Source organism: Longimicrobium sp. (genome assembly GCF_035474595.1).
Lineage (GTDB): Bacteria > Gemmatimonadota > Gemmatimonadetes > Longimicrobiales > Longimicrobiaceae > Longimicrobium.
This window is the reverse complement of the sequence record NZ_DATIND010000152.1, coordinates 1-85417: the sequence shown is the minus strand read 5'-3', so window position 1 is coordinate 85417 and position 85417 is coordinate 1. Positions and strand designations below refer to the sequence as shown.

The window sequence follows — 85417 nt, the reverse complement described above, 5'->3', positions numbered from 1 at the left end:
AGCCTTGTCGATGTTGTCGAACGAGATGAAGTCGGCCAGCCCCTTGGCGGCCTGGATCCGCGTGATCGCCGCGGTCAGCGTGGTCTTGCCGTGGTCCACGTGGCCGATGGTGCCCACGTTCACGTGCGGCTTGTTGCGCTCAAACTTGGCCTTGGCCATTGGTTTGAATCCTTCCGGTGGTGGTGAATGATGGCTGGTTCGACTCGTCCCGGGGGCTATTAAGACACCCCCGGTCGTTCGAGCCTCCTCAGCCGCGAACCTTGGCCACGATCTCGTCGGCCTTGGACTTCGGCACTTCCTCGTAGTGCGCGAACTGCATGGAGTACACGGCGCGCCCCTGGCTCATGGAGCGGAGCGAGGTCGAGTACCCGAACATCTCCGACAGCGGCACCAGGGCGTTGATCACCTGCGCGTCGTTGCGCTGGTCCATCCCCTGGATCTTGCCGCGGCGGCTGGAAAGGTCGCCGATGACGTCGCCCATGTAGTCGGCGGGGGTGATGACCTCCACGCTCATCATGGGCTCGAGCAGCACGGGGCCCGCGCGGCGCGCGGCCTCCTTGAAGGCCATGCTCCCGGCGATCTTGAACGCGATCTCGCTCGAGTCCACGTCGTGGTAGCTGCCGAACACCAGCTGCACCTTCACGTCGACCATGGGGTAGCCGGCCAGCACGCCGGTGTCCATGGCCTCGCGCATCCCCTGCTCGGCGGGCTTGATGAACTCGCGCGGGATCACGCCGCCCACCACCTTGTCCTCGAACACGAAGCCCTGGCCGGGCTCGGCGGGCGCCATGTTGATGACCACGTGGCCGTACTGGCCGCTGCCGCCGGTCTGGCGGACGAACTTGCCCTCCACCTTCTCGACCGACTTGCGGATGGTCTCGCGGTAGGCCACCTGCGGGCGGCCCACGTTGGCGTCGACCTTGAACTCGCGCAGCATGCGGTCCACCAGGATCTCCAGGTGCAGCTCGCCCATCCCGGAGATGATGGTCTGCCCGGTCTCCTGGTCGGTGTGCACCCGGAAGGTGGGGTCCTCGTCGGCCAGGCGGCGCAGCGCCTCGCCCATCTTGTCCTGGTCGGCCTTGGTCTTGGGCTCGATGGCCACGTCGATCACCGGCTCCGGGAACGTCATGCTCTCGAGCACCACGGGGTGGGCCTGGTCGCAGAGCGTGTTGCCGGTGGTGGTGTCCTTCAGGCCGATGGCCGCAGCGATGTCGCCGGCGCGCACCTCGGGGATCTCCTCGCGCTTGTTGGCGTGCATCTGCAGGATGCGGCCGAAGCGCTCGCGCTTGCCCTTGGTGCTGTTCAGCACGTGCGCGCCGCTGGCGATGACGCCCGAGTACACGCGGAAGAAGGTCAGCTTACCCACGAACGGGTCGGTGGCGATCTTGAACGCCAGCGCGCTGAAGGGCTCGTCGTCGGTGGCGTGGCGCTCGACCGGCGCGTCGTCGTGCTCCGGGTCGGTTCCCTTGATGGCGGGGATGTCGACCGGGGCCGGCAGGTAGTCGATGACCGAGTCCAGCAGCTGCTGCACGCCCTTGTTCTTGAAGGCGCTGCCGGTGAGCACCGGCGTCATGGCGCCCGCGATGGTGGCGTTGCGGATGGCGTGGCGCAGCTCGGCCTCGCTGATCTCCTCGCCCTCCAGGTAGCGCTCCATGAGGTGCTCGTCGTGCTCCACCGCGCCCTCGACCAGCGCGAAGCGGGCGGCCTTCAGCGCGTCCTGCAGCTCGGCGCGCACCGGCTGCTCGGTCCAGTTCTTCCCCAGCGTGGTGTCGTCGTAGACCAGCTCCACCTGGCGGATCACGTCCACGATCCCCACGAAGTGCTCGCCGTCGCCGATGGGCAGGTGGATGGGGAGCGGGTTGGCGCCCAGGCGGTCGCGGATCATGTCCACGCAGCGCTCGAAGTTGGCGCCGGTGCGGTCCATCTTGTTCACGAAGCAGATGCGCGGCACGCCGTACTTGTCGGCCTGGCGCCACACCGTCTCGGACTGGGGCTCCACGCCGGCCACCGCGTCGAACACGCACACCGCGCCGTCGAGCACGCGCAGGCTGCGCTCCACCTCGACAGTGAAGTCCACGTGCCCCGGGGTGTCGATGATGTTGATGCGGTACGTGTCGCCCAGGCGCTCCCACTGGCAGGTGGTGGCCGCCGAGGTGATGGTGATGCCGCGCTCCTGCTCCTGCTCCATCCAGTCCATGGTCGCCGCACCCTCGTGCACCTCGCCGATCTTGTGCGTGCGGCCCGTGTAGTACAGGATGCGCTCGGTCGTCGTGGTCTTGCCGGCATCGATGTGCGCCATGATGCCGATGTTGCGGTACTTCTCGAGCGGTGTCGTGCGAGCCATGGTTTGCTCTATCCAGTTACGCGGAAAGCGCGGGGCGCGGGAGCGGGGTACCGCTCGCCGCGCCGCCGCGGCTCCAGACTAGTTCAGTGCTTCTACCGGCCGGCGATGAATCGTCGGGTCGCGACGTCTTACCAGCGGTAGTGGGCGAACGCCTTGTTGGCCTCGGCCATGCGGTGCGTGTCGTCCTTCTTCTTGATCGTGGCGCCCTCGTTGCGCGAGGCGGCCATCAGCTCGGCCGCCAGGCGGTCGGCCATGGTCTTCTCGCCGCGGGCGCGGGCATAGCCCACCAGCCAGCGCATTCCCAGGGCGGTGCGGCGCTCGGGCCGCACCTCGACGGGCACCTGGTAGGTGGCGCCGCCCACGCGGCGGCTCTTCACCTCGAGCACGGGCTTGGCGTTGTTCAGCGCCTGCTTGAACACGGCCTCGCCGGGCTGCCCGGTCTTCTCCTCGATCACCTTCATGGCGGTGTAGAAGATCCCCTCGGCGAGGCTCTTCTTCCCGTCCAGCATGAGGGTGTTCACGAACTTGGTCACCATCTCCGAGCCGTAGACCGGGTCGGGGGTGATGGGGCGCTTGACGGCGCGTGTGCGACGGCTCATGGCTTACTTCTTCCCCTTTCCGCCCTTGCCGGCCGGGGCGCCCTTGCCGGCACCGCCCGCCTTGGGACGCTTGGCGCCGTACTTGGAACGGCTCTGGCGGCGGTCGTTGACGCCGCTGGCGTCGAGCGTGCCGCGGATGATGTGGTAGCGCACGCCGGGCAGGTCCTTCACGCGGCCCCCGCGGATGAGCACGATGCTGTGCTCCTGCAGGTTGTGCCCCTCGCCCGGGATGTAGGCCGTGACCTCGAAGCCGTTGGTCAGCCGCACGCGGGCCACCTTGCGGAGCGCCGAGTTGGGCTTCTTGGGGGTCGTGGTGTAAACGCGCGTGCAGACGCCGCGCTTCTGCGGGTTGTTCCGCATCGCGGGCGACTTGCTCTTCTTCTCGAGCGTCTCGCGACCCTTGCGGACCAGCTGGTTGATCGTCGGCATACCGGGCAGCAAACTTGGGAGACGGAAAAACACAGCGAAGGCCGGAAGGCCTCCGCCGCCGCGAACCAAAAAGTTGCGCGACAGACTGAGAAACGTAAGGCAGACCGCCGTTCGTGTCAACCCTCAGGCCCGGCAATCTCCCTGACGCCGCCTCGCTCGTAAACACCCGTCGCAGGCACCCGAGCCGAATCGCCACCCGTCGGTGTGATTCGGAAGATTCCGGAGATTCCCCCACTCTCCACCTCCGCGCCTGATCCCCATACACACCCGCGGGTGCGTGCTTGCGCCCTCGCGCGCGGGCGCGTACGTCTTGAGGTCCCAACATCGGACGGGATGAACCGCGGGAAAACGGGAGAGGGACGATGGAGATGCGGAAGCTGGGAGCGCAGGGGCTGGAGGTGAGCGCGGAGGGGCTGGGGTGCATGGGGATGAGCGAGTTCTACGGCCCGGGCGACGAGGCCGAGAGCACGGCCACCATCCACCGCGCGCTGGACCTGGGGGTGAACTTCCTCGACACCGCGGACATGTACGGGCCGCACACCAACGAGGAGCTGGTCGGGCGGGCGATCCGGGGGCGTCGCGGCGAGGTGGTGCTGGCCACCAAGTTCGGCGTCGTGCGCGACCCGGCGAATCGGGGAATCCGCGGGATCAGCGGGCGGCCGGAGTACGTGCGGCAGGCGTGCGACGGCTCGCTGCAGCGGCTGGGGACGGACCACATCGACCTCTACTACCAGCACCGCGTGGACGCCGAGGTGCCGATCGAGGAGACCGTGGGGGCGATGTCGCGCCTCGTGGAGGAAGGAAAGGTGCGCTTCCTGGGCCTGAGCGAGGCCGGCGCGGGAACGATCCGCCGCGCGCACGCGGTGCACCCGATCACGGCGCTGCAGAGCGAGTACTCGCTGTGGAGCCGCGACATCGAGGACGACATCATCCCTACCCTGCGCGAGCTGGGGATCGGGCTGGTGGCGTACAGCCCGCTGGGGCGCGGGTTCCTGACCGGGCGCTTCACCTCTCCCGACGACTTCGCGCCGGACGACTTCCGCCGCGGCTCGCCGCGCTTCCAGGGCGAGAACTTCCAGAAGAACCTGGACCTGGTGAAGCACATCGAGGAGATGGCCGTGGCGAAGGGGTGCACCGCGTCGCAGCTGGCGCTGGCCTGGGTGATGGCGCGGGGGGAGGATGTGGTCCCCATCCCCGGTACCAAGCGCAGGAAGTACCTGGAGGAGAACGTGGGGGCGCTGAAGGTGTGCCTCACCGCGGACGACCTGGCGCGCATCGAGGAGATCGCCCCGATGGGTGTGGCCGCGGGGACGCGCTACCCCGAGGCGGCCATGGCGGCGATCGGGAGATGATGGACGCCGCGCCCGCTTGACAGGGGTACGGCGATCGAATAGCTTGCAATCGAAAGAACGACCGGTTCCGTGTTTCCCCGCCAGGAAGCGGACGGGAGACGGACCGGCGAAAGACGAGAAAAGGCCTTGCCCGGCAGAATGCCCGGGCAGGGCCTTTCTGCGTCTCCAGGCGGCGGACGCGCTTCCGGAGATGCGGGCGGCGAAGGGATGAGATCCGGGCGAACGCGAGCGCCCCGGGCTGGCACAACGACCGGCCGGGGCCTTCGCCGCGTCCGGGGCGGGGAGGGCCCACCCAGCCAGGCACGCCGCAACCCCGCGGCGCGCGGCCCCCGTCTACGGAGCTCATCATGTCCAACTGCAACACCCAGACGCCTCCCGACCCCAACCGCCGGGAAAACGCCCGCAACAAGCGCATCCAGGCGGCCGACATCGCCTACAACCGGGCGCATCCCTGCCACCAGAACAACTGCGAGGAGATCGACTACCCGTACGTGGGCAACTTCTCCAAGGGGCTGCAGCACGATTCGGTGGGCGACGTGCTTCCCGCCTCGTACCAGTCGATGCTGTACGCGCTGCAGACCCGCAACCCCGCGGACTTCGAGAACATCCAGCTGGGGCCCGGCGGGAAGAAGCTGACCAACCCGCAGGCCGGGCTGGCGTTCGACCTGCAGGGCGCCGACCCGCAGTCGGTGACCATGCCGCCCGCGCCGCGCATCGACAGCGCCGAGGTGTCGAGCGAGATGGGCGAGCTGTACTGGATGGCGCTCTCGCGCGACGTGCACTTCAACGACTACAGCTGGAACGCGACGGTGCAGCAGGCCATCCAGTCGCTGAACACCGAGTTCAGCTACTACCAGCCGCGCACCGTGTACGGCTCCATCTCCGGGCAGACGGTGTTCCGTGGCGTGTATCCCGGCGAGGCGGTGGGGCCCTACCTCTCGCAGTTCCTGCTCAAGGGGAACAGCGACCCCGGCAGCCAGCCCGGGCAGGGGCGCTACGACTCCGACGGCTACATCCGCTACGGCGCGCTGAAGATCGACCAGCGCCGGCAGACGGTGCAGCCCGGTATCGACTACCTGACCGACTTCTACTGGTGGCTGCAGGTGCAGGACGGGATGGACAAGCGGGGGATGGACGTGTTCGATCCCACGCGCCGCTTCATCCGCAACCTGCGCGACCTGGGCAACTTCGTGCACTTCGACAACGTGGCCGACGCGTTCTACAACGCCGCCTGGTACCTGCTGCAGGAGCCCACGGGCGACCAGCAGACCAGCTCGGCGCGGCCCGACATCGACCGCGAGTTCCCCTTCGACCAGATGAACCCGTACAACGGCTACGTGAAGCAGGCGCCGCTGGTGACCTACGGCGACATCCACGGGCTGCGGCTGGTGTGGGAGACGGTGACGCGGGCGCTGCAGGCGGTGTGGTTCCAGAAGTGGTTCGTGCACCGGCGCCTGCGCCCCGAGGAGCTGGGCGGGCGCATCGACAACCACCTCACCGGGCGACGCAGCTATCCGCAGATCAACGGCGAGATCCTGGGCTCGCTCACCGGCGGGCTGCTGCACGGCTACTTCCCCGGCCGCTGGGGGAGCTACCTGCTGCCGCAGGCGTTCCCCGAAGGGGCACCCACGCACCCGGCGTACGGTGCGGGGCATGCCACCGCCGCCGGCGCGCTGGCCACGATCCTCAAGGCGTTCTTCAACGAGGACACGCCCATCGAGAACCCGATGGTGGCCAGCCCCGACGGGCTGTCGCTGATGCCCTACACCGGTGCCGACGCGGGGTCCATGACGGTGGGCGGCGAGCTGAACAAGCTGGCCGGGAACATCGCCATCGGCCGCAACTCGGCGGGCGTGCACTGGAACAGCGACTACCGCCTGTCGCTGCTGCTGGGCGAGGAGATCGCCATCCGCATCCTGCAGGAGCAGAGCATCCTCTACAACGAGGGCGGCGGCTTCATGCTCACCCGCTTCGACGGCACCTGCATCAAGATCTGGGACGGGCACGTGGACTACTGCTGGGGCGGGTCGATCGAGCCCAGCACCACCGCGCAGACCGGCGAAGAGTGCCCCACCACCAGCCCGGTCGGCGAGGAGAGCACGTACGACTACGCCGGCGAGGAAAGCACCTACGACTACGCCGGCGAGGAGACCACGTACGACCTGATCGGCGAGGAGAGCACCGCCGACTACTACGGGGAGGAGAACACCTACCCGTACGAGTACCCGACGGCCTCGGCCGACAGCAGCCCGGACCAGCAGGCGCAGATGCGTCCGCCCCCGGAGTACTGACGGAACCCGACGGTGAAGCTCGGGAGAGCCCCGCCGCCCCGGCGGCGGGGCTCTCCCGCGACCCTCCTCCACGCGCGGGGCGGCCCTTCGCTCCGCGCTCAACCGCGAGAGACCCGGATGGAAATGATGGAACAGGGCCCCCCGCCGCCGCCGCGGCCCGCGGGCCAGCTGCTGATCGCCGGCGGCGAGGTCGACTACAGCCTGCACTCGCTTTGCCGCCAGGCCCTGACGCGCGGCTTCGAGCACCTCGTCCTCTTTTCCGGCGCGCGCGCGCAGCCCACGCTGGAGTGGGACCTGGACAGCGACCGGCTGACGCTGGACGGCCGCGAGATCCGCCCCAGCGCCTGCTTCGTGCGACACGACGTGTTCAGCTACCAGGCCGACCCCACGCCCGAAACGTCGCGGCGGGCGGCGGCGTGGTACACCACCCTCGCCGGGTGGCTGCACGTGCACCCCGAGGTGCGGGTGCTGAACGGGCGGTTCATCGGCAACAACAACAAGGCCTTCCAGCTGCACCTGGCCCGCCGCGCCGGGCTGGAGGTGCCCGCCACCGTCATCACCAACGACCTGGAGGCGGTGGAGCGGCGGGCAGCCGAACAGGCGCTCATCGCCAAGCCGGTGCAGGGCGGCTCGCACTGCCGCGAGGCGGGGGCGATGGTGGAGTTCGCGCGGGAGACGGGCGGCGCGGGGCCGTTCCTGCTCCAGAACCGCCTGGTGGCGCCGGAGATCCGCCTGTACTGCATCGGCGGGCGGTTCATTCCGTTCGAGATGCGGTCCAAGGAGCTGGACTACCGCACCGCCACCGACACGCAGGTGATCCCCATGCCGCTGGACGCCGTTCCGCGCGAGCTGTGCGAGGGGCTGGCACGGGTGATGGAGATGCTGTCGATGGACTTCGGCGCGGCGGACTTCAAGACGGACCCGGAGACGGGGCGGCTGGTGTTCCTGGAGGTGAACTCGTCGCCGATGTTCTTCGGCTTCGACCTGGCCTCGCGCGGCGCGGTGAGCAACGCCATCCTCGACGCGCTGATGGGGCAGCCCCCGGCGAAGACCGGATGCGCCAGCTGCGAGGAGAAGGCCCGCGCCGCCCGTGCCGCTCTGGAGGCGCGGCCATCACCCGTCGGCAGCTGAGCGGCGTCCCCGGCACACCGGCGGCCCTCTTCCGGATCACCACGGGAGAGGGCCGCTCCAGCGTCACGGGGACGATCACCCGTCACGCGGCGAATACGGTTCACCCCCGCGTGCGAATGCTTCGCACTGGCGCGGCGGCGGTTCGTCACGCATCCATGGTCGGGCGCCGCGCGCCAGGGCCATGCTGGGCGGATCGCTCGACGCCTGAACTCCCCCGGCCGCTGTTCACGGCGGCCGCCGGCGGACGCACGGAGCGGGGAGCCGCCGTCCGCCTTCCCCCCACCCTCCCCGCGACGGGAGATCGTCATGCGCAAGCTGAGCCTGAACCCGGACGAGCTGGTCGTGCAATCCTTCCCCACCGAGGCCGCGGCCGGCCGGATGGGAACCGTGCGCGGGATGGACAGCGCCAGCGTGGACCAGGACACCTGCAACACCTGCGACCGCTGCAGCGACATGGACACCTGCGTCAGCTGCAACGCGAGCTGCCCCATCACCTGCGCCAGCTGCCCGCTGAGCTGCAACCCGGCCAACTGCCCCAGCGCCGACGGCCGCTGCTGAACGGCGTCTTGCTCCAGCAACGCGGTCCTCGCCGTATTCGGTGAGGACCGCGTCCTTTTCGCCCAACAGTTGCTCGCCGAGCCCGAGGCAGTAAATTAGATCTGAACTTCAGATCGAAATACATGGAGATGACGCTCGCGCAGTTCGCCCTGGCGGTGAACGCGGACACGAAGTGGGTCCAGAACGCCTCCGCGGGACTGGGGGTGTACCTGGCGTATTCGGAAGGAGATGCGCGCCGGCTCGGACTGGCGAAGGTGATCCATGAAACCGCGGGCACTCCGCTCCGTGCTGCCTGGGAGATGGCCGGCCCGGCGCTGGCGGCGGATCCCTCGGCTCCCATCGTCTCCGCCGAGTCGGGCGACGGGAGCGTTCGCGTAGCGGTGGACGTGGACCGATACCTCTGCACCTTCACCGCCTGGCTGAGCCGGGCTTACCTGCACGAGCCGCGGCGCCGCGGCCGGCCCGCCGTGCGCGAGCGCGCTCCCGCACTGTCCGCGGAGTCGTTCGGCCTCGACGTGTCCCTGATCGCCGCCAACATGCGACGCCCGCTCGCGGAACGGCTTCGTGAAGCGGACGACGCGGCAGAGCTGATGAACCGTTTCAGATTGAGGAGATCGGGATGAGTCTCACGGAAATGGTCGCGGATCTCGACAGGGCAGGCGTCCGGTTCGTGCTCATCGGCGGCCTGGCCGGGATCGTCCACGGCTCGCCGCGCATGACCAACGACGTGGACATCTGCTACGATCGCGCGCCGGAGAACCTGGCCCGGCTCGCCGGCCTGCTCGCCTCGTGGAACGCGTTTCCGCGCGACTTCCCGCGCGACGACCTTCCGTGGTGCATGGACGCGCAGACGCTCCGGATGGCGACGATCCTGACGTTGAAGACGAACCGGGGCTTCATCGACATCTTCGCCGAGGTGCCCGGCGTGGGCGACTACGCCGCGTGCGACGCGATGGCGGAAACGGCGGATTTCGGAGGACGGGAGATCCGGGTGCTCGGCCTGCGCGGGTTGATCGCCGCCAAGCGCGTCGCCGACCGAACGCTGGACCGGGCGGACATTCTCACCTACCAGAAGATCCTGGAGCTTCGCGGAGAGCAGCCATAGAAGCGGAGCCGCCGGCCCTCGAACGAGGACCGGCGGCTCTGCTTCCACGTCGCGAGATCCGGCCTACCGCACCAGCCCGCCGTCCATGACGTCGATCATGGCGGTGGAGGGGGCGCGCTCGCGCTGGAGGCGGGCGGCCACGGACTCGGCCTGGCGCATGACGCGCAGGAGGTTGCCGCCCAGGATCTTGCGCACGTCGGCGTCGCTGTAGCCGCGGCGCAGGAGCTCGGCGGTGAGATACGGGAAGCGCGACACGTCCTCCAGCCCCACGGGGAGCGAGGTCACGCCGTCAAAGTCCGAGCCGTATCCCACGTGGTCGATCCCCGCCACCTTCACGATGTGGTCGATGTGGTCGGCCACGGTGCGGACGGTGCCGCGCGGCATGGGGTTCTGGCGCCGCCAGTCGGCCACGTAGCGGTCGCGCGCCGCGGCGTCGTTGGGGAACTGCGCGGCGGCGCGCGCCTGCACGCGGTAGCTCTCGCGGGTGAGCTCCACCGCGGCGGGGTCCACGAACCCGGAGTAGAAGTTCACCATCACGATCCCCCCGTTCTGCTTCAGGCGGACCAGGATGGAGTCCGGCACGTTGCGCGGCACGTCGGCGATGGCCCGCGCGGACGAGTGCGAGAAGATCACCGGCGCCTCGGAAACGCGGATGGCGTCGCTCATCGTCCCCGGCGACACGTGCGAGAGATCGACCAGCATCCCCATGCGGTTCATCTCCCGCACCACCTCCTCGCCGAACTTCGTGAGCCCGCCGTGCTTCGCGGAGTCGGTCGCCGCGTCGGCCCAGTCGATGGTGCTGGTGTGGGTGAGCGTCATGTAGCGCACGCCCAGCCCGTAGTACTGCCGCAGCGCGCCCAGCGAGTTCTCGATCGCGTGCCCGCCCTCGATCCCGATCAGCGCGGCGATCCTGTGCTGGCCGTGGATGCGCTCGATGTCGCCCGCGGTCAGCGCCAGCTCCATCGCCGGCGAGCGCTCGACCATGCGGTGGATGAGGTCGATCTGCTCCAGCACCACCCGCGCCGGCCCGGGCACGCGCCCCATCGTCTCCACCGGCACGTACGCCGCCCAGAACACGCCGCCCACGCCCCCGGCGCGGAGCCGCGCCACGTCGGTGTTGTTGTCGGGGAGGGAGGAATCGGGGTTCATCCGCCCGAAGTCGCTGAACCCCTTCGTGCGGATCTCCCACGGCAGGTCGTTGTGCCCGTCCACCATGGGCACCTGCTCGTGCAGGCGCCGGGCGCGGGCCAGCAGCGCGGCGGAGTCGGCCTGCGCGTCCAGCGCGGCCGCGGAGGCAAGGGTCAGCACGACGGCCATCAGGATGGAGATTCGCATCGGCAAAGGGTCAGGGGCGCGAGGGAGACGGATGCCGTGGAGGCGGATGCCGGAGGAGGCGAACGGTGTGCAAGGGACCGCGAAAATGCGACTGAAGTCGCGGCTACACCGGCACGCAGTCCGCCTTCGCGGACTTCATCGGTGCGAGGGACGGATTCGGGCGCAGTTTCGCAAAATAAGGTGCGGGAGCGCGCCGATCAAACGCACTCCCGCACTCACGCACTCCCGCACTTCGGTTCCGTACTCCCGTACTTCGTACTCTCGTACTTTATCGGCTCAGTCCGCGAAAGATGCCGACCGTCTGCAGCGCCAGCGCGCGCGACTTGCCGATCCACTCCACGTTGGCAATCAGGCGGCGGCGGCGGACGTAGCCGTCCAGCGTCACCGGCTGCGACGAGAACTGGGGGGCGAGATCGTGGGGGACGAGAAGGAGGAAGTCCTCGCGGCGGGGGTCGTCCTGCGCGCCCCACTTGCAGCTCGCCGCCGAGACGCGGTGCGCCACCGAGTCGGCGATCGCCGCGATCGGCGCCTCGATGCTGTCGCTGTTCTCGAGCGCCGCCTGGTCGACCTCGTCACAGTAGAGCTGCGCCTTCACGATCCGCCCCTTCGCGCGGTCGCCCTCCAGCGTCAGCCGCTCGTAGTCGCCGGTCGACATGGCCATCTCCACCTGCCGCCCCGTCTGCCGCGGCGTGTGCGACGTGTCGAGCGGCGCGGGCGCCGGGGCGATGGGCCCCGAAGGCCCGGCCTGGCGGTCGCCGCCTCCGCCGCAGCCGCGGAGCCCGATCACCAGCAGGAGCACCACGCCGGCGCCGTACCCCGCGAACGCCCAGGGCGTGCGCCACGGGGGCGGGGGGGCGCGCCGTTCCACCCGCCTCCGGTCGCCGCCGCGCCTGTCCCCGCCCCGCTTGTCGCCCGGAACCTCCCCGCCAATCTCCGGCATTCCGCCCCTGTTGGTCTGGTTCCCGTTAATCAGGTCACGCGCCCGCGCGCGGCGGCACGGCCGGCAGCGTGAGCCGGAAGGTGCTGCCCACGCCCACGGTGGAGCTCACGTCGATGCGGCCGCCCAGCAGCCGCGCCAGCTGCTGCGCGATGGGCAGCCCCAGCCCGGTGCCGTCGATCCCCGTGGAGTCGCCGTTCTCGTCGCGCGCCAGCTGCACGAACTCGTCGAAGATGCGCCCCAGGTCCTCGGGGGCGATCCCCGGCCCGCCGTCGGTGACCTCGACCTCCACCCCGCCCTCGCTGGAGGGGCGCACCCGCACCCATACCGGCGAGCCCGCGCCGAACTTGAGGGCGTTGGAGATGAGGTTCAGCAGCACCTGCCGCAGGCGCCGCCCGTCGGTGGTCACCACGCCGGCGCCCTCCACCCGCAGCTGCAGCGGGCTCTGCATGGCGTCGGCGACGGGGCGCAGCGCGACGAAGAGCTCCTCCACCACCTCGCGCAGCTCCAGGCGCTCGGCCTGCACGTCCATCCGCCCGGACTCGATGCGCGAGATGTCGAGCACGTCGTTCACCAGCTCGCGCAGGTGCTGCGCGGCGCGCTGCGAGCGCTCGATGGCCAGTTCCTGCTGCTCGTTCAGCGGCCCGTAGACGGAGGCCAGAAGCAGGTCGTTGTACCCCATCACCGCGTTGATGGGGGTGCGCAGCTCGTGGCTCATGGCCGCGTAGAAGCGGTTGCGGGCGCTGAGCGCCAGCTGCAGCTCGCGGGTGCGGCGCTCGAGCTGGTGGTTGACCGTCATCAGCTGCTCCTGCCCCGCGTGCAGCTCCTCGGTCATGGCCAGCAGCTCTTCGTTCTGCGCCTCCATCTCCTCGTTCTGCGCCTGCAGCGTGCGGCTCAGGCGCGAGTTCTCGCCCAGCTCCCGCTCCAGCTCGTCCAGCGCGCGCCCCAGCCGGGCCTTTTCCTTGGCCAGCTGGCGCTGCGTGCCCACCTGCTCGCTGTTCACCGCCGCCAGCTCGTCGTGCACGGCGGTGAAGCGCGGGTCGGCCGGGCACTCCACCAGCCACATCCGCTCGTCCGCGCCCTCGCCCTCCCACACGGGGAAGAAGGCGTGGGGGTGCAGCGAGTCGCGCCCCTCCAGGATCAGCTCCCAGAGCGTGGGCTGCTCGCCGGGCCCGGGGCGGCGGCGCAGCATTTCCTCGAGCTTGGCGCGCGAGGCGGCGTCCAGCACGCCGGCCAGCGGGCGGTCGGCCAGGGTGCGCTCCAGCTCGCGCTCCAGCCAGCCGTTGCTGGCCATCACCACGCCGTCGGGCGCAAGCTCCACCACCGCGCCGGGAAATGCCCGGAGCGCCGGATGAAGCCCGGATCCGACGACCTTGTTCATGCCGCAAACCGCCGTTTGAGCCGTTCCGCCGCCTCGGCGGCATCGCCCGCCGTGAGGTCGGCCCCCAGCCGTGCCGCCAGCCCCGGGTCCTCGCTGAACGCCCGTCCGCCCACCGCGATCAGCGGCGCCCGCCCGGGCACCGCGCGGATGGCGCGGATCGCCTCTCCCACGCGCGGGACGTTGGGGGCGATGGAGGCGGAGAGCGCAACCACCTCGGGCCGCCGCTCGCGCACCATCTCCACCAGGTCCTCGAGCGGGACGGTGGCGCCCAGGAACACGGTGTCCCACCCCTCCATCTCCAGGAGGTCGCACACCATCCTGAGCCCCACCTCGTGCCGCTCGCTGTCGGCGCAGGCGGCCACCAGCAGCGGCCCCTGGGCCAGCGCGGCGGCGAACAGGCGCTCGTACAGCCGCGACATGGCCGCCTGGGTGATGGCGGTGGCCAGGTGCTCGTCGGCCACGGTGATCACGTTCCGCTGCCAGAGCCGCCCGACTTCGCGGAGCGCGGGCTGGAAGACCTCCAGGTAGAGCGAGCGGACGTCCATCCCCGCGGCCAGCGCGGCATCCACTACGTCGAAGGCGCGCCTGCGGTTTCCCGCCACCACCGCGTCCAGGTACGCCGCGGGGGCGTCCCCGCGCGCGACCGGCGCGGGCGCGGACTCCGCCCCGGCCGCCGCGCGCGCCGCCGCTGCCATCGCGGAGGGGCTCATGCGCGCCATTCCGGCACCGCGCGCGAGTCCATCAGCACCTCGAAGGCCTCGTGCCGGACGGTCGTCCGATCCATTATAGCCTTCGGCTCGCGCGAATGGGAGATTCCGTGCTCCTCGCTGCCCATGTAGGCGCGGAACGCCTCGCGGCTCTCCCACGCGGTGAGGAAGGTGTGCGTGGCGTCGCCGGCCTGGGGGCGCAGGAGCTGGAGGTACAGGAAGCCCGGAAATCCGTCCACCAGCCGCGACCGCTCGCGGAAGTGCTTTTCCAGCGAGCCGTGGTCCTCGGGCGGTACGCTCAGGTGAGAGATGAAGACGAACATCCGCGGGTTCCTTCCTTTATCCGGTCAGGCGCGGGACGGTAGCACGCGCTCCGCGCCGGTGCAAGTCGTTGCAGCAAGTTTGCGTAAGGCGTGCCACGAGAACTGAGGTGCGAAAGTACGGAAGTGCGAAAGTGGAACGGTGAGGGGGATGGAGATCGTCTCCGCTCACCCGCTCTCCTTCAGCCCGCCTTCCTTCCAGTCCCACAGCGCCAGCGCGGCGATGGTGGAGCCCGCGTCCACCTCGCCGTCGACGACCTTCCGCCGCAGCTCTCCGATCTCCAGCAGCCGCACGCGGATGTCCTCGCTCTCGTCCTCGTCCGTCTCCGCGGACTTCCCCGCGTTCCGCACCACCGCGACGTGCACCATCGTCACCTGCCACGAGGGGTTCAGGTCGATGCATCCCAGCAGCCGCGGCGGGTCGCCCTCGTAGCCGGTTTCCTCGCGCAGCTCGCGCGCGGCGGCGTCTTCCGGCTTCTCCCCGTCGTCCACCACGCCGGCGGGAAGCTCGAGCCCCAGCTTACGCGAGGCGTGGCGGAACTGTTCCACCATCACCACGCGCCCGTCCTCCGCCACCGCGATCACCACCACGCCGCCGGGCGACTCGGCGACGTGGAAGGTCTTCTCCGACCCGTCCTTCGGCGAGCGCGAGCGGTCCTCGCGGACCTTGAACATCTCGTACTCGGTCACCTGCTCCGTCGACAGCCGCTCCCACGCCGGCGGCCGCTCTCCGCCCTCGCCCATTCCGCCTCCCCACGGTCCCCATCCCCCTTCCCATGAAAAAACCGCGCAAATGCAAGTCATGGGCCAAGATACGGAGCACGCGGCCGCGATTCGGGCATGCGTCTTGCCCCATCTTCCGGCGAACGGGGCGGACCGGGTAAACCCTTGCAGGAGATGAACATGGCTGACGACGTGCAGGGCAAGCTGACCCACCTGGGCGGCAAGATCAAGGAAGGCGTCGGCGAGCTGCTGGGCGACCGCTCGGTGGAACGCGAGGGGCGCCTGGACCAGATGGAGGGCCGCGCCGAGCAGGACGCCGCGCGCGCCGAGGACGCCATGCTGGACGCCAACGCCCGCCGGGTGGAGGCCCAGCGCGCCAAGGACCTGAACCGCGACCTGGACGACCGCGGGCTCTGACGGTCCGGCGCCGGCCGGAGGTGATTGCCGCCCCGGGGCTTCGGCTCCGGGGCGGCTTTCTTGGGTGCGAAAGTGCGAGAGTGCGAAAGTGGTGGAACACCACCGCGACCTCCCCTCGCTGCGTGCCGTTCCACTTTCGCACTTTCGCACTCTCGCACTTCCTCTCACCCGGCGCGTGTTATGCATTGCGGGCCGCCGACTGCGGGAAACCCCACCTGGAGGAACGGATGCACAAGGTGCGCGTGGTGCGCTCGTACTATGACCAATCCGAGCCGTACGTGGGCCGGGTCGGCGAGGTGATCGGGCACTGGGGGCCGGACAACAACGAGGAAGGCCGCGACGGCTTCATGGTGCAGTTCGAGGACGGCTCCATCATCGGCTTCACCGAGAACGAGGTCGAGCCGGTTTCGGACGATGCGCAGGCGGCGGCGTCTCCGGATCCGGTGCCGAGCCCGAGCTAGTGCCGAGTGCCGAGTGCCGAGTGCTGAGTGCTGAGTGCTGAGTGCGGGGAGCCCCGGTCGATGGTTCGGCCGGGGCTCCTCGGCTTCAGCCGCGCGTGGTGCGCTTCACCAGGCCGGGGTTGCGGCGCAGGAGCTCGGCGAGCGCGGCGCGGTCCAGTCCCCCGCCCTCTCCGCAGATCGACAGGCCCTTGGCGGACTTGAGGAACAGCTCCTCGTGCTCGTAGGCGGGCTTCTCGTACCGGTTCTTCTTCGCCCCGCCCTCGCCCATCAGCAACGCCGCGCCCAGGTACTTCACCGGGAAGATGCGAAGCGGGCCGAGACCGATGCCTCCCAACGTTTCCTGGTACTGCAGCACGTGAAACGACTCGTGGACGAGGGTGCCGAGCCACGCCATCGAGCGCGGATCCCACTTCTCCTTCGCCACGAAGATGCGGATGTGGCGCAGCGTCAGCGGGTCCGGCAGCGTGATGGCGATGTCGGTGAAGCGCAGCAGCCACGGCGGCAGCGCCGCGTGGAACGAGACCCTGTCCCAGCGCACGGTGGGATACAGCGCGGCCAGCAGATCGCGCGCGCAGGCCGGGAGCGCGGCCTCGGTGGGGAAGACAGGATCGAGCAGCGGCATCGGATCGGCGGCAGGAGGTCACACGGAGGCGGTGGAGTCGATGGAAGGGGATGAAGCACGGGGCGGGCCGCGCGATGCGGCCCGCCCCGTTCGTCTGCCCTCCGCCGACCATCTTTACCGCTCGTCGGACGGCGCGGCGCGGCGGGGGATGCGCAGCTTCTGGCCCGGCTGCAGCACCGAGTCCGCGCGCATGTCGTTGGCGTCGCGGATGGCGGCCACCGTGGTGTCGTACGACCGCGCGATGCTCCACAGCGTCTCGCCGTTCTTCACCACGTGCTCCCGCGAGGACGAGGAAGACGGGGAGCGGCGGGGGGATGACGACTCACCCGTGCGCGCCTCGCCGCCGTCGCGCTCGCGGCTGGCCACGCGCGACGAGGCGCGCGGGATGCGCAGGCGCTGGCCCGGCTGGAGCGTGGCGCGCGCACCCAGGTCGTTCGCCTCGCGCAGCGCGTCCACCGTCACGTCGTACTTGCGGGCGATGGCGTACAGAGTCTCGCCCTCGTCGACTGTGTGCCTCGCCGCCAGCCGCTCGGTGGATTCGGTGGCCCGGCTTCCGCGGCTCGCCCCCTCGTTGCCCGACGACCGGCTGCGGCGGGTTTCGGACGATGACGAGCGCGTGCGCGACGAGCTCTCATCGTCCGAGACGCGGCGGGTCGAGGCGGTGCGGCGCGGCGTCGTATCTCCGTCGCCATCCGGGCGGCGAGCGGTGCGCGAAGTCTCACCCTCATCGTTCGAGCGGCTGGCGGTGCGGCGCGAGCTTTCGCCGTCATCGCCCGATCGAGTCGCGGTGCGGCGCGCGGGCGCATCGTCGTCGCCATCGGAGCGGCGGGCGGTGCGGCGGCGCTTGGAGGAAGGTTCGGAGCGGGAGGCGCGGGCATCTCCATCTCCCGAATCCCCATCCGCTTCCCGCGCGGCGAGGCGCTCGGCGGGGCGGGCGTCGAGCGCACGGACGGCGTCGGCGTAGAGGCGCACGCGGTCGCCGCGGCCCAGCGCGTCCACGTTGGTGGAAAGGTTCAGCGAGCGGACGTCGTCGACGGCCAGGTTGCTGGCGAGCGCCACCTTCGCCACGTCCTCGCCGCGGCGCAGGGTGTACCACGCGTAGCCGCCGCGCCGCTTGAACTCGCTGGTGGCGTACGCCTGCTGGAGCGCGGGGCCCGTCCCTTTGGGGACCCAGAGCCAGTAGAACGCGGGCGCGGTGCCGCGGACCAGGTGCGGGTTCAGCTCGGCCAGCTGCGCCAGGGAGATGCTTCCCGCCCGCGCGAGCACCGGCAGCGGCGTGGGAAGGTCGACCTGCATGCTGTCGAACTCGAAGCTCCGCACCACGCCCGCCGGACGCGCGAAGCCGAAGCGCGCCGGGTCCTTGGCGATGATGGTGACGGCGTAGAGACGGGGGACGTAGCGGCGCGTCTCCTCGGCCAGGTTCCCGCGCTCGGCCAGGTCCCAGAACCCGTTCGCCGAGTAGCTGCGCAGCCCGCGGCTGATCCGCCCGCCGCCGGCGTTGTAGGCGGCCGCGGCCAGCGCCCAGTCGTGCCCGAAGTCCTCCCACAGCTGGCGCAGGTGGCGCGCGGCGGCGCGGGTGGAGCGCACCGGGTCCATCCGCTCGTCCACCTGGTCGTCGATGCGCAGCCCCATCCCCCGCCCCGTGCCGGACATGAACTGCCACATCCCCACCGCGCCGGCGCGGCTGCGCACCGTGGGCTGGTAGCCACTCTCCACCATCGCCAGGTGGTGCAGGTCGCGCGGAATGCCCGCGGCGGCGAAGGTCTCCTGCACGAAGGCGGCGTAGCGGTCGCCCCGTTCCAGCCAGCGGCCGACCACCTCGTGGCGCTGGTTCACCAGGAAGGAGAGCTCCATCGACACCCACTGGTTGGGCTCGACGGGAAGGTCGTAGGTGGCGCTCCCCAGCAGCTCGCGGCCCACGGTGCCGTTCTGCACGCGCCCCAGCGCGAAGTTCTCGTCGGCCTTCTCCGGCGCGGCGGAGTCCGGCGCGGGGGCGGCCTCGGCGGCGGGCGCGGGCTGCGGGGCCGGCGCGGGCCGCGCGACGTGGTACGGCGCGGGGGTGCACGCGGCGGCGGCCGCAAGCATCAGCGCGAGCGGAAGCGCCCGCGCCTGGAAGTGCGTTGGGTGCATGGACCTGCGGAGCTGCTGCGATGGACGGTGCGGCCGCGCACGGAGTTACGGCAGTGCGCGGGTTCCGAGGTGTGGGGGTGCCGCGAAGATAAGCCCGCCGCGCGGAGATGCCAAGGGAACTGCAGGGAAGAGGGGACGGGGAAAGGGGACAGGGACGGCACGAAAGAACGAATGGGGTGGGATCTCACGCGGAGGCGCGGAGGCGCGGAGGCGCGGAGGCGCGGAGGCGCGGAGGCGCGGAGGCGCGGAGGCGCGGAGAACTTATCGCCCCCTCTTCTTTTCGCTGTCCCCTGTCCCCTGTCCCCTGTCCCCTATCTCCGCGCTGCAGAGCGACTCCAGGCGGTGGAGATAGGCGCTCTCACGGCGGGCGTCGGCGTCGGCGCCGAGGGAGAGGCCGCGCTGAACGCGCCAGCGGTGGAACGCCAGCTCGCTGGCGATGCGGTGCAGCTCGCGGCGCTCGCGCCAGCGCAGCAGGCCGCCCGTGCGCCACGCCCCGTACGACGCGCGCAGCCGGCTGCGCACCACGCACAGGCGCTCCAGCTCGTCCGCGCTCAGCAGCCCCGTCTCCACCAGCCCGCCCAGGTGCTCGCGGATGATGCGCCCCTCGCGCACCAGCGAGAGGTAGACGATCACCAGGAGCCCCAGGAAGGCGGGGAACATCACCAGCGCGTAGAGGATCACGAACCAGGTGTCGTCGAACCCGGCGGACCAGTTCCAGAGCGCGTGCAGCCCCACAGCCGCCGCGAACCCCACAGGCGGCGCCCAGAAGCGGCGCGCCGGCTGCCCCTTCTCGCGGGCGTAGCCCAGCCCCACGCCGAACATGGCGGTGAAGAGCGGGTGCGCGAAGGGCGCCATCATCCCCCGGATGGCGAAGGTGAGCGCCGAGTTGTGCCCGCCCTCCTGCACCGCGGCGCCGTAGTACTGCACGTTCTCGATCATCGCGAAGCCCAGCCCCACCATCGACGCGTACACCACGCCGTCCAGCACGTCGTCGTACTCGTCGTGCAGGGTGCGGAAGAGGACCACGAGCGCGATCCCCTTCGACAGCTCCTCGACCAGCGGCGCGCTGACGATGCGCCCGGCCACCTCGGCCGCGCGCTCGCCGAAGAGCCGCGCCATGGTCGATTCGGTGTAGGTGTTCAGCAAAAGCGCCACGAGGATGGCCACCGAGGCGCCCCACGCGAAGGTCTGCGCCAGGGCGACGGGGGGCTCGGGCTCGAAGCGGTCCAGCCAGAGCGCGAGGGCCAGGTAGACGGGAACGGGAACCACGGCCAGCACCACGCCCATGAAGAAGGCGCGCGGCCCCAGGTCGGCGCCGATGATCAGCAGCGCCAGCGTGCCGCAGACCACGGCCGTCCACGTGAGCACGGGGTGCGGCTTCGGCGCGAACGGGTCCACCGCCGTGGCGGGCGGGCGGGCGGCGGCCGGGCGCGGGTCGCTCATCCGCCCGTCCATGCGCCGAGGAGCTCCGCGAGCGTCTGGTTGCGATAGATGAACATGTCGCGGAGCGCGGGGGCGACCAGGAAGCGCCGCGCCATCCCGCCGCCGCGCGGAAGGGCGTACTGCACCAGGTCGTGCATCTCCACCCCGCCCTCGATCTCCCGGAACGCGTGCTGGTGCTGGAAGAAGCGGTACGGCCCGATCCGCTGCTCGTCCACGAAGCGGACGGAGGGCTCCACGTGCGTGATCTGCGTCACCCAGTCCACCGTCATCGCCGGCAGCGGGCGGACGCGGTAGGACACGAGCATCCCCGCGTACATCGCCGGCGGGAGCGGCGACGTGATGCGCAGCCGCATGGCCGGCGGGGTGATGCGCGGCAGGTTGCGGGGATCGGAGAAGAACGCCCAGACCTCTTCCATCGAGGCGGGAAACTTCTGCGTCTGCTCGAGGAGGTGGAGGAGCATCGGGGACCGGTCCGGGGTGGAGCACGCGCGGCAGGCCGAAAGCTACCCACAGGCCCCGTCTTCCGACAACCGTCCGTCATCCCCCGCCACCATCTCCCTTCCAGGGCCCGAACATCTCCTCCAGCACGCGGCGGCGGTGGTCGAAGATCCGGTTCAGCCGCGGGGTGACGACGAAGCGCCGCACCGGGCCGCCGCCGGGCGCCAGCGCGTAATGCACCAGGTCGCGCATCTCCACCCCACCGTCGATCTCGCTGAACCGATGCTCGTGGTGCCAGAAGCGGTACGGCCCGAAGCGCTGCTCGTCGACGAAGCGGCGCGGCTCGTCCACGTGCGTGATCTCCGTCACCCAGCGGAGCGGAACGCCCAGGAGCGGGCGGACGCGGTAGACGACGATCATCCCTGCGTACATCCGCTCCGGCAGCGGCGAGGTGACCTCGAACCCCATCCACGGCGGGGTGATGCGCGCCAGGTTGGGGGCGTCGGAGAAGAAGTCCCACGCCCGGGCGAGGGAGATGGGGAGCTTCTGCGTGCGGTCGAGCAGGTGCAGCTTCATCGGTCGCGTCAGCGGTTCGGGAGGGTGCGAGGCCGGCCCGGATGCATCCCCGCCGGCCGTCGCCGGACCCCGCTCCGCGCCCTCCGCGCCACCGGCGGAGCACGGGTCTCCGGGGAGCGCTTCGCGGCTGTCCACCGGAGGCCGCGCGGGCGCTCCGAAACGGCCGAAACCGATGTCGCCACGATCGATCGCAAGCTGTTGCGCCGCAATCCTTTAGCTGGTTTCGAACACCGCCGTCCGCCGGGACCGCTGTGTTACCACGAAACGTTTGCCCGCTGGCGCAAAAGGTGTTACATTCTGCTCCGCCCGACAGTCTCGGGCGAGCGCCCCCGCCGTCTTCGATGACGGGGGCGCCTCTACTTCACTGCACACCCCCCCGAGCAATGCGACCGACTACGATCCGCGTGGCGCTGACCGCCGCGCTCGGACTCGTCATCGCGGCGTGCGCGGACACCGGCACCGAGCTGGTGGCACCGGCCACTCCGCGTCTCGACGTAGTTTCGAGCACCGGCATCATGATCACCGAAGTGATGCCCGACCCCTCCAAGGTGGGCGACACCGCCGGCGAGTGGTTCGAGGTGTACAACGGCGGCACGGCCGCCGTGGACCTGCAGGGCTACAAGATCGTGTCGGCCGCGGGGCTCACGGCCAGCGAGTCGCACACCATCGCCAGCAGCGTGGTGGTGGACCCGGGCGAGTACGTGGTGTTCGGCAACAACGCGAACACCGCCACCAACGGCGGCGTTCCGGTGGCCTACTCGTACGGCTCGTCGATCACGCTGAACAACGGGAGCAGCAGCAGCGCCAACGAGTGGCTGGCGCTGCGCACGCCGGGGAACGTGACGCTGGACTCGGTGGCCTACGCCACCCGCGTGCTTCCCGCGGCGCCCGGCCCGTACTCGCCGCCCACCGGCGCGTCGCGCGGGGTGATCGACCTGACCGCCGACAACACCATCATCGGCGGCTCCAACTGGTCCACCTCGGTCAGCACCTACGGGCTGGGCGACAAGGGCACGCCGGGGCAGCCCAACCAGGGCGGCTCGCCGGTAAGCGTGAGCGTGCGCATCTCGTGGGTGACGCCGGGCACGACCTTCAAGGTCACGGCCAGCGCGGTGGACTCGGTCGGGAAGCCGGCCGCCACCAACTTCACCTGGAGCAGCGACAACACCTCGATCGCCACGGTCGACGCCAACAGCGGCGTGGCCACCGGCGTTTCGACGGGCGTGGCGCACCTGACGGCCACCGCCTCGAACGGCGTCACCGGCACCGCCCCGCTGTTCGTGGTGAACCCGGGCGACGTGGCCAGCATCTCCATCTCCATCAACGACCCGGCGCAGGTGCCGGCGGGGTACACCAAGCCCGCCTTCCCCACCACGCGCACCACCACCAGCGCCACGGTCACGCCGGCGCTGGTGTGGAGCAGCTCGGACCCGGCGGTGGCCACGGTCGACAGCCTGGGGTACATCACCGGCGTGTCGGCGGGAAGCGCGAACATCCGCGCCACCGCGCCCGACGGCGTGTACGGCGAGGTGCCGTTCACGGTGATCCCGGCCACGGCGCCCACCAGCGCCATCTACCGCAACCACCTGGAGTTCGGCGCCCCCACGGGCGTGCCGGCGGGTGAGATCGTGCTGAGCAAGGCGCAGTACGTGTCGGGCTACAACCCGGCGCGCGGCGAGCCCGACTGGGTGAGCTGGAACCTGAACGCCAGCCAGTTCAGCGGTGTTCCGCGCTGCGACTGCTTCAGCGCCGACCAGACGCTGCCGGCCGACGTGTACCACGTGGTGGACTTCGACTACCGCAACGGCGGCTACGACCGCGGCCACATGGTGCAGTCGGAGAGCCGGACCACCACCGACCAGGAGAACGCCACCACCTTCCTGCTCACGAACATCATCCCGCAGGGCGCCGAGAACAACCAGGGCCCCTGGAGCCAGTTCGAGAACTACCTGAACGACCTGGCGCGGACGAGCGGCAAGGAGATCTACGTGGTGGCGGGCGGCGAGTACGCGGCCACCCCGGGCACGCTGAAGAACGAGGGCAAGGTCGCGATCCCCGACTACACGTGGAAGGTCGCGGTGATCATGGACGGCGGCGAGGGGCTGGCCGACGTGCACTCGGCGGCCGACCTGCAGGTGATCGCGGTGAAGATGCCGAACCTGACCACGCCGGGCGTGCCGCAGTCGTCGGTCGGCATCCGCAATGTGCCCTGGCAGAACTTCCAGGTGACGGTGCACCAGCTGGAGCAGGAGACGGGGTACGACTTCCTGAGCAAGCTGCCGAAGCAGATCCAGATCCTGGTGGAGACCGGCGACCACGCCCCCGTGGCGGCCACCGACGGTCCGTACACCGGGATGGAGGGTTCGGCGGTGACGCTGGACGCCGGCGCCTCGAGCGACGCCGACGGCGACGCGCTGACCTACGCCTGGGACTTCGGCGACGGCACCACGGGCACCGGCGTGAAGCCGAGCCACACCTACGCCGACAACGGCAACTACATCGTGACGCTCACGGTGACCGACGTGCACGGCGCCGAGGCCACCGCGACCACGGCGGTGACGGTGTTCAACGTGGCCCCGGCGGTGGCGGCGTTCGCGGGCGGCTCCCTGCTGCCGCACGAGACGTACACGGCGGCGGGCTCGTTCACCGACCCGGGCGCGGACACGTGGACGGCCACGGTGAACTACGGCGACGGCGCGGGCGCGCAGCCGCTGGCGCTCTCCGGGCAGTCGTTCTCGCTGAGCCACACCTACGCCGCGGCGGGCACCTTCACGGTGACCGTGACGGTGACGGACGACGACGGCGCGGTGTCGACGAAGACCGCGACCGTGACCGTGCTGAGCGCGCAGCAGGCGATCGCGAACCTGCAGGCGCAGGTGAACGGCGCGATGGGCGGCGCGGCGGCTTCGGCCAACGCCAAGCTGCGCGCGGCCGGCGCCTCGCTCGCCCGCGGCGAAATCGACGCGGCTCGCGGCCAGCTGGGCGCGTTCATCAACGAGGTGCAGGCGGCGGTGCAGTCGGGCCGCCTCTCGCAGGCACAGGGCGACGCGCTGGTCGCCGCCGCGCAGCGCATCCTGGACAGCATCGGCGCCTGACGCGCTGAGCTGCTTCGGTACGATGGAGAGCGGAGGGGCCGCGCCCGGGTTTGGGCGCGGCCCCTCCGCTTTTTCGTCCCCTGCCTCCGCTGAATTCTCCCTGCGGTGAGCGGTGGATGAACGCCCGCGACTCGGGTGGATGAAGAGCGAAGGGGCCGCGCCCGGCTGGGTGCGGCCCCCTCGTCCGTATGGATGCCATTCGGGAGATCGGCCGGATCGACGGGCGAGAGGGGTCGAAGCATCGCACCCTTGCCGCTCCGCTTCGTGCCGGAGTCCGGCGGTTTCGCTCCGGGGAGGTTGGAGCCGCACGCAGTCAGCCGCACCGTTCGAGACGCATCGTCGTGATGCGGATGCGCGGGATCGACCGACACCCGAACAGGGGAGGGCACGATGAACAAGCTGCGGCTGGACCTGGAACACCTCGCGGTGGACTCGTTCACGACCGGCGAGGGGATGGACTCGGCGGGGACCGTGCGGGGACATGGCTACGACACCCGCCCCTCGGCGTGCGCCTACCCCACGCCCAGCTGCCAGGCGACGCAGACCTTCGGCGAGGTCACCTGCCAGTGCCTGTACCCTCGCACCGACCCGGTGCGCATCTGCTGCAACACCGACCAGTGGTGCGCGCCGCCGCCGCAGAGCTGCGTGTGCACCTCGCCCGACGCGTGCGGGCCGGGCGGCACCGTCTGACCCGTCGGGCGATGCACGACGAAGGGCCGCGCCCGATGCCGGGCACGGCCCCTTCGCTGGTGCAGGAAGTCACCTCGGAAGATCGCCGGGATCGACGAACTCGCGGGTGAGGCGCCCGGCATCGGCCAGCGCGTCGAAGTGGCGGTCGGCGGTGAGCAGCGTCGCGTGCTTGGCGTGCGCGGTGGATGCGATCCAGAGGTCGTTCTGCGGGATGGGAACGCCGCGGTCGTCCAGGTACGCGCCCAGCTCGCCGTAGCCGCGGACCACCGCCGGCTCCAGATCGATCACCAGCACGGCAGACCCGACGGCCTCCAGCTTCTCGCGTTGCGCGGGGCCCCAGCGGCGGCGCTCGGCCATGCGCCACATCTCGCCCATGCTGACCACGGACACCAGCGGCTTCTCCGGGCGCGCGAGGAGGGCGAACCGCTCCAGCAGCCACGTTCCCGCCGCGCGGCCGCGCAGGATGTGGAGGAGCACGTTCGTGTCCAGCAGGACCAGCCGGTCCCGCGCGATCACGCTCGCTCCTCCAGCATCCGGAAGAACTCCTCGTCGCCCTCGTCGCCGGGCCACGCGCCGACGATCGACGCCAGCCCGTTCCGATGCTGCGGCTGCCAGGAGCGCCGGTTCTCGGGCTGCGGGTCGAGCGGCGCGGGAACGGCGGACCACCGGGCGAGGTCTTTGTCCGTTCCCCGCTCCAGGTGGTCGGCCTCGACCCGCAGCAGCGTGCCGGACGGGCGGAACTGCGCCGTGCCGGAGACGATGGTGGTGCGGCCGAAATGTCCTGCCAGATCTTCCGGCTCGCCCTCGATCAGCACGCCGCGGATCTGCGCGCCGGATTCGATCACCAGCGTGAACGCGCGGTCGCTGTGGCGGATCGCGTCGAGCTTCCCCGCGAGCCGGACCCGGCGCGGCCGGGGCGTGCTGCTCTTCAGCCGGTGCACCGTCTGGATTCCCTGCCGGGTGACGACGAGCGGGGTCGACCCTGGGCGTCCATTGCGGATCTCGAGCGACTGGACACCGTGGCGGAAGACGCGGCGGAACTCCTCGAAGGTGGCCAGGAGCGGCTCGTCGAACGCGTCGCTGTCCGCCTCTCCGCGCACCGCCTCGCCCAGGCTGCAGCCCAGGAGCGTCAGCGCCGTGTCGTCGGGGTTCACGACGCGGAACAGGTCGCCCTGTGCGAAGCGCTCGGGGAGCGTTTCCAGGAAGGTGGGCGCGCTCAGCTCGATCCCCGCGTTTTCGGGGAGGAGGCCGACGACCTGGAAGGTGGCGGCGTCGTTCACCCATCCGGGAGCGAACCCGCCCTTCGCGCGGCTGCGGCCCTCGAAGCGCAGGCGCACGGCCCCCTTCGCGCCGTCGTCGACCGCGTCGAGCAGATCGCGGACGAGGGCGCCGGGGAGACCGCCATCGCGGTTCTCGAAGCCGTGCAGGACGAGCGAGTAGGGCTGCATCGCGAAGCGGACCTCCGGGGGGCGTGGGACTCACATAATGTGGCGGAACTCGAAGAAAGTGACAAGCCTCACGCCGAAGCGGCCACCGGCAGGACAGTCTGTTCCAGACGTGCGCCCAGCGGCTCGGTCGGGAAGACCGATGATCGGCACGCAAAGATGCGGAGCAGCAGAGGCGTTCCCTCTGCTGCTCCGCTTCTCTGGTGTGATGCCCGGTCCGTTCAGCGGCCGGTGACGACGATCACGCCGCGGCCGTTCCCCGGGCCATACATCGTGCGGGCGTTGATGGGATCGAAGTAGCGCAACGTGGCCACCTGGCCGGCCGTGTAGTCTCTCAGCGCCTCGACTCCGCCCATCGGCTGCGAGTTGTAGTAGACCCGCACCTCGACCGAGCCGTCCGGGTCCGGCACCGGGCCGCCGCGGTTGCGCAGCCACTGTGGCCGCAGCCGCTGCACCACGTCGTAAGCCGTGGCCACCTGCGCGGCATCGATCTCCTCCTGCGTGATGAGGTCGCGCTGGATGCGCGCGCGCCTGGCGGCGGCGGGACTCGCGGGTGACGCGGCCGTGGCGGGGGGGACGGTGTCGGGGGGCTGCGTCTGCGCGGCGGCGGCGGTGGCGAACAGCACGAGCGCGACCGAGTTGCAGGCAAGGAAAAGGCTCTTCACGAGCGGGCTCCTGCGAAAGGGGAGGGGAACACACCGGGACGTGCCGCATGAAAGGACGACCGCAAACTGCCTCCCGTAAGTAAATATTGTCGGATAGGTGCCGTCAAGCGCCGAGGATGCCGCTCGACGATCGTCCAAGGCGAAGTTCTCCGGCCCTCTGGCGTATGTGTGATCAATCCCGATCCGGGCGCGGGGTCAGGGAGGTTTGCGGAGTAGTTCTCCGCTGCCTCCTCCCGATCCGGCGACGTTCAGCGGCTGGTGACGGTGATGACGCCGCGGCCGTTGGGGGGGCCGTAGGTGGCGCGGGCGCGGATGGGGTCCACGAAGCGCATGGTGGCCACCGTGTTGGTGGGATACTGCTTCAGCGCCTCGGTGTTGCCCACAGGCTGGCCGTTGAAGAACACCTGCACCTCCACCGAGCCGTCCGGGTCCGGGTACGGCCCGCCGCGGTTGTGCAGCCACTGCGGCCGCAGCCGTGACACGACCTCGAACACGTTGGTCAGGTGCGTGGCCTGGATCTCCTCGAGGGTCAGCACGTCGCGGCGGCCGCGCACGCGGCTGACGGCGGCCACCGGGTCCGCGGGCGACGCGCCGGCGGCGGTCAGGACGGTGTCGGCCTGCGGGGTCTGCGCGGCCGCGCCGGAGGCGGCGAACAGCAGCGCCGCGGCGGCAAGCCCGAGCGGGGCGATGGGCTTCACGGGAGGGCTCCGGTGGGAGAGGGTGGAAGCGGCGGGGCGGCCGGGCTGCGCGCGCGGCGGCTCGCGGTGCGTCTGGAGCGCAGGGGTTCATCGAAATATGTCCATCCGGGCGCGATCCGCAATCCTCCACGCCCGGGCGAGAGTTCGCGAGCCGCAGGGGAGAGACGAGCCGAGCGCGCCCGGCGTCACGGCGTGGCGATCTCCATCTCCCTCTCTCCCAAGTCGAACAGGCGCAGCGACTTGTGTCAGGCGCCGATCGTGCCGCGCTCGACGGCCTGAGCGGCCATGCGGCCGGTGGCGCGGACCAGGTGGATGAGGCCGGCGAAGCGCGGGTCCTGCGTCTTCCCGGCACGGTATCGGGCGTAGATCTGCTGCACGATGACGCCCACCTTGAACAGCCCGTACACGTAGTGGAAGAGGATGCCGGAGGCGTCGCGCCCCGTCCGCTCCTCCCAGCGGCTGGCGACACCTCGGCGGTCCAGGTTGCCGGGGAGGTGGGTGATGCCGAACGACTTCAGCTCGGGCGGGTCGCCCGGCTCGGCCCAGTACGCGAGGGTAGTGCCGAGGTCCATCAGCGGATCGCCGAGCGTCGCCATCTCCCAGTCGAGCACGGCGCGGACGTGGGCCGGGTCCGCGGGGTCGAGGACCAGGTTGTCGTACTTGTAGTCGTTATGGATGACGGATGCCGGGCCCTCGGGCGGGAGATGGGCGGCGAGCCAGGCGGCGGCCTCGTCCATCGCGGCGACGTCGTCGGTCTTCGATTTCTCCCAGCGCGCGGTCCAGCCCTCGACCTGTCGCGCGACGTAGCCTTCGGGGCGGCCGATGCCCTCGAGGCCGGCGGCGCGCCAGTCCACGTTGTGCAGCTCGGCGAGGGTATCGATGGCGGCGAGGCAGACGCGGCGCATGGACTCGGGGCCGAGGTCGAGGCCCGCGGGCGGACGGTCGCGCAGGATGATGCCGGGGACGCGCTCCATCAGGTAGAAGGGCGCGCCGAGCACCGACTCGTCGTCGCAGCAGAGGACGGGGCGCGGCACCTTCGGCCAGACGGGATGCAGCGCCGCGAGGATGCGGTGCTCGCGGACGACGTCGTGCCCGCCGCGCACCGCCGCGCCGAACGGCGGCCGCCGCAGCACCATCTCGCGCCCGCCCGCACGGACAAGGTACGTCAGGTTGGAGAATCCGCGCGGAAACTGCCGCACCTCCACGTCGCCGCCGATGCCGGGGAGGTGGTCGCGGAGATAGGCGGAGAGCGCGGCGGCGTCCAGCTCCTCGCCGGGGCGGACGGGGGCGTCGCGGTCGAGGGGGGTGGAGGTCGGCGCGACGACGGGCGGCGTGGGATCGGTGGACATCGGGATTCCGCGTCGGTGGGCGTCTCGAAGATAGAAGCAGACGTAGGCTCGAACTTCGCCGCGCGCCCGCGGCATCGCGCCCTCTCCGGCCGGCTCAGGCCGTCCACCTCTCCCGTACCGGGAGAGGTAGCCATCCCGCATCACCGCCACTCCGGAACATGGGTGCGGCCAGAGGTTGCAGGCCCCGCGCGTGGCCAGGCTACCCCCCTCGCCGGTACGGGAGAGGACGAGCGCTCTCAGGCGCGGGGAGAGGGCGGCGCGAGGCTGCGGGAACGCGAGGACGCCGGTCAGCATCCCAACGCGCGCGGAACCAACGCACTCACGCACTTCCGCACTCACGCACTCCGGTACTTCTTCAGCACCTCGCGCGCGACGAGCGACTTGTGCACCTCGTCGGGGCCGTCGTAGATGCGGGCGCCGCGCTCGTGGCGATACCACCACGAGAGGAGCAGGTCGTCGGTCATCCCCAGCGCGCCGTGGACCTGGATGGCGCGGTCCAGCACGCGCTGCAGCACGCCGGCCACGTAGAACTTGATGGTGCTGATCTCCACCCGCGCCGCGCGGGCGCCCCTGGCATCGATCACCGCGGCGGCGTTCAGCGTGAGCAGGCGCGCGGCGTCGATCTCGGCGCGGCTCTCGGCGATCCAGTGCTGCACGGCCTGCTGATCGGCAAGCAGTTCCCCGGGCGCCAGCTCCCGCGTCGCGGCGCGGCGGCACATCAGCTCGAAGGCGCGCTCCGACACGCCGATCCACCGCGTGCAGTGGTGGATGCGCCCCGGCCCCAGCCGCTCCTGCGCCAGCAGGAACCCCGCGCCCTCGGCCCCGATGCGGTTCCCGACGGGCACGCGAACGCCGTCGTACGTGACCTCGGCGTGCGAGAACCAGTCCTCGCCCGCCTCGCCCATCACGGGGATGTTGCGGACGATGCGGAAGCCGGGGGTGTCGGCGGGGACGACGATCATGCTGGCGCGCGCGTGCGGCCGCTCGGCGTCGGGGTTGGTGACGGCCATGACGATGGCGAACGCGGCGCCGTCGGCCGACGAGGTGAACCACTTGCGCCCGTCGATGACGTAGTCGCCGCCGTCGCGCCGCGCTGTGGTTTCCAGCCACACGGGGTTGGAGCCGGCGCGGTCGGGCTCGGTCATGGAGAAGCAGCTGCGGAGCGCGCCGGCGGCCAGCGGACGGAGCCAGCGATCCTTCTGCTCTTCGCTGCCGTGGGCGTGCAGCAGCTCCATGTTGCCGACGTCGGGCGCCTGCGCGTTGAACGCCAGGTGGCCGAGCGGCGAGCGGCCCAGCGCCTCGCTGACGTGCGCGAAGTCGGCCAGCGGCAGCCCCAGGCCGCCCAGGTCGCGCGGGAGATGCGGCGCCCAGATCCCGGCCGCCTTCACCCGCTCGCGCGCCTCGCGGATCGCGGGGAGGATGGCGCGCACGGGCTCGCGCAGGAAGCGCTCCTCCAGCGGCGCCAGCTCGCCCTGCACGAAGGCGGAGATGCGGCCCAGCAGCGGGCGAAGCTCGGGGCGCGGGTCGGCTAGCATCGATGCGGCGGCAGGCCGGAGAAAGGATCAGCGGCAGGGATGATGCGGGCGCGTGCAGCAACCCTCCGCACCCTGCGAATGGAATTCGCGGGCAACAAGAGCACAAAGTCCCTGCGGGACTGCGACCGAAGCCCTGCGCGCGGGGCAACGCCCTTCGTGACCGCATCGCCTCCCATCCATCGCTCGCGCCGATGAAGTCCGCGAAGGCGGACTGCGTGCCGTTGTAGCCGCGACGTGAGTCGCAGTTTTCGCCCACCTCGGCGGCCCGACATCCTCTCGCCTCACGCGATTCAAGCACGGCTCCGGGTCACGTGCTGGACGGGCGACAGATCCTTCGGCCTGCAAATACTTGCGCGGACTCGGCTTGCGGAGTGGCCGGCCTCAGGATGACGTCATCGTGGTGGCTACCGTCCGCGGAAGAATCGTTCACGCCGAGGCGGAGGCGGCCATGCGCGCCAGGAACTCCGTCAGCACGCGGTTGACGAAGAGCGGCTCCTCGACGGAGGAGGTGTGGCCGGCGCCGGGGATGATCACCAGGCGCGCGCCGCGGATGGCGCCGCGGATGCGCTCGGCCTTCTCGGGGACCGTGGCCACGTCCTCGTCTCCCACCATCACCAGCGTGGGACAGGCGATGCGGTCCAGTTCGGCCAGCACCGGCTTGCGGTCGATGACGCCGCGGAGCGCGCGGGTGATGCCCACGCGGTGGTTCGCCATCCCCCGCTCGCGCCAGAGCTGGCGCTCCGCCTCGCGCGTGGGGTCGTCCAGGAACCTGCCGCCGAACATGATGCGCATCACGCGCGGCATCACCATCCGCATCCCCATCTTCCCCAGCACGCGGACGATGGCGCCCAGCATGCGGTAGCGCGACGCGCTCTCCGGCGGCTCGGGCTCGGCCGAGGTCTCCATCAGCACCAGCGAGCGGATCAGCTCGGGACGCCGCGCCGCCAGCCGCATCCCCACGAAGCCGCCCATCGACAGGCCCACGAAGTGGCAGGGCTTCGCGCCGAGCTTCTCGATGAGCTCCGCCGCGTCGTCCGCCAGGGTGTCCATGTCGTAGCCGCCGGCCGCCACCGCGCTCCGCCCCTGGCCGCGGAAGTCGAAGGTGATGCAGCGGTAGCGATGCTTCAGCGCGGCCACCTGCGCGTCGAACATCCGCCCGTCCCACAGCAGTCCGTGCGCGAAGACGATCGTCTCCGCGCCGCTGCCGTGCTCGTCGTACCACAGGCTCGCGCCGTTGACCGTGATGTTCGGCATCGGGAGGATGTCGGGGCGGGGATGGAGATGTCGGGTGTGGGATGAAGATGGGGCGGCGGGGCGGCGGGGGAAAGGCGCGGGAGTGCGGAACAGAAGTGCGAAAGTGCGAAGTGCGAAAGTGCGGGAGTGGGGAGGGTGATTTCGGTGGGGTCGGCCAGCTTCCGCGCCCGCGGGTTCAAACCATTCGGGAGATGGCGGCGTCGAAAGATGCGACGACTGCGATGGACATCGACCCCCCAGAACGAGATTGCCTACCGATGCGCACCCTCCGCCTTCCGCTCGCCACCCTGGCGCTGGCCGCCCTGGCGCTCCTCCCCCGCCCCGCCGCCGCGCAGGACGGCGACGACGCGCGCGAGTGGGCCGCCAACTGCGAGCGCTGGAACCGCGACAACGACCGCGCCACCGTCTGCGAGCAGCGCGAGACGCGCATCGCCGCGCCGCGGGTGCTGGTGGTGGACGGGCGCGAGAACGGCGGCGTGAGCGTGCGCGCCTGGGACGGCGCGGACGTGCTGGTGCAGCAGCGCATCCAGGCGTGGGCGCCGTCGCGCGACGACGCGCGGGCCATCGCCGGGCGCGTGCGCGTGCACACCGCCGGCGGCGAGATCTACGCGGAGGGGCCGGAGAGCGCGCGGCGCACCGGGTACTCGGTGACCTACGTCGTGTTCGTCCCCCGCCGGATGGACCTGCGGCTGACGGCCAACAACGGGCCGCTGGGGGTGACGGGCGTGACCGGGCGGATGGAGCTGAGCGTGCGCAACGGCCCGCTGGCGCTGAACGACCTGGGCGGCAACGTGCACGCCCGCGCCACCAACGGGCCGCTCGCGGTGCGCCTCTCCGGCTCGCGCTGGAACGGCGAGGGGCTGGACGCCGAAACCACCAACGGCCCGGTCGCGCTGACGGTGCCGCAGGGCTACAGCGCCACGCTCACCACCGGCACCGTGAACGGCCCGATGAACGTCGACATCCCCGTGACCGTGCAGGGCCGCTTCCCGCGCCAGTTCACCACGCAGCTGGGCGGCGGCGGCGCCCCCGTCCGCGCCGTGACCACCAACGGCCCGGTAACCGTGCGCCGCGGGCGGTAGACCGGGATCGATCCAGATCGACGAAGCACCCCCGCGGCCGGGCCGCGGGGGTGCTTCGTTTTTCGCACGGAGATTTGTACCATCTGGAGGAACAATCATACCGGATCTGGCAATCACCTGTGCATTCCAATTGCGCAGAGAGACGTCATCCTGAGGCCGGCCACACCGTCGTTGCCCCCGGACGAACGTTTGCAGGCCGAAGGATCCATAAGCGAGGCCGCACGTGCGCTGCCGGATTGCACGATCGGCCCGATTTCGGTCTCAGTGCATCCCACCGACTCACGTGCTGCCGCGGCTATGGATCCTTCGGCCTGCAACCTTTCGTGCAGACAATAGTTACAGTGTGGTCGGCCTCAGGATGACGTCGGACGGGTGCGGCGCGAAAGCACAGGCTCATCTCCGGACCTATCAGAACACGCCGTTGACGCCCAGGCGGAGGCCTTCGAGGCGGATCATCCGGTCGTCGAAGCCGCCGCCGCGGAACCACTCGGCGAACACGGCGGCGCGCGGCACGATGCGCCACTGCACCCCCGCGCCGTACGACGGGCCCAGGTCCGCGCGGTTGCGCACGTCCGACTGGAAGGTGCCGCCGGGCGTGGTGATCACCGCGTCGCTGCGCGATTCGTTGTAGTAGTGGATGCCGTACCAGCCGTAGCCGCCCAGCGCGCCGGTGTCGTACCCCGCCATCAGGTCCAGCCCCACCTCGCTCACCGTGGCCGAGCCGCCCTCCACCTCGCCGGACGCGGCGCCGAGCGAATCCAGGAGCGCGCTCTCATCCGGCCTCAGCCGCGAGTAGGCGGTGATGCTGCGAACCCCCACGCTCACGCCCACCGGCGGCCCGAAGCGGGCGATGAACCCGGCCGCGATGGTGAATTGCGCATCGAGATACGCCTCCTGCGGCGCGCCGCCGACGCCCGCGGAGACGAAGCCCAGCCGCTGGTACTGCGCGCGGGCAGGCGCGGCCACGAGAAGAGCGAGGCTCAGGAAGAGCAGGACGGCGGGTAGATGGCGAGAACTCGCGCGCATGACAACTCGTCGCTCGGGGAGACGATCGGACTCGCGTCCGCCGATCCACGACGGGCGCAGCATCGTAACCAGCCAGACCGATGCCAGCGCGCTACGGCGACGGTGATGCCACGGCCTCCGCGGGAGCGCCGGTCGATGCCTCCGCCGCGTCGATGTCGGCGAGGAGGAGGTCCTCGATGGCGGCGGCGAGGGCGGAGAAGGTGGGGTGCTCGAAGAGGGTGCGGAGCGGGAGCTCGACCTGGAAGGCGGCGCGGACGCGGGACACGACCTGCGTGGCCATCAGCGAGTGCCCGCCCAGCTCGAAGAAGTTGTCGCGCGCGCCGATGCGGTCGCGGCGCAGCACGTCCTTCCAGATCTCCGCCAGCGCCTCCTCGGCCAGCCCGCTCGGCTCCACGAACTGCTCCGCCCCGGCGGGGAGATCGGGATCGGGAAGGGCGGCGCGGTCCACCTTGCCGTTGGGCGTGCGCGGCAGCGCGGAAAGCGCGGCGAAGGCGGCCGGCACCATCGTCTCGGGCAGCGACGCGCGGAGGTGCGCCTTCATCTCCGCCGCGGCCGGAGGATTCGATCCGGCGACGTAGGCGATGAGCCGAGCGTCTCCCGATTCCGACGGGCGGGCGATGACGACAGCCTCGTCCACGTCCGGATGCGCGAGCAGCACGGCCTCGATCTCCCCCGGCTCGATGCGGACGCCGCGTACCTTCACCTGGAAGTCGGCTCGGCCCAGGTACTCCAGTGCGAAAGTGCGAGAGTGCGAAGGTGCGAGAGTGGGTTCGTCACTCGACGAACTGCTGTGTGCTTCGGACGCTTCGTGGGCCCTCTCCCTGGCTCGTTCCTCGCCTGTCCCTCCCCCAAAACCGACTGGGGGAGGGACGGGGTCGGCGCGGCCTGCATCCGCTGGCGTGAGCGTCGAGCCACCGCGTGTCGGAAAGGCGAAAGCCTCATCTCGCGGTGAGTTACTTTCGCACTCTCGCACTTTCGCACTTTCGCCCCTCCATCGCGCCAGGTCGCCGGTGCGGTACATCCGCGTTCCGGCGGTCCCGAAAGGATCGGGAAGGAAGCGCTCCGCCGTCATTCCCGGGCGAGCGCGGTAGCCGCGCGCGAGGCCGTCTCCGGCCAGGTACAGCTCGCCGCGCGCGCCGATGGGGACGGGGCGCAGCAGGTCGTCCAGCACGTACGCGCGCGACCCGGCGATCGGCCGCCCGATCCGCATCTCCCCCGCCCCGCGCGGGACGAGCCACGCGCACGAGTACGTCGTATCCTCCGTCGGACCGTACAGGTTCTCCACGCGGTGGACGTGCGGGAGCGCGTACAGCGCCTCGGCGACGGCAGGCGGCAGCGGCTCGCCGGCGAGCGCGAAGGTGCGGACGGTCGGGGGGATGCGGCCCGTTTGTGCCAGCTCCGCGGCTGCGGCGGGAACCATGCTCGCGCGGCGGACGCCCGCGCCGGCGCCCGGCTCCGCGAGCGAGAGCGCGTTCTCGACCATCACCGCCCTGCCGCCCCACGCCAGCGCGAAAAAGATCTCCGCGACGGAGACGTCGAAGGAGATGGAGGTGGAGAAGAGGATTCCGCCCATCTCCTCCTCCGGCACCCACTTGCGCATCCAGTGCAGGAAGGCGGCGGCGCTGCGGTGCTCGATCTGCACCCCCTTCGGCCGCCCCGTCGAGCCCGACGTGTAGAGGATCCACGCCAGGTTCCCGGCCGTCGTGACGGGCTCCGGATCGTCTTCCGATTCGCGGCCGATCGCCTCCCGCTCGTCATCCAGCAACAGCACGCGCGCGGCCGTCCCGGCGATGGCGGCGGCGGTGCCGCGCTGGGCGATGACGAGCGGGGCGCCCGCATCCCCCAGCATCCACCCCAGCCGGTCGGAGGGATAGGCGGGGTCGAGGGGGATGTAGGCGCCGCCCGCCTTCAGCACCGCGAGCAGGGCGGCGACGAGGTCCGGCGTGCGCGCCAGGCACACGCCGACGGGCGTCTCAGCGGTGACGCCAAGGGCGCGGAGGCGGCGGGCCAGGCGGTTGGCGCGCGCGTTCAGCTCCGCGTACGCGATGCGCTCGCCGCCGTGCGCGAGGGCGACGGCGTCCGGCGTGCGCGCCGCGGCCGCCTCGAACAGCGCGTGCACCGTGTCGCCGCGCGGATTCTCGGGCACGTCGCCGTCGAGATCGCGGGTGATGCGGCGCGCCTCCGCGGCATCCAGCGGCGTGAGGTCCGCGATGGGGCGCGACGCATCTTCCGCGATCCGCTCCAGCACGTTGCGCAGGCCGCCGAGGACAGCGCGCACGGACTCGGCGTCCAGCCGCCCGGGATCGTACGTAGCGGTGACGCGAAACGACTCGGGCGAGGGCGCGGCGACGAGCGAGAGCGGGTAGTTGGTCCGCTCCGGCGAGTGCCCCTCTACGATCTCGAAAGCCCCGTCGTCCGCCCCTTCCGCGCCGCCGCCGAGCGCGTCGAGCGGATAGTTCTCGTAGACCAGCAGCGTCTCGAAAAGCCCGCTCTCGGCGGGAACCGGGCTCCAGGTGCGGACCTCGGCCAGCGGCGCGTGCTCGTACAGCCGCGCCTCGGCCTGCTCGCGGTGCGCCGCCTGGATCCAGTCGCCCACGCTGCCGGCGCGGGGGAGGCGGATGCGGACGGGGACGGTGTTGATGAACATCCCCACCATCTCCTCCACCCCCGGCAGCTCCGCCGGGCGGCCGGAGACGGTGGCGCCGAAGACCACGTCGCGCTCGCCCGCGTACGCGGCCAGGACGGCGGCCCATGCGCACTGCATCACCCCGCTGGCCGTGACGCGCAGGTGGCGCGCGACGGAATCCAGCGCGGACGCCAGCTCCGGCGGGAGGTGCGCCTGCTCCTGCGCGTGCGCCTCGGCGGGAGCGCCGGCGCGGTGCGGGGCACGGTCCAGCGGCAGCGGCGTGGGCGACGCGAACCCAGCCAGCCGCGCGCGCCAGAACGCCTCGGCGGCGCCCGCATCCTGCCCGCGCAGCCAGGCGATGTAGTCGCGGAACGGCCGGCGCGCGGGGAGCGCCACCTTTGCGCCACGCACGAACCCGTGGTAGAGCGCGCCGAACTCGCCCAGCACCAGGGGGAGCGACCACCCGTCCAGCAGCATGTGGTGCGACGCCAGCACGAAGCGGTGCTCGTCGTCGGCCGTGCGGTAGAGGCGCACGCGGACGAGCGGCGCGCGCGCCAGGTCGAAGCCGCGCGCGCGCTCCATCTCCATCTCCGCCGCGAAGCGCCGCTCCTGCCCGGCCGGCGGAAGCGCGCGCCAGTCCTGGTGCGTGAAGGGGAGCTCGGCCTGGCGGAAGACCACCTGCAGCGGCTGCGGGACGCCCTCCCACACGAAGCCGGTGCGGAGCACGGGGTGGCGGTCCACCACGGCCTGCCACGCGCGGCGGAACGCGTCCGTGTCGACCGCGCCGCGCAGGCGCATGCTGATCTGCTCCAGGTACGCGCCCGACCCCGGCGAGTAGAGCGTGTGGAACAGCATTCCCTGCTGCAGCGGGGAGAGCGGGTAGAGGTCCTCGACGTTCTTGCGGTTCATCTCAGGCTCAGGCTCTCGTTACCGCGGATGGGTGGCGCTGCCGGGCTTCATTGCGGCCGCGCCCCCGTGGGCCCTCCCCGCGGCTGGGGCCGCGTACCCCCTCCCGATAACGGGCCCCGATAACGGGAGGGGGTAACTTCGATTGGGCGCTCGGGCGGTGATGCAGTCGTCGGGCGGTGGTGTGCCGCGAGGCGAAACCCAGCCATCGTGGCGCGCTCCGAGGCTCCTCGCGGTTAGTTCTCCCCTCCCCCGCGGAGCGGGCGGTGGGGCCGGGGGCGTGGGCCAGCCAAGCGGGCGGAGCATCTCCGCTCGGTGCCGAAGCCCCTCCTAACGGTCAGTCCAGATCTCCTTCACCCATCCCCGCTCGCCGTCCCGATCAACTCCCGGAGCGCCGTGATGCACCCGTTCGCCAGGCGCTCGATGGTGGCGCGGCGGTAGATGGCGGGGCCGTGGAAGAACATCAGGCGGAGGCGGCCGTCCGCGGTCATCGACTCCAGGGCGATGCGGTAGCGGCGCGGGGCGCGGGGGGAGCGGAGCGCGCCCAGCGGCTCGGCGGCGGGGACGAAGAGCGACGCGGCGTCGGGCGCGCGGTTGTCCATCTGCCCCAGGTAGTTGACGCTGATCTCGGGGCGGGCGCGGGCGGCCAGCAGCGCGCGATCGGCCGGATCTCCACCCCAGCGCAGCAGCCCGTAGCCGAGGCCGCGGCGGGGGACGGCGCTCCGCATCTCCTTCGTCGCGCGCAGCGTTTCGCCGATGGCGGCTTCGGCGCGGAGGAGGAGCGGATGCATGGTCGTGAACCAGCCGGTGGTGCGCGCCGGATGCATGTCGTCGAACAGGTCCTCGCGGCCGTGCGACTCCACCTCCACCAGCACCTCCGCGCGGCCGGTCCACTCCGCGACGGCGTGCGCGACCGCGGCGAGGAGCGCGTCGTTGATCTGCGTGCCGTGTGCGCGCGGCACGTCTTCCAGCAGCGCGCGCGTCTCCGCCTCGTCCAGCTCCACGACCACGGCGTGCGCGGCGCCCTCCACGTCCGCGCCGTCGCCGTCCGCGGGGAGCGGGGGGTGGGCGAGGGGGATGGCATCGCACCAGTAGCCGAGTTCCGCGCGCAGCTCGGGGGTGCGCGCGAACTCCGCCAGCCGCCGCGCCCACTGCGCGTACGACGTGGTCCTGGGCGGGAGATGGGGATCGGCGCCGGCGGCGAGCGCGCGGTACGCCGTCTCCAGGTCCTCCAGCAGCGGCGGCCACGAGACCACGTCCACCACGAGATGGTGGCTGGTGACGACGAGCCGCTGCGGGCGCGCCGGGCCGCAGTCGAAGAGCACCGCGCGCATCACCGGCCCGCGCTCCAGGTCCAGCGACGCGTGCGCCTCCTCCGCCCGCGCGGCGATGGCGGCGGCGAGCCCGTCGTCCGGCACGCCGGCGAGGTCGGCGAAATCGACGGGGGATGGGGCGCCGGGCGCGGGGAAGTGCTGCGTCCACCCCTCGTCGCCGCGGCGGAAGACGGCGCGGAGGGCGTCGTGGTGCGCCATCACCGCATCCACCGCGCGGAGGAGGACGGCGGGGTCGATGCGCTCGGCGGCGCGGACCATCACCGCGTGGTTCCAGTGGTGCGCGTCGGGGAGGTCCTGCTCGAAGAACCATCCCTGCACGGGCACCAGCGGCGCGTCGCCGGTGACGGGGCCCTGCTCGGCGTGGATCACCGGCGCCGATCCCGCCACCGCGGCGAGGCCGGCGATGGTGGGGTGCGCGAAGATCTGGCGCGGGACGATGCGGATCCCCTCCTGCGCCGCGCGGAGGATCACGTGGATGGAGAGGATGGAATCTCCCCCCATCGCGAAGAAATCGTCGTGGATGCCGATGCGGTCGCGCCCGAGCACGTCGGCCCAGACGCGCGCCAGCGCCGCCTCGACCGCGTTCGACGGCTCGCCGCCGGCGGACGCGGGCGCGGGCGATTCGTCCTCGCCGCGCGGGGCGGGGAGCGCGTCGCGGTCGATCTTCCCGCTCGTGGTGGTCGGGAACGCGTCCATCGCCACGATGGCGGCGGGGACCATGATCTCCGGCAGCCGCTCGCGGAGGAAGGCGCGCAGCCCGGCCGGCGCCACCATCTCCACCCCCGGCGCGGCGACGGTGTACGCGACGAGCCGCCCGTCGCGCACGACCGCGACGGCCTCGTGCACGGCGGGGTGATGGAGGAGCGCGTGCTCGACCTCGCCCAGTTCGACGCGGTGGCCGCGGACTTTTACCTGGCTGTCCAGGCGCCCGAGGTATTCGAGTGCGAGAGAAGGTGCGAAAGTGCGAGAGTGCGAGAGTGCGAAAGTGGGGTCTTCGCGCGGACTGGCAGAGTGCGTTTCCTCGCCTCCGTGGGCCCTCTCCCTGGCTCGTGCCTCGCCTGTCCCTCCCCCAGAACTGCCTGCGGGAGGGACGGGGTCGGCGCGGCCTGCATCCGCCGGCGCGAGCGTCGGGCGATTGGGTGTCGGGGGAGAGAAAGTCTCACCTCGCGATGAGTTACTTTCGCACTCTCGCACTCTCGCACTTTCGCACCATCTCACGCGGTCGCCCGTCCGATACATCCGCGCCCCGCCCTCGCGAGAGAACGGGTCGGGGAGGAATCGCTCCGCCGTGAGCGCGGGGCGATGCAGGTAGCCGCGCGCCACCTGCGCCCCCGCCACGTACAGCTCGCCGGGGATGCCGGGCGGCACGGGCTCCATCGCCGCGTCCAGCACCCAGGCGCGCGTGTTGGCGGCGGGGCGGCCGATGCTCACGCGCTCCGCGCCGGGCTCGGCGACGGCGACGGTGGAGTAGACCGTCGCCTCGGTGGGGCCGTAGAGGTTGCGGACGGTGCGCACCGAACCGGCCGCGTGCAGCGCATCCACCAGCGTGGCCGGGAGCGCCTCACCGCCCAGGTTCAGCGTCGCCATCCGCGGCGGGAGGGCGCCGGCGCGGAGAAGCTCGGCGGCGGCGGTGGGGACCATCACCCCCATCGTCACCGCGTCCGCGCCGGGGAGGCCCACGAGGTCGAGCGCGTTGGCGACGAGAACGAGGCGGCCACCGTTGCAGAGGGTGTCGAAGATCTCCGCGACGGAGACGTCGAAGGAGGCGGAGGTCGAGGCGAGAACGGCGGCGCGCTCGTCGTCCGTCACCATCTCCCGCATCCAGCCGAGGAGGTTGGAGACGCCGCCGTGCTGGACCTCCACCCCCTTCGGCGTTCCCGTGGAGCCGGAGGTGAAGAGGACGTAGGCGAGCGTGCGCGGATCGATCTCCATCTCCAGATCGCCATCTTCCTCCCGCCCGATCTCCTCCGCGTGCGCGTCGATGAGGACAGGCGAGACACGGTCGCCGCCGATCGCCTCCCATCTCCCCCACGTGGTGATGAGGAGCGGGGCGCGCGCGTCGGCCAGCAGCGCGCGCAGGCGGGCGGAGGGATGCGCCGGGTCGAGCGGGACGTACGCCGCGCCCGACTTCAGGACGGCGAGGAGGGAGACGACGAGCTCCGGCGTGCGCTCCAGGCAGACACCCACACGCACCTCCGGCCCGGCGCCGAGCGCGCGGAGGCGGCGCGCCAGGCGGTTGGCGCGCGCGTTCAGCTCGGCGTAGGTGAGCGTCGCGCCGTCGTACGTTAGCGCGGGCGCGCCCGGCGTCGCCGCCGCCTGTGTCTCGAAGCGGCGGGGGAGGGGGATGAACGGGATCTCCCGCTCGATGCCGCGGGAGGCGCGGAGGATGGACTCGCGCTCGGCGTCGTCCAGCATCGACAGGCGCGAGAGGCGGGCGTGCGGGCGGGCGGCGGCGTCGCCGAGCAGCGCCAGCAGCCGCGCGGAGAACGCCTGCATCGACGCCACGTCCCACAGGTCGGTGGCGAACTCCAGCGTGGCCATCAGCCCGTCGCCGGACTCGATGGTGCTCAGCAGCAGGTCGAACTTGGAGACGCCGGTGTCGACCAGCGCCACGCTGTGCTCCACGTGCACCGGCCGCGGGTCCAGCGCGCTCAGCATCCCGTCGTCCGAGGCGCGGTGCATCTCCACGTACACGTGGTGGAAGTACATCACCTGGAACAGCGGGTGGCGGCTGAGGTCGCGCGGCAGGTCCAGCTCGTCGACCAGCTTCTCGAACGGGAGGTCCTGGTGCGCGTCGGCGTCCAGCACCGCGGTCCGCGCGCGGGCCACCATCTCCACGAAGGTGGGGTCGTCCGACACGTCCATCCGCAGCGCGGCGGTGTTCACGAAGTAGCCCACGATGCGCTCCAGCTCCGCGCGGCTGCGGTTGCCGAAGAGCGCGCCGAGCACGATGTCGCTCTGCCCCGAATACTTGTGCAGCAGCGCGAAGAAGCCCGCGGTGAGCACCATGTTCAGCGTCACCCGCTCGCGCGCGCACAGCTCGCGCAGCGCCAGCGTCAGCCCGGGCGGCACGGTGAAGCGGAGGATGGCGCCGCGGTGGCTTTCGGCGGGCGGGCGGGGACGGTCGGTGGGGAGGTCGAGCGCGGGGGCGCCGGCCAGGAGCTTCCGCCAGTAGTCCACCTGCTCGCGCAGCGTGTCGCCGGAAAGCCAGCGCCGCTGCCAGACGGCGTAGTCGGCGTAGCGGAGAGGGGGCTCGGGCAGATCGCTGGGCAGCCCGCGCGCGAAGCGGCCGTACAGGTGGTCGATCTCGGAGAAGATGACGGGCTCGGACCAGCCGTCGGTGGTGATGTGGTGCGTGGTCTTCACCAGCACGCAGCGCTCGTCGCTCACGCGCAGCAGGGTGACGCGCACCAGCGGGCCGGTGGAGATGTCGATCGGCCGCGCGCCCTCTTCCGCGATGAGCGCCCGCACGCTCTCGCCCGCGGCGATGCGGCCGCGATGGTCGAAGACGTCCACGCGCGCCGGGTACGGCGGAAGGACGACGGACTTCAGCTCGCCACCCACCATGCGGTAGACGGTGCGCAGCGCCTCGTGTCGGCGCACCACCTCGGCCACGGCGCGCTCCAGGACGTCCACGTCCACGTCGGCGCGGATGGAGATGGCGACGGGGACCTGGTACATGGGGCTGCCCGGGTCCATCTGCGCCAGGAACCACATCCGCTCCTGCGCGAACGAGAGCGGGAAGACGGGCCCGTCGCCGGCGCAGCGGGTGATCGCCTCGCGCGGACGGGCGCCGCGGGACTCGCCGCGCAGCCGCTTCTCCAGCAGCGCGCGCCGGGCGTCGGTGAGGCCCGCCTTGCGGTCGAGCAGGTCCTGCATGGGGTGCTCGCTGGGATGGTGGTGACTGGATCCCCTCGCACTTGCCAGCACGGCTGAAATCACCGATTAGCCGATCGAACTCACCGCATACCAGGCATCAGCTCCCTTCCGCGGCGCCCGTGGGGCCCTCCACCCGCGGCTGGGGCCGCGTACCCCCCTCCCGATAACGGGGGGGGTACCTTCGATTGCGGCGCGCAAGTGGTGGCGTACGCTTCAGCTGTGGTGTGATGCGTTGCCCGCTCCAGCATCCCCGCGCGGCGCCGAAGCCTTCCCCGCGTTGAGTCCTCCCCTCCCCCGCGGAGCGGGCGGAGGGGCCGGGGGGAGGGGGCCAGCCAGGCGGGCAGGATGCAATCCTGAATCGAGCCGCCGACTCTCCTCGCGATGAGGTCTCCCCTCCCCCAGGCAGTTTTGGGGGAGGGGCCGGGGGAGAGGGCCGCGGCGCCGGGCGATCACCGGTGGTTGCTCCCCGCACCGATGACGCCGCGCGTTTCCGCCGGCTGACGCTCATGCTCCGGCTATGGATACTTCGGGCTGCCGTCATCGGCGCGGGACCGGCGGCGACGTGGCCGCCCTCAGGATGACGTCAGGGTTTGTGACGCTTCATCCCTTATCCCACCTCCACCTCGACGTACTCGGGGAAGGGGGCGATGGCCGCGAGGTCGTGCTCGAAGAGGATCATGTCGCCGCGGCGCTCGACCTCGTGGAAGCCGCCGAAGCGGTAGGTGACCTCCATCATCCGGTTGCGGCCGTTGGGGACGAACTCGGCGCGGAGCTTCGCGCCCGCGTCCTTCGCCAGGCGCATGATGTGGCTCATCATGATGGTGCCCACGCCGCGGCTCATCACCCGGCAGCTCATCAGCAGCAGCTTCACCGTCCAGTACCCGGCGCTCGTCTTCTCCACCAGCGCCAGGCCGATCTTGCCGTAGGTGCCGTAGCGGTCGTCCAGCCCCGCGACCAGGAGGACGTGGTCCGGCGAGGTGCGGAAGGCGTCCAGCTCGTCGTAGCCGTAGGTGTAGCCGGTGGTGTTCAGCTGGTTGGTGCGCACCGTCAGCTCCTCGGCGCGCTGCAGGTCTTCCTCGCCGCACGGGGCCAGGGTGAAGCGCATCCGCAGCCCGCGCAGGAACTCCTCGCTGGGGCCGGCGAAGGTCTCCTCGGCCTGCTGCCGCTCGATGTCGGCGCGGTACATCTCGCGGCGCCGGCGGCTGTCGTCGGTGATGAACTCGGGGTTCATCTCCGGGAGATCGAGGAGCGTGGCCAGGTCGGCCGCGTCCATGGTGCGCACCTGCGGGCAGGCGAACGCCACCTCCTCGCGCTCGAACGGCTGGTCGTCGATGAACAGGAAGGTGTCGAGGCCGATGTTCAGCTTCCTGGCGATGCGCTCGACGTTCTGCCCCTTGGCGCTCCAGTCGATCTGCGGATGCAGGAAGTAGTCGTCGATGCCGAGCGCGCGCAGGCGCTCCATCGCGCGGTCGCGGTCGTTGCGGCTGGCGATGGACTGCAGGATGCCGCGCTCGTCCAGCGTGCGCAGGATGCCGAGCACCCCCGGCCGCAGCTCCACGTGGTCGTCCTCGAGCAGGATGCCGTCCCACACGGTGTGGTCCAGGTCCCACACCACGCACTTCACGGCCTTGGGCTTCTTCTTCGTTTCCGGCATCGGCATTTCCGGCAGCGGCGAAACGGCTTGGGACATCGTCATCTCGGTGGTTTGCTGAACAGGTCTGCGCCCCGGCTTTCCAGGGGCGAATGAATTCGCGGCAACAACGGCCCGAAGTCCGCCTTCGCGGACTCGCAACGCACCATCTCTGCGGCTCCGAGGCGATGGTGCCGCCTCGATGAGTTCTCCGAGGGGAGGGGCCAGCCGGGCGGGCAGGATGTCTCCGCCCTGCCGCCCAAGCCTCTCCTCCTTCCTCACCCCGCCACCAGCTCGTTCACTTCGTCCTCGCTCAGCGCCTCGATCTCGGCGAGGATGGCTTCCTCGACCAGCAGCGACATCTTCGCGATGGTGGGCGCCTCGAAGATCACCTTCAGCGGCAGCTCGAGCTCGAACATGTCCTTCAGCCGCGCGATGATCTGCGTGGCGAGCAGCGAGTGGCCGCCCAGCGCGAAGAAGTCGTCGTGGACGCCGACGCGGTCCACGCCCAGCAGCGTCTGCCACACCTCGGCGATGCGCGCCTCGGTGTCGCTCTCCGGCGGCTGGTACGCGGTGGACAGGTCGCCGGGGCGGGCGTAGCGCCGCGCGGGGGCCTCGGCCGGGCGGGCGCCGCGGCGGATGCGCGGCTCCAGCGCGCCGGTGGAGACCAGCACGTTCGGCTCGCCCGCGAGCGCCAGCACGCGCCGCAGCGCGGGGGCGACTTCGTGCGGGGCGATCCAGAGCGCGTCGGCAGCATCGGTCGACGCGGCGGGCGCGGCGGCGCGGTCCCACGCGATGCTGGTGACGGGCGCGCCGGTGCGGGCCGCGCGCTGCGCCCACGCATCCACCCGCGCGTTCGCCATCGCCACGCGCGCGAGGCCGACGGCGCCCACGACGCCCGCGAGCGACGACTCCACCAGCACGAAATCGAGCGCGCGCCCGGCGATCGCCGTCTCCAGCGCGGCGAGCTGCGCGTCGACGCGGTCCATCTCCAGCGCCCAGCCGGCGGGCTGCACCTCGTCCACGGCGGCGGGGGCGGCGAGCGCGTCCATCCCCAGCGCGTGGAATACGCCGTCGACGCGCCCCCAGCGCTCCTCCACGCGGCGGAAGGCGGCGTCCAGCTCGTGCACCGGGTCGGCGCGGTCGGTGACGACCTCCACGCCGGCGTCGGCGAGCGCCTTCACCGCGCTGGCGGCGGCGTGCGCGGGGTTGCCGGGCGAGAGCATCTCCAGGAAGAGGTGCATCTCCCCCGAAACCGGGAGGCGCGCGTCGACGACGGCGATGCGCACGCCCGGCGTCTCCGCCAGCGCGGCGGCGAGCGCGGCGCCGCGCCCCTCCAGCCCCCCCGCGAAGACGTAGACGCCGCCTTCGCGCACCGCCGCCGCGGGCCGTTCCGCGCGCACGGCGCGGAAGCCGCGCGCCCACCGGTGCCGCCCGCGCAGGGCGGCGACGGGCTCGTCCGCCACCGCCAGCACCTCGTCAGCCAGCCGCCGGGCCGCGGACGAGTCGCCGGTGACGTCAACTGCGCGGCAGGGGAGCGCGGGGTGCTCCAGCGCTGCGGCGCGGCAGGCGGCCGCGACGGCGGCGGCGCGGGGATCGATCTCCTCGTCGCCGGCCACCTCCTGCGCGCCGCGGGTCACCGCGACGACGCGCGTATCCACCCCCGCGTGGGCCAGCGCGGAGGCGAGCAGGAGGAAGGAGATGGGATCGTTCGATAAATCTACAACCAACTGCGGCTTCCTGTCTCCCTCCGCGGCCGCAAGCGCACGGAAATCATCCCGCGAGCCGGGCCGCAGCGTCCATTCGTCCCCATCCCGCGCGAACGCGGCGCCCAGGTGGACGATGACGACCTGCCGCCCATCTCCCGACAACGCGGCGGCGAACTCGTCTCCCATCGCCCCGCCGTCGGTGACGAGGAGGATGCGCGAAACAGTTTCGTCGGGAGATGCGGCGGGGGTGCGCGTCCAGGTGGGTACGTACGTCCACTCGGCGGGGTCGGCGCGCTTCCCTTCCCCCGTCTCCCTCCTGTTGTCCTTTTTGTCCCACATCCAGTCGATCCAGTAGCGCTGCCGGTCCCACGGGTAGGTGGGGAGGTGGACGCGGCGGCGGCGCTCGCCGCCGCGGAACGCGCTCCAGTCCGGCGCCACGCCCGCCATCCACAGCCGCCCGAGCGCGTCGAGCAGCACCGCCTGGTCGGGGCGCCGGTCGTACGCGTAGCGGAGGGAGGGGACGACGGCGGCGGGCGCCGCTTCCCCGCCGTCCGCGCGCTGGCGGACGAAGGTGGAGAGGGTCTGGCCGGGGCCGACCTCCAGCAGCACGTGCCCCGGCTCGCTCAGCAGCGCGCCCGCACCCTCGGCGAAGCGGACGGTGCCCAGGAGGTGGCGCGTCCAGTACGCCGGGTCGGTCGCCTCGGCGTCGGTGAGCCAGGTGCCGGTGACGTTGGAGATGATGGGGATGCGCGGCGGGCGCAGGCGCACGGACGCGGCGAGGCGGGCGAGCGCGTCCGCCGCGGGCGCCATCATCGGCGAGTGGAAGGCGTGCGTGGTGGCCAGCCGCCGCGCCGTGATCCCCATCTCCCCCAGCCGCCGTTCCAGTGCGGCGATCCCCGCCTCGGGCCCCGCGGCCACACACAGCTCCGGCGCGTTCACCGTGGCGATCGCAACGTCTTGCGGGAGATGGGGATGGAGCGCGTCCGGCGCGGCGGAGACGGCGAGCATCGCCCCGCCGGGGAGGCGCCCGATGAGCGCCGCGCGCCCGGCGACGAGCGCCAGCGCGTCCTCCAGCGACAGCACGCCGGCGACGCACGCCGCTGCGTACTCGCCCAGCGAGTGGCCGATCACCGCCTCGGGAGCGATCCCCCAGCTCATCCACAGCTTCGCCAAGGCCCAGGAGACGACGAAGACGGCGGGCTGCGCGAGCTCGGTGCGGTTCAGCCGCTCCGCCGCGGGGTCGGGCGCGTCCGGGCGGAGGATGCGGCGCAGATCGAAGCCGGACGCCTCGGGCGCGGCGTCGGACGGCGCCTCGCCGGGGAAGAGGACGTCGCGGAGGTCGAGGCCGAGCAGGGGGACGAGGATCTCCGCGCAGCGGTCGACCTCCGCGCGGAAGACGGGCTCCGCCTCGTACAGCCCGCGCGCCATCTGCGGATAGTGGTCGCCCAGGCCGGGGAAGAGGAAGGCGACGGAGAGGCTGCCCGCCTCCGCGACGCCGGACGCGACGCGCCCCGGGCCGCGCAGCACCGCCGCCGTGTCCTCGCCCTCGCGCACGACGGCGATGCGGCGGTGCGGCAAGGCGCGCCGCCCCTCGCGCAGCGTGAAGGCAACGTCGGCCAGCGGGAGATGGGGATGGGACTGGAAATGGTCGGCCAGCCGCGCGACCGCCGCATCCGCGGCCGCAGCGGTGCGCGCGGAGAGCGCCAGCAGCTGCCACGGGCGCGACGCGCCGGACGGCACGGCCGCGGGCGCCTCTTCCAGCACCACGTGCGCGTTCGTCCCGCCGATGCCGAACGAGCTGACGCCGGCGCGGCGCGGATGGCCGTCCGTCTCCCACTCCCGCGGCGCGTCGGGGACGAAGAAGGGCGAGCCGGCGAAGGGAACGCGCGGGTTGGGCGCGGTGAAGTTCACCACCGGCGGGATCCGCGCGTGCTCGAGCGAGAGGACGGTCTTGATGAACCCGGCGATCCCCGCGGCCGCGTCCAGGTGGCCGATGGCGGTCTTCACCGCGCCCAGCGCGCACCAGCCTTCGCCCTGCTCGACGGTGGCGCGGAAGGCGCGGGTGAGCGCGGCGACCTCGATGGGATCGCCCAGCTCGGTGCCGCTGCCGTGCGTCTCGACGAGACCGACCGTGGCGGGATCGACGCCCGCGAGCGCCAGCGCCTCGGCGATGACGGCGGCCTGGCCATCGACGCTGGGCGCGGTGTAGGCCACCTTCCCCGCCCCGTCGTTGTTCACCGCGCTCCCGCGGACCACCGCGCGGATGGCGTCGCCGTCGCGGAGCGCGTCGGCCAGGCGCTTGAGCACGACCACACCCGCGCCGTTGCCGCCCACCATCCCCGCCGACGCGGCGTCGAAGGCGCGGCAGTGCCCGTCGGGCGAGGCGGGGCCGCCGGGGCTCCAGATGTAGCCGCTGTCGGGGATGTGCACGCAGGCGCCGCCGGCCAGCGCCAGGTCGCACTCGCCGCGAAGGAGGCTCTGCGCCGCGAGGTGGACGGCGACGAGGGAGGTGGAGCACCCGGTCTGCACGGTCACCGCGGGGCCGCGCAGGTCCAGCTTGTACGCCGTGCGCGTGGCCAGGAAGTCGGCGCCGCCGGCCATGCTGAGCTGCAGCCCGGTCATCCCCTCAGTGGCCGCGGCGCTGCCGCGCACGTTCAGCTCGGTGTAGCCGTGCCCCGCCGCGCCGGCATACACCGCGACGGCGCCGCCCGCGCGCGAGGGGTCGTACCCCGCGTCTTCCATGGCCTCCCACGCGCACTCCAGGAAGATGCGGTGCGACGGCTCCAGCGCCTCTGCCTCGCGCGGGCTGAAGCCGAAGAACGCGGCGTCGAAGTGCTGCACGTCGCGCAGGCGCCCGGTCGCGGGGACGAGGTGGGGATCGTCGGCGATCTCGGGGGGATGGCCGGAGGCGCGCAGCTCGTCGCGGGTGGAGTGGGTGATGCACTCGCGGCCGTCGCGGATGTTGGCCCAGAACTCGTCGATGCCGTCCGCGCCGGGAAAGCGCCCCGACATGCCGATGACGGCGACGTCGAAGTCGCCGCCGGGATCGGAAGCATCGGGCGCGGCGGACGCGGCGGACGCGGCGAGGGATTTATCTGGCTCGTGCATCGAGTCGTGTGCGGTCATCTACTCAATCCTGTGATGAGCTACTCAATCCTGCTGTCGTGCGACCCACTGATGGCGCTTCGGCCGCGCCCCCTTGGGCCCTCCCCCCGCGGCTGGGGCCGCGTCCCCTCTCTCGATAACGGGAGGGGGTAACTTCGGTCGCGGCGCTCAGGTGGTGGCGCATTCGTCGGGTGACCGCTTGATGCGTGGCCTACTCAAGCATCCCCGCGCCTCCGGAGGCTTCTCCGCGGTTAGGCGGGCAGGATGCAGCCCCCCAGCACCAATCCCACCCAGCTACCTCTCCCGGTACGGGAGAGGTGGACGGCCTAAGCCGGCCGGAGAGGGCGCGGCGCCGCGGGCGCGCTCCGCACCCTCTCCCCGCACCAATGCTCCTACCTCCGCCCGCGCCGCAGCATCTCGCGCCGCATGGCCGCGCGGTCGTGGCCGGGCTGCGCGGCCGTTTCGGATCGCGTGTCGCCGCGCGCGTCGGCGCCTGCCGCGGCTCCATCCCCCTGCGACGCGATGTGCGCGGCCTGCGCGCGGACGGTGGGGAAGCGGAAGAGGTCGATGACCGAGATCTCGGCATCCAGCGCGTCGCGCAGGCGCTTCTGCAGGGCGACGAGGAGGAGCGAGTGGCCGCCGATCTCGAAGAAGTTCTCGTCCAGCCCCACCGCATCGACCGCCAGCACGTCGCACCAGACGCGGGCGACGGCGCGCTCCGTGGCGCTCTTCGGCGTCGCCATCGGGGCGGTCGGCGCCGCGGCGTCCGGCTCGGGGAGGGCGCGGCGGTCGAGCTTGCCGGACGGGGTGAGCGGGAGCGCGTCCATCACCCGCCACGCGGCCGGCACCATGTACTCGGGAAGCCGCCCCGCGAGGTGCGCGCGCAGCCCGGCCACGTCGGCCGCCGCGCCCGCCGCGGGGACGACGTACGCCGCGAGCCGCTTCCCCGCCCCGTCGCCGCGCACCACGACGGCGGCCTGGGCGACCGACGGGTGCTCCGTGAGCGCCGCCTCGATTTCGCCGGGCTCCACGCGGAAGCCGCGGAGCTTTACCTGGAAGTCGGTCCGGCCGAGGAACTGAAGTGCGAAAGTGCGAGAGTGCGAAAGTGCGAGAGTGGGCTCGTCGCGGGACTCGCGATCATGCGCGTCCGCCGCATCGTTGGCCCTCTCCCTGGCTCGTGCCTCGCCTGTCCCTCCCCCAAAACTGCCTGGGGGAGGGACGGGGTTCACGGGGCCTGTGACCGGCTGCGCGAGCGTCGGATGCTGGCGTGCCGGGCTGTTACTTTCGCAAGCTCGCACTTTCGCACTTTCGCACCATCTCACCCGGTCTCCCGTGCGATACAGCCGTCCCCCCGCTGGCCCGAACGGGTCGGGGACGAAACGCTCCGCCGTGAGCGCGGGGCGGCCGAGATAGCCGCGCGCCAGGCTGGCGCCGCCCGCGTACAGCTCGCCCGGGACGCCCAGGGGGACGGGGTGCATCCGCGCGTCCAGCACGTACAGCCGCGTGTTGTCCACCGGCGCGCCGATCGGCGGGAGCGCGGGCCACGCCTCCGGATCGCCCTCCACGCGCTGCGCCGAGACGACGTGCGTCTCGCTGGGCCCGTACTGGTTCTCCAGCGCGGCTTGCGGGTTCGCGCGGAAGAAGGCGCGCAGCTGCGGCGTCGACCGCAGCGCCTCGCCCGCGGTGATCACCTCGCGGAGGTCGGGGAGATGCGCCGCGGACGAGGCCGGATCGCCGTTCCCTGTCCCCTGTCCCCTTTTCCCTGTCCCCTCGACGAGGTTCTGCAGCGCCGCGAACGGCAGGAACAGCCGCTCGATGCGGTGCTCGCGCAGATGCCGCATCAGCGCCTCGGGGTCGCGCCGCGTGTCGTCATCGATCAGCACGAGCGTGCCGCCGCTGGCGAGCGTGGCGTAGATCTCCTGGAACGCGACGTCGAAGGAGAGCGAGGCGAACTGCAGCGTCCGCACGGGCGCGGCATCCCCCCACCGCTCGATCTGCCAGCGCAGGAGGTTGGCGACGGCGCGGTGCGGGAGCGCGGCGCCCTTCGGCCGGCCCGTGGAACCGGAGGTGTAGAGGACGTAGAACAGGTTCTCGGGATCGACCTCGACACGCGGATCGTCCGCCGGCTCGCGCGCGATCTCCTCGCGCTCGGCGTCGATGCGGAGGACGCGTGCGGCGGACGAGGCGAGGCGCGCGGCGACGTCCGACGTCGTGAGGACGACGGCGGCGCGGCTGTCGGCCAGCATGTACGCGACGCGATCGGCGGGATACGCCGGATCGACGGCGACGCAGCAGCCGCCCGCCTTCGCGACGGCGAGCGTGGCGATCACCATCTCCACCGACCGCTCCATCGCCACGGCGACGCGCGCGTCGGGGCCGACGCCCAGGCGGCGCAGGCGGTGCGCGAGGCGGTTGGCGCGCGCCTCCATCTCCCGGTATGTCACCCGCTCGCCCTGATGTTCGATCGCGGCGGCGTCCGGCGTGCGCGCCGCCTGCGCGGCGACGAGCGCGTGCGCCGTTTCCGCCGCGCGCGGGCGATCGGTGCGGTTGAGGCCGCGGAGGAGCTGGCCGCGCTCCTCGCCGGACAGAAGGGACAGGTGGGAGATGGGGATGCCGGGCGACGCGGCGGCCTCGCGGAGGAGCGTCCCGAGGTGGCGCGTCAGGCGCTCGATGGTGGATTCGTCGAAGAGCGCGGTGGCGTATTCGGCCCAGCCCCGGATCCGGCCATCCTCCGCCTCGAACAGGATCAGCGTCAGGTCGAAGCGCGACGTGGCCGTTTCCACGCGGCGCGGGCGGAGGCGCGCCTCACCGAGCGCATCGCCATCCCCCGCTGGCGTGTTCTGGACGGTGAGCATCACCTGAAAAAGCGGCGCGTGGCTCAGGCTGCGCGGCACCTTCAGCGCGTCCACCAGCTTCTCGAACGGCACGTCCGGGTGGGCGTACGCGTCCAGCGTGGCGTCGCGCACGCGGCGCAGCAGCGCGGCGAACGTCGGGTCGCCGGAGAGGTCGCCGCGCAGCGCCAGCGTGTTGCCGAAGAAGCCGGCCAGCCCCTCCAGCTCGGGCCGCGCGCGGTTGGCGATGGGCGTGCCGACCACCACGTCTTCCTCGCCCGTCCAGCGGTGCAGGAGCGCCTGGAAGGCGGCCAGCAGCACCATGAACAGCGTGGCGCCCTCGCGCCGGGCGGCGGCGCGCGCGAGGGTGGCGGCGTCGGCGGGAAGGACGAAGGGGAGGAGGGCGCCGGCCGTGTCCTGCACCGCCGGGCGCGGCCGGTCGGCGGGGAGCTCGAGCAGCGCGGGGGCGCCGGCCAGCCGCGCGCGCCAGAACTCCAGCTGCCGCTCGAGCGCGGGCCCGCTCAGCCACTGGCGTTGCCGCGCCGCGAACTCGGCGTAGCGCATCGGCAGCGGCGGGAGGGGCGACGGCTGGCCGCGGCGGAAGGCGTCGTACAGCGCCTCCAGCTCGCGCAGGATGATGCCGCCGGACCACGCGTCGGTGGCGATGTGGTGGAGGACGAGCGAGAGGACGTGCTCGCGCTCGCCCTGGCGGATAAGGCGCGCGCGGAAGACGGGCCCCGCGGCGAGGTCGAACGGCGCGCGCGCCTCGGCGGCAAGGGCGCGCTCCGTCTCCAGCTCGCGCACCTCCGCCGGGAGCCGTGACAGGTCGGTGACGGGGAGATGGAAGCCGGTGAAAGGCTGCACGACCTGCACCGGCGCGTCGCCTTCGATGGCGAAAACGGTGCGCAGCGGCTCGTGGCGGCGGACGATCTCGCCGAGCGCGCGCTCCAGCGCGGCCACGTCCAGCGGGCCGGTGACGTCGAGCACGGCGGGGACGTTGTAGGCGGCGCTCCCCGGCTCCATCCGGTCGATGAACCAGAGCCGCTCCTGCGCGAACGACAGCGGGAGCGCCCCCGCCGCTTCCGTCCGCGCCGGCGCCGCATCCCCCGCCTGCTCCATCTCCCCCGCCCCGCGCAGCGCGCCGAGGCGGCGGGCCTGGTCGCGGAGCACGGGGGATTCGAAGACGGCGCGCATCGGCAGCTCCACGCCCAGGAGCGAGCGGACGCGGGAGACGACCTGCGTGGCCATCAGCGAGTGCCCGCCGCGCTCGAAGAAGTTGTCGCTCGCGGCGATGGCGTCCGCGCCCAGCACCTCGGCCCAGATCGCGGCCAGCATCCGCTCGTCTTCGGTCACCGGCGGCTCGCCGCGCGCGGAGGCGGCGGCGAAGTCGGGCGGCGGGAGGGCGCGGCGGTCGATCTTTCCCGTGGCCGTGCGCGGGATCGCGCCGATGGGGACGATTGCCGAGGGGACGAGCCACGCCGGGAGGCGCGCGGCCAGCGCGGCGCGGACGGCGGCGGCGTCCAGCTCGCCGCGCGGGACGACGTACGCCGCGAGCCGCATCTCCCCCGACGCGTCCGCCCGCGCGGCGACGGCGCATTCCGCCACGTCGGGGAGCGCGCGCAGGGCGGCTTCGACCTCGCCGGGCTCGACGCGCGCGCCGCTGATCTTTACCTGCGCGTCGGTGCGGCCGAGGAGATCGAGTGCGAGCGAAGGTGCGAAAGTGCGAGAGTGCGAGAGTGCGAAAGTGGACACATCGCAGGAGTCGGCGGTGCGCGTTTCCGCGCCTCCGCGGGCCCTCTCCCTGGCTCGTTCCTCGCCTGTCCCTCCCCCAAAACTGCCTGGGGGAGGGACGGGGTTCGCGGGGCCTGCATCCATCGGCGTGAGCGTCGGATGCGGGAGTGCCGAGTTGATACTTTCGCACTGTCGCACTTTCGCACTTTCGCACCATCTCACGCGGTCGCCCGTTCGGTACATCCGCGCCCCCGCCTCGCGGGAAAACGGGTCGGGGACGAAGCGCTCCGCCGTGAGGGCGGGGGCGCGCAGGTAGCCGCGGGCCAGCGCGGGGCCGCCCAGGCAGAGCTCGCCGGGCGCACCGTTCGGGACCGCGCGCAGCATCGCGTCTACCACGCGCGGCTCGCGGCCGGCGATCGCCGCGCCAATGGGGACGCGCGCAGGGTCGGCGGCCGCGAAGCCGTCGCGGACGGGGAAGAAGGTGGCGGTGACGACGGCCTCGGTGGGGCCGTACGCGTTCAGCAGCGCGGCGCCGCCGGGGAGCGCGTCCCAGGCGCGGACGGCGTCGGGGTGCATGGCTTCGCCGCCGGCAACGAGGAGGCGGACGGATCGCTTCACCGCGGCGGCCGCCTCCGGCTCGCGGACGAGCTGGTGCCAGTACGGCGTGGGGAGATTGGCGACGGTGACGCCCAGCGCCGGGAGGCGCCGCGCTAATTCCTCCGGCGTCCACGGCTCCGCGTCGCGCAGGGCGACGGACGCGCCGACGGCCAGCGGCGCCAGCACCTGCTCCAGCGACGGATCGAACGACAGCGCCGCGAAGCCGAGCGTCCGATCCTCCGGCGCCAGCCCGTACGCCTCCGCGACCGCGGCCAGGTGCGCGGCCACCGCGCCGTACGGGACCACGACGCCCTTCGGCGCGCCCGTCGTCCCCGAGGTGTGGACGATCCAGGCGGCGGAATCGGGGTCGATCTCCCCGTCCTCCCAATCCCCCCGGTCCGCCGTCTCCGCCGCATCCACCAGCGCTACGAAGCGGCCGCCGTCGGGAAGGCTGTCGCGCAGGGCGGGCGTCGTCACCACGATGCGCGCGTGCGTATCCCCCAGCAGCCAGCCGATGCGCTCAAGCGGGAGCGACGCGTCGAGCGGGAGATACGCGGCGCCGCTGCGCATCACTCCCAGCAGCGCGATCACCAGCTCCGGCGACCATTCGGCGAACACGCCGGCGACCGTCTCCGGCCCGGCGCCTCGGGCGCGCAGCCCGGCAGCCAGCGCGGCGGAGCGCATCTCCAGCTCCGCGTATGTCATCCCCCCATCGCGCCACGCCAGCGCGGGCGCATCCGGCGTCCGCGCCGCGGCGGCGAGGAAGCGGCTGACGACGGTTTCGCTTCGCTCCGAGACGTTGTCCTTTTTGTCCCACAGGAGCGATGCCGGGTCGTTCGGGGCGACCCGGGGCGCGTTGTCCTTTTTGTCCCACGTCGCCACTGCGGAGAGCGTCGCGTCGGGGGATTCGGCGGCGCGGTGGAGGACGAGGGCGAGGTGATCGAGGAGCGCGCGCGCGGTGGACGGCTCGAAGAGCGCGGCGTCGTAGTCGCAGACCAGGTTGATCTCGCCGTCGGATTCGGCCGCCTCGAAGGTGAGGTCGAAGCGGCTGACGTGCAGCTCCGTCGCCATCGGCTCCACAGCCAGACCCGGGAGCCGGAGCCCGTCCTCGCCGGCGTTGCGGAGCGCGAGCATCACCTGGAAGAGCGGCGTGCGCGAGGGGTCGCGCGGCGCCTTCAGCTCGTCCACCACGCGGTCGAACGGCAGCTCCTGGTGCGAGAACGCGCTCAGCGCCGTCTCGGCCTCGCGGCGCAGCAGCGCGCGGAAGGGCGGGTCGCCGGAGAGCGGCGTGCGCAGCGCCAGCGTGTTCACGAAGTAGCCGACGAGCGCCTCCGTCTCCATCCGCGTCCTTCCGGCCACCGGCGTACCGATCACCACGTCGTCGTCGCCGGACCAGCGCGTGAGGACCACGCGGAGCGCCGCCAGCAGCACGGCGAAGAGGGTGGCGTTCTCGCCCCGCGCCAGCGCGCGCAGCCGCTCCGCCACCGCGTGCGGCAGGTCCACCGAGACGCGGGCGCCGCGCGCGCTCTTCACCGGCGGGCGCGGGTGGTCGGTGGGCAGCGCCAGCGCGGGCGGGGCGCCGGCCAGCGCGCGCCGCCAGAACTCCACCTCGCCGTCCAGCCGGTCGCCCGACAGCCACTCGCGCTGCCATGCCGCGAAGTCCGCGTACTGCAGCGCGGGCGGCGGCAGGGGGTTCGGCGCCCCCGCGGCGAAGGCGGCGTAGAGGGCGGCCAGCTCGCGCTCCATCACCCCCAGGCTCCACCCGTCGCTGACGATGTGGTGCATGCACAGGAGCAGCGCGTGGTCGGCGGCGGCCAGCCGCAGCAGCCGCGCGCGGAAGAGCGGCCCGGCCGCCAGGGCGAACCCCGCGTCCATGTCCGCCTGCGCGCGCCGCATCGCCTCGGCCTCGCGCTCCGAACCGTCGAGGTGCGACAGGTCCTCGACCGGCAGGGGGATGGGGACGAAGGGGTGGACGACCTGCACCGCCGCGCCGCCGCGCTCGGCGAAGGTGGTGCGCAGCGACTCGTGCCGGTCGCGCAGCGCGTCGAGCGCGCGCTCCAGCGCCGGGACGTGGAGCGCGCCGCGGAGCCGCAGCGCCACGGGCATGTTCCAGGTCGCCGTCCCCGGATCCATCCGCTCCAGCAGCCACTGGCGCTGCTGCGCGAACGAGAGCGGCGCCGTGCCGTCCGGCCGCGCGCGCGGGCGCAGCGCCCCGGCGCCGCCGCCGGACACGGCGTCGCGCGCGATGCGCAGCCGCGCCTCGAGGAGGCGGCGCTTCTCGGCCGGGAGGGCGGCCAGGCGGTCGGCGTCGCTCATCCCGCTCACCCGCCCAGCCGCGCCAGGAGCGAGTCCAGCGCACCCTGGTCCAGCTCCGCCAGCGCGAAGTCCGACGGGGTGTAGCCGCCGGCGCGCGGGTCGCGGCAGTGCTCGACCAGCGCCCGCAACTCGGCCACGAACGCCTCCGCCACGCGCCCGATCGTCTCGCGGCGGTGGACGCGCGCGCCGTAGCTCCACGTGGCGTGCAGTTGACCGTCCATCACCATCGCGTCGATAGAGACCAGGTGCGGGCGCCCGGCGGCGGGGCCGCGGCCGGTCCCCGCGTCCGCGTCCGACGGGCGGAGGAGCGCGGCATCCTCCCCGCCCCCCATCTCCATCCGCCCGATGTAGTTGAAGGCGACCTGCGGCCGCGGGAGGGCGGCGAGCAGCGCGGGGATCTCGGGATCGTCCGAGAGCCAGCGCAGCAGCCCGTGCGAGATGCCGCGCGCGGGGACGGCGCGGATCTGCTCCTTCACCGCCTTGATGGCCTCGCCCGGGCCGTCCTCCTCCGGCAGCTCGATGCGGAGCGGGTGGATGGCCGTGAACCAGCCGACGGTGCGCGACAGGTCCACCCCGTCGAACAGGTCCTCGCGGCCGTGGCCCTCCACGTCCACCAGCAGCGCGCGCTCCCCCGTCCACCCGCGGAAGGCGCGGGCGAGCGCGGCCAGCAGGAGGTCGCCGATCTGCGTCTGGTACGCGGCCGGGGCGTCGTGCAGCAGCGCGCGCGTGGTCTCCGCGTCCAGCTCGACGGAGACACGGTCCGCCTCGCCCTCCGGATTGGGAGCATCCGCGAAGTCCGCGGGGAGCGGCGCGGCGGCGGGCTGCTCCAGCCAGAACGCCGCCTGCGCGCGCACCTCGCCGCTGCGCGCGTGTGCCGCCAGGCGCTCGGCCCAGTGGCGGAACGACGTGGTCTTGGGAGGAAGATGCACCTCCCCGCCGGCCGCGAGCTGGCGGATCGCCGTCTCCAGGTCCGCCGCGACGATGCCGATGGACACCGCGTCCATCACCAGGTGGTGCGCGACGAGGAGGAGGCGCGGCGCGCCGCCGCCCATCTCCACCCGCGCGAAGCGGACGAGCGGCCCGGCGGCTAGGTCCAGCGAGCGCTGCACCGCGTCCGCCCGGGCGGTGAACGCCGCCTCGCGCTCCGCGGGGGGGATGGAGGAAAGGTCGATGGCCTCGAACGGCGCGGGGCCGGACGCGTCGGCGTTCGTCTGCCGCCACCCGTCCGCGCCGTGCTCGAAGCGCATCCGCAGCGCGTCGTGGTGGGCGACGATGGCGGCGGCGGCGCGCTCCACGGTGGCGGCATCGGCGCGCTCCGCCATCTCCCAGACGACGGCGAGGTTGAAGTGGTGCGGCTCGGGGGGCTCCTGCGCGAAGAACCAGCGCTGGATGGGGGTGAGCGGCGCGGGGCCGGTGATGATTCCCTGCTCGGCGACGGGCGCGCCGGTCTCGTTCGCGGCGGCGGCCAGCTCGGCCACCGTCTGGTGCACGAACACGTGGCGCGGGGAGATGCGGATGCCGGCCTGGTTGGCGCGTGCGATCACCTGGATGGAGACGATGGAATCTCCCCCCAGCGCGAAGAAGTTGTCGTGCACGCCCACGCGCGGGAGGCGCAGCACCTCGGCCCAGATGCCGGCCAGCGCCTCCTCGGCCGGAGTGCGCGGGGCGGCGTACCCCTGTGCCGACTCCAGCCGCCGCCCGTCGGGCGCGGGGAGGCGCGCGCGGTCCACCTTGCCGCTGGGCGCCAGCGGGAGCGCGTCCATGGTGACGAACACGGCCGGCACCATGTACGCGGGAAGCCGCGCCTTCAGGAACGCGCGCAGCTCGTCCGCCGCCGGCGCCTCGGCGACGGGGACGACGTAGCCGGCGAGCCGCTTCTCGCCGCCGTCCTCGCGCACGGCCACGGCGGCGTCGCGGAGCGCGGGATGGAGCCGCAGCGCCGCCTCGACCTCGCCCGGCTCGATGCGGAAGCCGCGGACTTTTACCTGGTCGTCGATGCGACCCAGGAACTGAAGTGCGAAAGTGCGAGAGTGCGAGAGTGCGAGAGTGGGTTCGTCGCGGGATTCGGCACCGCGCGGATCCTCGGCCTCGTGGGCCCTCTCCCTGGCTCGTTCCTCGCCTGTCCCTCCCCCGAAACTGCCTGGGGGAGGGACGGGGTCGGCGCGGCCTGCATACGGCCGCGCGAGCGTCGGGCGACCGGGTGTCGGAGAAGAAAACTCCGCGCGCGGTGAGTTACTTTCGCACTCTCGCACTTTCGCACTTTCGCACCATCTCACGCGGTCGCCCGTACGGTACGCGATGGCGCCCGCCACGAACGGATCCGGAACGAAACGCTCCGCATCCAGCTCCGGGCGGCGGTGGTAGCCCAGCGCCACGCCCTCGCCCGCCGCGTACAGCTCGCCGGGCACGCCCACACCCGCCATCTGCCCGCCCGCCGTCATCACGTACACGCGCGTCCCGCCGATCGGCCGGCCGATGGGGATCGACGCGCGCTCCACGTCGGCGGGGGCCACGCGGTGGCTGGTGGTGACCACCGCCACCTCGGTGGGGCCGTACAGGTTGGTCAGGCGGAGATGGGGATGCGCCTCGCTCACCCGCCGCACGTGCGCGGCCGACACGGCTTCGCCGCCGAAGAGGACGTGGCCGAGCGACGCGAAGGCGGCCGGGTTCGTGTCCGCCACCTGGTGGAAGAGCCCGGTGGTGAGGAAGGCCACGGAGATGCGCTTCTCCGCCAGCGCGCGGCCGTACGCACCCGCGTCGAGGAGGATGTCGCGCGGCACGTTCACCAGCGTGGCGCCGTTCAGCAGCGCGCCCCACACCTCGAACACCGACGCGTCGAACGACAGGCTGCTCTGCTGCGCCATCCGCGCGCCGGGCCCGATCTCCACGTAATCGGGGCGATGCGTGGTCCGCACGACCGCGCGGTGGGGAACGCGCACCCCCTTCGGCGTCCCGGTCGATCCGGAGGTGTAGATGAGGTAGGCGGCGGCCTCGGGATCGGCGTCGGGGAGATGGTGGGGGACGGGCTCCGCCTCGATCTCCGCCCACTCGCGGTCCAGCCGGACGACGGTGGTGCCGGGGCGCTCGCCGAGCCACGCCAGCCGGTCTCCTTCGGCGAGGACGGCGCGGATGCCCGTGTCGCCGGCCATGAACGCCAGCCGCTCGCGCGGATATTCGGGGTCGAGCGGGACCACCGCCGCGCCCAGCCGCAGCACCCCCGCGATGGAGGCGACGACCCGCGCGGTGCTGGCCGCCTCGATGCCGACCGCGTCCCCCGGCGCCACGCCCAGGCGCAGCAGCCGCGCGGCGACGGCGTCGGCGCGCGCGGCGAGCTGCGCATACGTCCACGATGCGTCCTCGAACTCCACCGCGGCGGCGTCCGGCATCGCCTCCGCGCGCGCCCGCAGTAGCGCGGGGAGCGAGACGCCGCGGGGGAACGCGCCCTCGTTGGTCCCCGCGGCGAGCAGCATCTCCCGCTCCTCCGCTGTCACCATCTCCAGCCGGGAGAGGGGGACGTCCGGGCGGGCGCAGGCGTCGGCCAGGAGCGCGCGGAGATGCGCCACCATGCGGGCGATGGTCGACTCGTCGAACAGATCCGTCGAATACTCCACCATCGACGTGAGCGCGCCGTCCTGCTCCAGCGTGGCCCAGGTCATGTCGAACTTGGCGGCGCCGGTGTCCACCAGCACCACGTCGGTCTCCTGGTACAGCGAGCGCAGGTTCAGCGACGACGCCAGCCCCTCCTCGTCGTCCAGGTGGTGCATCCCCACGAAGGTGTGGTGGAAGTACATGACCTGGAACAGCGGGTTGCGCGCGGGGTCGCGCGGCGCGCCCACGGCGTCCACCACGCGGTCGAACGGCACCTCCTGCGCGGCGTCGGCCTCCAGCACCGAGGTGCGCACCTGGCGCACGACCTCGCGGAAGGTGGGGTCGCCGTCCAGCCGGGTGCGGATGGCGCCGGAGTTCACGAAGTAGCCGACCAGCGACTCCAGCTCCGCGCGGTTGCGGTTCCCCAGCAGCGTGCCCACCACCAGGTCGCTCTGCCCGCTGTAGCGCTGCAGCAGGAGGTTGAAGCCCGCCATGAACACCATGTTCACCGACGCGTGCTCCGCCGTCCCCAGCGCGTGCAACTGCGAGGTGAGCGCGGCGGGATAGACGAAGCGGTGGATGGCGCCGCGGTTGCGCTGCACGGCGGGGCGCGGCCGGTCGTACGGAAGGTCGAGCGAGGGCGGCGCGCCTTCCAGGTGGCGGCGCCAGTGGCCCAGCTGCCGCTCCATCGCCGCGCCGGCCAGGTGCTCGCGCTGCCAGACCGAGTAGTCGGCGTACTGCACCTCCAGCTCGGCCAGCGGCGACGGCTCGCCGCGCGCGAAGGCCTCGTACAGCTCCTCCATCTCGCGGGTGATGAGCGGCATTGACCAGCCGTCGGTGGCGATGTGGTGGATGTTCATCGCCAGCATGCAGTCGTCTTCCGACACGCGGTACAGCCGCGCGCGGATGAGCGGCCCGTTCTGCAGGTCGAACGGGAGCGCGCCCCACTCGCCCACCTTGCGCCGCACCCTCTCCGCGGGCGCGTCTCCGCCGTCCGCGCCGCGCAGCTCCTCCACGGGAACGCGGAGGGCGAAAGGCGGCTGCACGATCTGCATCGGCCGCCCGTCCACCAGGCGGAAGACGGTGCGCAGCGCCTCGTGCCGGCGCACGATCTCGCCCAGCGCGCGCTCCAGCGTGGGCACGTCGATGCGCGCGGAGACCAGGTTGGCCGAGGGGATGTTGTAGAACGGGCTTCCCGGCTGGAGCTGGTCCAGGAACCAGAGCTGCTCCTGCTGATAGCTCATGGGGTACGCGGGCCCGCCCGGCGCCTTGCGGATGGCGTCGCGCGGCGCGGGCGCCTTCACCTCGCCGCGCAGCCGCCGCGCGAGGAGCTGGCGCTTGGCGGACGCGAGGCGGTCGGGGGAGATCGGCGGTGTCTGCGTGTCGCTCATCGGTCTTTCAGTCGAGCGTGCGTGGCTCAGGAGCTACGGATTCCCTCGGTTCGAACCGGGCTTCGGCGCGTACCCGCGGAGCCCTCCCCCCGCGGCTGGGGCCGCGTACCCCTCCCGATAACGGGAGGGGTAACTTCGAACGTGGCGCGCCGGTGGTGGTGCATGCCGCGCTTCCGGTGTGATGCGTGGCCCAATCCAGCATCCCTGCGGTCCCGGAAGCTCCCCCGCGTTCAGTTCTCCCCTCCCCCGCGATGCCCGTCCAGCTACCTCTCCCGGTACGGGAGAGGTGGACGGCCTCAGTCGGCCGGAGAGGGCGCGATGCCCGAGGCCTCACACCAAACTCAGAATCTCCTCCTCCGACATCTCCTCGATCTCGGCCATGATCGCGGCCTCGATCAGCTCCGCGTAGCGCGCGACGGTGGGCGCCTCGAACACCGACTTCAGCGGCAGCTCCAGGCCGAACTGCGTGCGCACGCGCGACACGATCTGCGTGGCCAGCAGCGAGTGCCCGCCCATCCCGAAGAAGTCGTCGTGCACGCCGATGCGGTCGATCCCCAGCAGCTCCTCCCACATCCGCGCGACCGCCTCCTCCGCCTCGGTCCGCGGGGCCACGTAGTCCGTCCCCAGCTCCGGGCGCGCGTGGCCGGCGGGCGTTTGGGTCGCCGGCCGGTGCGCCTCCGCGATGCGCGCGGCCACGTCGCCGGTGGAGACGAGGAGGCGCGGCTCGCCGGCCAGCGAGAGCGCGTGCTCGAACGCCCGCGCGGCCTCGTCCTCCGTCATCCCGTAGCCGCCGTCCACCTCGGCCGCGTCGTGCCAGCGGTCCCACGCGAGCGACGTCCACCCGGGGGTGGCGGCGGCGAAGGCGTCGACGAACGCCTGCGCGGCGGCCATGCGCCCGCGCCCCACGCCGCCCAGGACGGGGGTGAGGGACGATTCCACCATCACCACGCCCACGTCCCTCGACGCGAGCGCGGCGCGCAGCGATTCCAGCTCCTGCGCGGCGATGCCGAGGCGGCGCGTCCAGTCGCCCGGCGCGGCGTCGGCCAGCGCCTCGAAGCCGTCCAGCCCGTCGAGCGTGGGGGAGATGACGACGCCGTGGACGCGGCCGAAGCGGCGCTCCGCGGCGGCCAGCGCATCACCCGCGACGCGCGGGTTGTCGAGCCGGGAGCGCAGCGTCAGCACCTCGATGCCGGCGGATTCCAGCGCGCGGACGATGTCGATGCGGCGGCGCACGGGGTCGTCGGCCAGCCGCGCGGCGGCCACGGCGTCCCACGCGGCGCGGTCGGGGATGCGCTCGTCGGCCAGCACCAGCCGCGCGCCGTGGCGGAGCGCCAGGTGGCGCGCCAGCGTCTCGTTGCGCCCGTCCAGCCCGCCCGCGAAGAACCACGTTTCGCCACGGGAGATGGAGATGGGAGACGGCGAGACGCGGTCGAAGCCGCGCACCCAGCGGCGCCCGCGGCGGATGGCGACGGCGGCATCCTCCCTCGCCCCCAGCGCTTCCGCGGCGACGAGCGCGGCGGCGGCGCGATCGTCCCGCTCCACGTCGATCACGGCGCAGCGGAGCGCGGGGTGCTCCTCCGGCGCGACGGCGCAGGCACCCGCCACCGTCGCGGCGAACGGGTCCGGCACCTCCGCGCCGGTGACGTCGTGCGCGCCCGCCGTCACCGCGACCAGGCGGGCGGGGACGCCGCGCCTTCCGAGCGCCGCCGCCAGCAGCGCGACGCCCACGAACGCCATCCCCCGCGCCCCCGATTCCCCCAGCGCGCCGAGGTGGAGCGCGTGCAGGGGGGAATCGCCCGCGGCGGCCTCGCGGACCAGCGCGTCGTAGTCCTCGCGCGCGCCGGGGCGGATCGCCATCTCCCCCGCGGTGGCGGCTTCGAAGCGCTCGCCGGGGCGGACGAGCACGACCTCGCACCCGCGCTCGCGCAGCGCGGCGGCAGCGTCATCCCCCATCCCCCCGCCGTCCGTGAACACCAGCCAGCGCGCGCCGTCGCCGGCGTCAGACGAGCGGACGGCGGGAGTGCGCTTCCACACCGGCGTGTAGAGCCACTCCGCCGGGTCCGCGCGCTTGCCCGCCCGCGGCGCGAGGGGAGCGGCATCGCCCTCCGCCGGCGTGTCGATCCAGTAGCGGCGGCGCTCCCACGGGTAGGTGGGCAGGGGGATGCGGCGCAGGCGCTCGCCGTCGTGGAAGGCGCGCCAGTCCGGCGTCACGCCCGCCAGCCAGAGCCGCCCGAGCGCATTCATCGCGAACGCCGCGTCCGGCGTGCGGTCGTACGGGTAGCGGACGGTAGGGATGACGGGGACGCCGGCCGCGTCCGCGCGCTGGCGCACAAAGGTCGACAGCGTCTGACCCGGGCCGAGCTCCAGCAGCACGCGCCCGGGATCGGCGAGGAGCGCCGCGACGCCGCGCTCGAACCGCACCGGCTCGCGGATGTGGCGCGCCCAGTACGCCGGATCGGCCGCCTCCTCCGGCGTGAGCCACGTCCCCGTGACGTCGCTGACCAGGGGGATGGCGGGCGCGCGCAGCCGCATCCGCGCCGCCATCTCCCGCACCGGCGCGACCAGCGGGTCCATCTGCGGCGAGTGGAAGGCGTGCGTCGCGCGGAGCGGCCTGGCGACGTGCCCCGCGTCGGCCAGGCGGAGGCGCACCGTCTCCACCGCCTCCGGCATCCCCGCGACGGTGCACATCTCCGGCGCGTTGAGAGCGGCGACGTCCGCGCCGTCGACCAGGAACGGGCGCACCGCGTCGGCCGAGAGGGGGACGGCGAGCATGGCGCCCGCGGGGAGCTGCCCGATCATCCGCCCGCGCGCCGTCACCAGCTCCAGCGCGTCCTCCAGCGAGAAGATGCCGGCGATCGCCGCCGCCGCGTACTCGCCGAGCGAGTGGCCGATGAGCGCGGCGGGCACAATCCCCCAGCTCATCCACAGCCTGGCGAGCGCGTACTCGACGACGAAGACGGCGGGCTGCGCCACCTCCGTGCGGTTCAGCGCCTCCGCGGCGGGGTCGGCCTCCTCGCGCGCCAGCATCGCGCGGAGATCGACGCCCGCGCCGGGGTCGGCCTCCGCGGACGCGGCGCCGGGATAGAGCGCGGCGACGAGGTCCAGGCCGAAGCGCGCGCGCAGGATCTCCGCGCAGCGGTCCACCTCCGCGCGGAAGACGGGCTCGGACTCGTACAGCCCGCGCGCCATCTGCGGGTACTGGTCGCCCACGCCGGGGAAGAGGAAGGCGACGGAGCGCAGCTGGTCGTCCACCGACGCGGAGACGAGGCGCTCCGGCTGGCGCCCCTCCAGCAGCGCCGCCGCATCCTCCCCCTCGCGGATGGCCAGGACGCGCCGGTGCGCCATCTCCCGGCGTCCCGTCTGGAGCGTGTGGGCGGCGTCGGCGAGCGGAAGACCGGGGTGATCGCGGAGATGCGCCGCCAGCCGCGCCGTCGCCGCATCCAGCGCGGATGCCGTCTTCGCGGAGAGCGTGAGGAGATGCCACGCGCGGCGCGAACGGGACGGCACCGGCGCGGGCGCCTCCTCCAGGATCACGTGCGCGTTCGTCCCCCCGATGCCGAACGAGCTGACGCCCGCGCGGCGCGGCTCGCTTCCCCGCTCCCACGGCTCGGCGGCGGCGCTGACGTAGAAGGGCGACGAGGCGAAGGGGATGCGCGGGTTCGGCGCGCGGAAGTTGGCCGTGGGCGGGACGATGGCGTGCTCCAGCGCCAGCACCGTCTTGATGAAGCCGGCGACGCCCGCGGCCGCGTCCGTATGCCCGACGCTGCTCTTGATGCTGCCGACCGCGCAGAAGCCGGTGCGCCCGGTGTGCAGCCGGAACGCCTCGGTCAGCGCGGCGATCTCGACCGGGTCGCCCAGCTCCGTGCCGCTCCCGTGCCCCTCCACGAAGCGGATGGACTCGGGGTGCACGCCGGCCACCGCCAGCGCCTCGCCGATCACCGCCGCCTGGCCTTCCACGGAGGGCGCGGTGAAGGCGACCTTCAATCCCCCGTCGTTGTTCACCGCCGAGCCGCGGATCACCGCGCGGACCGTATCTCCATCGCGCAGCGCGTCTTCCAGGCGCTTCAGCACCACCGCGCCCGCGCCGCTCCCCGCCGCCGAGCCGGTGGAATCGGCGTCGAACGGCCGGCAGGTGCCGTCGGCGCTCATGATGCCGCCGGGCTCCCACGCGTAGCCGGAATGCAGGGGCACGAGGATGGACGCGCCGCCCGCCAGCGCCACGTCGCACTCGCGCGCCAGCAGCGCCTGCGCGGCCACGTGAATGGCCACGAGCGACGACGAGCAGCCGGTCTGCACGGCCATCGCCGGGCCGCGCAGGTCCAGCTTGTAGGCCACGCGCGTGGCGAAGAAGTCCTTGTTGCTGCCCACGGAGAGCTGGAACCCGCCGAGCGCCGCCACCACGTCGCGGCGCGGCAACACGTTGGCCTCGGTGTAGTTGGACTCGCCGCAGCCGGCGAACACGCCCACCGCGCCGGGGAAGCGCGCGGGGTCGCACCCGGCGTTCTCGAGCGCCTCCCAGGCGCACTCCAGGAAGATGCGGTGCGCCGGCTCCAGCACCTCGGCCTCGCGCGGCGAATAGCCGAAGAACGCGGCGTCGAACATCTCCACGTCGCGCAGCACCCCCATCCGCTTCACGTACGACGGGTCGTCGAGCGCCGACTTCGGGACACCGGACGCACGCAGCTCGGCCTCGGTGAGCGCGCGGATGGCCTCGCGCCCCGAGGCGAGCAGCCCCCACAGCTCCTCCACCGTCTCCCCGCCGGGAAAGCGCGCGGAGAGACCGATGACGGCGATGTCGGTGCCGCCTGTGCCCGCATTCTCCAGCTCTTCGGACTCTTCGAAGCTCATTCGGATTTCGGTGATCGGTGGATCGATGGATCAACTCAGTGCGTCCTGGCGATGGCGCGCTGAGGCCGCTCCCGTGGAACCCCTCCCCCCGCGCGGCCCCCCCCGCGGCTGGGGCCGCGTACCCCCTCCCGATAACGGGCCCCGATAACGGGAGGGGGTAACTTCGATCGTGGCGCTCAACCGCCGCGCACGCATCGCCTTGCGTGTGATGCGTGGGCCCAATCAGGCATCCCCGCGCTCCCGAAGCTCCCCCCGCGTTGAGTTCTCCCCTCCCCCGCGGAGCGGGCGGAGGGGCCCGGGGGGAGGGGGCCAGCCAGGCGGGCAAGGTGCCATCCCATCGCGCGGATGGTGCCCAGCCACCTCTCCCGGTACGGGAGAGGTGGACGGCCTAGGCCGGCCGGAGAGGGCGCGATGCGGCGGGATCGAGCCGCCCTCCGTCCCCGCGCTGAGTCTCCGCTACCGCCGCCGCACCACCGCCCGCCGCGCCGCGCCCCGCTCATCGCCCCGCTTCGCCGCCGCTGGCTCCGCGGCCGCCCCGTCGTTCGCGGCGTCTGCGTCCAGCGCGGCGGCGAAGGAGCGGATGGTGGGGCGGCGGAAGAGGTCGACGAGGGGAATCTCGCGGCCGAGCGCCTTCTCCAGCGCCTCCTGCAGCCGCGCGGCGAGCAGCGAGTGGCCGCCCACCTCGAAGAAGTTGTCGTTCACGCCGACGTCATCGACCGCGAGCACATGGCGCCACGCCGCGGCCACCGTGCGCTCCACCTCCCCGCGCGGCGCGGCGCCGCCCGATGGCGCGGGAGGATCGGGGAGGCGCGCGCGGTCGATCTTCCCGTTCGGCAGCAGCGGCAGCGCATCCAGCGGCACGATCGCGCTCGGGATCATGTGCTCGGGAACGCGCGCGCGCAGATGCTCGCGCAGGCGCTCGGCGAACGCATCTCCATCTCCCGTCTCCCCGCTTTTCCCGCTGTTCGGGAGATCGGAGTCCGGAGGAGAATCGGGGACGACGTAGGCGACGAGGCGGGCGTCGGGGGATTGGCCGCGGAGCACGACGACCGCGTCGCGCACCCCATCGGCCATCGCGAGGACGGAGGCGATCTCGCCGGGCTCGATGCGGAATCCGCGCACCTTCACCTGCGCGTCCATCCGCCCCAGGAACCGCAGCCGCCCGTCGTCCAGCCAGCGCACGCGGTCGCCGGTGCGGTACATCCGCGCGCCCGGATGCGGCGCGAACGGATCGGGGAGATACGCCGCCGCGGTGCGCCCCGGCTGGCCCTGATAGCCGCGCGTCACCCCCGGCCCGCCCACGTACAGCTCGCCCGGAATCCCCACGCCCACCGGCTGCATCCGGGCGTCCAGGACGTACGCGCGCACGTTCTCCAGCGGGCGGCCCAGCGCCGGCGGCCCGTCCGCCGCCAGCCGGCCGGTGGTGACGGCGACGGTGATCTCCGTGGGCCCGTACGCATCGTACATCTCGCGCCTGCGCGACCAGCGCGCGACCACCGCCGGGCTCACCGCCTCGCCCGCGGAGATGAGCGTGCGCAGGTCGGGAAGGTCCGCGTCCGGAAGCACCGCCAGCAGCGACGGCGGGAGGGTGACGTCGGTGATGCGCTCGCGGCGCAGCAGCTCGATGAGCGGCGCGCCCGCAAGCAGCTCCTCGCGCGCGGCCAGGACCAGCGTGGCGCCCGTGGTGAGCGCGGTGAAGACGTCGATCACCGCCGCGTCGAAGGCGAAGGTGGCGAACTGCAGCACGCGGCTCCGCGCGCCGACGCCCCAGCGGCGGACCTGCGCGCCGATCAGGTTGGGGATGCCGCGATGGGGCACGAGCACGCCCTTCGGCAGCCCGGTGGAGCCGGAGGTGTAGATGACGTACGCGAGGTTGTCCGCGTCCACCTCCACGCCGGGATCGTCCGGCGAAAGCGCCGCGAGCGCGTCCGCCTCCGCGTCCAGCGCCACCACGCCGATGCCGTCCAGCGGCAGCGTGGACGCGGAGGCGGCGGAGGGCGCGACGACGGTGCGGACGCCCGAATCGTCCAGCATGTAGCGCAGCCGCTGCGGCGGGTACGCCGGGTCCAGGGGGAGGTACGCGCCGCCCGCCTTCAGCACCCCCAGCACCGCGACGATCGTCCCCGCCATGCGGTCCGCGGCGATGCCGACGCGGCTCTCGGGGCCGACGCCGCGAAGGACGAGAAGGCGCGCGAGGCGGCTGGCGGCGGCGTCCAGCTCCGAATACGTCATCCGCTCGGCGCCGCGGGAGAGCGCGACCGCGTCCGGCGTCCGCGCCGCCTGCTCGGCCACGAGCCGGTGGATGGGGCGGCGGGGATACGGCGCCTCGGCCACGCCCCACGCCAGCACCTGCCGCCGCTCGCCGGCCTCCGCGCGGGCCACCAGCGCGGAGATCCGCGCGTCCGGATCGGCCGCCGCCCCGCGCGCCAGCGCCGCGAATCGGCCGGCGACGCGCTCGATCGTCGCCGCGTCGAAGAGGTCGGCGGCGTACTCCCACGAGCAGCGCGCCGCGCCCTCGCCGCGCACGATCCCCAGCGTCAGCTCGGCCTTGGCCGCGCCGGTGTCGCCCGCGTCCGCGTCCACCGTCACCGCCAGCCCGGGCGGCTGGGGGACGGGGCGTTCGTGGTGCAGCGTAAACGACGCGGGCGTAAGCGGATGGCGGCCGAGCGCGCGCTCCAGCTTCAGCGACTCGATCACCTTCTCGAAGGGCACGTCCTGGTGCGCGTACGCCTCCAGCGTGGTCTCGCGCACGCGCCGCAGCAGCTCGCGGAAGGTGGGATCGCCGGAGAGGTCCGTCCGCAGCGCCAGCGCGTTCACGAAGAAGCCGATCAGCGGCTCCGTTTCCGCCCGCGTCCGCCCCGCCACGGCGGAGCCGGCCACCACGTCGTCCTCCCCGCTCCACCGCGCCAGCAGCGCGCAGTAGAGGGCCAGATACGCCATGAACGGCGTCGCCCCCTCCACGCGCGCGGCCGCTTCGATCCGCTCGGCATCGGCCACCGGGAGCACGGTCTCCACGTGCCCCGCGGCGAGCGTCGGCAGGCCGTGGCGCGGGCGGTCGGCGGGGAGCTCCAGCACCGGAGCGCCGGCCAGCTTCCGCGCCCAGTACGCCGTCTGCGCGCGGAGCCGGTCGCCCGCCAGCCACCCTCGCTGCCACGCCGCGAAGTCCGCGTACTGCACCGGAAGGTCGTCCAGCGGCGAGGGCCGCCCCGCCGCGAACGCGCCGTAGAGCGCCGTCAGCTCGGCGTAGAAACGCTCCAGGCTCCACGCGTCTCCGGCCACGTGGTGCAGCGTCACCAGCAGCGCGTGCTCGTCGTCGCCCAGGCGGAGGAGATGGAGACGGAGAAGCGGCCCGCGCTCCAGGTCGAACGGGGTCGACGCATCGCGATCCATCTCCCCCCGCAACGCCGCCTGGGGATCGGCCTCGCGCGACAGGTCGGTGAAGGGGAGATGGACGGGCGCGGGGGGATGGATGACCTGCACCGGCCCGGCGTCCGTGCGCGCGAAGACGGTGCGCAGTGCCTCGTGCCGCCGCACGATTTCGGTCAGCGCGCGGGCGAGGACATCGCGGTCCAGCGGGCCGCGGAGGCGCAGCAGCATCGGCAGGTTGTACGCGGTGCCGCCGGGAACCAGGCGATCGAGGAACCAGAGCCGCTCCTGCGCGAACGAGAGCGCCAGCGGCCGGTCGCGCGGCACGCGGGCGATCGGCTCGTCCGCCACGCCTCCCGCGCCGGCGCGCTCCGCGTCGATGCGCGCGGCGAGCGTCTCCAGCGTCTGCGCGTCGAACAGGTCGCGGAGCGGGAGGTCGACGCCCAGCTCGCCGCGGATCCGCGACACCGTGCGCGCCGCCAGCAGCGAGTGCCCGCCCAGCGCGAAGAACCCATCCCCGCGCGCGACGTGATCGACGCCCAGCACCTCGCGCCACACCTCCGCCAGCGCCTTTTCGGTCGGCGTGCGCGGCACGGCGTCGGCGGCGGATGCGGTACGGCCGGGCTCGGGGAGGGCGGCACGGTCGACCTTGCCGTTGGGCGTAAGCGGGAAGGCGTCGAGGACCGTCACCTCCGCCGGCACCATGTGCTCGGGGAGCGTGCGCCGGAGCGCCGCCCGCAGCGTCGTGCCGTCGATGGCCGATTCGGGACGCGGCGTCACCCACCCGAGCAGGCGCGGCTCGCCCGTCGCGGAGGCGCGAACCATCACCACCGCCTCGAGCACGCCGCGTTGGTCCGCGAGCGCCGCCTCCACCTCGCCCGGCTCGATGCGGAAGCCGCGGACCTTCACCTGGTTGTCGGATCGACCCAGGAACTGAAGTGCGAAAGTACGAGAAGGTGCGAAAGTGCGAGAGTGCGAAAGTGCGAAAGTGGACTCATCGCGAGGCTCGGCAGCGAGTGTTTCCTCGGCTCCGCGGGCCCTCTCCCTGGCTCGTTCCTCGCCTGTCCCTCCCCCAAAACTGCCTGGGGGAGGGACGGAATCGGCGCGGCCTGCATCCACCGGCGCGAGCGTCGGATGCGGGTGTGCCGGGTGGTTACTTTCGCACTCTCGCACTTTCGCGCTTTCGCACCATCTCGCGCGGTCTCCCGTGCGATACAGCCTCCCTCCCGGCGCTCCGAATGGGTCGGGCGTGAACTTCTCCGCAGTGAGCGCCGCGCGGCCCAGGTAGCCGCGCGCCACGCCCGCGCCGCCGATCAGCAGCTCGCCGGCGACGCCGGGGGGCTGCAGGCCGCCGGCCGGGTCGCAGACGTACAGGCGCACGCCGGCGAACGGCTGTCCGATCGGGTGCCCGTCCACGCGCGCGTCCGCGGGGACGGCGTGCGCGGAGGCGAGGATCGTCCCCTCCGTGGGGCCGTAAAGGATGTGGGTTTCGGCGGATGGGAAGGCGGCACGCATCTCCGCCGCCAGGTCGGCGGGGACCCGGTCGCCGCCGACGAAGGTGCGCCGCAGCCGCGGAAGCCGCCCCGCACGCGCCACCTCGCGCATCAGTGCGGGGACGGCGTGCAGCAGCGTGGCGTCCGCCGCGTCCTCGGCCAGCGCGGCGGCGTCCAGCACGCGCTCGCGGCTCACGATGCGCACGGTGGCGCCCGCGGTGAGCGGCAGGACGGCCTCGAAGAGCCAGATGTCGAAGGCGAACGAGGCCAGCGCCGGCATCACGTCGCCCGCGCGGACGCCGAACGCATTGCGCGTCGCGGCAAGGAGATTGGCCAGCGCGCCGTGCGAGACCTCCACCCCCTTCGGCCGCCCGGTGGAGCCGGAGGTGTAGATGACGTACGCGAGGGTGGCGGGATCGGCGTCGCTCGCATCCACCGGCTCGCGTGCGTCCGCGCCGGCGATGTCGATCACGCGCGCGGCGCCGGTGTCGAGCCCGTCCGCCAGCTTTCCGCTGGTGAGGAGGACGCGCGCGCCGCTGTCGGCCAGCATGTACGCGCGCCGCCCGGCCGGGTACGCGGGGTCGATGGGGAGGAACGCGCCGCCCGCCTTCCACGCCGCCAGCGCGGCGATCACCTGCTCCGGCCCGCGCTCCAGCATCACCGCCACGGGGACGCCGGCGCGCACGCCCGCCTCGCGCAGGACCGCGGCCAGTGCACCCGCGCGGCGCTCCATCTCCCCATAGCCGATCTCCATCTCCCCGAACCGCAACGCGGCCGTATCGGGCCTCAACTGCGCGGCGGCGGAGACGAGCTGGTGCGTGGCGACGAACGGCGCCGCGTCTCCCCCGTCGCCCCAGGCCAGCAGCCGCTCGCGCTCGCCCGGCAGCAGCGCGGATGCGGCCGAGATGCGCGCGTCGGGATCGGCGGCGAATGCCTGCATCAGCGTCGCGAAACGCGCGGCGATCCGCTCTGCCGTGACAGCGTCGAAGAGGTCGGTGGCGTATTCGAGGACGCCCTCCATCCCCCCACCCGCCGTGGCCTCCAGGTTCAGCGACAGGTCCAGCTTGGCCGCGCGCTCGCCGATCTCGCCGAAAGACGCGGAAACCCCGGGGAGCGCCAGGCACCCCGTCTCCTGGCTGTGCAGCGTGAACATGGCCTGGAAGACGGGCGCATGGCTGAGCGAGCGCTCGGTCTCCAGCGCCTCGACCAGCTTCTCGAACGGCAGCTCGGCGTGCGCGAACGCGCCCAGCGTGGCCTCTCGCGCCCGCGCCAATAGCGCCCGGAACGGCGGGTCGCCGGACAGGTCGCCGCGCAGCGCCAGCATGTTCACGAACAGGCCGACGATCCCCTCCGTCTCCGCCCGCGCGCGCCCCGCCTGCGGGGTCCCGACGACAACGTCCTCCTGCCCCGAAAGCCGCCCCAGCAGCGCCTGCCAGCCGGCCAGCAGCGCCATGAACGCGGTCGCGCCCTCCTCCGCCGCCAGCGCGTGGACCCGCGCCACGAGATCGAGGGGGAGATGGAAGGTCAGCGCGGCGCCGCGGTGGGCGCGGCGCGCGGGACGCGGACGATCGGTCGGCAGCTCCAGCAGCGGCGGCGCGCCGGCGAGCCGTTCGCGCCACCAGCGCGCCTCCACCGCGATGCGCTCGGGGGTGAGATGCGCCCGCTGCCACGCCGCGAAGTCGCCGTACTGGAGGGAGACGGGCGGCAGCTCCGGCTCCTCGCCGCGCGCGATCGTCTCGTACGCCGCCGACGCCTCGCGCAGGATGATGCCGAGCGACCAGCCGTCGGCGAGCGCGTGGTGCACGTTCAGCGCGAGCACGTGCTCGGGAACGGGGTGCGAAAGTGCGAGAGTGCGAGAGTGCGAGAGTGACCCGGCGTCGGCGCCGGCCTCGCTTACGCGCTCGTCCTCGGCCACGATGCGGACGAGGAGCGCGCGGAGCGTGGGGCCGCGCTCCAGGTCGATCGGGCGCCACGCCTCCTCGTCCAGCACCCGCATCGCCGCGGCCTCGCCATCTGCTTCCACCAGCGGGAGATGGAGAGGCTCCGGCGGGGCGACCGTCTGCGTGGCGAGGCCGTTTTCCTCGCGGATTCGCGTCCGCAGCGCCTCGTGGCGATGGACCACGGTTTCCAGCGCGCACCGCAGCGCCTGCGCGTCGATCTCGCCGCGCAGGCGGATGCGGACGGGCATGTTGTACGCGCCCGCTTCGGGCTCCATCCGCTCCAGGAACCACGTCCGCTCCTGCGCGAACGAAAGCGGCATCGCCCCGCCGCGATCCGTGGGGACGACGGGCGGGAGCGGCGCCTCGCCCGTGCCGCGCAGCGCCTCGATCCGCGCGGCCAGGCGGCGGACGGTCGGCGCCTCGAACACCGCGCGCAACGGCACCTCCACTCCGAACGCGCCACGGATGCGCGACACCACCTGCGTCGCCAGCAGCGACTGCCCGCCGAGCAGGAAGAAGTCGTCGTCGATCCCCACGCGCTCGGCGCGGAGGACGCGCGACCAGATGCCGGCCAGCACCTCCTCGCCCGGCGTGCGCGGCGCGGCGTGGGCATCGGCGGAGGGCGTGGCGGGCGCGGGGAGCGCCTTGCGATCCACCTTGCCGCTGGAGGTGAGCGGCAGCGCGGCCATCTCCACGAACGCGGCGGGCACCATGTACGGTGGCAGCGTCCGCGCGAGCCGTTCGCGCAGCGCCTCCACCGCGATCCCCCGCTCCCGCGCGGCCACGACATACGCGACCAGCTGCGCCTCGTTCCCCGCCCCGCGCGCCACCACCACCGCCTCGCGCACGGACGCGTCGGCCGCGAGCGCGGACTCGATCTCCCCCAGCTCGACGCGCACGCCACGGATCTTCACCTGGAAGTCGAAGCGGCCCAGGTACTCCAGTGCGAGAGTACGAGAGTGCGTGTCCGCGCCTTCGGCGGCCCTCTCCCTGGCTCGTTCCTCGCCTGTCCCTCCCCCAAAACTGCCTGGGGGAGGGACGGGGTTCGCGGGGCCTGTCACCGATTGCGTGAGCGTCGGATGCTGGAGTGCCGGACCGTTACTTTCGCACTCTCGCACTGTCGCACTTTCGCACCATCTCGCCCGGTCTCCCGTGCGGTACATGCGCGCGCCCGCCGCTCCGAACGGGTCGGGGACGAAGCGCTCCGCCGTCAGCGCCGGGCGGCGCCAGTACCCGCGCGCCACCTGGACGCCGGCGATGTGCAGCTCGCCGGGGACGCCGCTCGGGCACGGGTGGCCGCGCCCGTCCAGCACGTGGATGCGCGTGTTCGCGACGGGGCGGCCGATGGGGACGGTGGCGCCCTCGCCCGGCGCGCACCGGTGCCAGGTGACCTCGACGGCGGCCTCGGTGGGGCCGTACAGGTTGTGCAGCTCGATGGCGGGAAAGCGCGCGAAGAAGCGGTCGCGCAGCTCCGCGGAAATCGCTTCGCCGCTGGCGGTTACGCGGCGGATCGTCGGGACGCGCGCGGGATCCGCTTCGTCCAGCCAGAGCTGCATCATCGAAGGGACGAAGTGCAGCGCCGTCACCCCCTCGCGCGCGACCATCTCCGTCACCCGCGCGGGGTCGCGGTGCGCGCCGGGCGCGAGGACGGCGAGGCGCGCGCCGGCCGCGAGCGGGCAGAAGAACTCCCACAGCGCGACGTCGAAGGTGAACGGCGTCTTCTGCAGCACCACGTCGTCGGCGCGCAGCGGGATCGCGTCCAGCATCCACAGCACGCGGTTGACGATGCCGCGGTGCGCGTTCCCGGCGCCTTTGGGGCGGCCGGTCGATCCGGAGGTGTAGATGACGTACGCCAGCGCGTCCGCGTCCGCCGTTGCGAGGACGGGCGCCGCGTCGAAGCCGTCCAGCACGCCCGCCGCGTCCAGCGCGATGGATTCGGGAGACGCGGGGAGATGCGCGATCCAGCGCTCCTGCGTCAGCACCAGCCGCGCCGCGCAATCCTCCAGCATCCACGCGATGCGATCCGCCGGGTACTCGGGGTCGATGGGGATGAAGAATCCGCCCGCCTTCAGGATGCCGTAGAGCGCAACCACCATCTCCAGCGAGCGCTCCATCATCACCGCCACCGGCGTCTCCATCCCCACGCCCCGCGCGCGGAGGAGATGCGCGAGCTGGTTGGCGCGGCCATCCATCTCCGCGTAGGTCAGCGATTCACCCTCGAACGTCACCGCGGTGGCCGCCGGGGTGCGCGCCGCCTGCGCCTCGAACAGCGCGTGCAGCGTGAGCGAGGGATCGCTCGCCGCCTCCGGCCCGGCGGAGAGCCGCAGCAGTTCCGCGCGCTCGGGGCCGGAGACGAGCGGGAGGTCGCCCGCGGGGGTGTCCGGCCGCCGCAGCGCGGAGTCCAGCAGCGTCCCGTAACGCGCGGCCAGGTGCTCGATCGTCGCCGCGTCCCACAGGTCCGTCGCCCACTCGACCTCCACGCGGAGGGCGCCGTCGTCCTCGTCGTAGTGGTCGAAGGTGAGGTCGAACTTGGCCGTGTCGTACTCGGGCGCGAGCGGGGCGATCTCCACGCCGCCGAGCGCCACCGGCTCCATCCGCGCGTTCTGCAGCGTCACCATCGCCTGGAACACGGGGTTGCGCGCGGGGTCGCGCGGCAGCCGCAGCGCCTCGACGATGCGGTCGAACGGCAGGTCCTGGTGGTTGAACGCGGCGAGCGCCACGTCCCTCTCGCGCCGCACCAGCGCGCGGAAGCTCTCGCCGGGATCAATGCGCAGCCGCAGCGGCAGCGTGTTCACGAAGAAGCCGATCAGCCCCTCCAGCTCGCTCCTTGTCCGGTTCGCGACCGGTGTCCCCAGCACCACGTCGTCCTGCCCCGCGTACCGCGCCAGCGTGGCGCGCACGGCGGCGGCGAGCACGTTGAACGGCGTCGCGCCCTCGTTCCGCGCCAGCTCGCGAAGCCGGTTCGCGGTGGCGGGTTCGATGCGCGTCTTCAGCGTGCGGCCGCGGTGGCTCTCAGCCGGGGGGCGGGGGTGGTCGGTGGGGAGGTCGAGCGCGGGCGGCGCGCCCTCCAGCGCATCGCGCCAGAACGCCGACAGCCGCTCCAGCACCGCGCCCTGGAGATGCTCGCGCTGCCACGCCGCGAAGTCCGCGTACTGCACGGCCAGCGGCGGCATCTTCAGATCGCGCCCGTCGCGCCCGGCGGCGTACAGCTCGCCCAGCTCGCGCGCGAACACGCCCATGCTCCATCCGTCGCTCACGACGTGGTGCATGCACAGCAGCAGCACGTGCTCGTCCGCCGCCAGCCGCAGCAGCGACGCGCGCACCAGCGGCCCCGCGACCAGGTCGAACCCGGTATTCGCGTCCGCATCGATCCGCCGCCGCACCTCCGCCTCCCGCGCGGCGTCGGACAAACCGGACAAATCGACGAGCGGCAGGTGCGCCGCCCTCCCGCCGTTCCCCCTATCCCCTGTCGCCTGTCCCCTGTCCCCTACGATGTCCCCTATGACCTGCACCGGCTCGCCGTCCCGCTCGGCGATCGTCGTCCGCAGCGTCTCGTGGCGCGCGCGGAGCGCATCCAGCGCGCGGGCCAGCGCCGCCGCGTCCAGATCCCCGCGGATGCGGAGCGGATGCGGCATGTTGTACGCGGCGCTGCCGGGGTCCATCCGTTCCAGCACCCAGAGCCGCGCCTGCGCGTAGCTGAGCGGCGCGGTGCCGTCCGGCCGCGCGCGCGGACGCAGCTCCGGGCCGGCCGCCTGCTCGCGCTGCATCCGCAGCCGCAGCTCCAGCAGCCGGCGCCGCTCGGGGGAAAGCTCCTGCAGGCGGTTGGCGACGTCGGCCATCGTCAATCCCCCGCCGCGGCCGCGCCGCTCTCTTCGGCCGCCAGGAGCGCGCGCACCTCGTCGTCGCTCAGGCCGTCCAGCTCGTCCATCAGCCCCGCCAGCACCTCGTCGCGCTCGCCGTCCACGACCGCGGCCAGCGCGGCGACGGTCGGCGCCTCGAAGATGCGGTGCAGGGGGAGCGAGATGCCGAACCCCTCGCGCACCCGTGTCGCCAGCTGCGTGGCCAGGAGCGAGTGCCCGCCCAGGTCGAAGAAGTTGTCGTCCACGAAGACGCGCTCCAGCCGCAGCACCTCGGCCCAGATCTCCGCGATCCGCCGTTCCGTCTCCGTCCGCGGCTCCGTGCCCACATCCGCGCCGCCCAGCCGCACCGGCTCGGGCGCGGGAAGGGCGCGGCGGTCCACCTTCCCGTTCGGCGTCAGCGGGAAGGCGTCCATCACCACCACCGCCGATGGCACCATGTGATCGGGGAGCTGCTCCTTCAGCCACGCGCGCAGCCGCGGCACCAGATCGCGCGCCTGCACCGCCCGGAGCGGGTCGTTGGCGAAGCCAATCAGCTCCTTCTCCGCCAGCGGCCGCTCGGGGAAGCGGGCGGCATCGTCCACGCGGCGGAAGAGCGCGTCGATGCGCCCCGGCGCCTGCGGGCCCGCGTGGCGGACGTCAACCGCGAGGCCGAGCGTATCTCCCAACCTCCACAGCACTTCGGGGTCGATGGCGGGCGACGGCTCGGCGTCCAGCAGCGCGCGCGCCTCGGCCACGGTGGCGGGGCCGTCCTCCATCTCCAGCACCTCCACGATCCGCATCTCCCGCCACAGCCGCGCGTCGGGGATGCCGAGGACGGCGAGCGGGGATGCGGGATCGGCGCGGAGGATGGATTCGATCCGGGAGATGGAGAGCGCCGCATCCCACTCCATCGCCGGCGCGGCGGGGAGTTCGGGGGACGGGCCGGCGCGGAGGACGACGTCGAAGCGGTGGCGGGTGAGCTCGTTGTGGTGCGCGCCGCGCTTGATCCGCGTCTCCACGCGCCCGATGCGGGGGATGCGGCGGCGGAGCGCGCGGAAGAAGTCGGGCTCCACCACCAGCTCCTCTTCCTCCTCCACGATCCGCCGCGCGCGCTGCCGCAGGTCGTGCGTGGGGACGGAGCCGTCCGCGCCGTCGAACTCGATGGCGGTGCGGAAGGCGTCCAGCGTCCACAGGCCGCGCACGTCGCCGATGAGGAAGGCGCCGCCGTCCGCCAGCGCATCCATCGTTCGGGCAACGACTTCCGCGAAATATTCCGCGCCGGGGAAGTACTGGCAGACGGAGTTCAGGATCGCGGTGTCGAACCCTCCGCCGATGCCGCCGAACTCCGCCGCCTCGCGCTGCAGCAGGCGCACGGGCGGGAGATCGTCCGCGCGGCGGATGCGATCCTCCAGCCGCGCCAGCGCCTGCGCGCTGATGTCCGTCCCCACGTACTCCGCGGCGGACGGGGCGACGCGGAAGAGGAGGAGCCCGGTGCCGACGCCGATCTCCAGCACGCGGCGCGGATGGAGCGCGCGGATGCGGTCCACGGTGGCATCCACCCACTCGCGCATCTCGGCCGCGGGGATGGGCTGGCCGGTGTACGAGCTGTTCCAGCCGACGATGTCGAAGGTCTCGTCCCCCGCTTCCGTCCCCCGCGAGCCGGTGTAGACGTCGTCGAACAGCGTCTCCCACTGCCGCACCTGCCTGTCCGCCGTCTCCCCATCTTCCGTGCCGCTGACGGTTTCGCGCTTCGCGGGGATGACGTAGGCGGCGAGGCGCTTCTCCCCCGGCGCGTCCTCGCGCACGTGGACGGCGGCGCGCGCCACGAGCGGGCTGCGCTCCAGCACCGCCGCGACCTCGCCGGGCTCGATGCGGTAGCCGCGAATTTTGACCTGCTCGTCGATGCGGCCGAGGAACTGAAGTGCGAAAGTGCGAGAGTGCGAAAGTGCGAGAGTGGACTCGTCGCCGGACGAATCCGGGCGCGTTTCCTCGGCTCCGCGGGCCCTCTCCCTGGCTCGTCCCTCGCCTTTCCCTCCCCCAAAACTGCCTGGGGGAGGGACGGGATCGGCGGGGCCTGCAACTGATTGCGTAAGCGTCGGGTGCTGGAGTGTCGGAGGAGAAAAGGCGCCACCGCGCGTTGAGTTACTTTCGCACTCTCGCACTTTCGCACTTTCGCACCATCTCACCCGGTCGCCGGTGCGGTACAGACGCGCGCCGGGCACGTCGCTGAACGGGTGCGGGACGTAGCGCTCGGCCGTCAGCGCGGGGGCGCCCAGGTAGCCGCGCGCCAGGCCGTCGCCGCCCACGTACAGCTCGCCGGGGATGCCGGGAGGGACGGGGCGCATCCGCTCGTCCAGAACGTACGCGGTGCTGTTGGAGATGGGCGTGCCGATGGGGATGGACGCGCACGCCACGTCCGCCGCGACGATGGTGCGGCAGCAGGAGAACGTCGTGTTCTCGGTGGGCCCGTAGCCGTTGATGAGGCACAGATGCGGCGCCGATTCCAGCACCCGGCGCACGTGCGGCGCGGAAAGGACGTCGCCGCCCGCCAGGAGCTGGCGCAGCGCGAAGATGGCGTCGGGCGCGACGTCCACCATCGCGTGGAAGAGGCCAGCGGTGAGCCACGCGCCGGTGACGCCCTGCCGCCGGATGAACGCACCCAGTTCCGCCGGGTCCACCTCGATGGGGGGATACTGCGCCAGCCGGCCGCCGTTCAGCAGCGGCGCCCACAGCTCCAGCGTGCTCGCGTCGAACGCTACAGGGGCCAGTTGGAGCCACGTCTGGTCCGCGCCCATCTCGGCGAAGCCGTTCCCGATCACCAGCCGCAGCACCGCGCGATGCGGCACCACCACCCCCTTCGGCCGCCCTGTCGACCCCGACGTGTAGATGACGTACGCCGCGTTCTCCGCATCGATGGCGACACGCGGCGCATCGGCCGGTCGGGACGCAATCGCCGCCGCGTCCGTGTCCAGCCGCACGACCGTCATCCCCGCGCGCCCCATCTCCCGCGGACCGTCGGTGATCACGAGCCGCGCGCCGCAATCCTCCAGCATCAGCGCGATGCGGCTGCGGGGATATTTGGGGTTGAGGGGGACGTAGGCACCGCCCGCCTTCAGGATCGAGAGGATGGCGACGACCAGCTCCGGCGAGCGCTCCGCCAGCAGCGCGACGGGCGCGTCCGGGCCGACGCCGTGCGCGATCAGGTGGTGCGCGAGACGATTGGAGCGCGCGTCCAGCTCCGCGTACGACATCGCGCCGCCGTCCCACGCGACGGCGACGGCGTCCGGGCACGCGGCGGCGATCGCCGCGAAGCGCGCGGGGATGGTGGAATCGCGCGGATAGGCGCGCGCCGTCTCGCCTCCGATCGCGAGCAGCTCGGTTCGCGCCGCATCGGTCAGCAGCCCCGCGGCGGAGATGGGGCGGTTTGCATCGCCAACCATCTCCTCCAGCAGGCGCATGAAGAGCGACACCATCCGCTCGGCCGACGCGCGCTCCCAGAGATCCGTCGCGTACTCCAGGTTTCCGCGGAGGCGGCCGCCCTCCTCCAGCATCTCCAGGAAGAGGTCGAACTTGCTGGTGCCGCTGTCCACGTCCTCCAGCCGCAGCCGCACGCCGGGCGCGTCCACCGGCTCCATCGCCACGTTCTGCAGCGCGAACGCCACCTGGAACAGCGGGTTGCGGCTGAGCGTCCGCTCCGGCTGCAGCTCCTCGACCACGCGCTCGAACGGCAGGTCCTGGTGCGCGTACGCGTCCAGCGTCGTCTCCCGCACCCGCGCGATCAGCCGCGCGAACGAGGGGTCGCCGGAGAGGTCGGTGCGCAGCGCCATCGTGTTCACGAAGAACCCGATCATCCCCTCCACCTCGCGCCGCACGCGCCCCGCGATGGGCGAGCCGACCACCACGTCGTCGCGGCCGCTGAGGCGGTGGATGAGGAGCCCGAAGCCCGCCAGCAGCACCATGAACGGCGTGGCGTCCGCGCGCCGCGCCGCCTCGCGCAGCCGCGCCGCCAGCCCTGCGGGGACGTCGAAGGGGACGACGGCGCCGCGGTAGCTCTGCGTGGCCGGACGCGGACGGTCCGTCGGCAGCTCCAGCACCGCGGGCGCGCCGGCGAGGCGGCCGCGCCAGTACGCGAGCTGCGCCTCCAGCACCTCCTCGCGCAGCCATTCGCGCTGCCACACCGCGAAATCCGCGTACTGCACGGGAAGGTCGGGGAGCGGAGACGGCTCACCCGCGCGGAACGCCGCGTACAGCGCCGCCAGCTCGCGGAAGAGCACGCCGACGGACCACCCGTCCCCCGCGACGTGATGGAGATTGAGCACCAGCAGATGCTCGTCCTCGGCGACGCGGACGAGCACCGCGCGCAGCAGCAGGTCGCGCGTCAGGTCGAACGGCGTCTCCGCCTCCATCCGCGCGATCCGCCGCGCCTCTGCCTCCGCATCGGGATCCGCGCGCAGATCGTAGACCGGGAGATGGAACCCGCCGTGCTCCCCGTCCCCCGTCCCCTGTCCCCTATCCCCTTGTGGGTGAACGACCTGCACCGACCCGTCCGCCGTCGCCGCGAACGTGGTCCGCAGCGATTCGTGGCGATGGACGATCTCGCCGAGCGCGCGGCGGAGCGCGTCCACATCCAGCGCGCCGGTGAGGCGGACGCCGGCGGGGATGTTGTAGAACGGGCTCTCGGGCTCCATCTGGTGCAGGAACCAGAGGCGCTGCTGCGCGAACGAGAGCGGGAGCGGCTGGTCGCGCAGCACCGGCCGCAGCGGCGGCTGGGGGACTACGGGCCGCCCTCGCGCCGCGTCGATGCGCGCGGCGAGCGCGGCTGGCGTCGGCGCGTCGAAGAGCGCGCGGACCGGCAGCTCCACGCCCCAGCGCTGCCGCACGCGCGACAGCACCTGCATCCCCAGCAGCGAGTGGCCGCCCAGGTCGAAGAAGTCGTCCCCCGCGCCGATCCGCGGCGCGGCCAGCACCTCGGCCCAGATCTCCGCCAGCTCGCGCTCCGTCTCCCCCACTGGCGACGCATCGCCCTCCAGCGGCAGCAGCGCGGCGGGCGCGGGGAGCGCGCGGCGGTCGATCTTGCCGTGCGCCGTCAGCGGCAGCGCGTCCAGCCGCACGATGGCGGAGGGCACCATGTAGCCGGGGAGCCGCGCGCGCAGCCACCGCCGCAGCCCCGCCTCGTCCGCGGCCGCTTCCGCGCGCGGGACGACGTAGGCGACCAGCCGCGTCCGCCCGGTGCCGTCGTCGCGCGCCACGACCGCGGCGTGCGCGACGTCCGCGTGCCCGGCCAGGACGGACTCCACCTCGCCCGGCTCCACGCGGAAGCCCCCGATCTTCACCTGCTCGTCCAGGCGGCCGAGGAAGAGAAGTGCGAAAGTGCGAGAGTGCGAGAGTGCGAGAGTGGGTTCGTCGCGGGGCGAATTCACGCGCGTTTCCTCGCCTCCGCGAGCCCTCTCCCTGGCTCGTGCCTCGCCTGTCCCTCCCCCAAAACTGCCTGGGGGAGGGATGGGATCGGCGCGGCCTGCGGCGGGTTGCGCGAGCGTCGGGCGATCGGGTGTCGGGGGCGAGAAAGCCTCATCACGCGGTGAGTTACTTTCGCACTCTCGCACGTTCGCACTTTCGCACCATCTCACACGGTCGCCCGTCCGGTACATCCGCGCCCCGCCTTCGCGAGAAAACGGGTCGGGAGCGAAGCGCTCCGCCGTCAGCGCGGGGCGGCCCAGGTAGCCGCGCGCGACGCCCTCGCCGCCCAGGCACAGCTCGCCGGGCTCGCCCTCCGCGACCGGCCGCAGCTCGCCGTCCAGCACCAGGCAGCGCGTGTTCGCGATGGCGCTGCCGATGGGAATCTCCCCCTGTTCCCTGTCCCCTGTTCCCTGTCCCCTGTCTTCCCACGACGTCGCGGTGACCGTCGCCTCCGTCGGGCCGTACGTGTTGATCCAGCGCACCCGCTCGCCGGCGACGCGCCGCCATGCCGCCAGCGCGCCCGCCCGCGCCTTCTCGCCGCCGACGACGACGAGGCGGAGGGAGGGGGGGAGATGCGAATCGTCCCCGGTCTCCGCCACCCACGCGTGCCAGAGCGCGGTCGGGAGATCGAGGACGGAGATGCGCTCGCGCTCGATCCACGCGAGGAAGCCGGGGCCGAGCGTGGGGACGCCGGCGGGGCGGAAGACGACCGTGCCACCCGCCGCCCAGGTGGGAAAGATCTCCTCGACGGAGATGTCGAAGCCGATGGACGCGATCTGCGCCACGCGGTCCGCCGCGGTGAGGCCGAACAGCGCGGTGGCCGCGCGGTTGTGCGAGACGAGCGAGCGGTGCGAGACGGCGACGCCCTTCGGCCGGCCGGTGGAGCCGGAGGTGTAGATGACGTACGCCAGCGCCTCCGCCGGCAAGCCCGGCGCGACGAAACCGTCGCCCTCCCCCGGCGCGATGCCGTCCACGTCGACCACCGCCGCGCCCGTCTCCGGGAGAAGATGGAGCGTGGGCGCGTGCGCCAGGACCGCCGCGGCGCCCGCATCCTCCAGCACGTACGCGATGCGCCCGGCCGGGTACTCGGGGTCCAGCGGAACGTACGCGCCGCCGGCCTTCCACACGCCCAGCAGCGCCGCCGCCAGCTCCGGCCCGCGCTCCATCAGCACGCCCACGCGCGTCTCCGCCCGCACGCCCAGTGACCGCAGCCGCGCGGCGACCGCATCCGCGCGCCGGTCCAGCTCCGCGTACGACACCTCCGCCCCCGCGAACGCCACCGCGGGCGCGTCCGGCATGGCCGCCGCGCTCGCCGCGAACAGATGGTGCGCGCAGACCTCCCCCGCGGCGGGCGCGGGGGACGGAAGCGGGCGATGCGGTGCGGCGGAAGTCACCGGTGCTGCCTCGGCCTGCGGGTGAGCGTGCCCAGGATGCCCCGTTCCGGGGCGGATGCGCACTGCGCGAGGGAGGGTCGCGGCGGCGTACGCGTGGTGACGTATACAGAGTGGGCGCCGTGCCGCGCCCGCTTCGGGGCTGGGAATCACCTGCGCGGGGAGGGCCGCGCAGATCCGAACGAGCCGTTAACCGGAGCACACAGGACGCAAACCTTCCCGAGGGCGCCGGGCGTGGCATGTGTCCGCCGCCCGCCGTCCGAGGCTCGTGCTCCGGAATTCCACGGCCAATCTAACGAGGGAGATCGGGAAAATGTAGTAGTTTGACCAAACATCCTGAATCTGCACGACATTAACAATCCAGCACCGGCGCGGGTTTTCGCCGCTCATGCGGCAACTCTGTCACCATCCGCGGGAGGGCTCACGCCGCGCCGCAATGCGATCCTCCTGAGGGAGCGCTCCGCGCGCGTCAAATCACCATCCGGCGAAACGCATGTTTTGTCCACATGCAGAATCCGCCGCAATCTTGTGGTCCAAACATTCGGTTACGGTTCCAGTTCCGGGCGATGAATACCGCGCGTATCCGCCGATCACCGGCGACTGAAGTCGCAGCAACAACTACGGAAAGCCTCGCAAACTGCGCGAGGCTGTTCCGCTCACTCCGTGGCATCGGCGCTCACGACCGAGTCCCCTTTCACCCCTCCGTGGACGCGCAGGATGACATCACTGCGGGGGATCGGGGTTGGGGTGGATGACCCCTAAGCCGAGTGCCCGGGACGACGCTTGTCGTTCCCGGGCACTTGGCACTTGGCACTTGGCACTTGGCACTTGGCACTTGGGACTCGGTTCATCCCGGCGGCAGATACGGCTCGCCGAACTCCGACACCTCGCCGTCCTGGTCGTCGTGGAGCCAGGGGAAGAGCTGCAGGTGGCGGCGGCGCAGGCGGTTGGCGGACAGGTACGCCTCCTCCTCGGTGGCGCCGAAGCCCTCCCACGCCCACCCCTGCCCGTCCGCGCCCGGCGTAACCCACGGCGACTCGGCGTCGTGCACGCGCGGGGTGCGCCAGGGGTGGCCGAAGGGGTCCAGGTAGGTGCCCAGCACGGTGCCCGCGCGGTCCACCACCACGCCGAAGGCCCCGCCGCGCGCCCGCCGCCGCCGCCGGAACGCGGCCACCGCGCGCGGCAACGCGTCCATGGCCAGCACCAGCCCGCAGAGCAGCCCGACGGCTACGACCAGGTACAGCATCGCGTCCTTCATCGCCCTTTCGCCCGCGTCCGTGCGCCGCCCCGATGGCGGCGCAC

At 72.7% G+C, this 85417-nt stretch carries 44 protein-coding genes; 11 read left to right on the top strand and 33 right to left on the bottom strand.

The annotated features are described in order from the left end of the window. The 4 genes from VLK66_RS26245 to rpsL all read right to left on the bottom strand — a co-directional run. On the bottom strand, positions 1–159 hold a 159-nt coding region (locus VLK66_RS26245), incomplete at its 3' end, for a GTP-binding protein (protein ID WP_325310860.1). A gap of 88 nt (positions 160–247) precedes the next feature. Continuing rightward, positions 248–2344: an elongation factor G gene (gene fusA / locus VLK66_RS26240; protein ID WP_325312474.1), complete on the bottom strand. Its 2097-nt coding sequence runs from the start codon at positions 2342–2344 to the stop codon at positions 248–250. 128 nt (positions 2345–2472) lie between these two features. After that, positions 2473–2943, bottom strand: a complete 471-nt coding sequence (gene rpsG, locus VLK66_RS26235) for a 30S ribosomal protein S7 (RefSeq protein WP_325312473.1) — start codon at positions 2941–2943, stop codon at positions 2473–2475. A gap of 3 nt (positions 2944–2946) precedes the next feature. Beyond that, on the bottom strand, positions 2947–3372 hold the full coding sequence (rpsL, locus tag VLK66_RS26230) for a 30S ribosomal protein S12 (protein WP_325312472.1): 426 nt from the start codon (positions 3370–3372) through the stop codon (positions 2947–2949). Between the two features lie 362 nt (positions 3373–3734). On the opposite strand from rpsL, the gene VLK66_RS26225 reads away from it, so the two are divergent. The 6 genes from VLK66_RS26225 to VLK66_RS26200 all read left to right on the top strand — a co-directional run bounded on the left by VLK66_RS26225 (position 3735) and on the right by VLK66_RS26200 (position 9809). Then, positions 3735–4724 (top strand): aldo/keto reductase, encoded by a 990-nt coding sequence (locus VLK66_RS26225; RefSeq protein WP_349260551.1) that lies wholly within the window; start codon positions 3735–3737, stop codon positions 4722–4724. A gap of 347 nt (positions 4725–5071) precedes the next feature. After that, positions 5072–7015: a hypothetical protein gene (locus VLK66_RS26220; RefSeq protein ID WP_325312470.1), complete on the top strand. Its 1944-nt coding sequence runs from the start codon at positions 5072–5074 to the stop codon at positions 7013–7015. A 117-nt stretch (positions 7016–7132) separates the two neighbouring features. Continuing rightward, positions 7133–8146 carry a hypothetical protein gene (locus VLK66_RS26215; protein ID WP_325312469.1) on the top strand — a complete coding sequence of 338 codons (1014 nt, stop codon included), beginning with the start codon at positions 7133–7135 and terminating at the stop codon, positions 8144–8146. Between the two features lie 306 nt (positions 8147–8452). Next, positions 8453–8704 (top strand): hypothetical protein, encoded by a 252-nt coding sequence (locus tag VLK66_RS26210; RefSeq protein ID WP_325312468.1) that lies wholly within the window; start codon positions 8453–8455, stop codon positions 8702–8704. A 128-nt stretch (positions 8705–8832) separates the two neighbouring features. Further along, positions 8833–9327 carry a hypothetical protein gene (locus tag VLK66_RS26205; RefSeq protein ID WP_325312467.1) on the top strand — a complete coding sequence of 165 codons (495 nt, stop codon included), beginning with the start codon at positions 8833–8835 and terminating at the stop codon, positions 9325–9327. 11 nt (positions 9328–9338) lie between these two features. Continuing rightward, the gene (locus VLK66_RS26200; protein ID WP_325312466.1) at positions 9339–9809 is read left to right on the top strand and encodes a nucleotidyl transferase AbiEii/AbiGii toxin family protein; all 471 of its coding nucleotides are present in this window, start codon (positions 9339–9341) and stop codon (positions 9807–9809) included. Positions 9810–9872: 63 nt separating this feature from the next. On the opposite strand, the gene VLK66_RS26195 is transcribed toward VLK66_RS26200, so the two are convergent. The 6 genes from VLK66_RS26195 to VLK66_RS26170 form a co-directional block, all read right to left on the bottom strand. Further along, positions 9873–11144 (bottom strand): dipeptidase, encoded by a 1272-nt coding sequence (locus VLK66_RS26195; RefSeq protein WP_325312465.1) that lies wholly within the window; start codon positions 11142–11144, stop codon positions 9873–9875. Positions 11145–11412: 268 nt separating this feature from the next. Next, the gene (locus VLK66_RS26190) at positions 11413–12012 is read right to left on the bottom strand and encodes a hypothetical protein (protein ID WP_325312464.1); all 600 of its coding nucleotides are present in this window, start codon (positions 12010–12012) and stop codon (positions 11413–11415) included. Between the two features lie 106 nt (positions 12013–12118). Further along, positions 12119–13462, bottom strand: coding sequence for an ATP-binding protein (locus tag VLK66_RS26185; protein WP_325312463.1), 1344 nt, complete (start codon positions 13460–13462; stop codon positions 12119–12121). Further along, positions 13459–14172, bottom strand: coding sequence for a cobalamin B12-binding domain-containing protein (locus VLK66_RS26180; RefSeq protein ID WP_325312462.1), 714 nt, complete (start codon positions 14170–14172; stop codon positions 13459–13461). The genes VLK66_RS26185 and VLK66_RS26180 overlap by 4 nt, the downstream gene beginning before the upstream one ends. Next, on the bottom strand, positions 14169–14492 hold the full coding sequence (locus VLK66_RS26175) for an antibiotic biosynthesis monooxygenase (RefSeq protein ID WP_325312461.1): 324 nt from the start codon (positions 14490–14492) through the stop codon (positions 14169–14171). Before VLK66_RS26175 ends, VLK66_RS26180 begins: the two co-directional genes overlap by 4 nt. Before the next feature lie 165 nt (positions 14493–14657). Continuing rightward, complete coding sequence (locus VLK66_RS26170) at positions 14658–15233, bottom strand: NUDIX hydrolase (protein WP_325312460.1); 576 nt, start codon at positions 15231–15233, stop codon at positions 14658–14660. Positions 15234–15392: 159 nt separating this feature from the next. Here VLK66_RS26170 and VLK66_RS26165 point away from each other — a divergent pair, with 159 nt between their 5' ends. Continuing rightward, the gene (locus tag VLK66_RS26165; protein WP_325312459.1) at positions 15393–15629 is read left to right on the top strand and encodes a CsbD family protein; all 237 of its coding nucleotides are present in this window, start codon (positions 15393–15395) and stop codon (positions 15627–15629) included. Positions 15630–15856: 227 nt separating this feature from the next. Beyond that, a complete protein-coding gene (locus tag VLK66_RS26160) occupies positions 15857–16090 on the top strand; it encodes a hypothetical protein (protein WP_325312458.1) in 234 nt (77 codons plus the stop codon). Between the two features lie 85 nt (positions 16091–16175). On the opposite strand, the gene VLK66_RS26155 is transcribed toward VLK66_RS26160, so the two are convergent. The 5 genes from VLK66_RS26155 to VLK66_RS26135 all read right to left on the bottom strand — a co-directional run bounded on the left by VLK66_RS26155 (position 16176) and on the right by VLK66_RS26135 (position 21299). Beyond that, on the bottom strand, positions 16176–16712 hold the full coding sequence (locus VLK66_RS26155; protein WP_325312457.1) for a hypothetical protein: 537 nt from the start codon (positions 16710–16712) through the stop codon (positions 16176–16178). Between the two features lie 114 nt (positions 16713–16826). Beyond that, entirely contained in the window at positions 16827–18842 is a 2016-nt protein-coding gene (locus VLK66_RS26150) for a LysM peptidoglycan-binding domain-containing protein (RefSeq protein ID WP_325312456.1), read from the bottom strand. A gap of 261 nt (positions 18843–19103) precedes the next feature. Beyond that, positions 19104–20285, bottom strand: coding sequence for a PrsW family intramembrane metalloprotease (locus VLK66_RS26145; RefSeq protein ID WP_325312455.1), 1182 nt, complete (start codon positions 20283–20285; stop codon positions 19104–19106). Then, on the bottom strand, positions 20282–20746 hold the full coding sequence (locus VLK66_RS26140; RefSeq protein ID WP_325312454.1) for an SRPBCC family protein: 465 nt from the start codon (positions 20744–20746) through the stop codon (positions 20282–20284). The genes VLK66_RS26145 and VLK66_RS26140 overlap by 4 nt, the downstream gene beginning before the upstream one ends. 76 nt (positions 20747–20822) lie before the next feature. Next, the gene (locus tag VLK66_RS26135; RefSeq protein WP_325312453.1) at positions 20823–21299 is read right to left on the bottom strand and encodes an SRPBCC family protein; all 477 of its coding nucleotides are present in this window, start codon (positions 21297–21299) and stop codon (positions 20823–20825) included. Between the two features lie 383 nt (positions 21300–21682). On the opposite strand from VLK66_RS26135, the gene VLK66_RS26130 reads away from it, so the two are divergent. Together VLK66_RS26130 and VLK66_RS26125 are read left to right on the top strand one after the other, a co-directional pair. Next, a complete protein-coding gene (locus tag VLK66_RS26130; RefSeq protein WP_325312452.1) occupies positions 21683–24394 on the top strand; it encodes a DNA/RNA non-specific endonuclease in 2712 nt (903 codons plus the stop codon). A gap of 390 nt (positions 24395–24784) precedes the next feature. After that, entirely contained in the window at positions 24785–25084 is a 300-nt protein-coding gene (locus VLK66_RS26125) for a hypothetical protein (RefSeq protein ID WP_325312451.1), read from the top strand. Between the two features lie 69 nt (positions 25085–25153). Here the strand turns inward: VLK66_RS26125 and VLK66_RS26120 are convergent, their stop codons facing one another. From VLK66_RS26120 to VLK66_RS26090, 7 genes are all read right to left on the bottom strand, one after another. Then, positions 25154–25600, bottom strand: coding sequence for a type II toxin-antitoxin system VapC family toxin (locus VLK66_RS26120; protein WP_325312450.1), 447 nt, complete (start codon positions 25598–25600; stop codon positions 25154–25156). Next, complete coding sequence (locus tag VLK66_RS26115; RefSeq protein ID WP_325312449.1) at positions 25597–26532, bottom strand: hypothetical protein; 936 nt, start codon at positions 26530–26532, stop codon at positions 25597–25599. Before VLK66_RS26115 ends, VLK66_RS26120 begins: the two co-directional genes overlap by 4 nt. A 218-nt stretch (positions 26533–26750) precedes the next feature. Further along, positions 26751–27194 carry a hypothetical protein gene (locus VLK66_RS26110; protein WP_325312448.1) on the bottom strand — a complete coding sequence of 148 codons (444 nt, stop codon included), beginning with the start codon at positions 27192–27194 and terminating at the stop codon, positions 26751–26753. Between the two features lie 248 nt (positions 27195–27442). Then, complete coding sequence (locus tag VLK66_RS26105) at positions 27443–27892, bottom strand: hypothetical protein (RefSeq protein WP_325312447.1); 450 nt, start codon at positions 27890–27892, stop codon at positions 27443–27445. Between the two features lie 245 nt (positions 27893–28137). Next, positions 28138–29241, bottom strand: a complete 1104-nt coding sequence (locus tag VLK66_RS26100; RefSeq protein WP_325312446.1) for a phosphotransferase family protein — start codon at positions 29239–29241, stop codon at positions 28138–28140. A 335-nt stretch (positions 29242–29576) separates the two neighbouring features. Continuing rightward, positions 29577–30776 (bottom strand): acyl-CoA dehydrogenase family protein, encoded by a 1200-nt coding sequence (locus VLK66_RS26095; RefSeq protein WP_325312445.1) that lies wholly within the window; start codon positions 30774–30776, stop codon positions 29577–29579. Between the two features lie 426 nt (positions 30777–31202). Beyond that, complete coding sequence (locus VLK66_RS26090; RefSeq protein ID WP_325312444.1) at positions 31203–32030, bottom strand: alpha/beta fold hydrolase; 828 nt, start codon at positions 32028–32030, stop codon at positions 31203–31205. A 257-nt stretch (positions 32031–32287) separates the two neighbouring features. Between VLK66_RS26090 and VLK66_RS26085 the strand changes: the two genes are divergently transcribed. Next, positions 32288–33112, top strand: a complete 825-nt coding sequence (locus VLK66_RS26085; protein ID WP_325312443.1) for a hypothetical protein — start codon at positions 32288–32290, stop codon at positions 33110–33112. Positions 33113–33520: 408 nt separating this feature from the next. On the opposite strand, the gene VLK66_RS26080 is transcribed toward VLK66_RS26085, so the two are convergent. The 11 genes from VLK66_RS26080 to VLK66_RS26030 form a co-directional block, all read right to left on the bottom strand. Beyond that, positions 33521–34138 (bottom strand): hypothetical protein, encoded by a 618-nt coding sequence (locus VLK66_RS26080; RefSeq protein ID WP_325312442.1) that lies wholly within the window; start codon positions 34136–34138, stop codon positions 33521–33523. 91 nt (positions 34139–34229) lie between these two features. After that, positions 34230–37673, bottom strand: coding sequence for an amino acid adenylation domain-containing protein (locus VLK66_RS26075; RefSeq protein ID WP_325312441.1), 3444 nt, complete (start codon positions 37671–37673; stop codon positions 34230–34232). Positions 37674–38023: 350 nt separating this feature from the next. Beyond that, on the bottom strand, positions 38024–42883 hold the full coding sequence (locus VLK66_RS26070; protein WP_325312440.1) for a non-ribosomal peptide synthetase: 4860 nt from the start codon (positions 42881–42883) through the stop codon (positions 38024–38026). A gap of 607 nt (positions 42884–43490) precedes the next feature. Further along, positions 43491–44537 (bottom strand): HAD-IIIC family phosphatase, encoded by a 1047-nt coding sequence (locus VLK66_RS26065; protein ID WP_325312439.1) that lies wholly within the window; start codon positions 44535–44537, stop codon positions 43491–43493. Positions 44538–44791: 254 nt separating this feature from the next. Then, entirely contained in the window at positions 44792–49348 is a 4557-nt protein-coding gene (locus VLK66_RS26060) for a polyketide synthase (protein ID WP_325312438.1), read from the bottom strand. A gap of 371 nt (positions 49349–49719) precedes the next feature. Beyond that, positions 49720–56802, bottom strand: coding sequence for a non-ribosomal peptide synthetase (locus VLK66_RS26055; protein WP_325312437.1), 7083 nt, complete (start codon positions 56800–56802; stop codon positions 49720–49722). 5 nt (positions 56803–56807) lie between these two features. Next, positions 56808–61781, bottom strand: coding sequence for a non-ribosomal peptide synthetase (locus VLK66_RS26050; protein WP_325312436.1), 4974 nt, complete (start codon positions 61779–61781; stop codon positions 56808–56810). Positions 61782–62111: 330 nt separating this feature from the next. Next, on the bottom strand, positions 62112–66629 hold the full coding sequence (locus tag VLK66_RS26045; RefSeq protein WP_325312435.1) for a polyketide synthase: 4518 nt from the start codon (positions 66627–66629) through the stop codon (positions 62112–62114). A 456-nt stretch (positions 66630–67085) separates the two neighbouring features. After that, a complete protein-coding gene (locus VLK66_RS26040; protein ID WP_325312434.1) occupies positions 67086–77267 on the bottom strand; it encodes a non-ribosomal peptide synthetase in 10182 nt (3393 codons plus the stop codon). Between the two features lie 2 nt (positions 77268–77269). Then, positions 77270–84118, bottom strand: coding sequence for a non-ribosomal peptide synthetase (locus VLK66_RS26035; protein WP_325312433.1), 6849 nt, complete (start codon positions 84116–84118; stop codon positions 77270–77272). A gap of 844 nt (positions 84119–84962) precedes the next feature. Beyond that, positions 84963–85417, bottom strand: a 455-nt coding sequence (locus tag VLK66_RS26030) for a hypothetical protein (protein WP_325312432.1), incomplete at its 5' end; no start/stop codon positions are given.

Coding starts and splice junctions, on each gene's coding strand:
- fusA (WP_325312474.1), bottom strand. CDS start 2,344: ATGGCTCGCACGACACCGCTCGAGAAGTACCGCAACATCGGCATCATG.
- rpsG (WP_325312473.1), bottom strand. CDS start 2,943: ATGAGCCGTCGCACACGCGCCGTCAAGCGCCCCATCACCCCCGACCCG.
- rpsL (WP_325312472.1), bottom strand. CDS start 3,372: ATGCCGACGATCAACCAGCTGGTCCGCAAGGGTCGCGAGACGCTCGAG.
- VLK66_RS26225 (WP_349260551.1), top strand. CDS start 3,735: ATGGAGATGCGGAAGCTGGGAGCGCAGGGGCTGGAGGTGAGCGCGGAG.
- VLK66_RS26220 (WP_325312470.1), top strand. CDS start 5,072: ATGTCCAACTGCAACACCCAGACGCCTCCCGACCCCAACCGCCGGGAA.
- VLK66_RS26215 (WP_325312469.1), top strand. CDS start 7,133: ATGGAAATGATGGAACAGGGCCCCCCGCCGCCGCCGCGGCCCGCGGGC.
- VLK66_RS26210 (WP_325312468.1), top strand. CDS start 8,453: ATGCGCAAGCTGAGCCTGAACCCGGACGAGCTGGTCGTGCAATCCTTC.
- VLK66_RS26205 (WP_325312467.1), top strand. CDS start 8,833: ATGACGCTCGCGCAGTTCGCCCTGGCGGTGAACGCGGACACGAAGTGG.
- VLK66_RS26200 (WP_325312466.1), top strand. CDS start 9,339: ATGGTCGCGGATCTCGACAGGGCAGGCGTCCGGTTCGTGCTCATCGGC.
- VLK66_RS26195 (WP_325312465.1), bottom strand. CDS start 11,144: ATGCGAATCTCCATCCTGATGGCCGTCGTGCTGACCCTTGCCTCCGCG.
- VLK66_RS26185 (WP_325312463.1), bottom strand. CDS start 13,462: ATGAACAAGGTCGTCGGATCCGGGCTTCATCCGGCGCTCCGGGCATTT.
- VLK66_RS26180 (WP_325312462.1), bottom strand. CDS start 14,172: ATGAGCCCCTCCGCGATGGCAGCGGCGGCGCGCGCGGCGGCCGGGGCG.
- VLK66_RS26175 (WP_325312461.1), bottom strand. CDS start 14,492: ATGTTCGTCTTCATCTCTCACCTGAGCGTACCGCCCGAGGACCACGGC.
- VLK66_RS26170 (WP_325312460.1), bottom strand. CDS start 15,233: ATGGGCGAGGGCGGAGAGCGGCCGCCGGCGTGGGAGCGGCTGTCGACG.
- VLK66_RS26165 (WP_325312459.1), top strand. CDS start 15,393: ATGGCTGACGACGTGCAGGGCAAGCTGACCCACCTGGGCGGCAAGATC.
- VLK66_RS26160 (WP_325312458.1), top strand. CDS start 15,857: ATGCACAAGGTGCGCGTGGTGCGCTCGTACTATGACCAATCCGAGCCG.
- VLK66_RS26155 (WP_325312457.1), bottom strand. CDS start 16,712: ATGCCGCTGCTCGATCCTGTCTTCCCCACCGAGGCCGCGCTCCCGGCC.
- VLK66_RS26150 (WP_325312456.1), bottom strand. CDS start 18,842: ATGCACCCAACGCACTTCCAGGCGCGGGCGCTTCCGCTCGCGCTGATG.
- VLK66_RS26145 (WP_325312455.1), bottom strand. CDS start 20,285: ATGAGCGACCCGCGCCCGGCCGCCGCCCGCCCGCCCGCCACGGCGGTG.
- VLK66_RS26140 (WP_325312454.1), bottom strand. CDS start 20,746: ATGCTCCTCCACCTCCTCGAGCAGACGCAGAAGTTTCCCGCCTCGATG.
- VLK66_RS26135 (WP_325312453.1), bottom strand. CDS start 21,299: ATGAAGCTGCACCTGCTCGACCGCACGCAGAAGCTCCCCATCTCCCTC.
- VLK66_RS26130 (WP_325312452.1), top strand. CDS start 21,683: ATGCGACCGACTACGATCCGCGTGGCGCTGACCGCCGCGCTCGGACTC.
- VLK66_RS26125 (WP_325312451.1), top strand. CDS start 24,785: ATGAACAAGCTGCGGCTGGACCTGGAACACCTCGCGGTGGACTCGTTC.
- VLK66_RS26115 (WP_325312449.1), bottom strand. CDS start 26,532: ATGCAGCCCTACTCGCTCGTCCTGCACGGCTTCGAGAACCGCGATGGC.
- VLK66_RS26100 (WP_325312446.1), bottom strand. CDS start 29,241: ATGTCCACCGATCCCACGCCGCCCGTCGTCGCGCCGACCTCCACCCCC.
- VLK66_RS26095 (WP_325312445.1), bottom strand. CDS start 30,776: ATGCTAGCCGACCCGCGCCCCGAGCTTCGCCCGCTGCTGGGCCGCATC.
- VLK66_RS26090 (WP_325312444.1), bottom strand. CDS start 32,030: ATGCCGAACATCACGGTCAACGGCGCGAGCCTGTGGTACGACGAGCAC.
- VLK66_RS26085 (WP_325312443.1), top strand. CDS start 32,288: ATGCGCACCCTCCGCCTTCCGCTCGCCACCCTGGCGCTGGCCGCCCTG.
- VLK66_RS26080 (WP_325312442.1), bottom strand. CDS start 34,138: ATGCGCGCGAGTTCTCGCCATCTACCCGCCGTCCTGCTCTTCCTGAGC.
- VLK66_RS26075 (WP_325312441.1), bottom strand. CDS start 37,673: ATGAACCGCAAGAACGTCGAGGACCTCTACCCGCTCTCCCCGCTGCAG.
- VLK66_RS26070 (WP_325312440.1), bottom strand. CDS start 42,883: ATGCAGGACCTGCTCGACCGCAAGGCGGGCCTCACCGACGCCCGGCGC.
- VLK66_RS26065 (WP_325312439.1), bottom strand. CDS start 44,537: ATGCCGGAAACGAAGAAGAAGCCCAAGGCCGTGAAGTGCGTGGTGTGG.
- VLK66_RS26060 (WP_325312438.1), bottom strand. CDS start 49,348: ATGACCGCACACGACTCGATGCACGAGCCAGATAAATCCCTCGCCGCG.
- VLK66_RS26055 (WP_325312437.1), bottom strand. CDS start 56,802: ATGAGCGACGCCGACCGCCTGGCCGCCCTCCCGGCCGAGAAGCGCCGC.
- VLK66_RS26050 (WP_325312436.1), bottom strand. CDS start 61,781: ATGAGCGACACGCAGACACCGCCGATCTCCCCCGACCGCCTCGCGTCC.
- VLK66_RS26045 (WP_325312435.1), bottom strand. CDS start 66,629: ATGAGCTTCGAAGAGTCCGAAGAGCTGGAGAATGCGGGCACAGGCGGC.
- VLK66_RS26040 (WP_325312434.1), bottom strand. CDS start 77,267: ATGGCCGACGTCGCCAACCGCCTGCAGGAGCTTTCCCCCGAGCGGCGC.